The organism is Acutalibacter muris (genome assembly GCF_002201475.1).
Classification (GTDB): Bacteria; Bacillota; Clostridia; order Oscillospirales; family Acutalibacteraceae; genus Acutalibacter; species Acutalibacter muris.
The window spans coordinates 3,448,259-3,561,053 of the sequence record NZ_CP021422.1 but is presented as its reverse complement, the minus strand read 5'-3'; the positions used below and the strand labels follow the sequence as shown (position 1 = coordinate 3,561,053).

Here is a 112,795-nt window from a genome sequence, read left to right as displayed (position 1 = left end):
GGACGCTCACCCCTGGCTTACTATGTCCCAGTTTGCGGACGTGATGGCAATAGCGGAAATGACCCCCGGCCCCATAGCCATAAACGCGGCCACCTTCGTGGGCATACAGGTGGCGGGAATACCCGGGGCAATAGTGGCGACCCTGGGGTGTGTGCTGCCCTCCTGCGTTATAGTGATGGCCCTGGGCTATGTGTACTACAAGTACAGGGGCCTGAAGCTGGTCCAGGGGGTGCTGGGCGGGCTGCGCCCGGCGGTGGTGGCCCTGATAGCCTCGGCAGGGCTGTCGCTTATAGTGCTGTCCTTTTACGGTCAGAGGACCCTGCCTGAGGATTTGGGCGGCTTTAGCTGGATATCCGTAATCATATTCGCGGCGGGGCTTTTCGTCCTGCGCAAATGGAGGGTGAACCCGATACACGTCATGGCCGGGGCCGGGGCGCTGGGCGTGCTGCTGTACCCCGTGCTGGGAGGGTAGCTTTTTAGTATACCCCTATGAAGGAGAGAACAGGCTCGAGCCTGGAGTTGTCAATATGTATTTGCAGTGAGGTCGTGCGCACGGGATTTTCAAGGCGCACGATCTTTTTATACCCCACGGTGGTGCCGCTGTAAAGTGCCCGGCCCGCATCGTCGGAAATATGGAAACGCTCTATCCGCTGGCTCTTGGTTATGTCCTCTTGGAGCACGACGTACTTTACCTCGGTCTCCCGGGAGAAGGTTATGGTTCTGTGCAGGCTGTCTCCGGAGACAGCCGCGTCCTGGGCCAGGTCCACGGCGAAGGCCCGGCGTATGCGGTCCCCAAGCTCCCGGAGCCTTTCCGCGTCGTTCTGATGAAAGAGTCCCTCCGGCGTGGGCGGGACGTTCAGAAGGAGGGTGGCGTTCCCGCCCACGGAGCGAAGATAGGTATCGAACAGGGTCTCTGCGCTTTTAACTTTATCGTCCTCCTCCGGGTGATAGAACCATCCGGGGCGAAGGGAGGTGTTCACCTCGGCGGGGTACCAGATAAGGTCCCGCTCGTTTTTAAGTATCTCTCTGCTGCCAAGATCCATGTCAGAGGCGCTTATCTCCCGCTGCCTGAATTCCTCGTTGTCGGACTGCTGGCTTTTGGCGGCTATCTTCTCGGTGTCCCTCATACGCCTTGGCACCACGCTCCACTCGGATTCCCGGGTGCTCCCGGCCTCGTTGCCGCACCAGCGGATATCCGGGCCGCAGACGCTTATACAGGCCCCGGGCTGGTACCTCCGCACGGTCTCATAGTACCGCTCCCAGTCGTATACCTGGCGTTTGCCGTTCGGCCCCTCGCCGCAGGCCCCGTCGAACCAGACGGCGAAGATATCACCGTAGCCGGTAAGGAGCTCCGTAAGCTGGGCGACAAAATAGTCGTCGTACTCCCGGCCAGCCCCATAGCAGGAACAGTTGCGGTCCCAGGGGGAGAGGTACACGCCAAATTTTATCCCGCCCTCCCGGCAGGCATCGGAGACCTCCCGGACGATATCGCCGCGCCCGCCGCGGAAGGGGCTGGCTGCCACTGAATGGCGGGTGTACCTGCTGGGCCAGAGGCAGAAGCCGTCGTGGTGCTTACAGGTCAGTATCAGCCCCCGCATCCCGGCGGACCTTAAGGCAGAGACCCATTGGGCCGCGTCGAACTCAGTGGGGTTAAAGATGGCGGGGTCCTCGGTGCCGTCGCCCCATTCCCGGCCGGTAAAGGTGTTTACGGTGAAGTGGGCGAAGCCATAAAATTCCAGCCGCTGGTGGGCAAGCTGCCTGGGGCTGGGCCGCACCGCCGTTAAACGCTTGTCAAGCTCTCTGCTGTTCTCCATTATCCCAGCTCCTTTCCGATAACGCCCAGCAGCTCGTGGGTCGTATCACAGCCCTGCTCCCAGTACATCAGCCCCAAAAGCCCGGCCGCCTTAACATACCGGCACTTGAGGGCTATGGCCTCGGGACTCTCATAGCTTATAAACTCGCTGCCGTTAAAGAGGTAGGCCGCGCCCGCCTCCTGATCCCAGTATTTCGTAAAGCCGTTCTCTCTGATAAATTCCTCGGTGATGTCGCTGTAGCCCGGGCCGCCCTGGCCGGTGCTTTCTGCGGGCTGTAAAAGGCCATGGTTCTCGTTTTTGACCCCTGTCCATCGCCGGGAGTAGAAGGCCGCGCCTATCACCAGTTTTTCCATGGGCACCCCGGCCTTGTGGAACATCTCCACCATGTCAACGGTATTCAGCCCGCTATGGTCGCCCCTGCCCGCCCGCAGGGCGGCGTGGTGCCCGGCTTCGCGGGTGAAGCCGTTTCGCAGGTCGTAGGTCATTATCTGCACATAGTCCACAAGACCAGCCACCTTGTCCATCTCGGTGCCCTCTATGAAATACTCCCCGGCCCCGGCGGCTATGGACAGGCTGCGCGGGCCCAGGACCTCCCGAAGCTCACTTAGCAGCAGTGTGAAATTTTCCCGGTCCCGTGGGTCGGAGTCGATGCCGGCCTGATCGCTGCAGGGGTACTCCCAGTCTATGTCTATACCGTCAAGGCCATATTTCTCTACGGCCTCCTGGCAGGACCGGGCGAAGGTCCTGCGGCCCTCTGTGGTCATGGCCATGGTGGAGAAGCCCCCGGCACCCCAGCCGCCCACGGACAGAATGATTTTTATATCCGGGTTCCAGTCCCTGAATTTTTCGCATAGGCCGATATTGGTAAGCTGCCCTATGTCGAGCCTGCCCTCCTTAACGAGCCCGAAGGCCAGGTTGATATGGGTCAGGGCCTGAAGGTCTTCGGGAGTGAATACGGTAAGGCCGGGATTCATGGAATAGGCCAGTACATACTTTTTCATCTCATACACACCTTTCAGAGGTTTTAGCCTTAGTATAGCAGTTCCCGCCCGGGATTGCAACGAGTAAAATCGGGACAAAAAATAGAGGGGCGCACGCCGCGCCCCTCCAATTTATAGATCCTTCGTGTCCTCGCTCTCAAGGTCACTGTTCACGTCGCTGCTCACCTGGCCGTCGCTCATTGTATCGCTTCCGGCGCCGCTCTCGTCATCATCATCGTCCCTGTTGCTCACATCGCCGCTCTGGCTGCTGGTATAGCCGGGCATACTGCTCTGCTCGCTCTCGGTGGGGACTCCGCTGGAGGTATCATCATCGGGGTCCAGCGCCGATTCCACACGGCTGACAGCATTACTTACGTCGTCGCCTATCCGCGAAACTGTGCTCTGCACCTTGCCGTCGCCGCAGCCGGTCAGGGTCAGGCAGAGAAGGCAGCAGGCTGCAAAAATAAAAAAGCGCTTTGTTTTCATAAATTATCCCTTTCTTCCGTAAGGTTTTGTTTCGCCTTTAGTGTGGCACGGGAATACGTGGAAAATACATGGATTGCAAAAAGATTTTTTACGTGATAAAATAGTAACGGCTAAATAACTAAAAACGCCGTAAGGGGGCAAAAAGCTTGATATATACCGTTACCTTGAACCCGGCCCTGGATTGCTTTGTGCGGCCTGATGAGTTTTTACCCGGCGGGGTGTGCCGGTATGACAGCGCCCGGTTCCTGCCCGGGGGAAAGGGCGTGAACGTGTCGCTGCTGCTTAAAAGCCTGGGAGCAGAGACCGTGGCCGCCGGCATAACGGCGGGCTTTACCGGCCGGGAGCTTACAGCTCTGCTGGGGAGAGCGGGCTGTCCGGCGGACTTTATGGAGCTTCATAAGGGTCTGACCCGGGTGAATATAAAGATACTGCCAAAGGGCCGGCCCGAGACGGCCCTGAACGGAGGCGGGCCGGAGATTGCCCTTGGGGATCTCCGACCGCTGGAGGACAGGCTGGCCCGCCTTCAAAAGGGTGACCTCCTGGTGCTTGCGGGCAGCGTGCCGGGCTCTCTGCCGGAGGAGGTTTACGCCCGGCTTATGGGGGCCGCGCCGAGGGGAGTGGAAACGGTGGTGGACACCTCGGGCCCGGCGCTCATAGAGGCCGTCCGAAAGGGACCGTTCCTAATAAAGCCCAACCTGGAGGAACTGGGGGAGGTCTTTGGGGAAAGGCTGGAGGGCACGGAGGCGGCAATAGCCCACGCCCGGCGGCTGCAAGAGCTCGGAGCCCGGAATGTGGCCGTCACCCTGGGCGGCGGCGGAGCCCTGCTGCTGACAGAGGAGGGCAGGCTCCTTGAGCGGGCCGCGCTGCCGGGGCGGGAGGTCTCCTCCGTGGGCGCGGGGGATTCCTTCGTGGCGGGCTTTCTGTACGGCTATATTAAGGAGCGGGACATGGACAAGGCCCTGGACTGGGCTGTATGCGCGGGGGCGGCCACGGCGTTCTCCGAGGGCATTGCGCAGGGGGAGCAGGTGGAGACGCTATATAGGCGGCATTTCTTAATAGAAAATTAAGTTGACATAGAGCCAAAGAAAACGTAAAATAGTAATGGAGCCATATTCAAGAGATGCGTTTCCAAACCGAAAGGAGACCGGGATGAACCAGAACCAGAGACCTGTAGAAAAAGAGTACCGCTCCTCACAGATGTATAAGACCCTGACAGGCGCCGGGATACCCGCCGCTGACAAGCTGGCCGAGGGCCTGGGCAAGGCTGCGGCGGGGCTGGACAACGCGCTGAACACGGTTGCCCCGGCGGTGAAGTCCGCCGCCCAGAGCGTGCGGCAGGCCCAGAGCCAGGCCCAGCAAGCCCAACAGGCACAGCGGCCCGGTGAAAACGACGGCAGCTATCACTATACTTACCGCTATCAGGGGAAGGCCGCGCCCTCAGGCGGGGCGACCACACAGACCAAGCCGCCCCAGGCTAACCCGCCCCAGAACCACCACCCACAGCCGGGACAGCAGCAGCCCCTGCGCCCAGGCCAGCCCGGCTGGGGCTGGAACAACAACGTACACCCCCCAAAGGGGGTGACTCCCGCCCCGCCGCCTAAGATGCCCCAGGCAGGACGCGGCTTCCAGCCGGGCGGGAACGTCCCCATGAAGGTGGTGCGCAGGGGTAGCCCGGCAAAATACTATATTACGGGCGTGGCGGCTATTATATACGCTATGAACTTCCAAATGATGGAGATACCGCAGTGGGCGGTGTTCGCCCTGGTGATGGCGCTTATCTTTTTTCTGTCCGGGACCTTGTTCAGAGGAAAAAAGGAGTTTGTGCCCATAGAAACACCGAAGCCTGTCCCGGAGCCCAAGCCCGAGCCCGAAGCCAAGAAGGAGCCCGAGCCCGAGAAGAAGTCCCAGACCGGCAACCCCGAAGTGGATAAGATAATCGACGAGGGCCACGGCTACTTAAGGCAGCTGCGGGCAGCTAACGACGCCATCCCCGACGAGGCCCTCTCCGCCGACATCGACCGCATGGAGCGGGCTTCGGCGGACATCTTCAACTATATCGCAAAGCACCCGCAGAAGGCCCCGCAGATACGCAAGTTCATGAGCTACTATCTGCCCACCACGTTAAAGCTCCTTAACAGCTATGAGCAGCTTTCAAAGCAGTCCGTGAAGGGGGAGAACATCACCTCCACCATGTTCAATATCGCCGGCATGATGCACACCGTGGCCGACGCTTTCGAGAAGCAGCTGGACTCCCTGTTTACCGACGAGGCTATGGATATCTCGGCGGATATTACAGTGTTTGAGACCATGCTCAAGCAGGAGGGGTTCGTGGAGGAGAAAAAGGGGACGAAGCTGGGGTAGATTTTATAAATTATTAAGAATTTGTAATATGATATGTAAAATGCCCGGATTAAAATAAACTTACAGAAAGAGGAGTGTAAACGATGGAAAACGAGATAAAGCTTACCCTTGAGCAGGAGGCCCCGGCGGCCCCTACCCTGACCCTGGAGGGAGCGGAGCCCGAGGAGCCCCAGGCCCAGGAGGGGGCGAAGCCCACCACCCTGGACGAGAGTATTTTAAGCCCCGAGGAGCAGAAGATGGTGGACGACTTCTCCCAGAAGATCAATCTGCAAAACAGCACCATGGTCATGCAGTACGGCTCTGCAGCCCAGCGGAAGATAGCCAACTTCTCCGACACGGCCCTCAACAATGTGCGCACCAAGGACCTGGGGGAGGTGGGCGACCAGATATCCAACCTTGTGGTGGAGCTCAAGGGCTTTGACATCGACGAGGAGGAGAGGAGGGGCTTTTTCGGGCGCTTTAAGAACACCGGCAACAAGATAATCGCCATGAAGTCCCGTTACGACAGCGCCGAGACCAACGTGAACAAGATAGCCGCGGCCCTTGAGAAGCACCAGGTACAGCTGATGAAGGACGTGGTGATGCTGGACCAGCTCTACTCCATGAACCTCAATTACCACAAGGAGCTGACCATGTATATCATAGCGGGCAAGAAGAAGCTTCAGCAGGAGCGGGCCACTACCCTTGAGCAGATGAAGCAGAAGGCGAAACAGACCGGTCTTGCCGAGGACGCCCAGGCGGCCAACGACTTTGCCCAGCAGTGCGACAGCTTCGAGAAGAAGCTCCACGACCTGGAGCTGACTCGGATGGTGAGCGTGCAGATGTCCCCACAGATACGCTTGGTGCAGAATAATGACAAGCTCATGAGCGACAAGATACAGTCCACCCTTGTAAACACCATCCCACTTTGGAAGAGCCAGATGGTGCTGGCTTTGGGCCTTGCCCACTCAGAGCAGGCCGTGCGGGCCCAGAAGGAGGTCACCGACATGACCAACGAGCTCCTTCGCAAAAACGCCGACAAGCTGAAGATGAGCACCATTGAAACCGCCCGGGAGACCGAGCGGGGCGTTGTGGACATGGAGACCCTGCGCCACACCAACCTCTCCCTTATCCAGACCCTGGACGAGGTGGTGAAAATACAGGACGAGGGCAGGGCCAAGCGCCGCGCCGCCGAAGCCGAGATAGGCCGGCTTGAGGGCGAGCTGAAGCAGAAGCTTCTTGACATACACACCTGATAAAATTTTGAAAGCGGGGGCTTTTGGACTATGAATAAAAGGAATCTGATGGCGGGTATATTTATGGGGGTGGCTATTGCCGCCTCAATACCCCTGGGCATAAACCGTTCCCTGTCTCGCGTGCGCGAGGACGTAAGCGGCACGTTTTACTACGACCAGGCCGGGTACTCCATATATGACGGCCTAGAGAAGCGGCGGGAGGCCGCAAATAACCTCATCACCCTGGCGGGACGCTATAAGGACAAGAACCCGGAGCTGGAGGGGCTTATAGATTCCCTGGACTACTGTGTGAAGGCCTCTGAGAACGCCTGGTCGGACGACTATACCTATATCCAGGAGGCCGGCGCCAACGCTGCCCTGGACGCCCCCGCCCAGGCCCTGGCCGAGGCCCTTGATAGTATGGAGCTCAGCGAGCAGGACAGGAAATACCCGACACAAATGATAAAGCAGATGAAGTCAGAGCAGGACAAGATAAATCGCAGCAGCTATAACGAGGAGGCCCGTGCCTTTAACGCCAAGGTGAAGAGCCTTGCGCCCATGGCGCTGGTGAAGCCCATGGCGGACTTCAGCTCTGCCACGGCGGCGAAGGATTCTGCTCCTGTGACTGCGGCGGAGGCCGCCGAGACGGTGGTGGAGGATATTCCCGCCCCGCCGGAGGCGCCGGGGGCCCCGGATATAGACGATTTTGAGCAGCGGGTGGACCAGTGGGCCGACGATTTCTCCGACGGGGTCGAGAGCGGCGTAGAGGGGTTCGTAGACGGCGTGCTGGACGGTATTTTTAACTGAGAAAGGAAACCTTTGACGTGATGAAAAACCGTGCCATTTGCAGAAGGTGCAGCGTAGTTTTAGCACTTGTTATGGTTATCTGGCTATCCCCGGCGGCTCTTGCCGCCGTGCCCGACCGGCCGGACAATAAATACGTGCTTGATACCGCCAGAGTGCTCTCCGAGGGCACCGAGCGCAGAATAATTGCCGAGAACCAGGAGCTTTTCGAGGAGTGCGGCGGGGAGATCGTGGTGGTGGCGGTGGACTTCCTGGGCGGACAGGACATCGAGGACTATACCTATAAGATGTTTAACTCCTGGGGTGTAGGCTCCCAGGAGCGCAATAATGGCATACTTCTGGTGTTGGCTATAGGCGAGGAGAACTACTATATCCAGGCGGGCTATGGCATAGAGGACTATTTCGACACCCTCTTTCTAAGTGATATTTTGGAGGAACAGTTGGAGCCGGACTTTGCCGCCGGGGACTATGACGCGGGGGTTAAGAAGACCTTTGACGCGCTTATTTCAGAGCTGCGCTCCTATTATGACAGTGGCCCCGGCAGGGAGGCCCCCGCCCCCGGGCAGGAGTATGACTACAGCGATGAGGACTGGGACGAGGACTGGGGTTTCAGCGGGCTTCGGGAGCTGAAGACGATTGCTTTTGCCCTTGTCCGGGTGGTGGTCATCGTGGCGGTCCTACTGTTCGTGTTCAGCCTGTTCAGGGGCTCCGGCGGCAGCGGGCCCAGAGGTGGTGGCGGTGGCGGAGGCTTCTGGCGGGGTATGTGGCTTGGCAGTATGCTGAACGGCCGCCGCAGGACCTATTGGGGCCCGCCCCCGCCGCCCCCGCCGCCCCCGCCGCCCGGAGGGCATAGGCCCGGCGGATTCGGAGGTTTCGGCGGCTTTGGTGGAGGCTCCCGGGGAGGCTTCAGCGGCGGTGGACGCTCCCACGGCGGCGGAGCCGGCCGGGGCTTCGGCGGTGGCGGCGGTTTCCATGGGGGCGGAGGCTCTCATGGCGGCGGAGCCGGAAGACGGTAAAAAAGGCCAGGGACCCTTATGGGCCCCTGGTTTCTCTATTTACTGGAAATCTCCGTCTGTCAGTATGCCCAGGTGGAGCAGCGCGTTCTTAACGCCGTCCTCCCAGACCGGCGTGGTGACATAGTCCGCCACGGCCTTTACCTCGGGCTCGGCGTTGCCCATGGCCACCCCAGTCCCGGCCCATCTTATCATCCCCAGGTCGTTCATGCCGTCTCCAAAGGCCGCCGTCTCCTCACGCTTAAAGCCATAATGTCTGATGACCGCCTCCAGCCCGGCCTCCTTGCCGCCGCCCTTGGGTATCACGTCTACCATTCCCGGCCCACAGGCCACCACCTCGGCCCCCTTCACTGGGGAGAGGGCCTTACCAGCCGTCTCCTGGGATTCATAGAGGGTAAGCTGTATAACGGGCTTCTCCTCCGCCAGCTTCGTGTCGTACAGCGGCGGGAACTCCTGGCCCAGCCACTTATAGAGTCCGCGCACCTGTGGGGCGTCAATCAGAGGCCAGGACTCTCCTTCGCCCATCACCATCCCGGGAAGGCCAGCCCTCCGGGCCAGCTCAACTAGGGTTCGCGCCTCCTCTGGGCTGTGGCCAAGGCGGTGCAGTATAGTACCGTCCCTCTCCAGCACCAGCTGGCCGTTAAAGGTAACAAAGCCGTCAAAGGGGAACATTTCTCGTATCTCCCCCAGAAGCGCGGGTCCCCGGCCGGTGGATACGAACACCTTTATGCCCTTGCGCTGTAGAGCAGTCAGAGCCGCTGCGGCGGAATCGTGGAATATACTTTTATCTCCGGAATGGTCCAGGAGGGTGCCGTCGATATCGAAAAATGCCGCTTTAATCATTGTGCTTTCCCCTTTCTATATTAAGTTTCCCTCAGAGATTCGCTTCATGATGGTCCCCGGCCCAAGTCCTTGGCGGCTCAGCTCCATAAGGCGCTCCAGCACCGGCACACTGTGGGCAAACAGCCGCTTCAGTCCCCCGCACAGGTAATAGGACGAGCCCTTAAACCTGTCCTTCGGGCAGCCGCCACCGCAGAATCTATACCAAGGGCACTCTGTGCACTCGGCAGGTAGATTTTCGCGCTTTGCCCTGCCGAAGTCCTCCATGGCGGAGCAGCCCAGCAGGTCCGAAAGCTCCTTGCCGTCCAGTGTGCCCAGCCGGTGCTCCGGGTCAACGAAGTGGTCGCAGGCGTAAACACCTCCGTCCTCCTCCACCACCGGGGCCCTGCCGCACTGTGGGGCCATCCAGCAAAGGCTGGCCTGTCCTCCCGCCAGTATCCTGGACGTCTCGGCAAAAAGCTGTATGTCAAGCTTCCCAAGGCCGCTATGTACCCACAGGTCAAATACCCGGCAGAGAAAGTCCCCGTACCCCTCGGGCGTGACCGACTCCGCAGAGAAGCTCCCCTCAGGGAGCTTTACCACGATGGGCATGAACTGCACCCACACGCAGCCCAGTTCCTCCAGCGCCCTATAGGTTCCCTCCGGGTCCGCCGCCGTGGCGGCGTTCACCGTGCACAATAAATCGGGCTGTATGCCCGCATCATGCAGCAGCCGCACCGCCTGGCGGACTCGTTCGTATGTTGGCCTGCCCCCAAGGTCTCGGCGGTTAGCGTCGTGGACGGTTTCGCCGCCGTCAATACTCAGGCCCACGTCAAAGCGGTTCTCCCTCAGAAACCGGCACCACTCCTTATTCAGCAGCAGGCCATTGGTCTGCAAATTGTTCCAGGCCTGCCAGCCCTTTGGCAGGTGCTTCTTTTGCAGCTCCACCGCCCGCCGGTAGAAGCCAAGCCCCGCCAGGGTGGGTTCGCCCCCGTGCCAGACAAAGGAGACCTCCGGGCCGGGGCTTGCGGCTATTGCCTGCTCTATAAGCTGCTCCAGCAGGGCATTGCTCATGCGGCCCTGCTTTCTGTGCGAGGAATATTTGCCCTTCTCCAGGTAGTAGCAGTAGGAGCAGAGCATATTGCACCGTGACCCCACTGGCTTTGCCATCACCACAAAGGGCCGCTTTTCCCCGCTCATTTCAGGTGCTTTTCAAAGAAGGCCAGCACCTTCTCGAGGGAGTCCATGGCCTGCTCGTGCTTGTACATGGGCCGGTGGTAGTACCAGAAACCGTGGGCCGCGCCGTCGTATCTGTGGAACTCATAGTCCTTGCCTAGCTCTTTAAGCCGCGCCTCCAGAACGTCCACGTCCTCCTTAGTGGGGCTCCAGTCCTCGTTGCCGAAGATGCCCAGCAGCGGGCAGATGAGCTTCTCCGCGTAGTCCAAAGGCTGCACCGGCCGCTGAGGAGTAAGCTGCTCCGGCGGGCAGACCACTCCGCCGCCCCAGCAGTCCACGGCGCAGTCGATGCCCTCTAGCGTGCAGGCGGCCAAAAAGGTATGCCTACCCCCGGAGCACATCCCGATAACGCCAACCCTGCCGCTGGCGTTTGGCTGGCTGCGCAGGAAGCTCAAGGCGCCGTCACAGTCCTCCATCACGTCCTTGTCCACCATGCCGCCCTGTTCCCGGGCCCGTTCCGCCACCTCCTCTGGGGTGCCGTGGCCAAAGTCCTCATAGAGGTTGGGGGATATGACGCTGTAGCCCTGGGCGGCAAAGCGGCGGGCAGTCTCCCGGGTGAACTGGTCCCAGCCGGGCATGTGGTGGATAAGGAGTATGCCCGGGAAGGGGCCCTCCCCTAGGGGCCGGGAGTAATAGGCGCGGACGGGTTTGCCGCCGTGGCCGGTAACGCTGATGGTTTCGGCGATCAGGCCCTCATAGGCGTCGGTTTGAAAGTTGTTCCACATATGCTGGTCCTCCTTGGTTTTTCTTTTATTATAGTTGTTTTTAGTTGAGTTTGCAACCGTTTTTCTTGCCTGCGGCAAGCCCCAAGCCCGGACCTTGGGGCTCTGCCCCAAACCCTGCAACCTTTGAAAAGGTTGACGAAACTTTTAACCTCGCACTATTTTAGCTTCAGCACCTCCTGTGCTGCCGTCAGCACCCCCAGCTGCCCCACGGCATAGTTCAGCCCCCCCTGCATCCACACGGCATAGGGCTCTCTCAACGGCGCGTCCGCCGACATTTCTATCGACGATCCCAGCGTAAACGCCCCCGCCGCCATTATCACGTCGCTGTCATACCCCGGCATGGGGCTCGGCTCCGGCACAACAAAGGCGTCCACCGGCGAGGCGCTCTGCACCCCACGGCAGAAGGCTATGAGGGCCTCCCGCTCCCGAAGCTTCACCGCCTGGATGATATCGGCCCTGGCCTCCTCCGGCCCTGGCGTGACCTCATACCCCAGCTCATCAAAGAGCGCCGAGCAGAACACCGCCGTCTTCAAGGCCTCGCCGGTGACAGTGGGCGCATGGAACGCGCCCATAAACAGCTCCCGACTGTGTCCAAGGGTACAGCCCAGCTCCCGGCCTGTGCCCGGGGTGGTAAGTCTGTAGGAGCACAGCTCCACCAGGTCCCTCCGCCCGGCAATATAGCCCCCCGTTGGGGCTATGCCGCCGCCGGGATTCTTTATCAGGGACCCCGCCATCAGGTCCGCCCCGTGGGAGGTGGGTTCCTCCCGCTCCACGAACTCGCCGTAGCAGTTGTCCACCATCACGAGGCACCCCGGGGCCCGCTCCTTCACAAATCCCGCCAGCCGCTCTATCTCCGCGACGCTTAAAGAAGGGCGCAGGGTATACCCCCTGGACCGCTGGACATATACCATACGGCAGTCTTTAGCAAGCTCCCGCCCCAGCTCCTCATAGTCTATGCCGCCGTCCGGCAGCAGGTCTATCTGCTCATAGACTATGCCGAAGTCCCTAAGGCTCCCTGGCTCCTCACGCCCGGGCAGTCCGAAGACGCCCTGTATGGTGTCATAGGGGGTGCCTGTGGCCGAGAGCACTGTGTCCCCTGGGCGGAGCACTCCAAAGAGGGCCACCGTCAGGGCGTGGGTGCCGCTGACAAAGTTATACCGCACCAGAGCGTCCTCTGCCCCAAGGGCATAGGCGTAGACCTCGTCCAGCTGGTCCCGGCCCCTGTCGCCGTAGCCGTAGCCGGTGCTGCCCACAAAGCTGCTCTCGCTGACCCGGGCCCGCTGGAAGGCCGCCAGCATCTTCTGGGAGTTCCAGCGGGCTGTCTCCTCTATGCGCCGGAACTGTCCGGCGGCCCGCTCCTCGGCCCGCTGTGCAAGCTTCAGCAATTTCTCGCCAAACTGAAAAGACGGATAGTTTTCCATATAAATCACCTTTCTGTAATATCCTGCTGGCTCCAGCGGCCAACCTCCGCGAAGCCCAGCTTTTTGTAAAATTCCCGGTTCCTGCCGCTCTCCCTGAAAAGGTACAGCCTATGCCCGGGCAGCGCCCGCTCCACGGCTCCCATAAGCTTTGTACCAAGGCCCCGCCCCCGGCAGTCCTCCCGAACGGCTAATGCGGAGAGCACAGCCTCACCCCCGGCCACAGCGGAGATCACCGCGACTCCGGCTAACTCCCCGGAGATGTACTCCCCCAGGGCCAAGGCGATCCCGTGCCGTATTCGGTGGGACATATCCAGGTAGAAGGGCTCGAAGTCCATAGGCATCCCGGCAGCTGTCAAAAGGGCATGGGTTTCCCTGAGACCGGGGGGCGGGAGACTCCGCGGTTCTCCCGCCGGCAGGTCCTTTGCCATCACCGCGCCCTCTGTGGAGACCTCCAGTTTCAGCTCTCCGGCCAGCCCCCTCTCGCAGAAGACGCTGCCGGGGCCCAGTACGTCCAGAAATTCTCGGGACTCCTCTATATTCCAGGGTCTTCCAGCTATGGACAGTCCGCCGTCCAGCAGGCAGTAGGATGCGCCGCCGTCCGTCCAGAACCGGGCGAAGTCCCGCTCAAAGCCATAGGCCAAGGCCACTGAGCGAAGCTTGCAGCCAAAGGCGCCGCCCTTGCATATATCCATAAACTCCGCCCGTTCCCGGGGGCCGCTTACAAGCCTTATCATATCCGGTCCCTCCCGATACACAACGAAAAAGCCCCGCTTGCGGCGAGGCGTCTTTCTATGATACAGGTTCTCACTTCACGAAGTACATCACGGCGTTGGCCACGATGACCAGCACGAAGAAGCCCACGGCGATGACCTTTGTCCAGCGGGACAGGAAAGCGTCCACAGAGCGGGCCTTGTTCTTTGACAGGAAGGTATCGGCGGCGCCGGTGATAGCGCCCATGTTCTTCTGGTTGCCCTCCTGTAAGAGCACCACCAGGATTATCGCCACTGAGAAAATCAAGAGGGCAATGGCGAATATGATCTCAAAAGCTGTCATTTTTAATTCCTCCTTGCAGCAGCAGGCTGCTTAGTCACAACACATATAATACCATGTCATAAGTGTTTTTGCAAGTCCTATAGGACGATTTGAGAAAATTTTAAAAATTTTTCCCTGGGGGTGAATAGGTTTGGGAGGTATGGTTACAATAGGGATAGCGGCACGGAAGCGTTTGCGTGCCTGGAAAGGATATCGCCCAAAAGGGCCGGAGCCTGCATTTATGCTGAACCAAGTTCATCTAACGCAGTTCCGAGGAATGTCCCCACCAGGCTCCGGCTGCTTGCCCGCCGGGAGACAGAGCGCTCCCCGGCGGGCTGATTTTTTGCCCTACAACTCCAGGTACTTCTTCAAAAGCCTGCACACCTCGCGTACATCGATGGGCTTTGCCACATGGGCGTTCATGCCGGCCTCCATGCACTTCTGCACGTCCTCTGAGAACGCGTCCGCCGTCATGGCGATAATGGGCATATCCTTATCGGGACGGTCCATTTTCCTAATGACCTTTGTGGCTTCAAACCCGTTCATCACCGGCATACGTATATCCATCAGCACCGCCTTATAGGTCCCGGGCTGGGAGGCTTCTACCATGTCCACACAGATCTGCCCGTTCTCCGCCCAGTCCAGCTGTAAGTCGAATTCGCCCAGCAGCTCGCTGGCGATCTCCCAGTTGAGCTCGTTGTCCTCGGCCACCAGCACCCTGATGCCGTCAAAGGAGAAGTTCTCCTTTCCGTCCTCCTTCATGACCTCCTGGCTCATGTCCATTCCGGCATAGCCGCGAAGGCCGTAGAACAGGGTGGACTTAAACAGGGGCTTGCTTATGAACCCGCTCACTCCGGCGGCCTTGGCCTCCTTCTCGATATCGCTCCAGTCGTAGGCCGAGATTATTAGGATGGGTATATTATTGCCCCCAAGCCTGCGGCGCAGTTCCCTTGCCGTGGCGATGCCGTCCATGTCCGGCAGCTTCCAGTCCAGCAGGATAATATGGTAGTCCTCGCGCTTTTTATGGCGCTCTTCCACCATCTGAATGGCGGATTCCCCGGAAAGGGTCCAGTCAGCGCTGATGCCGATAGAGCCGAGAGCCTTTACAGTGCTCTCGCAGAGCAGCTTGTCATCGTCCACCACCAGCATATTCCAGGGGGGAAGCACCATATCAGCCTCCGGGGCGTCGGCAATTTCCATGTCCAGAGTCAGGAGGAACTCCGTGCCCTCGCCCTGCTTTGACTTCACCTGCATATCGCCGCCCATGGCGTCTACTATGTACTTGGTAATGGCCATGCCGAGCCCTGTGCCCTCGGTCCTGTGGACCCGGGCGCTGTCCTCACGGGCGAAGGAGTCGAAGATGTGCTCGATAAATTCCGGGGACATACCTATGCCGTTGTCCTGGACGCAGAGCAGCACCCGGACATGGTCCTCTCCCTTGGGGGAGGGCTCCTGCTTCATGGTAACCCGGATAGTGCCCTCTTCCGGCGTGAACTTCACAGCGTTCGACAGAAGGTTCAAGAGCACCTGGTTCAGCCGCACACTGTCGGTCAGCACGTTTTCCGCGGAGATATCCATGATGGACACCCCAAAGTCCTGGTGCTTGGCCTTCACCTGGGGCTGCACAATGCTGACGATGCTCTCCATCATCTCCCGAAGGGACACCCGGTCAAAGTTTAAGGTCATCTTGCCGCTTTCTATCTTGGACATATCCAGCACATCATTTATCAGCCCCAGCAGGTGCCGGCTGGAGGTGGTTATCTTGTGCAGGCAGTTCTGTACCTGCTGCGGGTTGTTTATATTGGCCGTGGCTATGGCCGTCATACCAACTATGGCGTTCATGGGCGTGCGGATGTCGTGGCTCATGTTAGAGAGGAACTCGCTCTTGGCCTTGGTGGCCCGCTCGGCGTTCTGCTGGGCGCGCTCGGCCTCCCTTCTTGCGTCCACAGCCAGGGTCAGGGCGTTTTCCGCGGCCTCTCTGGCCTCCTCCAGATTGGCCAGCTGCCTGTGGTTTATCCGCAGGTATAGGAGGAACACCAGCCCGAAAGCCGCGAATATCACAGCGCAGCAGACGAAGGACGCCAGCAGGAACATCTGCCCAAGGTGGTCGATGATGCTGTTTATGTCGCCGTAGGGCATGAAGGTTAAAAGGTACCATTCGGAGTAGGCGAGAGGAGTGCCGTAAATGCGCCGGCGCTCGCCCTCTATGGTAAATTCCGAGGAGTAGTCCCGTCCCTCTTTAATGGCCGCGCTTATCTCTACTATGTACTGCTCGCCGGTCATTCCGTCTACATCCTCATAGATGTTGCGGACCCGGTCAAAGTAGCTATGCCTGAAGGCGCCGCTGGTGCGTATGACAAAGCTGCCGTCCCCCCGGATGATAAAGGAATACACCATCGAGTCGTTGGCATCCAGGGACAGGGTCTCTCTTATATAGTCCGTGTCAACGGTGGCGACCAGCGCCAGACACGGGGAGCCGTCCTTCAGAAGATAGTCCGCCGGGGCCCCCAGCAGAACCATGTTCTTGTCCTCCGCCCGGGGGTTTTTACCCACTGCGACTTTGGACTTCCCCTCGGTGAGAGACTGTATAAACGGCTTTAGGTCGGTGATAAGCAGCGGGTCGCCGTATATCATCTCGAACTCGCCGTCATAGGACAGGAGCCCCAGCTGCACAAATCCCCTGGCCCTGCTGCTGGCCTCCAGCTCCTCCAATACCTGTTCCCTTGTGACGTTATCCCGCTCGAATTCCGGGCGCACGTCGTTGACAATGGTCTGCACCTGGTCAAGCCGCAGGTCTATTGTGGTCTGGAAGTGCAGGGCGATCTGCTGGGAGAGGTTCTTCATGTACACCTCTCCTACCCGGCTTATGGTGTCCGCGCTCTTATTGTCCAAAAATTGGGACAACAGCACGAACACCGCGAGGGTCAGGGCGATGATGGAGAGGAAACTCCCTATAAGGAACCGGCTGGGGCGGCTCTTCCTTTTTTCATTTTTTTCTTTCACGTTGAAACCTCTCAAAGCCCGGATTTATACTCCTTGATAGTGTCTGCGGTAAGCTCATAGTCCTCGCGCACCCTTTGAAGCAGTTCGGGCGCCTCCGGCGACCTCCCGCCGCGCAGAGCCTCCGTAAGGGCGGAACTGGATTTCTCCAGTCTTGCAAAACTCAGATTCTGGCACATACCCTTGATGGTGTGGGCCGCCCGAAAGGCCTCGTCAAAATTGCCCCCTTCAAAGGAGGATTCCAAAAGCTCCATGGTCTTGTCCTCTGCAAACTTTAAGACGTACTTCTGGATGAACTTCTCGCTTGGCAGCCGTGAGCTCACCGCGCCATAGTCCCCGCCCAGTTTTTCGTAACATTCCTGCAAGGTCATTTGTCTTCTCCCCCTTTTGATTGGCCGCCGTTTTCCGGCTCATAGTTGATGATCTCCGACTGGTTGGTGTATACGCTTTCCCCTCTGGCCTCGGTCAGAGAGGTCTCCCTGCCGTCATAGAACTTGTACTGCCCCTTGCCTGCCTGCTTCACGGCGTAAAGGGCCTTATCCGCCGCGCCCATGAGGGCGGTGAAGTCCGGACCCACCTGGCCGGTGGTGGCCACCCCCATGCTTATGGAGATGCTGAAGCCCCCGAAATCCTCGCCGTGCAGCGCGCCGTATATACGCTGTATGGTGGGCTCCAGCTCCTGGTGGTACTGGATGAATATGATATACTCGTCGCCCCCCGCCCGGGAGACAATGTCGCCGCTTCTTGTGACCTGCCTAAGCCTTTCGGCGATGTGTATCAGCAGGCGGTTGCCGAAAAGGTGCCCGTAGGTGTTGTTGGCGTCCTTAAAAAAGTCGCAGTCGAAGAAGGCCAGGGCATACTTTGCCTCGGGGTTCTCCTTGAGCCTCGCCTCCGCCTGGGTCTGGGCGCTGGTAAGGTTCAAAAGCCCCGTCAGCTGGTCCATAGAGGCCCGGCGCTCCAGCTTCTCAAGGTAGCTTCGGGAGCTGTGTATATCCACTGCCTTGCCTATGGCCCCCCTTAGCTCAGGCGGCTCGTCCTCGGACCAGAGGGCCTGCATAACGAACCTATACCACTTCTTAACGCCGTCCTTCTCCACCTTGCCCTCAAGGGTCACAATGGGCTCCTCAGGAGTGGCGGACTCCAGCACCTGGTGTAGCTGGGCGCGAAGGTCCTCGTTTAGGTAACCCTTGACCTTTTGGTTCTCCAGGGGGTCCATCACCACCTCGTCCAATCCCAGGTTCCTGGCTCCCCAGGCGTTCAGGGAGACCATGGATGGCGAAAGGGTGTACTCGAACTGTATCTCCTTGCTCATGGCCGCAAAGAAGCTGTACTTCATTCGCTCGTGCTCCAAAAGCTGCAAGGTGCGGTTGCTGGCGGAGAGCTCGCTGTGGGAGGACATCTTCTCCACGATGCTGCTGATGGACTCCTCGGGGGCCTCGTTCCCATCGGTGGAGCTCAGGTCGTCCTGCATGGTGTCGGAGACCTCCATCAGGCATTCCAAAAGCAACGGGTTGAAGCTGCCGCACTCGTTGTTGCATATCATTTCTATGGCCTGCTCATGGGAGAAAGCCGCCTTATAGACCCGCTCGCTGGTAAGGGCGTCGTACACGTCGGCCATGGCCACCACCTGGGCGGCGATGGGTATCTCGTCCCCCTTAAGGCCGTCCGGGTAGCCCCGGCCGTCCCAGCGCTCGTGGTGCCAGCGGCATATCTGATAGGCTATCTTTACCAGTGGCTCTCCCTGGTGGACAGAGAGACCGTCCAGCATCTGGGCCCCGATGGAGGAGTGCTGCTTCATTATCTTGAATTCCTCGTCGGTGAGCCGCCCGGGCTTATTAAGTATCTTCTCGTCTATGGCTATCTTGCCGATGTCATGCAGCGCCGAGGCCTCGCTTATAAGGGCGATCTTCGCCGCGGTCAGCTCATAGTCCGGCCGTTTTGAGGCCAGCTGCCGCAGAAGCACCTCTGTGAGCCTGCGCACATGGACCACGTGCAGTCCGCTCTCGCCGTTTCTGAACTCTACGATATGGCTGAGGATGTCTATCATCAAAAGGCTGTTCTGCTCTTTTTCATATATCTGCTCGGCCACAAGGTTCTCAAGCTCCGTCTGCTTGGCGGAGCTTAAAAGGGTGTTTAGTACCCTCCTTTGGACTATCTTCGCGTCAAAGGGCCGGCTTATAAAGTCCGTGACCCCCATCTCCAGAGCCTGGGATATCCTGTCGGAGCTGGTCTCCGCGGAGATCATTATCACCGGCACCGTCTCTATCCAGCGCCGCCTGTTCATAACCTCCAGCACCTCAAGGCCATCCATAAGCGGCATGACAATGTCCAGCATCATCAGGGATATCTCCGCCGCCCGCTTTTGCAGCTCGTTTACGGCCATCAGGCCGTTTTCCACCTCTATGGTTTCATATTCGTCACCAAGCATATCGACCAAAATGGAGCGGTTCATCTCTGAATCGTCCACAATAAGTATCTTCTGCCTGCGCTTCTTGCCATCCATTCCGGTATAAGCCCCTTTCGCGCAAAGAATCTTATGTATTATTATATTACATACCAAGGCAAATAGCAAGCCCCAACATTATGTTAAGGGCGGTAGTTTGCGCGCTATTTAGCGGGTTTTTCATCGGCGGGCTTGATTTTCCCTTTGATTTCTGTTATGATAAAAGCAAAGAAAGGGGGCTTATAGACATGCCAACTGAAAAAGAACGCAAGGACATCCAGAAGGCCACTATCTACGACCTCCGGCGGCTGATAAGCAATGGCGACAAGGAGACCTTCACAAAGGAGGAGCTGTGCCGCTGGCTTGACACCATTGCCGACGCCAAGGACCAGGAGTGAGGGAACAAAAGAAGCAGAGGGGGGACTTCATTCGTGAAGTCCCCCCAATTTACTTCAAGACCGCCCCTAGAATATCCAGGCGCTGCCGCCCTCCTCGTCGTCCTCGTCGTCAGCGGGGGCGCCGAATTCAAAATTGAACTTGGGCTTATACTCCGCCAAAAGCCGTAAAAACTCGTCCTGCATATTCACCTCGGTGCGGCAGCGGTCGTCAAAGACCATGGTGACCATGCCGCCGTCGGCGCACTTCTCCCACTTGGGCAGGCCCTCTGTATTGGGGTCGCCGGTGCGGGCAAAGTTTACAAAGGCCCCGCGCATGACCTTTTGCAGCTCCTCCCAGTTCTCCTGGTGGCAGACGGGTACCATCTCGCCGTTGCCGAAGAAGTATGGTATGTCAGAGCAGTGCCAGGCAGCCTTGCCGCCGTCATAGTCGAAGACCTTGGCGAACAGGTAGTTATATACCGGCGCGCTGGCCTCTCTGCCCTTCTTCTTCACGTAGTCCACCGTTGGGGCCAGGAACATATCGTCCGCGTCCACGGCAAAGGCTGCGTTGGTCTCCGGGTAGATGCGCCCAAACTCCTTTAGGATCTTCTCTCCGCCCTCCGGGCCATAGAACTCCTTTACCAGCTTCTCGCTGTCCTCTTTGGTCATGTTCTTTATGTCCTTGCCCGGCCCAAAGGCAAACTCCGCTATGACCGAGCCCACCATGGTGGGCACCCGCAGGGAGCTCTCTGTAAAGTCCTTCTCCAGCGGGTCGCACACATAATAGTCGTTGGGCATCGGCCCCCAGTTTACATGCTTGCCCTGCTTGTACAGGCTTTTAACTGCCCTGTTCACCGCCCAGATGAACTGGGCCGTGGGCACCTTTTCAAGGCGCTGGGCTTCACTCTCAGGTATGTTCAGGTGCTTGAGTATCTCCAGCACCAGCTCCCGGCCCTTAACGGCGTTCTTGTCCCGGCCGGGACCCATGACCCCGGACATGACGATGGCCTTGTGGAAGAGACCGTCGGCCTCGGGTATCTGGCCCAGCACGGTAACCTTGGCGCCGCCGCCGGACTGGCCGAAGATGGTGACGTTCTGAGGGTCGCCGCCGAAGTTCGCTATATTGTCCCGCACCCAGCGCAGGGCCTCCACCAGGTCGGCCATGCCCACGTTTACGGAGTTCTTGTATTTCTCGCCGAAGGCGGACATGTCGAGATAGCCGAAGGCGTTGAGCCTATGGTTTACGGTGACCACTACCACATCGTCCTTCTTTGCAAGGTTATAGCCGTCGTAGCAGACCTGCTCTATGCCGGACCCCGCCGAGTAGCCGCCGCCGTGTATCCAGAACATCACGGGCTTCTTTGCCGCCGGGTCGCAGCGAGAGGTCCACAGGTTCAGGTACTGGCAGTGTTCAGAGCTGGGCCAGAAGCGGTGGGCGATCATCACCTCGCCCATGGGCTGGGGCTCGGAAAGCACCGGGCAGTTCATGCCGTAGCTGCCGGCGTCCTTCACGCCCTCCCAAGGGGCCACGGGCTCGGGCATCTGGAAGCGCTTTGCCTTGGCGTAGCGTATGCCGTAGAAATGGTCCACGCCCTTGAAGTGGAAGCCCCGAAGCTTGCCTTTGGCGGTCTCAACGACGGGCGAGGTTTTGGAGAAACAGAAATCCATTTTAATCAGCTCCTTACATTTTTATGCAAAACTGCTTGTGCTTTTATAGTATACATCAAAACGCCCTGTTTGAAAAGTCCCAATTTAAACAAAAGTTTTAATAGACAGTGCGCTTTTTATCCCGGAGGGTATAATTACTTCGGCACAAATTGAATAGAAGCGCCGCCTTGTAAATAGGCGGCGCTTCATTTTTTTCTCTAAGTACAGCTCACCGATTCGGCTCCGCGGGCGAAGCCCTTAGTCCTTTAGGGGTATGCCCTGTGCGTCGGTCTTAATGCTGCCGCACAGGATCATAATGCCCTCAACAAGGCCCCAGATAGCGCCCAGGCCGAAGCAGAGAGACAGCACGATCTGAGCGATAGCTTTGCCGGTATAGCCAAGGTAGAAATTGTGGATGCCAAGGCCGCCCAGGAAGATACCCAAAAGGCCGGCGGTCATCTTGGATTTCTGCTCGCCTTGGGGGATAGGGCGAGCAAGTGCGACGCCGCACTTGACGCAGACCGCAGCGGCGGGATCGGTAGGGTTGCCGCAGTTAGGACAGTAGTTGACTCCGCTACCCACGGGCACGCCGCACTTTACACATACGGCTGCGTTGGGGTCCAGGGGATTGGCGCAGTTTCTACAGAACATAACTTATCTCTCCTTCATACATATCATATATTTTTACACGGCTCATAAATTATCATAGGGCAGAGCTTATGGGCCGAAATAAACTATAAGACGGTATATATAGGACAAAAGGAAACCAAACAGAACTATCCCAAGTATCAGGCCGTTTACACGCCTGCTCCGGGTAGGCCTGCCGCCGGTCAGCACCAGCAGGGGCAGCAGGGGCAGGGACCAGACCATTGGGTGGCTGTAAAAGGCCAGCGCAAAATCAAAATGCAGAAGGGCCCAGAGTGCGTCCCGCATCCCACACCCCGGACAGGGAAGGTGGAAAAAATAACGAAAAACACAGGGCGCCTGCAACAGGAGCAATACGCAGTACAGGGCGAACATAAGCAGCGCCAGTACCACCTGGGACCTGGGCGGCCTGATTCGATAAAGGGCCACAATAAAAACCTTTCCGCATTTGTCGAAATTTGTTTTTCAAATTATATCATATTGGAACATATAATGTCAAGGGTATTAGGTAAAAGATAAGTTTTTGCGGGAGAATTTTGACTTTTGGGATTTTAAATCTTTTAGACAGCCATGGCACTGTCATACTGAAATCAGCCGGCAGCTCCACCGGCCGGGAAAGCGGCAGCCGGGTTGTGGCAGAAGGCCGTACCATGGTGGAGGATACCGCCCTCCAGGCTATTCCTCCTCGCCGTCTTCTTTCAAAGCCTCGTCCTCGTGCATAACGTCATAGTAGTCGGAAAGGAGGCGCTTGTAGGCTTCGACAATCTCCTCTTTGGTGCAGGGAGTGGGGTCGGCGCGGTGTTCGAGGACATAGTCGGCCAGCTTGTCGAATTCCGCGCTTTGAGTCACCCGGACGATAAATTCCGGTTTCTGGCAGTTACCTACTGACTTGTCCATGGACAGGAGGGGGGAGATGGTCCAGGCGTCAATTCTTGTATCGTTAATCAGGAAACCCACAGGGACATCGCTACTTCTCAATGTAAGTTCGGAATAATCTTTTAAGGCGGGTATAGCGTACCGGCGGGGAAGATCGTTGGTGCCACCAAAATTTTGGCCATAATACAGGGCTTTTAGGTAACGCGCTTTTGATTCTTCGCTCATCTCGAAATATTCAGCCGGGGCGTTGTCAAGGGAATAAGCAAGGATACCATCTGCTTTTGGGAACAGCCATATTTGGGAGATGTAGGTCCCTGGTATATTTATGTCACTATGATGGCCAAAAAGCACAAGTTCTTGGAAATTAACTTCCTTCGCTATGGTATTGGCAATTTTACAACAATAAGCATATGCTATATCAGAAAAGCTGCGGTTAAAATCATGGTACATATAATTGAAGTTTTTATAGTTTTCTATCATTTCTCCCACCTTAGTTTCTTTCAATTCATACTGTTTCCCCTGTGACCAGCATAATGTTTTGACCTTTGTGCTCATTGGCTCAAGGTATTTTTTCGGGCTTCCCATCATCAGTTTCTCTTGATTTTCATCAGCAATCTGCCAGAGGTTTAAATAGAAATCGAATATATCACTGCCGCCGAGAGGGAAATAGAGCTTATCTTCAAGAGGTTCGCATATATCATCCAAAGTTAGCAAATAGTCTACGACCTCTTTTGTTATGACACAAACTTGTTTCTCTATCTCATCCTTCTTGTCAGCCTTGAATTCTTGACGATTGACAGAGAGATAATTCTTGGCGTCCAAGCCATAAAAATCGATATCCAAAGATATGTTATCTTCATAAGCGTAAAGGGAATCATCCTTCTCTATTCTTTTCCCTTTAAATGAGAATTCTCCTTTCGGTACAGGGCACCACGCAACATGAAGCAGAGTATAGGTCTTTGTATCCCAAATATCCAGCCCGCCCTTTTCTGAGCGCACTATTCGGAGACTCGCCGACCTCTGGCATTTTTCTGTTTGAAAGCGATACCAGTCCGTTTTCGCTAACTCTCTCGAAAGCACTGCCTCCCTGGTGAGTTCGATAGGGAAGAAGGCACTGTTCTCATGACTCTCTACGGTACGAAAAATTTTCTCATATTTCAGATTTAATGTTTTGTCAGAATAATTTACGTCAAAGAAATCGTTATTGAATAATGAGTCATTCGCGTCTGGGATTTGCTCCTTGTCAAGGATAACCTCCACACACGTCCCCTGCTCCTCCCAAAACTCACCCTTTTCAATCTGCACATACCCCTCCTTTTTCCGGGACTCCACAGTGACCTTAATAGCGCCCTCCTCCGGGCGGCTGTAAATAGTAAAAACGGGCGCAACCAGGAAGACCGACTGCAAGCCTATGCCGAACCCCGCCGTGGGCCGCAGCCAGGCGGGCATTGCTTCGATTTCACGCCGCCGAGCCTTGTCCTGATGATAGCTTGTCCCCACCCGGCACATCTGCTTGACGGTGTCAACGCTCATGCCGGTGCCGCGGTCGATTATACGGATCCGAAACTTCTCATCAGGCTCTTGCCTCATATCCACTGTGATTTTATAGCTGTCAAAGGCCTCGGCTTTTATGTCGTAGGGCTGGAGATGAGAGAGGTCATTTTTATCTGCGTTATCAACCAAATAAAGGTCCGGCCGTTTCTGTAAGTCGCGCCATAGCTGAATCTTGCTTGCATCCTCCGCGTTTTGGATAAGCTCGCGCAGAAATATCATTTTATCGTTATAGATCCCGGAACCCTCAATAATCTCAAAGGCCTTTTCCTGAGATATCCCAAAGCGTAAGTCACTGGTGTTCTCTATATCAGGCTTACCGTTTAAGAGCAGTTCCTTCTTAGTCAGCCGTGGAGCGGTGCCGCCCAGCTCTTTTGGGATAAGGCTCAGCCAGTTGATGGCGGCAAAGGTAAGCTCGCTCTCCAGCCAATCCAGGAATACCCGCGTTTCCCGGTACACGGAGTGATTCGGGCAGTCCGCCCGGTACTCAATTTGCTCCGGCGTGATTAACAGATGAATTGTGGCCTCGTGCTTACCCTTATGGGCAGCGGAGTCTTGAGGCAGTTCCCCGGTTACCAGCTCAGCCGTGGGTTCAAACCGGCTGTTGTCCGCATCCAAGAGGTCCCCGAGCCGCAGCATCTCCGCCAAAAAGCGTGGATGGATATAGTCGGCGGCGTAGCCGTTGGAAATGTAGTCCAACTTTAGAACATCCTCTTGATTACAAGTATGCAGCATGGAAAGCTGGCCCAGCAGCTTGATCAGACGGGGCTGGATCAGGCCGTTATGGCTCAGGTCGATACCCCATCTGTCAAGCCGGTTGGCTATGTACTGGTTTGTTAGCGCCGCGTGCTTCCCTCGGTAGTACCGGGCTATCAGGTGGGTTGTATACCGTCTGACATGCAGCGGCCAGGTCTTTTCAAAATCTGCTTTCGTCAGATTTTCTTTCAAATTATAAAGGTAGTCCGCCGCTGTTTTGATAGATGGATTATTGGACTCGCGGCACTCCTGAAAATACTCCTGAAAATCCGCCGATTTCCACTCGTTCTCAATATTATCATAGAGTAAAAGCATACCAAAGTCGTGGAGATACGCCAGCTGTAAGAGCATCCAGGTATCGGTAGGCGAGAGTTTGCGGATGCGGTCTTCCCCCAACACCTGCTCCATATTGGAGATCACATTTTGAGAATGGAGTTCATCATGCACGCTATAGTGAGGGTAATTCTGCGCTACCTGTTTCAGCGCCGACGCACAGGAGCGCTTGTTAAGCTCCCAGCTGGAATACAGGTTCCCAAACTGCGGCGCCTGCTGGCAGATGGCGTTTAGGTGTTCTTCCAAACCATATGGGGTATTCAGCAGCTCCATTTTGATTTCCCTCCTGCTCCGGATGTATAATTTACCAACTAACGGCTACTTTATTATAACAAATTTCTCCAAGCTTTGCAAGTTGACCGATCTGTGCTATGATGGTAAAAACGTTTTGGGAGGTCAACTCATGGCTCATACCACGCAAGAGAAGTCTACAGCTGCAGCGAAATACAGAAACGGTGTTCCTATTTCCGAAATATGTTCTGAGTTTGGCGTGTGTAAGCGCACAATCTATCGTTGGATCAGCGACTCATCTTCAAAAGGCAGTGCGGGATTTTCATTGAAAGATCATAAAGCGCTTCAGCGTAAGAATGATAAACAGGAAAAAATCATTTCAATATTGAAGTCAGTTAACTGTACTGTTCACGCACCCTTGAAAGAGAAACTGGCCGAGCTGGAAAAGCTGTATGAACAGTACGATGTGCATACGCTTTGTGAAGCCCTGGATGTTTCCCGCGGTACATTCTACAACCACATTTTTCGAGGGAAAAAAGACAATTCCTGGTACATGAAACGCCGGGAAGAATATCGTGTAATTATTCAAGAAGTGTTCGATGAGCACAACCAGATACCCGGACCAGAAAAAGTAGCAGCGGTTCTTGCTCAAAGAGGATACAAAGTCAGCGCTCGGTTCGTTGCCGACTTGATGGCTGAAATGGGGCTGCATAGCATCCGCAGCACAGCTAAACGCGATTACAAAAAGCTCCATAAACCATTCAAAAAAGAAAACATTCTGAATCAACAGTTCCATACTGACCAACCCAATCAGGTGTGGACAAGCGATATCACATATTTCCGGGTTGGGAAGCATCACTTCTACATTTGCGTCATATTAGATCTGTTTTCAAGAAAAGTCATTGCACATAAAATATCTCGCAAAAACAGTACACAACTGGTCAGCAGCGCCTTTAAACAAGCCATAGCAGACCGAGAAGTGAAAGCGGGCCTGATATTCCATAGCGACCGAGGCACACAATATACCTCGCATAGTTTCTGCAAGTTACTGGCGAGTTATTCTGTGATACAGTCATTCTCTGCAAGCGGCCGACCTTACGATAATGCTGTAACAGAATCATTTTTCTCAACGTTAAAGCAGGAGGAACTTTACCGCAAGGATTACCCCTCCGAGAAGAAGTTCAAACAAGCCGTTGACACTTATATGATATTTTATAACACCAAACGTATTCATAAAACACTAAAGAATTTGACGCCATGCCAAGCGGAAGAAAAGTTCTATGCCAGCCAGAAGGATACATGATGCTGACATTTTTAGGGTTCAAATAGGCGAAATTTCAGTTTTTTTAATCGTTTTTTCGTCTGTTTTGTCCGTGGTGATGACATTTATGTGATAATATGGAAATGTCAGAAACCCAGTATTTTCTAGGCTTCTGACATAAAATGACCCCACCACATCTCTGCCGCGCTTACTGCAAGGGTTCAGATTGGGTGGGGTCGTTCATGCCAAATCGCTGGGTGTATCTGAACTCTCACGACAAGTCGGTATCGTCTGTTCAACCTCAAGCCCTCCAGTAAAATCACTTTGCTACTTTCCTCGGGCATCACCATACATGCTTTCTATAGATAAAAAGTATACAAATGAAGTATCTTACATTAAAAAGCTAATAAGCAATTGAAATTCTCATAAATAATATTTGCAATATCTTGTACACCAGTTGTAGCGGCAAGAGTCGAGTAGATGTCCTGGAGATTTATAGGACTATATTTATGTGTTCTGACTTTTGTAAATGGCCCATCACTTTCCACAAGTATTTTATCTAATGGAATCTCTGAAATTATGTGCTTTCCTTTGGATGTTGTACACATGTTGGCATTGACAGAGAAATAGTAACCTGCCCTAATAAATTTCTGCATATTTTCTAAATCACCAGTATACCAGTGAATTATTGCACGCTTTATTCCATTCCGAGCCATAATATCAAAAACTTCTTTTTCTGCATTCCTTGAGTGAACTGTAAGAACTTTGTTGCTATCAGCAACATTTTGACATATGAACTCAAAAGCATCAACTTGTTTTCTTTTTGTTCCAATATGTTTTGACGAAAAATCCAGTCCAACTTCTCCTATATATTTTGTTTTGGACAATTCAGAAAGGAACATTTTTCTATTTAACACAATTTCTGAACATACCTGCGGATTATACCCCAGTGCAAATTTAACATATCGAGTTTCTGAATACATTTTTTTGCATGCACAGTATACTTCAGGTGAATTGGTAACACACAGCGTATATTGTTTCATGGCATTGATTTGGTTATACCAATAGCAGTGTTCTCGATAGAAGTCTAAATGAAAATGCGTGTCAATTAGTCGCATAATCCACCCCAGCTATTCGAAGTAGTTCTGGATCTACAGATAGCATTCGAATCAAATCTGCAATCGTTTCTTTGTATAGCCTTAAGAAAGCAAGCGTTTCTTCTTGTGTTAGCCTACCTGTTGCTTTTATCCTCTTCATAAGGTCTTCATCCGTTGATAAGCATGCCTTATTAATTGAACTGAGAAGATCGACAAAATCAGAACGCTTGGCATTGGTGGCATTCACAAGATAGTCCAGCGACAACACATCATAACTATAATGCTCATTAGGGGGAAGCACTCCAACAAGGGAAGATTGTCGGATAAGGCAAGGGTAACAGTATCCACAATTCTCTGGTTCAGTTTTACCCTGCCACCGTCCATTACACGGGTGAGAACAAGAGATGGTCTTGTGTATGTTCTCTAAAAATCTCGGAGCTGCAATAAATTGTTGTATCATTTCACGCTTTGTCTGATAAGCAAATGGATTTATCACCTCATGCCGTATTCCAACTTTTTCTAGAATTTCATTCAGCATTTTTAAAAAATATGGGTGTGTTGTTCTTGTGCTACAACTTCCACTTCGACCTATTGTGAGTGGCAAGTTTAGTCCAATAAAGCCATTTTCTGGGATATAGACTGGCGTATCATCTCCAATCACTTCAGCAACACAAATTGCCGCACAGATAAACAAGAATGATCTACTTCTACTAGTGTTTTCAGATGGAAGATTATCAATACCAAGCGGGCAATATGCCCTGGCTGTAAACGTAAACAGTAGCTTGAAAATATCAGGGAAACTACAATTCAGATTATCCATTAATGCTTTTTGGACGGATTCAAGTTTTCCATATTCTTTAAAACCGACAAATACTACACTCTTACTTTTCACCATAAAATCGTAAGCGCCGCAAAAGGAATCTAAACCGCCAGAAAACAAAGAAACTCCTTCAATTTCATCTAATATTGTATTGCGAATTGGCGCACGTACATGATTATCCTTGTATCGGCTTGCTGGTTCACAAGATCTAAATGTAAAATGCCATAAATCCCCTGAAAGGTAGCTTAGCGTCCTTTCAAGTTCTTCCTTAACTAAATCCCACCTATCTATTGCTATAACTGGGATACTAAGATGTAACTCCCGTGTCCAATTGTCTGGTGTCTTATTACGAGGTATTCTTTTATCGGCGGCAAAAACTGAGAGTGCGATTATATATAAATCCTCACATATAGGAGTTACCATCTGGATTCCCAGAGTTCTGTACCAGCCATCACGGATATTGGAGGCAATCACACCGCCTTGACCTGGAACACTTATATTGAAAACCAAAGCATCTCCAAAATCAGGCATTTGCTCCGCTGATATACATTTATTAATCCATATCTTCATATCATTCACCGTAGTAAATTGTCATAAGTCTAAAACCTTCTTCTAAGGTGTTTCGAACGATTACCTCATTCGCTATATTGTTTGGATTTATTTCCCCAAGGATATCGTTCGTTAATTTTTGGCCCATTGTATAATAAATATAGTCTTGCATTTCTGCTATTCTCCTATTCGCTTCTTCAACAATGGGACATTTATTACGAATCTGCTTATCAAAAAGTTGCGCAAATTTTAATTTTGCAAACTGACATATCATTTCTCTAAGCAGACGCGAAGTATTAATACTCTTTAAATCCTCTGGTTCGATTACCTGAAGAACCTGAAAACTTTCAGATATGCTGTCTAATGCAATTTTATCATCAATTGTACTGCCCGCATTTGCAAAAATTGAAATCAACGTATCTAATGTTTCTTGCGGCCCTAATGATAAAATATCATCTCGCCCAATATCATGAAGAGCGGCTGTGTACCCTCGGCTTGCAATTGCTGAGGAAAAACTGATTACTCCTGCAAAAGCTTTTGCCACTTGAGATGCAGTGTAGCCTCCTGTGGTCATTGCTTTAGCATATTGTGCAGCTAAGGTTTTCCTTTCAGTTTCAGTAGGATTACTTAAATATCTAGAAACCTCCCGTTTTGCTTGTCGCCAGCTAGGCGTAGAGGGTGCAATATAACCTTTAGATGTGCCCATCTCACCACCCCTTTCTTTCAACCGTAGTAGCTATGTCGTTTCTGTTACTAATCCTAGCACATATTTCCTCTTTTATACTCCCCTTTTGCTTTAATTGGTTGAGTAGCTCATCAAATTGTGTTGGGCATGCGCTATACATCATTGCCATATGTGGGATCGTGGGCATTGTAAAAAATGCACGTGGTTTTTGCAAAAGAACTTCATTTATGTCCGCTCTACAATCAACATAATTACAATATATGGGAGCAATTATACTGAGCCCAATAGAATCAGTTTTAAAATGTTCAATAAGGGCATCACATATATTCCGTTGAGATATAGGCTCCATTTTTTTCAATTCTTCAATACGTGAATTCTCCTGCCCCTTCATGCAATTCTGAAAAGCCGATAACATTTTACGCTCTGCTTCACTAAATGTTGAGGAAATGCTTTCCACGCTACTAAGGGCTTCTCTGGATAAATAGAAATATTTGCTGAGATCTTGTTTATATAACTCTATTGGTTCACTTTTTAGCCATTTAGTGATTCTGGGGGTAGCCCAAAGAGCATATTCCTCGTCAAGTTCTATTCCGTCTTTAATGCGCTGTTCTATTTCTTTTAGCTGTTTAATTTCTCCATCAAAATTGCTACTCCACTCATATAACTTTCTAAATGCTCGTATTTCAATTATTTCTAGGGCCAAAAGCTTTGCCATAACTGACAAATCAATGTCCTCACCAAAATATAGTGACGCTAGGTTCTTCCTAACAAAAAACGTATTTAGAAATCGCTTGGCCTGTCGAGGGTTACCTTTAAGACTGCTTGATACAGTCGGGCTAATCTTAGAAATAATGGATACATCTGCATCAAATGAACTCTTAGATGTGCCTTCTTTGTATGAGCATTGCTTGTTTTCTATAATCGCTGATATCTCGCTATGCATCAATACTTTATCACGAATCATCATTTTATTATCGTAAATTTCTTTGATAAGTGTCCCAAATGCATCTTCAGATATATGAAGCTGAGATATTAGCAGCAATAAATAATTTTCGATGTCTTTGGGAGACAATTCAGGTATTTTTATTGGAAGCTGAATTATCTTTTCAATATAATCAGACGATATTGCAAATCCATCAATTTGGGGATATTTAATATTTACAGCATATTCGATAATCCTTTGATCTACAGCTACAATAAATGTTGTCTTTCTTACAGAAAGAAATAGCTTAATCGCCTCAAGGGTATCAATAATTCTCTCAGGTGAACATCTGTCCAAGTCATCTATAATTACCACTAAATTTTTAACCGAAGATACATCTTCTAGCATTTCCTCAAATTCTTCTCGAAATTTCCTAATGTTTTCGGTAAGAGTATTCTCTTTTTCACTTTCGTTAATATATTCATTCTTGAAGGTTTGCAATTTTGTCAACAAATCGCCTGCATCCAAAGCTTCTACAGAAAGATTAAAAGCAATTGGCAAGGGATTTCCGGTTAACATTCCGATTGCATAAGGAAGTCCTTTTCGAATAATACTCTTACCTATTTTTAAATAATCAACACGTGACAATAGTTTGGTAATCTTCTCTTGTGCTTTTTCAAAAAATGATTCATTCTCTTTCAATGCTTTCAAAAGAGACTCCATTATAGCCACTTTTGCATCTTCATACCCTTCAAATTGCCATGCATTCAAAGAAATACAGACAGTACCATCTTTATTATCCTCAATTCGTTGCTCGATAAGCTGTAGGAGAGATGATTTGCCTGCCCCCCAACTGCCATATAAGCCGACAGTCAATGGCGTTAGGCATGAATTTTTTGTGAAATTTACTATAGTATCTGCATATGGAGAGTAAAAAAGCATATCAATACGGGAAGCGTTATCCAACCACAATTGTCATTTCTCCTTTTGTTTTTATATATCGAACAACTAATTAGTTTACAAAAGACTCTAGTTGTTATTTTAAGGTTTTAAAATAATGTAAACAAGAATTGCTGTTAACCAAATTAGATATTACTCTGAATCGAAAAGCCACATCATTCCACATCTCGAAATCACAAGCAATGAAGGGGTGAGCTGCAGTGCCACCATTTTTTCCCCTCTTAGAGATAATCCCGACAGCATTTACTCTCTCAATCCATCTGACAGGAGTCAAGGTATAGGAGGGAGAGCGAACATCAACGAGTAATTGCTGAAAAGCCTGCTCATTAAAATTGGAATTATTTTCTCTTTCCCACTGGCCTAAAAATGCAATCGTATTCCTACTGCGCAGCCAGCTTTGAATCACATAACTTGGATTCTCTGGGTTAAATCGCTTTGCGATATCTGTCAGCGAGATATAGTCAGCTTCAGGATATAAATACTTTTCTACAACCGCTTGAAGTCTTTGCTCCTCCTTCGGGCCATGAATGTTAGCCTCTCCACGGTTGATAAGCTCGAAGATACGGTCTCGTATAAACCCTAGGTCTTCAGCTTTGAGCAGCGATTTTTCACTTAGCCTCTTGGCATACTCATCCCGCGTTATAGCGTAGGCCCATAGTAGTTCAGATTGACTTGCACGTTCCATTCTTCATCATCCTCAATATTCCGATTGGGATTTCTACATCGATTTGATTTCATTTCTTCCACAGCAAAGTATGTGGTGTGGTCGATAACGCCAAACGTGTACTTATAGTTGTTTAGTAGCTTATTCAGCACATCACGGCTCCACACCGTTCTCCCGGACGGAGAAGGAATACCTTGCTTGCGCAAATGCTCTTGAATTTTCTCCAAGCTGTTTCCTGACAGGTATAGGCCAAATATCTCTCGCACGATTTCGGCCTCCGGCTCAACTGTTTCTACGCTCTTGTTCTTGTCACGTCGAAAGCCATAGCATACTTTGCCGAAGATTTTTGATTCCAATGGGGACAACTTCACGATTATCTTCCTTTCTTACATTATAGTCGATTACTCGAGCATTTTCAAGTATAACATACAAATTAGTGGAATTAATTGTGCCCTTTTATCCTGTTGAACCTGATTATTAGTGGTTTATCAGGCGTTTCTTGTATGTTTAAGAATAAAAAACGCGGATTATGACGCTATCCACGCTTTATTTGTTTCTGCAATAGAACTTTAGAGCATAAAAAAGGAGGCAAAAGCCTCTAAATGCTTTTGTCTCCTTTTGGCTGGGCTGGCGGGATTCGAACCCACGGGATGACGGAGTCAAAGTCCGTTGCCTTACCGCTTGGCGACAGCCCAATATGGGAGACACGGAGCCTAATTACAAGAATTAAACTCCGTGCCTCTGACCTTAGCCAAGGGCTAAGGCACAGAGTTCCTGAAATTGAAATTTCAGGAACTCTTAGTGTGGGGTGGGCGGTGGGATTCGAACCCACGGTCTCCAGAGCCACAATCTGGCGCTTTGACCAGCTAAGCTACGTCCACCATATGGCGCGCCAAAAGGGACTCGAACCCCTGGCCTACTGCTTAGAAGGCAGTTGCTCTATCCAGCTGAGCTATTGGCGCGTGTCCGGGGCATACCCTTTGGCCCACGAAAATATCTTCCCCTTTCGGGGAAACGCCCTTATGGGCGCTTTGGAGCGGGTGATGGGAATCGAACCCACACGACCAGCTTGGAAGGCTGGAGTTCTACCACTGAACTACACCCGCAGCTATCGGTGGGCAAGCCGGGTTTTTAACCCCTCCCTGTCCACCGTCTGATTATAGCATAATCGCGGCCGTTCGTCAAGATATTTTTTTCAGCGCAAGATGCGTCAGAGCGTCTCGCGCTTTCGCAGCGTCCGCATACAGCGGGTGCACACCGTCATCCGTTTCCTACCCTTTGGCGTGTCCACCATCATATGGTGCAGGTTGGGCTTTATCTTTTTCGGCGTGCGGGCGTTGATATACATTCGGTCATGGGCCACCTTCTTGCCGAATACGGTGGTCTTTCCGCAGATTTCACAGCGCAAATCCGTTCCCTCCTTTCCGGGCCTATGCTTTGGGCTTTGCTTCCAGTATAAGGGACGGATGTGGGGACCGCAAGCCTTGTGACATTACAGAGCCAAATCCGCGCTTGCAGCGCCAGCGCGTTTGGGTTATAATGATACCATCAAATGAGCGATAAGGGGGGAGACCGCTTTGACCCGATCTGTAGAGGGCGCATAGCAAAGGCTGGGCGCTAAATAAATGTGAACAACAGCGCAATAGCCTTTGCTCATCCTGGAAAACTTATTTTTAGGAGGAGCACCTATGCGCTATGTAAAGGCACAGGACATACTGCCCGCGAAGCTTCTCAGTCAGCTTCAGCAGTATGTGGACGGGGCCTATTTGTACATTCCCCGAAAAGAGGAGAACCGGCTGTCCTGGGGCGAACGCACCCACAGCAAGGCGGAGACCGCCCGGCGCAACCGGGAGATATACCGCCGGTATCTGGAGGGCGAAAGCCCGGAACAGCTTGCCGGGGAGTTTTTCCTGACGGAGAAGACCGTCCGCAGGATAATTCTAGAGGAGCGAAAGGCCGGCGAAGCCGGACATAAAGGCAAATGAGAGGGCCCGCGGCAATGCTGCCGTGGGCCTATCCATTCTATTCAAATTACTGCCTGGGCCAGAAATGCAGCCCGTAGATTATCAGGCACACGGATATCAGCGCCGCCGAGGCAGCCGACCCGATGGCTATCGAGGTGTGCCGCAGCGGGCCCGCCACCATGCTGACCAGTATCGCAAGGCCGTCCACTATCAGCAGGAAACGGTACAGCCCGCGCTCCAATTCACTCATTCACTTCACCCCCCGTAAATATCGTCGCAAAGGGCATCGGACAGCGTCCCGAACTGGGCAAGGGTCAGCTGCTCGGCCCTGGCATTTATCGGTATTCCGGCTTGCGCCAGCCGCCCCTCTATAAGCCCCTTCGGCAGCCGAAGGGCTCCCGAGAGGGAGTTTGCCGCCGTCTTTCTCCGCTGGGCGAAGGCCCCCCGGGCCACTTTGAAAAGTATGTCCTCGTTCCGGACCCTTACCGGGGGCTCCGGGAGCATATCGAAGCGTATTACGCTGGAGTCCACATTGGGCGGGGGCATAAAGCTCCCCCGGCCCACCTGGAACAGCACCTGGGGGCGGCTTCGGTAGTGGACGCTGACGCTGACGGCCCCGCACTCCCGCACCCCCGGCGGTGCGCAGAGCCGCGCCGCCGCCTCCTTCTGCACCATGACGGTGACGGCGGTAAGGGGCAGGCCGCCCTCTAAAAGGGCCATTATCACCGGCGAGGTGATATAGTAAGGGAGATTGGCGCAGACGCACACGGGCCCGCCGGAGAGCTTTTCCTCTATGAGCCGGTGAAGGTCCAGCTTTAGTATGTCACCCTGGACTATCTCCACGTTAGTACAGTCCGAGAGGGTCTCCTCTAAAATCGGCAGCAGCCTGTGGTCCAGCTCCACGGAGACCACCTTTTTAGCTGTGGAGGACAGCTCCCGGGTGAGCACACCCACCCCCGGGCCCACCTCCAGGACCCCGGCGCAGCCCTCCGCGCCACAGGCGGCGGCCATCCGGGGGCAGACAGAAGGGTTTATCAGGAAGTTCTGGCCCAGGCCCTTGGAGAGACGCAGGCCGTGGCGTTGTAAAAGCTCCCGCAGGGCGCGGGGGTCGGAGAGGGAGGGGGGCATGGGTTTTGCTCCTTTCATGAATCAATCTACGCGGTACAGTATGCGCCCGCCGTCGTCAAACTCCTTGGGGAGGTTTTCATCGAACCAGGCCGTGTCCACCGTATAGGATTTTTTTTCGAAGTCGCTTATGAGCACATAATCTACGCCGTGCCTCTTAAACAGCTCCAAATTCTTTCCCGGCTCCTCATACATGGTCCGCAGGTCCCACTCCTGCTGATAGTAGTTGAGCCCGTGATAATAGAGGTAGATGGGAGAGCCGCAGACGATGTTCCGGCCGGCCAGGGCCGCGGCCTCATTATTGTGCCGCTGGTCGGTCATGAGGACCGCGTCCCTTGGGAGCTGGTCGTCGATGAACAGGGCAAGGTTCATGGCCCCGGTGCCGTAAAGCTCATAGCGGGACACATACTCCCGGGCTACGGTCAAAGCGGCGGGGGCGGCCAGCAGGGCGGAGAGAAGCGCCGCCGATACAAGCTGCGGGGCCTTTTTGGGTATCAGCTCCAGCAGGCCCCAGATACAGTCCGCCGCCGCGCAGCAGAGGAACAGGAAACCTACATACAACAGCTTATTATTGTCGTAGTCGTTGGGCTGGAACTCAATAAGCTCCGCTACGAACCATATGGCCATGGGCGGGCAGCACCGGGCAAAGCGCCTTTTATCCGCCGTAAGCAGGCCTATAAGGGCGAACACCCACACGGGGCCTATGTTCTTCAGATAGAACCACAGATAGTTGTCGTCGCCTATGACCCAGCCGAAATGCCCCCGGACCATGCCGCCGCTTGACACCTGACGAAAGGTCCAGGTAAAGAGCTGGGGCAGAGCGAGGGCCAGGGCGGCCAGCAGGAGCGCACCCCAGGTGAATATGACGGGTCTTATCCTGCGCTTTTTTATGGAGCCTATAAGGAGCAGCAGGAGCACACCGGCCCATAGGGAGAACACCGAGAGGAAAAGCCCCAGGAGCCTGTCGGAGTTGCTGCGGTCCTCGGGAGAGAGCACGGCCTGCATTGTCAGCATGGCTATGAGCCCCAGGGGTATCAGCGCCTTTCCAAGGCGCGCGGCGAACACGGAGAGCCTGTTGTCCCTGAAGAGCCGGGCCGTGAGCCAGGCCCCGCAGACCAGGCCCAGGGCCAGAAAGGAGTGGGTATGTATCATGGGCAGGGCCCCGGCCATGAGCCCGGCTATAAGATAGTACCGACGCTTATGGTGGAACACGGCCCTTGTAAGCAGGTACAGGGTGGGAAATAATAGGGCCCAGCCGAACAAGGTGGCCCGCTGGGGCAGCATCATGTCCACTATCACGTTGACCCAGCGGATATTCTCCAGGGAGTAGTTGGTGGGGGTCTCGTAAAAGGCGGTAAAAATGCGGGAGAAGTTACCCTCCTCCCCGCCCAGGAAGTACATGAGCCCCAGCCCGCCGTTCAAGAAGAAGAAGGTGAAGGCCAGCCCGGCCTTTTTATCGCTCCCGGAAAGGACCCTTAAAAACAGCCAGCCCCCGAAGAACACCTGGGCCCCGGAGAGGAGCATGGGCAGACAATAGGCAAGGCGCAGGGGCGCGCCCAGAAGGTACAGGCTCGAGGAGATGCTGTCCGAGAGAAAGGGGTAGCTGAGCCTTGTGCCCGGCAGAAGGGAGTAGCTTGGGGGGAAGGTCCCCTGGCGGGCTAGGCTTGTGATAAAGCTCAGGTGCATGGACATATCGCCGTAGGTGGCCTGGCTGCTGTAGATTATATTGTCCTGCCAGTAGAAGGAGTGGGGGACCAGTACGCAGTATACTATCCACAGAGCCAGGACGAAAAATAGAAATTTGTGCCGCAGGAACGCGCCGGGGAGGTCCTTTATGCCTATAGATACGGCCCGCCCGGACCTTTTGGCCCATATGAGCGTCCCGCAGACGGCAAGCGTAATTATCACCGCCGCCGCCATATGCCCCGCCCGGGTGAAGCCGGACACAAAGCCCATAAGGGCCGGGAGCCACTGCAGGGAGACGCTGCCCAGGACGCTGCCCAGGAGGGCCCTTGTCCCCGGGCCCTCCCGGGGGAATATTACCGCCGAAAGGCACAGGCCGCAGAGCTGGAAAAAGCACAGGAAAACTACGGCGGCCATGCCGCCTGTGAACGAGCCGTACAAATCCTCTCACCCCTCAAAGATGCCGTTGTATGTATTTTATCATTTCCCGGAGGAAAAGTAAAGTTGCCTTTCCCACTTATATGTGATAAAATAAGAAAAAACATATCCGGGGGAATGAGTATGAGCGGCTTTGAGCGGCGGGACAAGATAAATTACTACCTGGACCTGGCCGAGATAGTGGCCCAGCGGTGCACGTGCCTTAGGCATCACTATGGGGCGGTGATTGTGAAGGACGACGAGGTGGTGTCCACCGGCTATGTGGGCGCGCCCAGGGGCCGGGCCAACTGCTCGGACCTGGGGTACTGCCTTAGGCAGAAGCTGGAGATACCGAGAGGGGAGAGGTACGAGCTCTGCCGCTCGGTGCATGCTGAGGCCAACGCCATCATAAGCGCCTCCAGAAAGGAAATGCTTGGGGCCGACCTATACCTTGTGGGCAAGGAGGTCTCCGACGGCAGCTATATAAAAAACGCCGTCTGCTGCTCCATGTGCAAGCGCATGGTCATAAACGCCGGGATAGCCCGGGTGATAGTCCGGGACGACAAGGACAGCTTCAGGAGCATAGACGTTAAAACCTGGGTGGAGGACGACGAGTCTCTCAGGGGGGAGCTGGGCTATTGAGCCGGGAGAGATACCACCTTCTTGACACCATAAGAGGGATACTGCTTATCAATATGACGGCCTATCACGGGCTGTACGACGTGGTGTATATTATGGGTGTGCCCATGGACTGGTACACCGGGCCCATAGGCTATGCCTGGCAGCAGAGTATATGCTGGGGGTTCATACTGCTCTCGGGCTTCTGCTTCCGGCTCTCAAAGCGTCCTATGCGCCACGGCCTTGTCATACTGGGGGCGGGGGTCCTGGTGACCCTTGTCACCGCCGTTGCCATGCCGTCGGAGCGGATAATCTTCGGGGTGCTGTACCTTCTGGGGCTCTGTGCCCTTATACAGTGCGGGGTTTGGGCCCTGTGGAATAAGCTGGGGCTGCCGCCCTTCCCGGCGGGGCTGGGCCTGGCCCTTTCGGCTCTGGCGTTCTTTTTGACCCGGGGGGTGCCCTCTGGGTATATAGGCTTCGAGGGGCTGCGGCTCTTTACCCTGCCCGGCTGGCTCTATCAGTGGGACCTTCTGGCGGTGCTGGGGCTGCCGGGGCCGGGGTTCTGGTCCTCGGATTATTTTCCCCTAGTGCCTTGGGTGTTTTTGTATCTCTGCGGATACTTTTTATGGCGGCTTATAGGCTCGCGCCAAAGGGTGATGGACAGGCTGCGCCCGGGCATAGGACCCCTTGCCCTTATAGGCCGGCACAGCCTTGCGGTGTACCTGCTGCATCAGCCGGCGCTTATGGCGGTATTTACCGCCCTTCAGGGACTGTAAAAATGTGGGGCCTTTACCCTTGCCGTCTTGCAATTTTTTTGTAAGTGTGATAAAATTTGTATAGTACAAAAAAGGAGGTATTGTTATGGATCCTTTGAGCTCGGTGGCTTCCCTTGCCAGCTCCTACAGCGCGTCTAATTTGGCGGCGGACTACTCCATGGCCGTTACCCGCATGGCAATGGACGACGCCCAGGAGCTTGCCGCCCAGGAGCTGGAGCGGATGCTGCCCCCAAGCCCCTATACCTTTGACGTTTACGCCTGAGGCAGAAGGCCCCCTCTCTTGGGGCCTTTGCTTTCTATGGCCGAACGCAAGGACCGCCGCAGGGATACTGTCCCCTGCGGCGGTCCTTAATAATATGCGTCCTTCAATTTGCCACAATCGTTGAACGCTGCGTATTCAATGGCGGCTGCTTCCATTACTTCCTTTCGGATAAATTTCTGCCGCGCACTCAAGTTTCCAATATTCGTTTGTGCCGCAAGTAAAGCAATTTAAAAATTTTTCATATCCCTATTGACATTTTGAGAACCCGGGCATATAATACATATGAACGATTGCTCATATGAAAGGACGATGAAAAATGGAAAACCCAACCGCCTATACCCACGTGCATGAGGAGACCGTCAAGAGGGTCAACGAGATAATGCCCGGTGAGGAGGAGCTTTTCGACCTGTCGGAGCTCTTTAAGATATTCGGGGACTCCACAAGGATCCGCATACTCTATGTGCTCTTCGAGTCGGATATGTGCGTGTGCGGCATAGCGGAGCTCTTGGGCATGACCCAGTCGGCTATCTCCCACCAGCTGGCGGTGCTGAAAAAGGCGAAGCTGGTGCGGTATAGGCGGGAGGGGAAGACCATCTTCTACTCCCTTTCCGACGACCATGTGCGCACCATACTGGACCAGGGCATGGAGCATATCACGGAGTGAGGAAAATGGAGACAAAGCTGATAAGCGATTTCACAGGGGGAGAATTTCAAGAGAGCTTCAAGCTCTACTTTAATGAGTTGGGCGTCAATGTAAGGGACTGGGACGGGCTCTTTCATGAGATGGGCTCCGACGGCCGGGGGAACCTTGCGTATCTTGGCATAGAGGCCGGGAGGGCCGTGGGGTTCATACAGTTCTGCCCTATGGACTGCGAGGGCTGGTTTATGAAGAAGACGCTGGGCTTTATCCGGGAGTTCTGGATAGCGCCGGAATACCGGGGGCAGGGCTGCGGCTCGGAGCTCCTGGGGCTTGCGGAGGAATATTTTAAGCAAAAGAGGATAACAGCCGTGGCGCTGACCACGGACACCGCCCCAGGTTTCTACATTAAGCACGGCTACAGGCACGACCCGGGCTTTGCCGCCAAGAACGGCGACCCGGTGTATATAAAACACTTATATTAAAATTATACTTATTTGAAGGAGAGAAGGGTTAATTATGACAAAACGCTTTAAACTCATCGACCTGGACTGCGCCAACTGCGCGGCGAAGATGGAGGCCGCAATTAAAAAGCTCCCCGGCGTTGAGGAGGCCAACGTGAGCTTCATGATGCAGAAGCTCACCGTCACCGCCGACGAGGGGAGGTTCGAGGAGATAATGGACCAGATAGAAAAGGCCTGCAAGAAGGTGGAGCCGGACTGCAGGATAGTACGTTGAGGGGCTTCTGGGACCGGGTAGCCGGGCTTTACGACCTTGCGGAGCTTCTAAACCGCCGGGCGAACCTCGCTATGAAGCGGGAGACGGCCCTTTGGGTGCCGCCGGGAAGCCGCGTGCTGGACTGCGCGGCGGGCACTGGGGCCCTGTCCCTGGCGGCGGCCAGGCGGGCCGGGTATGTGCTCTGCACGGACCTGTCCCCGGATATGCTGGCCCGGGCCAAAGGGAAAGGGGAGCGGGCGGGTCTCATGAACATGGAGTTTTCCCGGCGGGATATCTTCGCCCCGCCGCCGGAGGAGCCCTTTGACGTGGTGATCGCCGGAAACGTCCTGCACCTGCTGGAGGAGCCCCGGCGGGCCGTCAACTGCCTGCTCTCCTGTGTCCGCCCGGGCGGACGGGTGATACTGCCCACGTACTTACAGGGCGAGGCCGGGGCGGGTTTCCGAGCGGCTATCGGGGCCTATCAGGCCTTGGGGTTTCTGTTTCAGGAGAGGTACACCCTTGAGGGCTATGGGGTTTTGCTTGAGAGCTGCGGGGCGGAGGTGCTCTGCTTAAAGCGGCTGGAGGGGCGGCTGCCGGTGGGCTTCGGGGTATTGGGAAAGCTTTGAAAAAGGAGATTTTTGGATTATGACTAAGAAACAAAAGACCATGCTTTTGCGCATTATAGTAAGCGCGGCCCTTCTCATAGCCGCCGTGCTTGTGCCCTATGAGGGCCCCTGGCGGTTCGCGCTGTTCCTGCCGGCTTACTTTACCGTGGGCTGGGACGTGCTCTGGCGGGCGGTCAGAAATATCGCCCACGGCCAGGTTTTCGACGAGAACTTCCTTATGGCCCTTGCCACGGTGGGGGCCTTCTGCACCGGCTTCTTCGGCGAGGGCGAGTACCCCGAGGCGGTGTTTGTCATGCTGTTCTACCAGGTGGGCGAGCTGTTCCAGGGCTACGCCGTGGGTAAATCCCGGCGGTCCATATCCTCCCTGATGGACCTGCGGCCTGACTACGCAAACCTAGAGCGCGACGGCGAAGTGACTCAGGCAGACCCGGAGGACGTGGCTGTGGGCGATATCATAGTGGTGAAGCCCGGGGAAAAAATACCCCTGGACGGCACGGTGATAGAGGGGGCCAGCACCCTGAACACCGCGGCCCTGACCGGGGAAAGTATGCCCCGAAGCGTATGCGCCGGGGAGAGCGTGCCCAGCGGCTGCGTGAACCTCAGCGGAGTGCTGAGGATAAGGGTTGAAAAGGAGTTCGGGGAAAGCACCGTGGCGAAGATACTGGACCTGGTGGAGAACGCCTCCAGCAAGAAGGCCAAGGCCGAGAACTTCATAACCCGCTTCGCCCGGTACTACACCCCGGCGGTGGTTATCGGGGCCGTGCTGCTGGCGGTACTTCCGCCCCTGTTCGTGGGCGGCTGGGGAGAGTGGATAAAACGGGCGCTGACCTTCCTGGTGGTGTCCTGTCCCTGCGCCCTGGTGATATCGGTACCCTTAAGTTTCTTCGGGGGCATCGGAGGGGCCTCGAAGCAGGGCATACTTATAAAGGGCGGCAACTATATGGAGGCCCTGGCGGCGGTGGACACGGTGGTTTTTGACAAAACCGGCACCCTGACCCGGGGGGTATTCCAGGTGGCGGAGATACGCCCTGTCGGTATGGCCGAAAAGGAGCTGCTGGAGCTGGCCGCCCTGGCTGAGAGCTGGTCCGACCACCCCATCTCCCGGTCCTTAAAGGAGGCCTACGGCGGCGAATTGGACCGCTCTCGGGTGGGAGAAGCGGAGGAGCTCTCCGGTCGTGGGGTGCGGGTGCAGGTAGACGGCAGGAGCGTATGCGCGGGGAACAGGAAACTTATGGAGGAGATGGGGGTCTCCTGTTCTGAAAGCGCCGCAGCGGGAACGGAGCGCTCCGCAGGAACGATTGTGCATATAGCCGTGGACGGCGCATATGCTGGACATATAATTATCGCCGACCGGCCCAAGCCCGACGCCGGGGAAGCCGTGGCCCGGCTGAAGGAGCGGGGAATACGCACCGTCATGCTCACCGGGGACAGCAGGGCGGCCGGAGAGGGCGCCGCCCGGGAGCTGGGTATCGACCAAGTGTGTACGGAGCTCATGCCGGCGGATAAGGTGGATAAGGTAGAGGAGCTGCTGGGGCAGGAGCCTAAGCGCGGCCGGCTGGCCTTTGTGGGCGACGGCATCAACGACGCGCCGGTGCTGTCCCGGGCCGACGTGGGCATTGCCATGGGGGCCCTGGGCTCGGACGCGGCCATAGAGGCGGCGGACGTGGTGCTTATGGACGACAAACCGTCTAAGCTTGATATAGCTATACGGATATCCCGCAAGACCATAGTCATAGTCAAGGAGAATATCTGGTTTGCCTTGGGCGTAAAGGCGCTGGTACTGCTGCTGACGGCCATAGGGCTTACGGGTATGTGGCTGGCGGTTTTCGCGGACGTGGGCGTGATGGTGCTGGCGGTGCTCAACGCCACAAGGGCGCTGGGGGCGAAAAGCTAGGAAATCTCCTTTAATATTCCGGCTATGTCCTCTGCCACAGGGGCCCCGGTACTCTCCAGCCTCTCCCGGCTCATGTGGCCGCCCTCCACCAGCAGGCAGCGGCAGCCTATTTTCTCTGACACCTGCCAGTCGTGGCAGGTGTCTCCTATGAATACCGCGCTGTCCCTTGATATCCCGTTTGCCTCCATGTACTCCCGGGCGATGCCCTCCTTGGTGACGGCCAGGACGTCGCCTGTTCCCAGCACCGCCTGGAAATACCCTGTGACGCCATAGCGTCCCGCTTGCTCCAGGAGGGCGCTGCGTTCTGACGCGGACACGAGAAGCTGGGCGTACCCCCGGTCACGCAGCCCTTTAAGCGCGCCTTCCGCGCCCCGGCGCAGCCCGCAGTTCAGGGCCCTGCGGTTAAACTCTTCGATATACTCGGCCGCCAGAGCGGGGAAGGGCTCCCGCTCCAGGTCCAGCCCCGCCGCCCGGTAGTAGCCCTCCACAGGGAAACCGAATATCTCCCGGTAGCGGCGCGGGGTAAGCTCCCGGAGCCCCCGGCGACGAAGCATACCGTTCATTACGTCTATACAGACTGATACGTCGTCCAATAGCGTGCCGTTCCAGTCCCAGATGATATATTTCATATGGTTCCTCCATGTCTTTTGGTACGGGTATTATATCATGGTTTTTCACCCATTGCAATTTTTTCCCGGACATAGTATACTTTAAAATATACAATACCTATTGTGAAAAAAGGGGAGCGCCCATGAAAATTTTATTTGTCTGCACCGGCATTATACAAACAGACTGCCGGAAAGCCCCGAAATGGCTGGGGATTTTGGATGCCGAACCGTGATTTGACACCAATTTGACACCAAAAGCGCATGATATGGTATAGAGAGATAAACGCTTATGAAGGAGCAGCCTGAAAAGGGCTGCTCCTTTTGCCAAATGGAGCAGTGAAAATCTCAGTTGCAGTTTCCAGGCGTTATGTGGTATACTATAGTTTATGATATCGTCTTGCGGCAGAGTGGATGATGCAGGAGGGCATTTTCATGATTGATTTTTCTGATTTAGGAAAATATAAAGAAAATAACCAAATCGAAGCAAAGAAAGCGCAAGGGGGAATACCCAGGAGCATTTGGGAGACCTATTCCGCTTTTGCCAATACCCTCGGCGGCGTTATCCTGCTGGGTGTAGCTGAAAAGGATGACAAGAGTTTTGAGGCAGTTAATATATCGGAACCCGAGAAGCTGATAAAGGAGTTTTGGGATACCATAAACAATCAGAATAAGGTCAGCGTTAATATTCTGTCCGGCAAAGATGTGTATGTGCAGGATGTGGGTGGAAATCAGATCATCGTTATCAATGTGCCCCGCGCTGACCGCCCGTACCGCCCGGTTTATGTGGGAGGTAACCCAATAACCGGCACATACCGCCGAAACGGCGAGGGAGACTATCACTGCACAAAAGAGGAATACCAAGCCATGGTACGGGACGCCGCTGTTATGTCACAGGATATGTTAGTGCTGGATGAGATGGACTTGGATGTGTTTAACAGCGAAAGCGTTCGCAGTTATCGTCAGAGAATGAGGCTTTCCCGGCCCGGCCATGTTTGGGAGGGATTGGATGATGCTGATTTTCTGCTTCGTATTGGAGCCGTTGCGATTGGGAAAGACGGCAGAAAGCACCCTACATCAGCAGGGCTTCTCATGTTTGGCAGCGAGTATGAGATCGTAAGAGAATTTAACCACTACTTTTTGGACTACCAGGAGCGGTACGATGATACTACCCGATGGACAGACCGTATCATCTCTTCATCAGGCGACTGGAGCGGCAATATATATGATTTCTACTTTAGGGCATACAACAAGCTGACACAGGACGTCAAGGTGCCTTTCAAGCTGAAAAGCGGTGTTCGGGTGGACGATACGCCTTTGCACCAGGCGCTGAGAGAGGCGCTGGCCAACTGCCTGGTGAACGCCGACTATTATGGAAGGCAGGGTGTTGTGGTTATTAAAGGCCGGGAACAGATCACATTCTCAAATCCGGGACGTTTCCGTATTGAGCTTGACGCCGCGAAAAGCGGAGGCATATCCGACCCGCGCAACAGCACGCTGCTGAAAATGTTCACGCTGATCGATATTGGTGAGAGAGCCGGGAACGGTATTCCAAGTATATTTTCCGTGTGGTCCGACCAAGGATGGACTGAGCCGAGATATACTGAGGAGTTTGAACCGGACAGAATCACTTTATCGCTTGATATTGAGAACGCAAGCGACAAAGAAGGCGATAACACAAGCGATAAAACACTCCTCACACCCCAGCAGGAGAGCGTCCGGCAATACCTAAGCCGACACGGCGAGGGCAAAGCATCAGAAATTGCTGAGCTGCTGGGTGTCAGCCCATCGAGAGCGCGGGCTATCCTCAGCGAAATGGTTTCACAGAAGATCCTTGAGAGTACAGGAGCTAATCGCAACAGACAATATAAATTGAAAAACTGATAAGAGATATAAGCGGTTTCGGATGTTGAAGCCGCTTTTTCATTTTTACGAAAGGAGAGGCGCATATGAAATGCCTGCAAAAGTATAACTGGGTCAAGTTGCCCAGAAATGCCCTGCCCACCGGCAAGGGGCTTATGGGTGCATGGATGCGCCTGGCGAGCCGTGCGGCGTTCCGTAAGGGCGTGGCCTCCTATTGCGGCTACGAGAACGCTGTAGAGCCGGGTATGTGGGCTGGAGGCATAGTGGGTCTCAAAAGTATTCTGGGCGTTAGGAGCCGCGCCAAGGCCTTGGAAGCATTGGATAAGCTGGCCCAGCTCGGCTACCTGACTTATGAACTGGACAAAGAAACGAAAAAGCTAACCTACCAAATCACCGAATGGGTGGTGCAATGTTCTGGTAAAGAGTGCTCAGATGGAGCTGTCTACACTACGGATGGCTACGGTTTCCTCTGTCTGCCCCGGAACATCACGGAGCGATTAGTAGAACGGCATTACAAATTTGAAGAAGCAGACGCCTAGCTCGACCTATGGTGTCACACAGTATGGGAGGACTCAGACAATGGGTTCTCCTTTTTAGCGCCTACGATTCAGTACGGCAAATACGGCGCGAATTTGACGTTGGAAACCCTGGGACAGCGCTGGGGCTGGGAAAAGACCAAGGTATGGAGATTCTTGAAAAAGCATGGGGATGCCTTTTCTCTGTATCGTCTGCCTGGCAGCTACGGCTGTCTCATTTTTAATAAAGCGTACCCCACTGGTACGGAGGTTTCATTACCGGCTCAGGAAGAAGTTGTGCGCATTTTCGAGGAAATACGTTTTCTCGGCGCAAATACGCACAAAGGGAACGTGGGACAGTCGCGTTTCGGGAAGCTGGTGGCATGGTTCAGCAGGAAGTTGAGGTTCCCTGACAGGAGCACCCGCTCAAAGAAGGATATGTGCGATAACCTCCACCGTCCAGCCGTTGCCCAGCATTTTGTATGCCTGGGAGTTGCTCACCGGGAATATGTAGTCTTCCGGGACCGTTTGCAGTCGCATACACTCCAAAACCGTCAGCTTGCGGATGATGTAGAAACCGTCTGCCAGCCGTATGGGATACTCCCGACCCTTTATTGCAATCCGACCGTTTTTGACCTCATAGGCCGGGAAACTCCTGCCATCAGCAGTTTCTATCACAAGGCGGCTCTGGTGGCCTACAATGACAGCGTTAGCTTTCTGGTCAGGGCGGGCCTCAAAGGAGGATGGGTTATCAGCGTTTGCATGGCCCCGCCATGCCATCCCGGTGGGGACTGTGTAAAGCCCAGTTTTCGCTCCCGCACCGCCGCCGTTGCCGCAGAGGGTCTTGCTCTTTCCGTCCGCAGAGTACACTCTGTGGCCCTGGCCCTCTGAGCCGGTGCTGCTCTCGATGGCGCCCACTCGGATTGGCTCCGCCGCCATTGTCGCGGGGAAGTGCTTGCTATCCAGGGCGTTGGCCGCGTTAGAGTTGGCATAGTTGGCTTTCAGTGTGTACCCTTTTTCCCGGAGCGGCAGGCCGCTCTCCAAAATGTCCCGCAGCACCAGCCCACGGTCCTCGGGCTGCTCTACTCCGGGTATGTTCGTCCAGTAAAGCCGCTGGCGGCTCTGGGCGGACACCAGGGCGGAGTTGATGAATATCGGCTCCACACCCAGCTCCGCCGTGATCTGCTCCCGGATAGCCGGCGCCATGCTTTTGTTGTTCTCATAGAGGAAAAAGTCTGGACAATACCGCTCCTTTGCGATAAGATAGTTGCGGAACAGCTCCCAGCCCTGGCCCTCCGGCCTGGTCTCTCTGTGGCGCGATTGGGCGATACTCCAGTGGGTGCAGGGCGAGCCGCCCAGCAGGAGTTTCATCATCGGCAATGCTCCCCCTTTCCCGCTTTTTCCCTTTCCCGGAGCTCGCCCCGGCGCAGCAGGAGCGCCGCCGTGTCCCGGTGTTCGCGCCGGATTTTCTTCAATTCCTGAATTTTATAATAAAACTGCATATCGCCGGTGGAATTGAATCTGTCTCTTAACTCCGCTATGCGGTTATCCATATCTGCCGCCAAACGCAGGTACATTTTTCCGTCGGCAATATTGTCTGCCGGACCAAAAGCCTCCTTCATTTCCCCGCCCCCAAGCTCTCATAAAATTCCCACAGGCGGGGATTGACGCAGTGGCAGGTCCGCACGGCCCCCCGGATATAGGGCTTGTCCCGCTCCGTTATACGCTTTGGTAAACCGCAGCAGTGGGGTTTACCTGAGCTAAAGTAACCGCACTCCGGGCAGTTACAAATGTCCCAAAAATCATCTTTCATGGTCGATGCCTCCTAAAAATGGGTACAAAAATAGCCCCACCACAAAGAGTAATGGGGCAGGAAACTGTATTTACTGTAATTTGCTTATAGCCTGTTGGAGCGTTTGGAGGTGCTCCAGCCACCTCTCCTGGTCAGAGGGGTCCCTCCATCTGGCAATCAGGTCATGGCCCGGGTCCAGAACTTTCTTGAGCGCCCGCAGGAGAGAGGAAACCTCCTCCGGCCTAAGTATCAGCACTCTTATCTCATGCTCCACATACTCCATGCGGTAGGGGTCCAGAACAGCCATATAGATCCCGCCGGTCTGGAAGAACTCAGCCACGCACTCTGCCAGCAGGACGCGAACGGAATCGAAGTAGATGGGGTAAAGGTAGCGCAGTTCCGGCTGGCACAGGCCGGGGTCAGCTCTCCAGTTATCGTGGCTGAGCCTATTGACAAGATGGTCTTTTAAGGTTAGAATAGATTTCGAGATATCCAACTCGCAAAACGAGACTTTTTCAAGCTGTCTCTCAGCTAAGACCTCCAGCATATCCTGACCGAAAGCGGTGCCCTTAACGCTGATTACTCTAGCTGTTGCTGCCATCTGTCACAGCCCCTTTCTGTTGATACTTCCAGGTTTCCAGCAGGGAGAGGATGACCTCCTCTATCTGTTTCTGTGTGTAGTCTTTGGGGAAATACTGGCTCAGGCATTTATTTTTGAGGGTGACTTGTAGTGGCGTGGGTTTTTCATCTGAGATGATGTCAATAATAAGGCTCGTTGTCAATTCGGTGCGCTCACTGCATTCTCTCAGCTTTTTCGCCTGTTCCATAGACGGTGGCCCGAAAGACTTGTTCTCAATTACGTTATACAGCAGCTCTTGCCCGTCCATAGGGATGTATGAAACTTCTACGGCTGGCCGCAATGGGAACTTATCTTGGTCAACAAGGTCCAACAGACATGGAACAAGCTCCGTCAAGCGTATGAGCCGTTGAATCTGCCTTGCGCTGTCTGGAGAATTAGCTGATACTGCGTCTCGAGACCACTTCTGGCCCAGTGGGCCAGAAGTAAAATCTGTTCTCTGACCCTGATGTTTTATCGCCTCAAGTTTCATCCGATAGGCAAACGCCTTTTCACTGGGCAGAATCTTCTCCCGCTGCAAATTGCTGTCCACCATGACAATCGTGGCCTCGTCATCGTCCATATCCCTGACGATAACCGGCATGGTCTCTTTCCCGGCCAGCTCACTGGCTCTTGAGCGCCGGTGGCCCGCTATGATTTCATAGCCGCCCTCGGGCCTTGGCCGGACGATACCAGGCACCAGAACACCGTATTGGGCCACGCTCTCGGCCATTTCCCGCATTTTCTCATCGTCCGCCACATGGAAGGGGTGCTCCTTGAAGGGATGCAGTTCCCTCAAAGAAAGCTCTTGAATTTGGTCAGCAGCAACCTGGGCCGGGATTCCGCCAAATAAATCGTCCAGGCCGGTTATTTGTATTTTCGCCGCGCTGCTTTTCATGACGCTACCTCTAAGGTCAGGGCCTCATATGCCGCAGAGACTTTTCCAGAGGGGTCATGAAGAAATATGCTCTTGCCCTCGGCGCTGGTCTCTGCCGCACGGATGGAGCGGGGAATGATGGCGTCGAAAATTTTGAGTTGACTGCCATAGGAATTTCTCAGCAGTTCCACGATTTCCTGCGAGTAGGTGGTCCGCATATCGGCCATTGTGACGAGAATACCGCTGATGGTCAAGTTTGGGTTGATTTGCCTCTTTACTTTGCCGATGGTCCTCATGAGCTGCTCCATACCTTTCAGCGAGAGGTAATGGGCCATCATTGGGATAATAAGCGTGTCGGCGGCTGATAGGGCGTTGATGGTAAGCATACCCAGCGAGGGGCAGCAGTCCAGGAGAATGATGTCGTACTGGTCGCGGACAGTGTTTAGGTATTCACGGAGGATAGTTTCCCGGCTCATGATGTTCACCAGCGTGACCTCAATAGCCGCAAGGTCGATGTTGGCGGGGAGCAGGTCAACTCCTTCCTTATGGTGGATAATTCCCTCGCCGGGGAGAAGGGGCTTGTCCTCTATGACCTTGCCCAGCACAGTGGAAATGGTTTCCTCTAACTGGTCCGGGTGCTGGTAGCCCAGGCTGGCGGTCAAAGAGCCTTGTGCGTCTACGTCCACCAGCAGGACACGTTTACCCTGGCGGGCTAGGCCGATGCCTAAGTTTACGGTGGTGACGGTCTTGCCGACCCCGCCTTTTTGGTTGCAGATTGCGATTACCTTGCTCATGCTTTTTGTTCCTTTCGGTTATATTTGTTCATATTGTATGGTTTCACGCTTGATTAAAATTTTGTCCTTAATGTGACACGCCGCTTTTTTGCCCGGTTCATTTTGGCCTCCTTTCGCCCTTTTTTTCATGGAAAAAGAATAAGGACAAACCCGAATCCCCTAGAAATCACTGGGATTTTCGATTTGTCCTTATTATGCCATAAGGGCACACATTCTGTACAGAAATGGCAAACGCCGGTATGGATGTCAAGAGCCTTCAATATCTGATGGGCCACTCGGACGTGAACACCACCCTGAACATCTATACACACTCCAGCTATGAGGCGGCAGCGCACGCCTTTGGCAAGGTAAGTTCTGCGCCGGATAAGGGGGCTGAACCGGTGGAGGCCTAACACCAGATTTGACACCAATTTTGACACCAGTTTGACACCAAAACACCCCCCCAAATATGGAGATTTGCGGAGATTTTCATAAGCGGACAAGAATCCACCGAAGGAGAAAAACCGCGAAAAACCCAGCAACAGAGCCAAAAAACAGACTTATAAAGAATCGAGGCGACCCCATGAAAATTTTATTTGTCTGCACCGGCAACACCTGCCGCAGCCCCATGGCCGAGGGCCTGTTCCGTGTCCTTGCCCCGGAGCATGAGTGTGGGAGCGCCGGGCTCTCCGCCGTGCCGGGGCAGCCGGCCACCACCCAGGCGGTGGTCTGCTGTGAGGAGCTGGGGGCCGACATATCCGCCCACCGCTCCCGGCAGCTTGCCCGGGGAGAGCTTTCGGAATGGGATATGTTTTTCCCTATGACCCGGGCTCACGGTGCGGTGCTTGAGGGCGCGGGGGTGCCGCCGGAGAAGGTGTACTATCCGGGGGAGATAGCGGACCCATACGGCGGGGACCTGGAGGTGTACAGGGCCTGCCGGGACCGAATAATGGCCGAGCTTCTGAGGTTCCGGGACGCTCTTGGCGGCGCGCGGATAGTGCCGATGGAGCTGGGGCACCTGCCCCAGGTGGAGGCCATAGAGCGGGAATGCTTCTCCCTGCCCTGGAGCATGGAGAGCTTTAAGGAGGAGCTTATAAACCCCTTGGCCGTGTATGTGGCGGCAGAGCTTCAGGGGCGCGTGGCGGGCTACGGCGGTATGCGCAACGCCGCCGGGGAGTATTATATTGACAATATCGCCGTTGCGCCCGGGAGCAGGCGGCGGGGGATAGGCCGCCAGATAATGTCCTATCTTGTGGGATACGCGGGGAAGCATGGGGGGCTGTTCGTGTCCCTGGAGGTGCGGCCCTCCAACGCCCCGGCCATAGCCCTGTACGAGAGCCTGGGCTTTAAAAAGGCCGGCCTGCGCCGTGATTTCTATGAGAAGCCCCGGGAGGACGGGCTCATATACACTTTGACTTTTAAGGAGGAGGAAGGATGCTGATTCTGGGGATAGAGACCTCCTGCGACGAGACCGCCGCGGCGGTGGTGGAGGACGGGCGAAGGGTGCTCTCGTCGGTGGTGGCAAGCCAGATAGAGGAGCACAAAATATACGGCGGCGTGGTGCCGGAGATAGCCTCCCGCAGGCATAGCGAGGCAATAACCGCCGTGGTAAGCGGGGCCCTTGACGAAGCCGGTGCGGCCATATCCGACGTCTCTGCCGTCGCCGTCACCTATGCCCCCGGGCTTATAGGGGCGCTGCTGGTGGGGGTGAACTTTGCGAAGGGGCTGGCCCTGTCGGCAGATCTGCCCCTGGTGCCGGTGCACCACTTGAGGGGGCATATTGCGGCGAATTACCTGAGCCATGGGGAGTTGGAGCCGCCGTTTTTATGCCTGGTGGTGTCCGGGGGGCACTCACATATTGTGGACGTGGGGGACTACTGCACGCTGGATGTCGTGGCGCGCACCAGGGACGATGCGGCGGGCGAGGCCTTCGACAAGGCCGCCCGGGCCATGGGGATACCCTATCCCGGCGGGGTGGAGCTGGACAAAATAGCCGAGGGCGGCGACCCGGGGGCGTATAAGCTCCCGAGGCCCAGGGTGGAGGGCTCGCCCCTGGATTTCAGCTTCTCCGGGCTGAAGACCGCCGCTCTGAACCTTCTGAACTCCGCACGGCAGAGGGGGGAGGAGATAAACGTGCCCAACCTCTGCGCCAGTTACCGGCGGGCGGTGGTGGAGTACCTTGTGGACCACTTCGGTACGGCGGTTCGGGAGAGCGGGGCCGGGAGGATAGCGGCAGCCGGGGGCGTTTCCGCCAACCGGCTGCTGAGAAGGGAGCTTGAGGCCCTGAGCCGGGAGACCGGCGCTGCGCTGTACCTTCCGGAGCTTAGATACTGCGGGGACAACGCCGCCATGATAGCGGCCCAGGGGTATTATGAGTTTATAAACGGCCACACGGCGGGCATGGGACTTAACGCCTATCCCCAGATGGACATTGGGGAGAGCTTCAGCGCGGCCTTGCTCTGAGGGCTTTGGTGGTGATACCCTCAGAGGTGAATTTTACTTCGTGCTCAGTGAGTATATTATTCGGGTCCTTCAGGGCGTGCAGGTCCCTTGTGTCGAAGGTTATCTCAAAACCGGCTTCCTTTAAGTAACGCTTTGTGGCCAGGTATAGGTCGTCGTTGTCGGTCTTGAACCATAGTTCGCCCTTTTCCGAAAGCAGGGGCTTGTACTTTAAAAGCTGGCGGGTATGGGTCAGGCGGCGCTTGTGGCAGTGGGCGGCGGGCCAGGGGTTGCAGAAATTTATTATCAGCCGGTCAGTTTCGCCGGGGGCGAAAAGCTCCGGGAGACGCTCTATGTTGTAATAGCAGAGCAGCACATTGTCCGGCTCCTTATCGCCGAAGGCCTGCTGGATATTCCTGCGGCCAACGCCCAGTATGTCATAGCTGATGTCTATGCCCACAAAGTTCACCTCGGGCTCCGCCTTCGCCGCCGCGGCAAGATACACGCATTTGCCGCAGCCCAGGTCCAGGTATAGGGGCCGCTTCTTCCCGAAGAGCTCCTGCCAGCGGCCCCGAAGCTCCCGGGGGTCCTCTATGTAGTAGGGGCACGCGGAAAGCTCCGGCCGGGCCCAGGCCTTTTTTCTTATACGCATTTTGTCCTCCATTGGCTTTTTCATATTATTTTAACATTTCGGAGCGGCAAAATCAACTTGAAACTTTGGCCCATAAGGTGTAAAATAGCAATTAAAAAATGACCGAAAGGACAGTTTTGATATGAGCAGAAAAGCTTTGGCCCTGGAGGGCGGGTCCCTCAGGTGCCTGTTCTCGGCGGGGGTCACAGACCTGATGATGGAGGAGGGCCTCCTGTGGGACGGCGTTATCGGCGTGTCCGCCGGGGCCCTTACGGGGGTGAACATCGTCGCCGGGCAGAAGGGCCGCACGGCGGCGGTGAACCTGGGGTATGTGAACGATCCCAGGTACATGGGCTTTAGGAGTCTTGTGAAGAATAAGAGCATCTTCAACTTCGATTTTCTCTTCGGGGAGATAAGCGATACCCTGATACCCCTTGACAGGGAGACCTTTAAAAACTCCCCCATAAAATACACCGCCGTTGCCACAAGCTGCATAGACGGCGGCGTAAGGTACTACGAAAAAAGCCAGGTGGAGGATATCTACCCGGCCATAAGGGCCAGCGCCAGTCTGCCCCTTCTGGCCCCCATGGTGACGGTGGAGGGGGAGCCCTGTCTTGACGGCGGCCTGTCCGTGTCCATACCCTATAAAAAGCCCCTTGAGGAGGGCTATGACAAGGTGGTGGTGGTCACCACCAGGGAGCATGGCTACCGCAAGGAGCCTGTTTCCAGGGCCATGGCCAGGGTGTATGCCCGGGTCTACAGGAGGTACCCGGAGCTGGTGCGGGCCATACTCAACGTGCCTAGGCACTATAACGCGGAGCTGGGCGAGATAGACCGGCTTGAGGCAGAGGGTAAGATATTTGTGATACGCCCAAGGGAGCCTGTCACTGTGTCCCGCACGGAGAAGGACGTGGAGAAGCTTCAGGCGCTGTATGACCAGGGGCAGGAGGTTTGCCGCGGGGCTTTGCCGAAGCTCAGGGAGTACCTGGAGAGTTGACCCTTTTAACCCGTCAGCTTTTTCCAGAGCTTCATAAAAAGGCTTTCGCTCTGCGGCGGCGCGTCGCATTTTACCAGCACGATGTCCCCGCCTATCATCTCGATATCCCTCCAGGGGATCACCGTGTCCGGCTCCCGGCCCAGAAGGCCGAAAAGCCGGGAGCGGCCGTATACCACCAGGGCAGTGACCTGGGCGGTATGGGTGTCTATCTCCACGTCGCACACAAAGCCCAGCCGGCCGCCGTCCCTGACGTTGATGACCTCTTTTTGACGCAGCTCTCCCATTCTGCATGGCATAAAAACGCCCCCTCTCTAAATACATTTTTATGCGGGGGCAAAAAATATTATCACAGAAGGAAGGCAGAAACATGAACATCTGGCACGATATCTCCCCAAAACGCATTAAATCCGACGACTTTTTCGCCGTAATTGAAATCTCAAAGGGCAGCAAGTCCAAGTACGAGCTGGACAAGGACACCGGGCTTTTGAAGCTTGACAGGGTGCTGTATACCTCCACCCACTACCCGGCGAACTACGGCTTTATCCCCCGCACCTACGCAAACGACGGCGACCCCCTGGACGTGCTGGTGCTCTGTTCGGAGAACATCATCCCCATGTCCCTGGTGCGCTGTTATCCCATCGGGGTGATAATTATGGACGACGGCGGCTCTGAGGACGAGAAGATAATCGCCATCCCCTTCGACGACCCCACCTATAACAGCTATAAGAGCATCTCCCAGCTGCCCATGCACATCTTCGAGGAGATGCGCCACTTCTTCAAGGTCTATAAGCAGCTGGAGCAGGACAAGAACACCGAGATAAGCGAGGCCCGGGGGCCCGAGGACGCAAAGGCCGTGATAGACGCGTGTCTTGACAAGTACCTGAACGATTTTTGCAAGGCGTAAATATTAAGCGCTCACCCGCTGAAAGCAGCCGGTTTTCAGCGGGTGTTATTTTATAATTGGATTACCGTAAAGGAGATGTCACATGAGTAAAAGCAAAAAGGCTGTAAGAGCAGTCTGCATAGTAATTATTGCAATATTTGCACTGCTGCTTACTACATATATCAATCATCAGATACAGTTAAATAGGGAAGCTGAACTGCGTTCACCGCTGGGACAGATGGTCGAGGTTGACGGACACGATATGAGCGTATATGTTGAAGGGACAGGCGGCACAACGCTGGTTTTCATGTCGGGCGGCGGGACCTGCTCTCCCATACTGGATTTCAAGTCCCTCTATTCTCTTTTAAGCGACAGATATCAGATCGCGGTCGTAGAGAAATTTGGATACGGTTTCAGTGACGTTGTAGATAAGGACAGGGGTATCGACTCTATACTCGAGGACACAAGGGCTGCCCTTTCCGCCTCAGGATTAGCTGCGCCCTATGTCCTCTGTCCCCACTCCATGTCGGGGCTTGAGGCCCTGTACTGGGCGCGGAAATACCCTGATGAGGTGTCCGCGATCATCGGGCTCGACATGGCGGTGCCGGAGTATTATGACAGCATGGACATAAATATACCGCTTATGCGCATTGCGGGCTGGGCGGCCAATATGGGAGTGACCCGCTTTATACCGGGCATTTCGGACAGCGACGCTATAAAGCACGGTGCCTTGTCGGAGGAGGAAAAAGAAATATATAAAGCCGTTTTCTACAGCCGGACGGCCACAGCGACAATGATAAACGAGATGGAGGGGGTAAAGGAAAACGCTGATAAGGTAGACAGTATGGGGGTCCCGCAGCTTCCGATACTGCTGTTTGTTTCGGACGGTTCCGGCGGAACAGGTTTTGATAAAGATACCTGGAGGAGAATCCCCATAGAATATATATCGCAGGTTGACGAGGGGGAATATATAGAATTAGACTGCCCGCATTATGTCCATGATTATGAGTACAAGGCAATAAGCGAAAATATCCTTTCGTTCCTTCTGAAACATTAGAGTTATTCATCTTCATTTACTCTTATAACCTTGTTCTTATCCGTGTACCCGGCAACAGGCAGCTCCCACACCGTATCGTCCCCATCGCTTGAGATAAGCTCAAATCCGAAGTCTTTATAGAAGTCCTTTACCATGCCGTTCTTCTGGGTCTTGTAGTAGTAGCCGCGAAGCTTTTTTACCCCGTCCCTTTGGGCCCTGTGCACAAGCTGGTCCAGCATGGCGTGCTCCATGCTGCGCTTTAAGACCCGGCAGCTCATGAGCCAGAGTTCAATATGCAGGGTATCGCCCTCCTTGCGCCCCAGGACCACGGATATCACGCCGTTGTCGCCGAATTTGTCCGTCAGCCTGCCGTATAGGGTGATATAGCTATTATCCCCGGATATCTCCTGCATTTCGGACTCGGTGAAGCGGCGGGTGGTCAGGTTGAACTGGTTGGACTTGTTGGTAAGCTGGGCTATGCGGGCGATGTACACCGGCTCGAAGGGGCGTATCCGGGCGCACATTTCCAGGGACAGCAGGTATTCCTCATAGTTTGCGAAGCTCTTTTGCAGCTCTGCGCGCTGGGCGTTTGCCTTGTACATCTCGTTGCGGGACAGGTCGTCCTTTGAGAGCTTGGTGGCCTCGAAGAAGCCGCAGCGGTCGAGGGCGGTAATATAGTGCTCCGGCGCGTCCATAACCGGGGCTGAAACCCCGGGAACCTGGGCGGTGACGATGGCGCGCTCGGCAGGGTTGTCGTCGATAAAGGCCATGCTCTCGGGGAGTATATTGAGCTCCTGTGCTATGGCGGTGAAGTTCAGGTCCTTTGGGTCCCAGTTGGCCTTTATAGAGATAAAGTCCTCGGGGCGCAGGGAGCCCTCCGGGTGGTTCAGTCCGGCCAGGGCGTTCTCCTCGTCGTTTTTGGAGTCCACGTTCAGCATGACCCCATAGCCGCGAAGCTCCTTTAAGTAGTCCTGGAACTCGCTGTATACCTGGCCCATGGAGGTCTCCCGGCCTATCTCTATGCCGTCCACCCCGTCGTCCCCCACAACGCCGCCCCAGAGGGTGTTGTCCAGGTCCAGCACCAGGGCCTTTTTGTTTTTGCCGTATATGGACTTTATTATGCAGGCCACGTTATAGGAGAGAGCAGGGACCGCGTCCAGGTTCAGGCAGTATTTGTACATATGCCAGTAGAAGGGGTCGGACCACTGTAAAAGGCCGTAGTCCGCCGAGAGATAGTTGATGTCGTTTATATAAAAATCCTGGTGTGCGGCGGCGTACTCATAGAGCTTAGTGTTCAGCCGGGTGATAAAGTTGGTCTGGCCCCGGTGGTCCCAGGCGTCCCGGTTGCCAAGGAGCCGGTAGAAGGGCAGCTCGAAGTTGTTTTGTATCACCGGGCAGCGGTACTTTTCGGCGATATGCTCCCACATTGTCTCAAAATGGGAGTATTGGGCGTTGAGCAGCTCCGTGGCCGACTCCGGGGTATCGGCAGGGGCAGGAAAGGCGGCGATGTTCCGGCGGGAGGTGTGTATATAGATAAGGTCCGGGGCGAAGGCGGAGAGTTCCTCGCTGAACATGGCGTCCTCATAGTAGAGCCCGAACTCCGACTCATAGAACTCCGGCTTTATGCCGAAGTCCAGAAGGAACAGCTCGAGGATCGAGATTATATCGTGGGTGGTGGACCCGCCTAGGACGGCAATCTTCTTATCTATGCGCGCCTCGGCGGAGGCGCACGGCCCGGAGGAGGCCAGCAGCTCCCGGCGGATGGATTTGCGCTTTTTAAGTATGGTCTGGGGGTTGAAGGGGTAGGTCAAAAGGTTATGCATACGTCGTTATTCCTCCCGTTTTTGTATATGTATCCCATTATACCAAATAGGGGCGGGCTCTTTCAAGGGCCGCAAGAAAATATCTTGAAACCGCTGTGCAAAAGTGGTATAATATCAGAGAACGCGGGTATTTCCGCGTGTATAAATTCGGGCTGACGAAGGATTAGAAAGGACGTTTTAGGATGAAGGAAAGGATAGAGGGGCTGCGCCAGAGCTTTGAGCAGGAGCTGCAAAGGGCCGGCAGCAGCGACGCGGTGGAAAAGCTGCGGGTAGCGTATCTTGGGAAAAAGGGTTCGGTTACGGAGCTTCTGAAGGGGCTCAAGGAGGTGGGCGCGGAACAGAAAAAGGAGCTGGGACAGCATATCAACGCCCTAAAGCGCGGCGTTGAGGAGCGGCTATCGGAGAGAATAGAGGAGATAAGGGTCGCCGAGGAGCAGCGGGAGATAGAAGCGGCCGAGCAGTACGACGTGACCCTGCCGGTCGCCGGGGACCCGGGGTCCTACCACCCAATAACCATAGTCCAAAGGCAGTTGGAGGAGGTCTTTACCTCCATGGGCTTTATCGTAGAGGACTTTAAGGAGATCGTCACCGACTACGAGTGTTTCGAGGCGGTGAACATCCCCAAGGACCACCCCGCAAGGGATATGCAGGACACCTACTATCTGGAGAACGGCCAGCTCCTCAAGACCCATACCTCCGCCGCGCAGAATTTTATTCTGCGGAAGTACGGCGCGCCGGTGCGGGCCATCTTCCCCGGCAGGTGCTTTAGAAACGAGGCCACGGACGCCAGCCATGAGAACACCTTCTTTCAGATGGAGGGCATCATGGTGGACAAGAATATATCTATATCGAACCTGATATATTTCATGAAGACCATGCTTTCAGAGGTTTTCGAGCGGGACGTGAAGGTGCGGCTGCGGCCGGGCTTCTTCCCCTTCGTGGAGCCGGGCTTTGAGCTGGATATAAGCTGCCTTATCTGCGGCGGCGAGGGCTGCTCCACCTGCCACCACTCGGGCTGGGTAGAGCTCTGCCCCTGCGGGATGATACACCCCAATGTCCTGAAGCTGGGCGGCGTGGACCCGGAGGAATACACGGGCTTCGCCTTCGGCCTGGGGCTTACCCGCCTTGTGATGATGAAGTACGGCGTGAAGGACATAAGGGACCTGAACAGCGGCAATTTAAAGGCCCTTTCGCAGTTCCGGCATGAATAAGAGAGGGAGGGATATAGTATGCTTATTTCGATGAACTGGATAAACGACTTCGTGGACCTTAGGGGCCTTGATATACCCGCCCTTATACAGCGCTTCACCCTCTCTACCGCCGAGGTGGAGGACGTATATGAAATGGGCCGGGACCTGCGGGGTGTGGTCGCGGGAAAGATACTGAGCGTCGAGAACCACCCCGACTCCAAGAAGCTGCACCTCTTAAAGGTGGACGGCGGGGACAAGATATACGACGTGGTCTGCGGCGCGCCCAACGTAAGGGAGGGTCTTATCGTACCCTTTGTGAAGGAGGGCGGCATGGTGGGCGGCCAGGAGATATCTATGGCTGTGCTGGCGGGGTATGAGAGCCACGGTATGTGCTGCTCCGAAAAGGAGCTGGGCATCTCCGCCGACCATTCCGGGCTCATGGAGCTGCCCGACGATACCCCGGTGGGCCGGGACATGACGGAGCTCTACGGCATAATAGACACCGTGTTCGAGGTGGACAACAAGTCCCTGACAAACCGCCCGGACCTCTGGGGCCACTACGGCATAGCCAGGGAGTTCGCGGCCCTGTCCGGGCGGGAGCTTAAACCCTTGGAGACCGTCTCTCTTGAGCAGTTCGACGAACTCGACCCCATAGACATCGAGGTGGAGGATAAGGAGCTCTGCTATAGGTACACAGGGCTTAAAGTGAGGAATATCACCAAGAAGGTGAGCCCGGTGGATATGCGCATAAGGCTCTTCTACTGCGGCAGCAGGGCAATAAACCTTTTGGCGGACCTTACCAATTATCTCATGCTGGAGATGGGCCAGCCCATGCACGCCTTTGACTGCGCCAAGGTGGACAGCATAAGGGTGAAGCGCTTTGACGCTCCCTTTACCTTCACCACCCTGGACGGCACGGAGCGTAAAGTGGACGAGAACACTTTGATGATATGCACCAAGTCCGGCAACGGACTTGAAGATACGCCTGTTGCCGTTGCCGGTATCATGGGCGGCCTGGACTCCGAGATAGAGGACGACACGGACAGTCTGCTTTTAGAGTCGGCGAACTTCGACGGGGCTTCGGTACGCAAGTCCTCTACCCGGCTGGGGCTTCGGACGGACGCCTCCATGCGCTATGAGAAGACCCTGGACCCGGAGATGACCGTGCCGGCTATCGGGCGCTTTATGAAGCTGCTGCTGGACATCGACCCGGGGGCCCAGGTGATTTCAAGGCTGACGGACGTTTACGTTAAGCGCTATCCCCAGGTGGAGCTGAGCTTTGACAAGGCCTATGTAGACAGGTATACCGGCATAGAGATAGAGGACAAGAGGATTATTGAGACGCTTTTGTCCTTGGGCTTCGGGGCCAAGCAGGAGGGCGACAGGTTCACCGTGCAGGTGCCCAGCTGGCGGGCCACCAAGGACGTGACCATTAAAGCGGACATCATCGAGGAGATAACCCGCATTTACGGCTATGACAACTTCGAGATAAAGACCACCGTCAGCCCCTTGTACCCACAGAGAAAGAGCGTGCAGAATAAGGCGGACAACTTTGTTAAGGACCTTTTGGTGCAGACGTATAAGCTCCACGAGGTGCACTCCTATATCTGGCAGGACGCGAGAAAGTGCAAGATTTTGGGGATAGAGCCCGAGGAGAACGTGAAGCTGATAAACGCCCAGACCCCGGACCACGAAATAATACGCCGGAGCATGGGGCCGACGCTGCTGTCGGTTTTGCAGGAGAACAGGGCGTTTTCTGCGGACTTCGGCGTGTTCGAGATAGGCCGGGTGGCCGAGGGGCTTAATGGGGACGGCCTTGCGGACGAGCACAAGAAGCTGGGGATAGCCCTCTTTAGCAGGACCGAGGGGGAGAAGGAGCTCTATATGCGGCTAATCGGCATGGTGAAGGCCCTTTTAAGGAGCGTCAAGCGGGTGGAGCCGGAGCTTGCCAACTGCGAGCCGAGGTTCAAGTGGCAGCACCCCAGGAACACCGCCGTTATTATGGCGGGGGGCGAGTCCCTGGGCTGGGTGTGCACACTGACCCCCTCGGTGCTGAGGAATATCGACCGCAAGGCGGCGGTAGTCTGCGGAGAGCTGGACATGGACGCGTTCGCCGGATTGACTGCGGGAGAGCTTGGCTATAAAGAGCCCAGCAGGTTCCCGGGGATAGACATCGACCTGTCGGTGGTGCTGCCCGAGGGAATGCGCTTTGCGGACATGGAGCCGGCCTGGGAGGGCGCGGGGCACCTTACGGGGGTAAGTCTTATCGACTCCTTCCAGCAGGCCGGGCGCAGGAGCCTGACGCTGAGGTTCGGGTTCTCGTCCACGGAGAAGACCCTCTCCAAGGAGGAGGTACAGCCCATTGTGGACGGAATTGTGGAAAAGCTTGGGGCTGCGGGGGCTGTGCTCAGGAGCTAAATATAACTTGCTTTTTGGCGGGAAAACTGTTATAATATACTACCGATTCCAAAAACGGAGGTGTCCCACTATGGATAACAGCACGATAACCTTCTCGCTGGACGAGGTGCGGGAGGCTGACATGAAGCGCATACTTCTGACGGTGTATGACGCGCTGAAGGAGAAGGGGTATAACCCCATAAGCCAGCTGGTGGGGTATCTCCTCTCGGAGGACCCGACCTATATCACGACGCACAACAACGCCAGGAGCCTTATCCGGCGGATAGACCGGGACGAGCTTTTAAAGGCCATGGTGCGGTCATACCTGGGCGAATAGCCCGGGAATACATCACAGCAGAAAGGGCGGCGGCGGAATGAGCGAGAAGAAGAAAAACGAAAAAAGCGCCCCCAAGGCGCAGGGGGGCTTTCCCAGCTATAAGGGAAGGCCGCTGGTGCGCAGCGGGGACACGCTTTACTATGGGAGCATGACGGAAAAGTATGTGGTGAAGCTGGACGTGAAGTCCAAGAAGGACGTGCAGGGGCTGCAGGTGGCGGATAAGGTGTCGGTGCAGCTTATGAGTACGGACGCAGAGATACGCAACCGCAAGCAGATAGTGAAGACCAGCGAGAAAGAGGGATTGTACCTGGCGCTGGATATAGCGGACGCGTGGCTGACGCGTGAGCTGGGGAAGGCGGAGTAAGGACGCGGTCAAGGTGCGTTAGGCACCTTGCAGGGTGTGGGGCAGCGCCCCACGACCTTATACGCGAGCGAAGCGACGCGAAAGTCACACCAATCTATAATCACTCGAATCCTCAAGAATGTCAAACCCGATCTTCCGGTAAACCCGGTTGGAGATCGGGTTTTTCTTATCAACAAATAGGGTCACATACGACTTGCCGCAGGCAAGGAGCTCCCTGCATAGCGCAGCGACAGTATTCTGACAGTAGCCTTTACCACGGTGCTCCGGCGGGGTGTACACGCCGGAGACACAGGCCCCGCGCTCCAGCATCCTGCCCGAGTTAGCCATGGAGACAGGTTCGCCGGAGGGGTCCCGCATGAGCCAGACGACGGAGCGCTTTAGCTGGTCGAGGGTGGTCTCCCTGAGCTGTTCCGGCACAGGCTCCTCTCCTATGGCCTCGCGGATAAGGGCGCATTTCCAGTCCACTATGAGGTCCAGGTCCGACATGGCGGCTTTTTGGACCGTGCCGGGGCAGGGCGGGGGCACTATGAGGGTCTCCAGCACCATAATGTCCAAGGCTTCACGCAGCCGGAACTCTCCGTCATAGGCTTTCATAAACGCCCGGCAGAGAGAGTCGCGACCGGTGACGCCGGTTATCTCTATACTATTCTCACGAAGGTACCCGGCAAGTTCTGTTATAGCTTTGTCTATACCCGCAGCGTCCGGGGCGGCATTTAGGCAGAGGTGTCGGGGCAGGGTGTTGCCGAAGAGCAGGACCGGCTTGCCGCTAAGCTCCACCCTGCCAAAGAGCAGGGCGGGAGTACAGGGCTCGTCCATATGGGCGGCGGCGTTGCCCCGGTTCAGCTGGGCCTGTACCTCGTACTTTTCAAAAAATGCGCTGTTGTCCCGAAGAAGATCCCCAGGGGTGGGGTAGAGTTTTATGGCCATCTGTGTACCTCCCTGAAAAAAATTTCTGACATTATAGCACGGGAAAGCCGAATAGTCAAGGAAGGAACGCAAAAATATGAATAATCTGTAACAAAACGGTTGATTTTCTTTGAATTACCAGTTATACTAATAAAGTGTTCTATCATTTTCCTGAAATTTCTTTTCAGGAATTATCTCTCAAATCTTTAGAGGAGGATATAATTTTGGAAAAGCTTCTGGCACTTTTTAAGCTGAAGGAGCACGGCACCGACGTGAAGACAGAGGTCATCGCCGGTATTACCACGTTCCTGTCCATGGCCTACATACTGGCGGTGAACCCCAGTATGCTGGCCGCCGCCGGCATGGACCAGGGCGCTGTCTTTACCGCAACGGCAGTGTCCGCGGCCATCGCGACCATTATCATGGGCGTTTTCGCCAACTACCCGGTGGCCCTGGCCTCGGGCATGGGGCTTAACGCCTACTTCGCCTATACCGTTGTGCCCATGGTGGCCGGTATGGGCATAACCGACCCCTGGAAGGTGGCCCTGACCGCCATCCTGGTAGAGGGCATCATCTTCATAATCCTCTCCATCTTCAAGTTCAGGGAGACTCTGGTGAACTCTGTGCCCGCCAACCTCAAGTATGGCATCTCCGCCGGCATAGGCCTTTTCATCTCCATTGTGGGACTGAAGGGCGCGGGCATCGTCACCACTGACGCTTTCGCTATTGTGGGCGAGGACGGCACGGCGACGGTCAGCTCCTCCACCCTGGTGGCTATGGGCGATCTGGGCTCTCCCCAGGTGGTCCTGGCCTTTGTGGGCCTGATACTTATCGGCGTTATGTGGCATTTCAAGGTAAAGGGCGCTATCCTCTGGGGCATTCTTGGCACCTGGGTGCTGGGCATTATCGCGGAGCTGGCGGGCTGGTACGTGGTGAATCCCGACGCGGGCGTCTACTCTCTGATACCCAACTTCAGCAGCGGTATTCTGCCGCCGTCCCTGGCCCCCACCTTCTTCAAGTTTGACTTCAGCTTTGTGGCCGGGCACTTTGTGAACTTCGCGGCCATAGTGTTCGCCTTCCTGTTCGTGGACCTGTTCGACACCGTGGGCACCCTTATCGGCGTTGCCGACCAGGGGAATCTCTTAAACGATAAGGGCGAACTGCCCAACGCGGGCCCTGCCCTTATGAGCGACGCTATCGGCACCGTGGCGGGCGCTGTGCTGGGCACCTCTACGGTCACCAGCTACGTGGAGTCCACCGCAGGCGTGGCCGAGGGCGGCCGGACAGGCCTTACGGCCATCTCCACCGCGGTGATGTTCGTGCTGGCCCTGTTCCTTTCCCCCATCTTCCTGGCCATCCCCAGCTTTGCCACCACCCCGGCCCTGCTGTTTGTGGGCCTGCTGATGATGAAGTCCGTCCTGAAGATGAAGTTCGACGGCGACATCGCGGACGTTGTGGGCGGTTTCCTGGCCCTTGTGATGATGCCCTTCACCTATTCCATCGCCAACGGCATTATGTTCGGCATCGTGGCCTGGGTCCTTCTGAAGGTCTGCACCGCCAAGGTGAAGGATATCCACCCGGTAATGTGGGTTGCCTTCGGGCTGTTCGTGCTGCGCATTATTACGCTGGTGGCGGGCGTGTAAGGGTCTGTTTCAGTTAAAACCAGCGGGGGGCCGGGGAGGCCTCCCGCTTTACTTTTTGGGGGTGAAGCGCATGATAGAGTATAAAAAAATCAGCATGGAAAGGCTGAACGCAGAGCTCTTTTCGGGCTTCTCCCGCCGCCAGGAGGTCACAAAGTGCTGGCGCAGGGAGGGTGGCCGGTGGGTGGTGAAGGATATCGCCTTTGTGGACGACTGGGACAGCGGGGACCATGAGCGGGTGCTCCGGCAGCTGGAGGGTGTGCTGCAAAGGGGCGGCGCGGTCTGGGGGGCCTTTGACGGGGACACTCTCAAGGGCTTCGCAAGCGTCAACGGAGGGCTCATAGGCTCAAGGGAACAGTATGCTGTGCTGAGGCTCTGGAGCCGGACCCGGGGCATATGGAGAAGGAGCCCTGCGATGTGCAGAGGGAGTATACACTATGAATGTATAAAGGTTGTTCAACCGAACGAATTGCTTTTGTGTACTATAACTAGATAGACCGGATTGTTCGGAGGCTAACTTTGTCGAATACGCGGTAGAGCTTTTTACAGGATTCTATGATATAATAAGCTAATAATGAGATAAGGGAAGGAAGGATAATTTATGGCAGGAAGGCTCTCCTCGCTGTTCCAGGCCCAGGACATGACGGTGGGCAGCCCCACAAGAAACCTGGTGCGCTTTTCGGTGCCGCTGCTTATCGGCAATATGGCCCAGCAGCTTTACAGCACGGTGGACTCCATCGTAGTGGGCAACTATGTGGGCGACAGCGCCCTTGCGGCAATCGGGGCCAGCGGGCCGGTTATAAACCTTCTGCTGGTGCTGTTTATGGGCGTTTCCGTGGGCGCGAGTGTCATGGCGTCCCAGTATTTCGGGGCCAAGGAGCGGGACTCCCTTTCACAGACCATCGGCACCACCATCACCGCCACCCTGGTGTGCACGATTTTTGTGATGATACTGGGTCCGATAATCACAAGGCCCGTGATGTCCATGCTGGACACCCCGAAGGATATCTTTGACATGGCCTGCGACTATATGCTTATACTGTTCCTGGGCTTTATCGGCAGCGCCTTTTATAACGTCATCTCAGGAGTGCTCAGGGGCCTTGGGGATTCCATCATGCCCCTGGTGTTCCTTTTGACGGCCTGCATACTGAACATAGGCCTTGATATCTGGTTCGTGGCGGGCTTTAAGATGGGCGTGGCCGGGGCGGCCTGGGCCACTATAGTGTCACAGTTCATCTCTGGGGTGCTGTGCATGGTGCGGCTTCTGAAGATGAGGGAGCATTTCACCGTGACCCTTAGGACCCTCTGGCCAAAGGTCTCGTTTGTAAAGCGCCTGTGCAAGCTGGGGCTCCCGAGCGGCCTTACGCAGGCCATCTTCTCCCTTGCCATGATAGTGGTGCAGAACCTTACAAACTCCTTCGGCACGGCGGTGCTGGCGGCCAACACCGTTGTAATGCGCGTGGACGGCTTTGCCATGATGCCCAACTTCACCTTCGGCTCGGCCATGACTACATACACTGGCCAGAATATGGGGGCGGGGCGGCTGGACCGCACCGAGAAGGGCGCGAAATCCGGGCTTATTATGGGCGTGTCCGTGTCGGTGGTGCTGGTGGGGCTGATACTGCTGTTCGGCAAGTACCTTATGCTCATGTTCACCGATACCCCGGAGGTTATCAGGCTGGGCCAGCAGATGCTGAACACCCTGGCGGTGGGATACATAGCCATGAGCGTCACCCAGATACTTTCCGGCGTAATGCGCGGCGCGGGCGACACCATGACTCCCATGTGGATCTCCTTTATCACCACCGTTATTGTTCGGGTGCCCGTGGCCTACGGCCTTGAGTTCCTCACCCGGCCCGAGGGCGGCGCAATGGGCTCCGGCGAGCCCACCCCGCTGTTCCTCTCGCTGCTGATATCCTGGGTAGTGGGCGCGGTGCTGACCACCATCGCCTATTTGAGGGGCAAGTGGAAGAAGAAGGCCATTACCGAGAAGGCCATGGAGGACTGAGCCCGGAGGGCTTGACAATGGGCCCCGAAGGGGGTATAATAGAGACAGAAAAAAGAGGAGCCCGCCGGTGAACGGCTGGCCCAGGCTAGATTAGAATTTTGTCTTGCAAAAAAGTAACCGAACCTTGCCGGGGGCGGTTACTTTTTTTGCGTCTATCAAGGCCATCAGGAGAAGGACTATGATGTTGATGAAGCCTACTATCAACGTAGTCATTATCCCCAAGACATCGCCTATTGGAACGCTCATAAGCTAATCCCCCTTATACCAGATTCCCGCTTGCGGGTTTCTATGTAATCAGAGGTTTCAGACCCTCTGTAAAGGGCCAACCGTCCACCGCGCGGCGGACTCCGTATATATAGTACCAGAAGGAACGACAAAGTTCAAGAGCGTTTGCAAATCATTTCCCGCTCCCGCAGCTTGCAAAATCCTGCCAAATAAAGTATAATACCCAAAAGAAAGGAGCTGACCTCATGAAGTCATACGTGATACACCTTCTGCGTGCCATGCCGTCCCAGGGCGCTCTGGAGGGCCGGTATGTGGGCCGGGCCCAGTCGCCGCTGCCCATGGGGGCGGTGGCGGAGCTGGCGGAGTTTAAGCGGGAGTATAAGTATCCCCAGGGAGAGCTCTACTGTGCGAGCCCTGCGGTGTCCTGCGTGGACACGCTGAAAATTCTGTACCCGCAGGCCCAGCCTGAGGTGGTGCTGGACCTGGCGGAGTGCGACTTCGGGGACTGGGAGAATAAGACGGCGGAGGAGCTGAAAGACGAGCCGGGGTTCCCGGAGTGGCTTATGGGCCAGGGGGCCCCGCCGAACGGCGAGAGCGGACAGGTGTTTTTCCAGCGGATATGCAGGGGCTTCCAGCTGCTGGTGCAGAACATGATGGCAAGGGGCGTTACACCGGCGGTGCTGGTGACCCACGCGGGGGTGATGACCTCCATACTCGCCGCCTTCGGTCTGCCGAAAGCGGCGCCCCAGGACTGGCTCTGTGACGGCGGGTTCGGGTATTCGGTGCGCATAACCCCGGGGCTCTGGATGCGCGAGCCGGTGATGGAGGTCTTTGCCAGGGTCCCAAAGCTGGAGGATAAGTAAAAAATTTCAAATCCCCTTGACAAACCTTGCGCGCCGTGGTATACTTTGACTGTATTCTGATAGCACGAAAATGTACTCACAGTTTCTGTAGGTCATTGGGCGTCTGATGATTTACACAAGCTGTGAGTTCTTCTTAGCCAGGGGGACAATAGTTGACCTTGCAAGCTCGGTTAACTATCGGTTTCTGAGCCGGGTGTTCGTGAAGCAGTCGGATTACGAAACATTTCTATGGAGGTGCCAAAAATGAACGGTACAGTCAAGTGGTTCAACGCAGAGAAGGGTTATGGCTTCATTTCCAACGACGAGGGCGGCGAGGACGTCTTCGTGCATTTCTCCGCCATCCAGGCCGAGGGCTTCAAGACCCTGGAGGAGGGCCAGAAGGTTACTTTTGAGACCGAGCCCGATCCCAAGAACAGCGAGAAGCTGCGCGCTGTTAACGTTATAAAGCTGTAAGCTTAGAAGCGTAAAAAGGCCGGGTCTCCTTATTGGGGGCCCGGCTTTTGCGTTTCCCTTTGGAGTTTGCGACCGGTTTGGAGCTCACTGGAGGACAGAGAAATGAGCGCTGAAGAACTCCCCCCATACCCACAGAGGGGGCTGTAAGTTTTTTTTCCTGCTTTTTATTTCTCTGTTGACAAATCCCGGGAAAGGGTGTATAATAAGTGACATAAGCGCGGGCGTAGCTCATCTGGTAGAGCGCCACCTTGCCAAGGTGGAGGTAGCGAGTTCGAGCCTCGTCGTCCGCTCCAATTTATGAATAGCTCGGGAAAAAGTAGAGAAGTGTAAACTTCCCTATTTTTGTTAATGGGGGTAAAGAATATCGGGAAAGGCGGGAAAGCTCCTATGACGCAGCCAAAGGCGTTAGGTATAATAAACGAGGTGCGCAAGACCATAATCGGCAAGGACACTGTGGTGTGCAAGACCCTGATGGCCATTATCGCGGGAGGGCATATCCTTTTGGAGGACAACCCAGGCGTGGGCAAGACCACTATGGCCCTGGCTTTTTCCAGGGCCATGAGCATGAGCTTTTCCCGGGTACAGTTTACCCCAGAGACCATGCCCAGCGACGTGGTGGGCTACTCGGTGCTGGGAAGGGAGAGCGGGAAGCTGGAGTATAGGCCCGGAGCCATTATGTGCCATCTGTTCCTGGCCGACGAGATAAACCGCACCAGCGCCAAGACCCAGAGCGCCCTTTTGGAGGCCATGGAGGAGGGTCAGGTCACCGTGGACGGGGTGAGCCGCAGACTGCCGCGCCCGTATACGGTTATTGCCACCCAGAACCCCCTTGGTACAGCGGGCACCCAGCCCTTGCCGGAGAGCCAGCTGGACCGCTTTATGATAAGGCTCTCCATCGGCTATCCCACCGCTGAGCAGGAGATAGGCATTCTCAGGCAGACCGAGGACAAGCGCCCCCTTGAGAGCGTCCGGGCAGCCGCCAGTCTTGAGGAGGTTACGGCCATGCGGGGAGAGGCCGCCAGGGTCCACGTGGCCGACGATTTGTATAAATATGTGGCCGACCTGTGCACCGCCACCAGGGAGGACCCGGCTTTGCGCCTGGGGGCCAGCCCCCGGGCGGGACAAGCCCTTGTTCGGATATGCCGGGCCTCGGCCTGGATGGGCGGAAGGGACTATGTGGTGCCTGCGGACATACACCTGCTGTTCCAGGACGTTATGGCCCATAGAGTGGCGCTGGAGCCCCAGGCAAGGCTCTCCGGCAGCGACGCCCCTTCGGTGCTGGAGGGCGTGCTCTCCGCAGTGCCGGCGCCAAAGCTTCTGCGCTGACCGGGGGCCGCCTATGCTCAGAAACCGGCTATTGTATCTGTTCATACTGCTCTGCACCACAGCCTTCCTTATCTGCTTTAACGGCTACTACTCCTGGTATGTATTCCTGCTGTCCCTGACGGTGCCCTGGCTGTCCCTGGCGCTGTCCCTGCCGGGGATGCTTACCGCCAGGGCCACGGTGGAGGTGGGGAACGGCGCGGCCAGGACCGCCAAATCCGCCGCGCTGCCGCTGCAGGTGTCCGCCCGGAGCCGCTGGTTCCTGCCGTCCGGGCGGGTTCGGGTACGGCTGAGTATTGAGAACACCTTTACCGGCGAGGCTCGGCGGGAGACCCTGGAGCTCTCGCCGGGGCGCAGGCCCCAGGCGGTGGAGCAGCGGCTTGTTTCCCATACCTGCGGGCGGATAATCTGCCGGCTCTCTAAGGCCCGGGCCTATGACCTGCTGGGCCTTTTTTGTCTACCGGTGCGGCTGAAGGCGGGGAGCGCGTGCCAGGTCATCGTGCAGCCCAACGTCTATGAGACTCTTGTGGGCATGGGCCCCCGCCAGGCCCCGGACGCGGAAAGCGACCGCTATTCCCCCACAAGACCAGGCGGGGACCCCACGGAGTTTTTCGGCCTTAGGGGCTATAGGCCCGGGGACAGGCTTAACCGGGTGGACTGGAAGCTCTCCCAGAAGTCCGGAGGGCTTTTGGTGCGGGAGGGCAGCCTGCCCATGGCCCAGCGGGCCCTGCTGCTTATGGACTTATATGGGGACAGCCAGGAGGCGGACCTGCTTATGGATGCCCTTGCCACCTTGAGCCACTGCCTTTGCTGGGCGGAGTATGTGGTGGGCTTCCCCAGGGGCCGACAGTTGACGTTTATTGAGGTGGACAGCCCGGAGGCGGGGAATATGGCCGTGGAGGCGGTGCTCTGCCATGGGGACAAGGGGCCCTTCCCGGCGGGGACGCCCCTGGGAGCGCCACAGGATATTGCCCGGATAGCTTACATCTGTCCTGAGCCGGCCCCGGCCGCACTGGAGATGATAGGCCGGGAGTATCCCTCGGCCCGGCTGACGGTGATACACACCCGGCCCCTGGAAACAGGGAAGGGCCTGCCGCCGGATTCCTGCTGGGCGCAGGTGCGTCCCGGGTCGCTGGCGGGGGACCTGGAAGGGCTTATGCTGTAAAAAGGGGGGACCGCTGATGGACAGAGATACAGGCCTTACGCTGGACCAGCCAAGGCTTTTGCTGAAGGAGAACGGAGCTCTTGGCCGGGCGGTATTCTATGGGGCGCTTATGGTCCTTGGGGGCCTTGGAGGCTGGGGGTGCTTTATCACGGCCTTTCGGGTGCCGGTATACACCCCATGGCTGGTGGTCATGGGCCTTGTCTGCATAGCCTTCTCCGTGTGGCGGCAGACGGATAGCCGCAAGCGCGGGTGGCGGGTATCGCTGCCGGGGTGGGCGGCGTGGCTGCTGATGGTGATCTTCCGCTTTGACGCGGCGGCCCACGGGGCGGTGCGCACGGTGAACTTTATGCTGGACTGCTATGGGGCCAAGCTGAACTATGACCTGCCAACCCTGCGCCTGCCATATTCCGTGGGCGCCGCCCAAGTGGATATTACAGGCGAGTGCACAAGCTTTATCATGGCGCTGCTCCTCCCCTTCTTCTGGTCCATGGCCCGGATGTGGGTCAGGAGCAGGAACAACAGGGCCCCCTTCGGGCTGACCGGCGCGCTGCTGCTTCTGCCCATGAGCTTTTCCATACTGCCGGCGGGCTGGGCCTTTGCCGCGCTTCTGATGTTCTGGTGTATGCTTCTGCTGCTGGCCCCGTCCCTTACGGGAAACGAGGGCGTTGTGGGGCGTTTCCGCAAGAAGGGGTATAAGGCCTCCGGGGTGGCGGTGGCAAGGCCCACGGCGCTGCTGCTGCTTTTGGGGGTGGGGCTCTGTATGGGGCTGGTGTATATGTACGCGCCGCCGGACACCTATAAAAGGCCCCAGCTTGCCGAGAATCTGCGCACGGCGGTGCGGGAGGGGATAGGCTCCTCCCAGTATATAAGGGGCGGCCAGGGAAACAGCAACAAATCGGTGCAGTTTCGTACCATGGGCCGCCGGGATTATACCGGCGAGACCATGCTGCGGGTGAAGTTCGACTGGGAGGCATACCCGGAGTATTCGGTGGACTTTGAGCGTACCAACGGGAACGGAGACACCTGGTATGAGGCCCCCCGGGACAACCTGGGCGTCACACCCGCCAACCTCTATAAGGAGTACCTGAAGAGCTTTGTGGGCTCGGTCTATACCGGCCACAGCTGGGAGCGGCTGGACAATGAGGGCCGAGAGGAGCTCTCTAAGCTGGAGCTCTGCGCCCAGAACCAGCTGGCAAGGTACAAGCGGGAGATGTTCGCCCCAGGGCGGGACAAGCAGAACTGGTACCACCTGAGCGTGCAGAACCTGGGGGCCAACCCCCGGTGCGTGTATATCCCCGCAAGCCTTATAAGCGGCGGGGAGGAGCTCTCGGAGTACGGCATAGAGCCGGTGGACGACGGCTATATGAGGTCGCAGAGCTTGATAAACGGCACCAGGGGGTATGAGCTGGAGGGGGACTCCAGGGCCTATGGGTTCAACTATTTCAGCCGGGTGATTTCCCATCTGGCCTATAGGAACTATGGGATAGAAAACATCAGCGACCTGGGCTCGGCGCTATATGGGAACGTGATCACGGACAAGTACGGCGAAAGCATAACCTGGCTATATGGTTCCTCACAGATGTCTTTTCAGAACAAGCCGGTGGGCAGCGATATCCCGGACTTGTTCAACAGCATAAACAGCCAGGCGAGCATAGGCGGAGAGGGCTGGCCCGCAGACCTGTGGGAGATGCCCAGGTTCTATGAGATCTGGGAGAGCCTGGACCCAAAGCAGCAGGAGCTCCTGGAGAACGTGGAGGAGTACAATAAGTTCGTTTATGAGCACTATCTTGAGGTGCCCGAGGAGCTGAAGGACTTCCTTGCGGACTTCCAGGAGGCCTATGACCTGGACCCGTTGGGACATAACAGGGCGGGGGATTTCCGCTATGTGGACGGAGTGGAGCATTACGCCGCCGGAATAGCCCAAGCGTTCAGGGAATATTTCACCTATACCCTTGACCCGGAGCAGCCGCCGGAGGACCGGGACTTTGTGGAGTTCTTTTTGGGGGAATCCCACGAAGGGTACTGCGTGCACTTCGCCACGGCGGCGGTGCTGCTGCTGCGGGCGGCGGGGTACCCGGCCAGGTACGCCGAAGGGTACGTGGTGCCGTCAGGGAGCAACGGCTGGGTGGACGTGCCGGACTACAACGCCCACGCCTGGGTAGAGGTGTACTGCGGGGGGACCGGGTGGATGCCGGTGGAGGTGACCCCGGCGGCCCCGGACAACCCGGCGGCGTTCTTTGACGCTGTCCTGCCGGAGAACATAGAGGAGTATGAGCTCCCCACCCCGCGGCCCGAGACCGAGCGGCCCACTATGCCGCCCAGGGATAACCCGCTTATTGATGAGCAGTTGGCGTCGCCCACACCCAGGGCGGGAGTCTCTCCGGCTCCCAGCCCGGGAACCCAGGGTCCCGGGGCCGGGACCAGCAAAAAGGAGAGCGGCGCGCTCTGGGCGGTGCTGTGGAGCCTGTTGGGGGCGGCGGCATTCATGGGGGCGCTTATGCTCCAGAGAATACTGCGGATAAAGAGACGTGAGCGGGACCTGGGGCAGAGAGACAAGAACGCGGCGGGGCTCAGGGCCTATGCCTACCTCTTGAAGCTGTATGAGAAGGAGACCTTCTGCGGGGTGCGGGAGGCCCCGCCGGAGAGGTGGAGGGAGCTGGCGGAGAAGGCCAGATTCTCGGCCCATATGCTCAGCGGGGAGGAGCTTTCTGAGCTTATAGGGGATAGTGAGAGGCTGAAAGAGAAGCTTAGGCGGCAGTTACCCCGGGGCCAGAAGCTCCTTTGCTGGCTGGAGGGTCTGATATAGCATTATAATTGGGAGGTAATTTTATGGTCAGGTTGGGAATTATCGGCATTGGCAACATGGGCACCGGCCACGCCCAGAACATTATGGCCGGCAAGACCCCGGAGATAACCCTGGCGGCTGTGGCCGACAGGCGGCAGTCAAGGCGGGACTGGGCCGGTGAAAGCCTGCCCGGGGTGCCGGTGTTTAACGAGGGCGCTGAGCTTATAATGAGCGGACTTTGTGACGCGGTGCTTATCGCCGTGCCCCACTATCAGCACCCGGTGCTTGCAAAGGAGGCCTTCGCAAAGGGCCTGCACGTGCTCTGCGAGAAGCCGGCGGGGGTGTATACCAACGCGGTGAAGGAGATGAACGCGGCGGCGGATAAGGCCGGGAGGACCTTCGGCATGATGTTCAACCAGCGGACCAACTGCGTGTACAGAAGGATGCATGAGATGGTGGAGAGCGGCGAGCTGGGGGACCTTAAAAGGGTCAACTGGATAATCACCGACTGGTACCGCACCCAGATATACTACGACTCCGGGGACTGGCGGGCCACCTGGGCCGGAGAGGGAGGCGGGGTGCTCCTCAACCAGTGCCCCCACCAGCTGGATTTGCTGCAGTGGATATGCGGGCTGCCAAAGAGGGTGCAGGCCTTCTGCCACGAGGGCAAGTGGCACGATATCGAGGTGGAGGACGACGTGACGGCCTATCTGGAGTTTGAGAACGGCGCCACGGGGGTCTTCGTCACCACCACCGGGGACGCGCCCGGGACCAACAGGTTCGAACTGACCGGCACAAGGGGCAAGCTGGTGTGCGAGGACGATGTGCTGACCTTCTGGCGGCTTAAAGAGGACGAGCGGGAGTTCTGCAAGAGCTCCAAGGAGGGCTTTGCGAAGCCGGAGACGGAGAAGATAATTGTGGAGACCGACGGGGAGAATCCCCAGCATGTGGGGGTATTAAACGCCTTTGCCGCCAATATCCTGCGGGGCGAGCCTCTTGTGGCCGACGGGCGCGAGGGGATAAGGGGGCTGACGCTCTCAAATGCCCTGCACCTGTCCGGGTGGCTTCATAAGCCGGTGGAGATTCCCTTTGACGAGGATTTGTTTGAGCAGGAGCTGGGTAAGCGCAGGAAAAATTCCAGACGGAAAGAGGGCGGGGATATTACGTTCTCTACAGAAGGAACATACTAAAACAAAAAGCGAAGCGCTCCACTTTCAAAGTGGGGCCTTCGCTTTAATATATTAGCAGAAGTTATACGCTTACTCCGTCGGCCCTTAACACTCTCATACTGCCCGAGGTGGTGTGCAGGTCGATTTTGCACTCGCCGCTGCCGAAGGTGGCCCGGCCGCTCTTCTTGCGCTTGCCGTCGGCGGTTATCTGGGCCGGGAAGTCGGTCTTGAAGTCCCCGGAGGTGGAGCCGTAGTTGGCAGTGAACCCGGCATTCTCCGGGAGCCGTATTTTGAGGGAGCCGCTGACGGAGCTTATATGGGCCTTCTCTGGGCACTGGTCCACCATAAGGCTGGCAGAGCCGGAGACCGTGCTTATCTTGAACTTCTCCGCGTTGCCGTGGGCATTGAGGGATCCGGAGACGGTGGTGAGCTCGGCTTTCTCGGCAGAGAAGCCCTTGCAGAGGTTGGTACCGGAGACGGAATGTGCGTTGAGCTTTTCGGCGGAGCAGTCCTCCAGGGTCAGAGTGCCGGAGACGGTGCCCGCGTCCAGGGTCTCGGCGGAGATGGACCGCAGCAGGACCGTGCCGGACACGGCCGAGAGGGAAAAGCTTTCCCCCGAGAGCTCGCTTACCTGAACGGTGCCGCTTATGCACTGTACCCTTAGCTTCTCAATATTTTGGCACTGCTTTCGGGGAACGAGCACCTCCAGGCGCTTTGAGGGCCGGGTGACTGCGTTCCAGCCATTTGAGAATATCCCGCCGGGGCTGTTCTGGGGGTACTCCAGAATGGTGAGTTTTTTTGAGTCCTTGGAAAAGAGCACACAGGAGTGCTCCGGGGCCAGGGCCTTCTTGCTGTACTCCACTATATCTATGCTGTCCCCATCCCAGGGGGCTATGCTCACCCGGCCTGTGGGCCAGTTTATGTCCAGCTTCTCAAGGCTGCTGATTCCCGCCCATCTGCGGTAGGCAAATTCGCCGTCTATAAACTCTGGCTTCTCCGGGGGCACAGCTACCTGCTCCATGCCCTCTGCCTCGGCGGGGCCGCCAAAGGGGAAGCCCGGGTTAAAGTCCAGGAAGCTGTTTTCAGCGGCGGCTTCGGCGGCCTCCTCCATCTGCTCCGCCAGCTCCTCCTGCTCCTCCATGAGCTCCTCCTGCCAGTCCTCCACTACATCGCCCAGGGCGTCCTTCATGTCGCTTATGGCGTCGGACACATCGTCCATTGCGTTGTCCAGATCCCGGCCCAGCTCCCGGCCTATCTCCCGGAGCCCCTGGCGAAGCTCCTCGCCTATTCCGGAGAGCCAGCTGCTCCAGCTGCCGGTGGTGGGGGCGGGGGCTTCTGGCTGTGGGGAAGCCTGAAGCCTGGACTTTTCCAACTGGGCGGCATACTGTGCCATCTGCTGCTGGTACTTGTTCATCTCTTGGCAGTACCGCTGGTTGTTTTCCTGGCACTCTTGGATATAGCGCTCCATATCCTCTTGGCTGCCGGGCTGGGGCGGCTGGGGCGGTTCAGGCGGAGCGGGCGGGGCCGGGGGTATGAGCTCATGGGGCAGCTCCACGTTTATCCCGGAGGGCTCGCCGTGGTCCAAGTTTATCTCCGCATGGTCCGGGTGCAGGGTAAGGTTTATCTGGTGGTTCCCGCCGTTTATCACCATGGGCTCCCCGGTGCTGTCCCCCTGCAGCTCGATGGTGCCGTCGGGATAGATGGTGGCCGAGCCGTCCGCGTCGTTTACAGTGATGGAGGGGGTGGTCTCCTCTGTGGGCTCTGCTTCGATTTCTGCCTCAGCTTCGTCACTATCCCCCAGGGCCTCTAAAAGCTGGTCTGCCTGCTCCTGGGTTATCCTGCCCTCTGCGAGCATTTCAAGTATCGTGCGCTTCTCGTCGCTCATTTTAGTGTCCTCCTCTGGTTTCTGTTTTTACGCTGGCTGCCGGTCATCATTTCAAACCGCTCCTGGGCGGCAAGCCTTAGGGCGTTCTCTCTGTCGTGGGAGACATAGGGGAGCATTTCAGGGGGGCTATATTTATCTATGCACATTTTACTTTTCCCCTTTCAAGGATTTCAGAGCCTCTAAGGCCGCGTCCACGCTCATGTCCCCGCCGGACAGGCGGGAGAGTATCTCGGAGCGTTCCTCTTTTTTGCGGGCCTCCTGGGGCTCGGGCCTGTCGTCCAGCCTGAGGGCGCTGAGGGCTGCGTCCAGCATATTCTTTACCGTAGGGTAGCTGACCCCCAGGGTCCTCTCCACCTCCTTGATGGAGCCCCGGCAGCGGAGGAACACCTCTACGAACTGCAAGTGCTTCTCCTCTAGGGTGCAGAAGCGGCAGGGGGTGAACTGGCCGGAGAGCTCCGTGTGGCAGTTTGGGCAGTGGAGCCGGGTGACCTGCATGGGCTCGCCGCAGACCGGGCACTGGGAGGGGGCGTGATAAGTTTTCATAGTATTATCCCTTTCCTTTCTATATGATGTGATATATGGTGTGTTTAAGTTCCGATTTGCTTTCTATGCTTGCATTATATACCAGGTTTTTAAGAATGTCAAGCGTAAAATCAATTTTTTTAAGAAATTTCTTTAATTATTTTAATTTTAGACTTTAACAATACAGTAGTTGTGATAATAAGAGAGAAAAAGCAGCCCCTCCGGGGGGGTTACGCTCCGGAGGGGCTGTTTAGGGCAGTTATCTGTTATTTGCCTCGGGCGGCTTCGTAAAGGGAAAGCATAAGCTCAACAGTATTTGAAACGCCGGAGATATCGTTCATAAACCGCCTGCCGCTCTGCACACAGCGGTAGAAATCCTCTATGCAGCGCCTGTGGCTGCTGCCCCAGTAGGCCTTGCCGGGGACGGTGGGGTCCTGGGCGGTGTAATCCTCCTGCTCTATGCGGCCGTCACGCCAGAAGCGGGTGAAGCGCTCCCCCTCAAGGCGCAGGGTGGCGTTTTCACAGCTGAGCTCGAAGAGGATGGGCGCGTCCAGGGAGTAGTCCGTGGCGGCGTAGAACAGGCCCCGCTTATTCCCGAAGTCCAGGGCGGCTTCTAGGGTGTCCTCTACCTCTATGACCCCTTTAAGGTGACGGTTGGAGAGGCTTGCGCCCAGCACCTGGCCGGGGCCCAGGAGGTAGGCCATCAGGTCCAGGGTGTGTATGGCCTGGTTTATCAGCGCGCCGCCGCCTTCGGTGGCAAGGGCTCCCCGCCAGCCGCTTTCGGTGTAGTAGGCCGCGTCCCGCCGCCAGGTGACGAAGCCCCGGGAGCCCAGGACTTCGCCCGCTTCGCCGGAGTCAAGCAGGGCTTTGAGGGCCCTTGTGCTGCCGTTATAGCGGTTCTGGAAGCATATGCCGACCCCAACTTTATCCTCAAGCCGATTAAACTGTGCCCATTGGTCGCGGTCTATTACCGGTGGCTTTTCGGTAAAGACGTTTATCTGAAGGTCCGCCGCCTGTTGGGCCATGGGCGTGTGCAGGTAATGGGGGGTGCAGAGGTGCAGCACGTCTATCTGTTCGTGGGCCAAAAGCTCGTCGAGGGAGCCGTAGGCTTTGCCGCCGTATTTTTCCGCCATAGCCTGCGCCCGCTCCGGGAGAAGGTCCGCGAAGGCCAGAAGCCGGGCTTCGGGCATTTCACTAAGCGCCCGGGCGTGGACCTGGGCTATGCTGCCGCAGCCCACTAGGGCGCATTTTAGAGGGACCGTCATGCCTGCACCTCTTTTCCGTCCAGCCGTGCCAAAATCTCCCGCAGGGAGGAAAGGGCCAGTTCCCAGGCTTCGGGCTGGGTCAGGGCGGAGCGGCGCTTCTGGGGGTCCTGCTCAAGGGCGCTGAGCCCTGCGAAGTCCGTCAGGTGGGGCTCCAGGGACAGAAAGCCTGTCCAGCCGGAGCCCAGCAATCTGCCAAGTATCTCCTCTACCTGACCTATGCCATGGCCGGCGGGGACGATCTGCTTCTCTTTTGAAGCGTCCTTGATGTGCACGTATTCTATGTAGGGGCGGAGCCTTTGGAAGGCCTCGATAGTGGGCTGGCCCACCTCGAGAAAGTTCGCAAAGTCAAAGACCGCCCGGAGGTTTTCAGAGCCCAGCTGCTCCATAATGTCCAGGCAGCGGGGGGCCGTGTCGCCGTAGATGGCCTTCTCGTTCTCGTGGAGCAGCACCGCATCCCAGCGCTTGGCCTCCTCCGCCATGGCCGAGAGCCGGTCCATCACCTTGCCTCGGTACGCCGCCGGGTCGGCGTTTTGGGGCAGATAGAAGCTGAACATACGGAGATATGGGGCGGAGAGCTCCTTTTGGATCTCTAAAGTGCGCTTCAGCTTGTCCATATGGGCCGCAAAATCGTCCTCTATGCCGATCTTGCCGATGGGGGAGCCGAGGGACGAGACCTTTATCCCCGCAGCGGAAAGTTTCTCCCGGACTTCCCGGAGCTTTTCGCCTGTCAGGTCGGAGACGTTCACGTTGTCGATGCCCCGGAGCTCGATGTGGGACACGCCAAGACGGTTTAAAGCCGCCAGCTGTTCGTCGAAGATTGGTGAGTATTCGTCGGCAAAGCCGCTTATGACGGCCTGTTCCTTTATGCTTATCATATATTGCCCTCCTGCGTATGAGTTTGGTTGCTATGCCAATTATAGCATGAGGGCCGGGAATGTCAAGGCCGATTGACCACCCCCGCGAACAGGGGCATACCGTCCGTGGTGTGTATCACGAAGATGAAGGGCCGGTCAAGGGTGAAGTCGATTATTTCATCGGGGCCCATCGCGGCTCCCGCAGCTACCATTATCTCCACATAGGAGGCGGCGGTACAGCCCTCCTCGTCCACCATGACCCGGGCGGCGTGGTTCACTTTGCTTATGCAGACGGGAATATCGCCATCCATCAGCGGGCTGAAATCGCTGATATCGGGGTCGAACGCGCTGGTCATGCCCAGGGATTTCAGCGGGTCTATCAGGTCGTTATTGGAGGACACGTCGAACTTGGGCAGGGCCAGCTTTATCTTGGCCCAGGTGCTCTCCTCCCATTCGGGGGTGTTGGGGTCGGCCCTGCGCAGGGCCTGCCAGGAGAGGAAGTCCCAGAGGTCGCTGCCGTCGGCCAGGAGAGCGTCGACGCCGCTGTCCTCGTCCGGCAGGAGGAGGGTCATGCCCGCGCCGCCCTGGAAGGACAGGCTTGTGGCGCCGAAGTGCTCCCCCCGGAAGTAGTCGCCAGAGACGCTGCGGTGCATGAAGTCGCGCTCAATGTCGCCCTCCGGGGCGTGGAAGGTTTCAGTGGCGGTCAGGTCCTCGGGGAACATATCGTGCCAGGAGGCCTTGAAGTAGACAGTGCTCATCAGGGTCAGCAGCGTGGAGGGGTCCATTTGAAGGCTGTTCGCGCTGTCCTCCAGCAGGTTCCGGGTCTTCTCGTTGGTCCAGTCCTGGAGGAGCTTATTATATTCCTCGGTGCCGGGCTGGCCCCGGAAGCTCTCGGCGAAGTGGTCCCCCGCCAGAATGTCAAGGGTCTCCTGCTTATAGTCGATGGAGTTATTGAGCCATATGGAGTTGGCAAGGTCAGTTTCGCCGCCGTAAAGGTTCAGGGAGCTCATGAGCCACAGACCCTGGGATTGGTTACGCAGGCTCTCAAGGTCCGGCGCGCCCAGTAGGTCCAGTATCTGCCCCTGTGTGGAGCCGCCGGTCACCTCCGCGGCCATGGACAGGGCCATATAAAGGTTCAGCGGGGAGTATATCTGGTTCTCGCCCCCATGGCTGGAGAGTATCTGCCGGGTGCTCCTCTCAAAGAAGGGGGCCAGGGCTTCGGCGTGCCGGGGGAGTTCCTCGCGGAAAGCCTCCACCCGGGAGGTGATGTCGGAGAGCTCCCTTTCCTGCTCCTCGGTGGGGTAGTTCTCGAAGGAGAGTTGCGGGAGCTTTGGACCCGCCAGCTTGCCGCTGCCCGCGAACAGGGGCTTTGTCCCTCCTGTTGTTCCGCCGCTAAAGGCCACCACCGCCGCCGTGACGGCCAGCAGCACCGCCAGTATTATCAGCGCCAGAGTAAGTTTTTGACTGCTTGTAAGCTTCATAATGAACGCTCCTCTCATGATTATTCAGTTATCTGGTTTACAACGCCCATGTATATGGGCAGGCTTTCATTGCCGATCACCATAAACAGGAAGGGCCGGTCAAGCCTGAAGTCCAGCTCCTCCTCCGGGGGCGCGGAGGCCCCGGAGACAGGCGCTATCATTACCGACGCGGCCTCGCAGCCCTCCTCGTCGAGGGACACCCGACAGGCGTGCTTTACGCCGGTGAAGGAGAAATCCTGGTCAGCGATGGGGGCAAAGCTGCCGGAGCCGCCCTCAAATATGCCGCTTACGCCCATCTCACGAAGACCCGGGGCCATGTCCATATCGGAGGTTATATCGAACTTGGGGACGCTCAGATTTATGGTGGAATAGCCCTTGTTCTCCCACCCCGCCGGGTCCTCAAGGTAAGCTGATATGAACCGCTTATACTCGGGGTCGGTCAGGAGCTCGTTGGGGGAGGCGCCCTCCTCCGGCAGGACAAACAGCAGCTCCTGGGAGCCGTACATATACTTTGCCGTGGCGGTGAAATTCTCCCCCTTATAGTATTCCCCCTGGCCGGACTGATTCATGAAGGTGCAGGGCTGGTCCATATAGGCGGCGTGGAAGGTTCCCTCCTCGTTGCCCGAGGGGCTGAACTCATGATACCAGCGGGCCTTGTAATAGATGGTGCTGTCCAGATACATAAGGGTGTCTGTCTCAAGCTCCGGGAGCCTGCCGTCCAGATAGCCCTCGGTCTTTTCCTTTAGCCAGTCCAGGTGCATAAGGTCGTATTCTTCGCTGCCCATGTCGCCTCTAAAGCTGTCGGCAAAGTAGTTCTCCGCCAATATATCCAGCACCGGCTGCTTGTAATCCACGGTGTTTGAGAGCCATAGGGAGTTTGCCAGAAGGCAGGTGCTGTCGTCACGGGCAAAGCTTGCGCACCATATGCGCCGGGCGCTGTCCCGCAGGTCGGTGATGTCGGGGCTGCCCAATAGGTCCAGTATCTCCTCCTGGGGCCCGCCCTCGCAGAGCTCGGCGGACATGCCCAGGACGGTATAGAGGCTGACGGGGCTGAATATCAGGTTCTCCTCATTATCGGCGGTCAGGAAGGTCTCGGCGCTTTCGGCCCAGAAGCCGCCCAAGCGCCGGGAGTATTCGTCACGCCTGTTGAAGTATTCCCTGCGGCCCTGCTCTATCTTTTCCCACAGTCCGCTGTCATCGTATCCACAGGAGCTGCTTTTGCCGCCTGCGACCTCGTCATGGGCATAGGGGCCTTCGACTGTCTCCGCAGCAGTCTCCGCCCGGGAGGAGCCGGGGTACTCTGCTCTGGCAAGTTGGGCGGAGCCGGTATAGAGGGGCTGCACCACGGGAGAGGGAGAACTCAAAAACGGCAGGGCGATAAGAGCCAGCGCCAGGCACGCGGCCATGGGGACCAGGTACCGGCGGCGGGAGCGGGCGGGTTTTGCGAACTCTATCTGGTCGTCGCGGATATCCGTGACAGCATTAAAAAGGTCTTCGGGTCTCATATTGTATAGCCCTCCTTTTCAAGGTGGTTTTTAAGGGATCTTCTAAGCTGATAGGCGCGCTGTGAGAGCGCCTGGGGGGTCTCCTCCATACGGGCGGCCACGTCCGAAAGGCTGTCGCAGAACCAGTAGCGCCGCACAAACAGCTCCCGGTCCCGGGGCGGAAGCTCGTCCAGCCACCGGGTGATAACGCCGGTAAGGGCCCGGGAATCCACCTGGGCGTCCAGGGTATTGCTGTCCGGCAGGCAGTCGGAGAGCTCCGAGAGCAGTTCCTCCATGCCGGGGCAGCGCCTTTTCGCTTTTAAGGAGCGGTACCTTGAGACGGAGAGGTTCCGGGTGACCCGCCCCAAAAACGCCCGCAGGGACCGGGGAATAAGGGGAGGTATCTGCCGCCAGGCGGCGAAAAGGGTGTCGCTGACGCACTCCTCGGCCTCCTCGGGGGAGCCCAGCAGGTTCAAAGCTATTTTATTGCAGTAGGGGCCGTACTTTCGCCGGGTCTCGGCGATGGCCCGCTCGTCCCGGCTGTTATATAGGTCGATGATGCGCATATCCTCCACGGGGAACCCCTCCTTGAAAGGCCTTTCATGTATATAGTCGCAGAAAATCCGGGAATATTGAAGGGGTCTGAAAAAATTTTTCCCCTGCCGGGAGATGCCGACGGTGTTGACAAACCTGCCCTTCGCAGGTTATAATAATGTCATGATAGTCGGGCTCCCCGGCGAGACGGGAGGACAGAGGAAACAAATATGGGTATTTGCGCCATTTTTCGCTTGAGGAAATGACAGGGACATGACAAGCATTCCCGCCGCAGGAGGCGGAGGGCTGCTTTGCCGTGTCTCTTTCTAAGGTTTACTCAACTTTGCGAAAGAGGTGCTTTTTCATGCCCAAAAATACCCGTTACCCAAAGGGAACCCCTCTTTGGGCTTCACAGAATTTCCTGACAAGCAGGGCCGGGATACGAAGGCTCATAGGCCTTGCGGATATTGGGAGCTCTGACCACGTGCTGGAGATAGGCCCGGGCAAGGGGCATATCACAAGGGAACTGCTTCCGCGGTGCGGGCGGCTGACCGCCGTGGAGCTGGACCCAAGGCTCTGGGCGGGGCTCCGGGAGCGCTTTGCGGGAGAGGATAAGCTGGAGCTTATCAAGGGGGATTTCCTCAAATACCCGCTGCCAAAGGGGCCCTATAAGGTGTTCGCCAACCTCCCCTTTTCCGGGACCAGCGCCATACTCAAAAAGCTGACCCGGGCCGGACGCCCTCCGAGGGCGGCGTGGCTCATAGTGGAGCTGGGCGCGGCCAGGCGCTTTACAGGGACGGGCCTTGCGTCCTATGCCATCAGGCCGTACTTCGACGTGAGGATAGCCGCTAAAATACCCAGGACGGAGTTTCATCCCATGCCGGGAGTGGACGCCGCCCTTCTGGAGCTCAAGTGCAAAAGCGTCCCGGACCTGCCCTGGGAGCTGCAGGGGGAATACAGGACGTTCCTGGAGCGGGCCTTCAGAGCGGGTCCCAGGAGTCTTTTGACAAAAAGGCAGATATCCGCTGCCCTTAGGAGGGAGGGCCTGCCGCCTCTTTGCAGGGACGGGAACATGGAGTATGTCCAGTGGCTCTGCCTTTTCCGATGGTGGCGGGAATTTTACCGCTGACTATACGTGTGCCCTTGCGTTTCCACATATCATTTGGTATAATGATATGGTAACGGTTGGGCACACTATAAATATGGGCATGAAAAGGAGGCGGAGGAATGGCTGGGGACAATAAGAACGGCTTTATGAAGGGCGCGGCGATCCTCTCCATCTCCACCCTGGTGGTAAAGGCCCTGGGGCTGCTGTTCTCCATACCCCTTGCGAACTTTATAAGCGCCGAGGGTATGTCCTATTTCTATGGTGCGTATGATATCTTTACCATCTTCCTGGTGCTCTCCACCGCCGGGCTGCCTATCGCCGTGTCCCGGATGGTGGGCACGGCCAGCGCAATGGGCCGACGCAGGGAGGCGGACCAGGTCTTTTCCGTGGCCTTCTGGCTGTTTTTCGGCATAGGTCTTCTGGGGTGCCTTGTGATGCTGTTTGGCTCAAGGCAGATAGCGGGGCTTTTGGGCAAGCCCGGGGCGGCGGGCACTATAGTGGCCCTTGCGCCAACGGTGTTCTTTATCGCCATAACCTCCGCTATCCGCGGCTACTTTCAGGGACGCTCCAATATGGTGCCCACAGCCATGTCCCAGGTCATCGAGGCGGTATTAAAGGTGGCCGTGGGCATAGGCCTTGCCTATTACATTATCTATAAGTACAACTCCGACGTCTGGGCCGCCGTTGGGGCAATATCCGGCGTGTCGGTGAGCTCGGGGCTGGGTATGGTGTACCTGGCCTTCTGCAAGCTCCGCCAGCGCAGAAGGGACAGGACCCTGCCCCAGGACGAACACGCTGTCTCAAGCCGCCGGGATATGCTCACGGCCCTTCTGCGCTTTGCGGTGCCCATAACCCTTGGGGCCTGCTTTTTAAGCGTTCTTGATTTTGTGGACAGCGCGGTGCTTATGGACAGGATGAAGACGGCGGCGGACTTTAGCCAGTCCCAGGCCGACTGGTACAGCGGGGTGCTGGGCAACGCAAGGAAGTTCTTCGACCTGCCGGGGTCCTTTGTGGTGCCCATCTCCACAAGCCTGCTGCCGGTGCTCTCGGGGGCCGTTGCCTCCGGGGACAAGCCCCAGGTGCGGCATATCTCCTCCATGTCCATGCGCATGACTCTGCTTATCTCCATACCCGCAAGCGTGGGTATGTCCATATTCGCAGAGCCCATCTGCCAGCTGCTGCTGTTCAGCAGCTCGGAGGTGGCGGCGGGAACGGCGCGGCTTTTACAGGTGCTCTCGATGGCAATAGCCTTCAGCAGCACGGTCTATACCACCAACGCCATGCTCCAGTCCTTCGGCAGGACCACAAGGCCGGTGCTGGACATGGCGGTGGGGGGCGTGGTAAAGATAGGAATCTCCTATGTCCTTTCGGGGATACCCGAGATAAACGTGATGGGCTCGGCCGTAAGCACGGTGGTCTCCTATCTTGTGATAGTATTGCTGAACCTTATGGCCATCAGGGAGAGCTTCCCCAGCATGGACAGCGTTATAGGCACGGCGGCCCCCATGCTGCTGTCGGCGGGGCTTATGGGCGCGGCGTCCTACGGGGCCTATCTGGGGCTCTGCCGGTTTTTGACGCCAAGGCTGGCGCTGATACCGGCCATTGTGGTGGCTATAGGAGTATACGCGGCCTGTGTGGTGCTGTTTAGGGCGGTGAGCTATGAGGACGTGTGTATGCTGCCAAAGGGGGAGACAATAGCCCGGCTATTGAAGGTGAAAAGGGCCGTGCGCCCAAGGCATATGATGACGAAGACCGTGGCTACAAGGCCCCCCAAGGGCGGGCGGCATATGCGGAATATGTAGTTCCATTTGTAGTTCCATTATAGAAAGGTGAGATAATATGAAGGTCACGTTTATCCTGCACAGCGGCTATTTTGTGGAGCTTGACTCCTGCTGTCTGCTGTTCGACTACTGGAGGGGGGATATCCCACAGTCGGATAAGCCCCTATACGTGTTCGCGTCACACCACCACGAGGATCACTTTTCCCCGGAGGTGTTTAAGGAGGCCCGCCCCGGGCGGCGGGTGCGCTTTATTCTCTCGAAGGACATCTTTGAGAGCCGGGTGCCGGAGGAGCTTCGGGAGGCCGCTTTGTTCGTGAAGCCCCACGAGACCTACGAGCTGGAGGGCCTGCGGCTGGCCACCTTGAAGTCCACGGACGAGGGTGTGGCGTTCCTTGTGGAGTGTGAGGGCAAACGCATCTACCACGCCGGGGATCTGAACTGCTGGGTGTGGGAGGGGGCCCCCAAGTGGCAGAACGACATGATGGAAAAGGCGTATAGGGAGGAATTAAGACTCCTTGAGGGCAAGGACATCGACGTGGCCTTTGTGCCTCTGGACCCAAGGCAGGACGCGGACTTTGACCTTGGCATGAGGTACTTCTTCGAGGCGGCTGGAGCCGAAGCGGCTGGAGCCGCTCACGTGTTCCCCATGCATATGTGGGAGGACTATACGGTGGTGCCCCTCTTTAAGGGCACGCCCACATACAAGGAGTATGCTCCCCGTGTGATGGACGTGAAGGAGCCGGGACAGGTTTTCGAGATATAGTATAGTAAGGGGGACGGGCGTATTGCCCGTCCCCTTTTTGCTGTGGTATAAGGTACGCAAAGCGTACCTTCGGAGTTTATGGTATAATGACCTTCGCCCTGGCATGGCCCTCTGGAGTTTGGGTAACCTGGAGACGATTTGTTATGCGGCTCTGGAGCTCCTGCACGTGGGAGATGACCCCTATCATGCGGCCGCCGGACTGTAGGAGGGCCAGGGCCTTCATGGCTGCGTCCAGGGTCTCGGAGTCCAGGGAGCCAAAGCCCTCGTCGATGAAGATGGAGTCCAGGCCCACCGCCCCGCTGTGACTTTGGACCACCTCCGAAAGCCCGAAGGCCAGGGACAGGGAGGCCAGGAACTGCTCGCCGCCGGAGAGGGTCTCGATGGACCGGGGCAGCATGGAGGCCCCGTCCAGCACCTCCAGATCCAGGCCGCCCATGGCCCCGCCGCCCCTGGGGCAGTCCGCCAGCTGTAAGGCATAGCGTCCCCGGCAGAGCCGCTGGAAGAAGCGGTTGGCGGAGACCAGCACCTCGTCCAGGGTAACGCTCAGGACGTACTGCAAAATTGGGGTCTTCATGGGGTTGGACCCGGAGAGGGCCCGGCTCAGGCGGGAGACCCGGCTGAACCGGGCGGAGAGCCCGGAAATCTTTTGGTCCAGCTCTCGTATTGAGCCCAGGGCCGCACGGCGGGATCTGAGGGCGCTCCTTGTCTCGCCGATGGCCTGGGAACTGCGCTGGCTCTCCTCCCGGAGGTCCTTCGCCGCCTTAGTGAGAGCGGGCAGGTCCAGTGGGTCAGGGTGTTCCGCCCGGAACCCAGCCAGCCCCGCCTTCGCCGCCGCGCCGGCTTCTTTTGCCAGACGCAGAGCCTCCCGAGCCCCGGCCAGCTCCTGGGCCCGGAGCCCGGCGGTCTCCCGAAGGGACACGGCCTTTTTGGCAAGGCTGTCTGCCAGGGTCTCCTGCTCCTTTATGGCGCGCTCCAGGGCCCGGGGGTCCGCGCTCTCAAGCCGGGAGAGGGCCCCCTCGGCCTGGCGCTCCAACTCACCGGCCCGAGCGTTAAGGGCCGAGAGCCGGGACATCTTTTGGGCCCGCTCCTGCTCTATGGCCTCCCGGCGGGCCCGAAGCTCCTCAAGGCGGCTGCCGGCCTTTTGCAGCTGGGCCGCCAGCTTCCGGGCCTCGGCGGCCCTGGCGGTTACTTCGGCCAGCAGCGCGGCGGCCTTCTCCGGGGCGGGGCCGTCTTTGCAGAGCTCCTCCTGCCGGGACAGGGATTCCCGGGCTGTCTTTAAGCTGTCGGCTCTGGCCTTTACAAGGCCCTGGGCTTCGCTTAGAGCTTCACGGGCCCCCTTCTCGCCAGCGCGCAGAACGTCTAACTCCCGGGGGGACAGGGCGCTGCGCACCGGGTTTCTGGCGGGGGCGGGGTGGTGCACGGAGCCGCAGACCGGGCAGGGCCGGGCCTCCTCAAGAGTACCGGCAAGCTCCAGGGCGGCGCTGCTCCTTAGAAGGGCTTCTTGCTCCTTTAAGCGCAGGGAAAGGGTCTCCCACTCCACCCGCCGCCGTTCCGCCTGGGCTTCGGTTTCCTTTAGGGCCTTCTCCGCTTCTGTAAGCGCGGCGCGGCGGCGGGCAAGCTCCTCCAGGGCGGCGCACTGGCCCTCAAGGGCCTGCCGCCGCTCCAAAAGCTCCGGCAGACGCAGGTTGGCCTCCCGGCAGCGGCCCTCGTACTCCGCCCCCTGCTCCAGGCGTTTTGTAATGTCCTCCTGCTCCTTTTGGGCGGTTTCCAGTTCCTTTTTCAGGTTATTTTGCTCCCTCCGGGCCAGCTTTGCCTTGTCCGAAGCGTCCAGGGCGGCGGTGAGCTGGGAGAGCGACCCGTTAAGGCGCTCCCGCTCCCGGGCGGCGGCGGTGGACTTCTCCTGGAGCTCTGCGGCCTCTTTGAGCATATGGTCGGTTTTGTGGGCGGACTTCTCCAAGGTCTCCGCCCGGGCTGAGGTCTCGGAGAGCCGCGCTTCGGCCTCCTTTGCCGCCCGGTCCAGGCGCAGGAGCTCCCCGGCGGCTTTCAGCCGGGTCTCGGTCTCTGAGAGCTTTTTGCCGTTTTGGTCCAGCCGGGTGATAAGCTCGGAGAGCTCCTTTTCCAGCTCCGCCACCGACTGCTCAAGGCTTTCCGTGTCCTGTGCGCCCTCCTGGCGCAGAAGGGTATCCCGCAGGTTTTCCGCGTCTCGGGCTTCATTTTCCAGGAACTTTTCCCGCTCTCGGAACTGCTCCCGCAGCCGCTCCCAGACCTCGGCGGAGAACAGTGTGCGCAGTATCTCCCCCTTCTCCCGGCTGCCCGCCCGCAGGAGCTTTAGAAAGTCCCCCTGGGGCAGGACTATCACCTGACGGAACTGCCGGTAGTTGAGGTGTAAAAGCTCCTCGGCCTTATGGGTTACGGACAGGGCGCTGCCCCCGGCCAGGAGCTCCGGCCGGCCGTCGCCGTCCAATAAGAAGCACTCGTGGGTTTCTCTAAGCTCCGTCTCCCTGGAGCGCTTTGTGTATGTGTACTGGCGGCGGCAGAAGCGGTAGACGCTGTCCCCCAGGGTGAAGTCGAACTCTATAAGGGTGTCCAGCTCCGGGGGCGCGCTCATGCAGCGCATACCGGCAAAGTCCCGGCCCTCGCCGGTGGCACGGCAGTACAGGGCAAAGCACATGGCGTCGAGAAGAGAGGTCTTCCCGCCGCCGGTGGGGCCGGAGATAAGGAAGATGCCCCCGGGACCGAAGCCGGTGAAATCCAGCTCCGTCCTCTCAAGATAGGGCCCGAAGGCTTGGATTAGCAGACGCAGGGGCTTCATGGCTGTACCTCCCTCCATATCTCTCTGAACAGTTCCAGGTCCTCCCCATCTGTCTCAAGGCCGCAGACATCCTTCATAAAGGCGGTGAACACCGCCTGCTGGTCCCGGCCGGAGAGCCTGCCCGCCCGCTCCCCCGGGGCCTTCAGGGTCCAGCTGTTGGTGACGGACAGTAGGTTCGGATATCTCGGGCGCAGGCGCTGGGCGGCAAGAAGCACCGGGTCCCGGTCCGTAAGGTGCAGCTCCACGTAGTCCTCTGAGGAGCCGGACATGAGCTCGTCGAAGGAGCCCTCTATTCTCCGCACGTCCCGAAGTGGCGTTATGTCCCGCTCTTGGCAGCTTATCCTGCCGTGGGATATCTCAAGGCGCAGAAAGCACTTGCGCTGGCCCGCTTCGCCTATGGAATACTTTAGGGGCGAGCCCGAGTACCGGGCGTTTTCCCCGGCGGGCTGGGGGCCGTGGAGGTGGCCCAGGGCCACGTAGTCAAAGCCGGCGAAAACCTCTGGGGACACCTGGCCGCTGCCGCCCACAAACACGCTCTCGGAGTCGCTGAGAGAGGCCCCGGCGGCAAAGCAGTGGGCCACCAGCAGCCGTGGCAGCTTTGGGTCCAGCTTGGGTCTTATCCGGTCAAGAAGGGCGCCCATACAGGCGGTTTCCCCCCGCAGATCGCTGTCACAGAGGAGGTCCCGAACCGCGGAGGGGTCGCAGTAGGGCAGCAGGGCGAGCTGGACGGTCTCGCCACCCTCTGAGAGGGTGACGGGCTCCATGGCCTCCTCCAGGGTGGTGGCTATGTACACGCCGCTTCTTCTCAGGGCGCTTTTCATTATGGCCATGCGCCCCGCGCCGTCGTGGTTGCCGGAGACGGCAAAAACCTTGCAGCCAAGGTTTACCAGACGGTCCAGTACGCCGTCAAACAGACGGATGGCTTCTATGGCCGCCACTTGGCGGTCGTATATGTCCCCGGCGATTATAACCCCGGCGGGGTGTTCCCGCTCCACGGCGGGGAGGAAGACGTTATAGAGAAAGTGCTCCTGGTCGGAGAGAAGGCTGCGGCCGTAGAGCATACGGCCCAGGTGCCAGTCTGAGGTGTGATATATCAGCATGATGTGCCCCCTTGGATTTAAAGCGGTACTCTATATAGAATTAACGGTAAATTAAGAAAATCTTACTTTTCTTTCGGGCCCGGGCAGTGTATAATATGTTTGGCTACATTATACCACAGATGGGGAGGAATGAACAGATGAAATTCATCCGCTTGCTGACGGCGGCAATTTTGGCCGTGCTGACGGCTGCATTGACAGCCCTGCCCGCCATGGCGGAGGGCTTCACCTTTAACTGGGACCGGGGGGACGAGATATACGACGGCGGGCTCATAACGGCGGAGACCGACAGCGGCGGGCCCCACTGCAAGTCCCTCTTCATGCTGAACATAGACACGGACACGGTGGTGTATACCCTGAACCCGGACGACCCCCTGCCCATGGCCTCCATGACGAAGATTATGACCTATATAATCGCCTATGAGAATATACCCAACATAGAAAACACGGAGATAACCGTGCCCCAGGCGGTAGCGGACGACCTTGAGGGCTCGGGCAGTTCGCTGGCGGGGGTGCAGGTGGGGGAGAAGCTTACGGGATATCAGCTTTTGAACCTTCTGATGATACCCTCCGGCAACGACGCGGCGGTGACGCTGATGAAGTATGTAGACAGCCAGTATGCCAGCGGCCAGCTTGTGCCCCCGGACGCGCCGGACCCCGAGGACCCGGGGGCGGGGGAGGAGGACGGACAGGCCGTGACAGCCGCCGGGGACTATGTTGTTCCCGAGGGGGGCATGACCGACTACACCGGCATCAGCTATTTTGTGCAGCTGATGAACGAGAAGGCCGAGGAGCTGGGGTGCAAGAACACCCACTTTACAAACCCCCACGGCCTTCATAACGAGAACCACTACACCTCTGCCCGGGACATGGGCAGGATAACCCAGTATGCCATGAAGCTGCCGTATTTTATGGATATAGTGGGGGAACAGGACTATAGCAAGGAGCCCACCAACGTAGACCCGGACGGCACCTGGGTGTCGAACACCAACCGTATGATACTGCCCTTTGAGGACGACTACGGCAATGCCTACTGGTACAGCTACGCCAACGGCATAAAAACCGGGTCCCACGACCAGGCGGGCTACTGCCTGGCGGCCTCGGCCACGACCTTTGGGTACACGTATATAGTTATAGCCATGGGCAATATGGAGGGGTACGAGCGGGGAGTGCACGAGGAGATGCTGGACTGCCGGACACTTTTCAGGTGGGCGTTCACAAGCCTTGGGAAGAAGACCATCGCCTCCCAGGGGGACATAATGAGCTCGGTGAAGCTGGAGTATGCCTATCAGAAGGACGAGCTGCTGCTGGCGGCCAGCGAGAACGTGAGCGTCATGCTGCCGGACAGCGTGGAGCAGAGCTCCATTGTGGTGACGGTGGACAAGCCGGAGAGCGTGCAGGCCCCCATACGCAAGGGGGAGGTTATCGGCACGGCGACCCTGAGCTATGCCAACGAGGTGATAGCCACGGTGCCGGTGGTGGCCACGGAGTCGGTATCGAGGAGCGACCTGATAGCGGGCTGGGAACAGGGAAGAAAGCTGCTCAGCTCCCCGTGGTTCGTGGCCATAATGGCGGCCATCGGGGCCCTGGTGGTGGTCTACCTGATACTGGTGGTCTTCTACCGCAGGAAACAGAAGCAGCTAAAAAGAGTGAAGAAGTTTAGGGACATGTAAACGAAGGGGTCAAGGGGAACGGTGTTCCCCTTGCAGGGTGTGGGGCGGCGCCCCATGACCTTGCCGTAAGGCTAGAAAATAACAAAAGAAAATTAGGACTTTTCCAAAGGAAAAGTCCTAAAACTCTCTTATGTCAGATAGAACACCCGCACTCCTCGCACTCGGGAACATCCCCCACAATAGGCGCGGGGTCGATGCCCTGGCGCTTGTAGTAATCAGAAACCGCCGCCTTTATAGCCTGCTCAGCCAGAACCGAGCAGTGCACCTTTACAGGCGGGAGCCCGTCCAGGGCCTCCATAACAGCCTTGTTGGTAAGCTTCAGGGCTTCGCTGATGGGCTTGCCCTTGATAAGCTCGGTAGCCATGCTGCTGGTAGCTATAGCCGCGCCGCAGCCGAAGGTCATAAAGCTCACGTCGGTGATGGTGTCGCCCTCCACCTTGATGTACATACGCATGATGTCGCCGCACTTGGGGTTGCCCACCTCGCCAACGCCGCTGAAGTCCTTCATCTCGCCCACGTTGCGGGGGTTCGCGAAGTGGTCCATTACCTTTTCACTGTATGCCATAGTTTATCATCCTTTCCTGAGAGTCATCACATATATTTATCGTAGTTTACCTTGCACTGCTGAATAGCGTCCCAAAGGGGCGACATATTCCTAAGCCGCTCTATTATCCCCGGCAGGACCTCCAGAATATAGTCGACGTCCTCCATGGTGTTGTAGTCGCCGAAGCTGAGCCTCAAAGAGCCGTGGGCCACCTCGTGGGGCAGGCCGATGGAGAGGAGCACGTGGCTGGGGTCCAGAGAGCCGCTGGTGCAGGCGGAGCCGGAGGAGCCGCTTATGCCGTGCATATCCAGGAGGAGCAGGAGGCTCTCGCCCTCAACGCCCTGGAAACAGAAGCTGACGTTGCCGGGGAGCCTGTGCTCGCGGCTGCCGTTGAGGCGGGAACGGTCTATCTTCAGCACGCCGTCTATCAGCTTGTCGCGCATGGGGGTCAGGCGGGCCACGCGCTCATCGATGGTCTCGGTGGCGCGCTTGATGGCCGTGGCGAGGCCCACTATCTGGGCCACGTTCTCGGTGCCGGCCCGGCGGCCCCGCTCCTGAGCGCCGCCGTCCATGAAGTTCTCAATAAGCACACCGCTCCTGATGTATAGCGCTCCCACGCCCTTGGGGGCGTGTATCTTGTGGCCGGAGAGGGAGAGCATGTCTATATTTTGCGATTTCACGTCGATGTGCACGTTGCCCACGGCCTGGACCGCGTCGGTGTGGAAGAGTACGCTGCGCTCCTTGCATATGCGGCCCAGCTCCTCAATGGGCTGGAGGGTGCCTATCTCGTTGTTGGCGTACATTATTGTGACCAGCGCGGTATCGTCAGTTATGGCGGCGGAGAGCTCCTCCGGGCGCACAAGGCCGTCCTCATGGACAGGGAGATAGGTGACAGTGAAGCCCTCCTTCTCAAGAGCCTGGCAGGTGTGCAGCACTGCGTGGTGCTCGAAGGCGGAGGTGATTATATGGGCCTTGCCGTGCTTTTTGCGCATTGCCCGGGCCGCGCCCTTTATGGCCCAGTTGTCGCTCTCGCTGCCGCAGGAGGTGAAGTATATCTCGTTTGGCTTTGCGCCGAGACAGGCGGCCACGTCGGCTCTCGCCTGCTCGAGGGGAGCCTTGGCCTGCTGGCCCAGCTCGTAGAGACTGGAGGGGTTGCCGTACACCTCCCTATAGAAGGGGAGCATTGCCGCCAGGACCTCCTCCGATACGGCAGTGGTGGCGGCGTTGTCGGCGTAAACTTTTCTTTTTACCTGCATATTTTTTACATCCTTTCGATGCTGAATTATTAGGGGAGTCTGCCCTTATAGGATAAATATATACCTTTTTAGTATACTTTGTCAAGCCCCTGGGGAAATTTTCTTTTCTTATGGCATAAAGTACGCCGGGAAAGCCTACAATATGGTATCAAGGCGGTCTCCCGGGCTTGACAGGGGACGGCAACTTATAGTACAATAACCAATATATCTTCGGGCGATACGGCGAACGCCGTTTTTTTATACTGCGCGCGGCACGATACACCGGGCGCATACTACATTATATTACAGCAGCCCCCCGGCGGACCGGGAGGCCGTCCGGGTGTGCCCCAGAGTGCGGACAGCCGGCAAATATACTAAGGAGGAAGTTAAGTGACAGAAGTTGAAAAAAAGAATAACAGGCCCCGCAGGAGCCAGACAAAAGAGCTCCCCAGGGTGGGAAAAATATCGGGCCCGCGCCAGAGCGGCGAAAAATCCGCCCCCAAGCCGGCCCCCCAGCGCCGCCAGACCCGGAACGGCCAGGGCGGCGTTCAGACACGTACAAATCAGGGTGGGGCCCAGAACCGCCAAAACCAGGGCGGCCAGACCGGCCGGCAGCGCAGGCCCCAGGGCCGCCAGCAGAGCGCCCAGCAGGAGCGCCAGAACCTTGGGCTGGGCACGGCGCCTATGACCGCGGCGGCCCAGAGGGCCCAGCAGCAGATAGCCGCCAGGGGCGCGGCGGCAGCCCAGCCCAAGCGCGGAAGGGGCCGCCCAAGAAAGTCTCAGAAGCCCCCGGTGAAGGTGTACTTCTTAGGGGGGCTCAACGAGATAGGGAAGAACTTTACCCTCTATGAGTGCCAGGGGGATATGGTCATAGTGGACTGCGGCCTTGCTTTCCCGGACGAGGAGATGCTGGGCGTGGACCTGGTGATACCGGACTTTACTTTTGTAGAGAAGAACCGGGAGAAGATAAGGGGCGTGGTTATAACCCACGGACACGAGGACCATATCGGCGCGGTGCCATACCTTTTAAAGAAGCTCAACGTGCCGGTATACGGCACGGCCCTGACCATAGGGCTTATAGAGAGCAAATTGAAGGAGCACAACCTGACTGCTTCTGCAAAACTGAAGGTGACGCCTCCGGGCAGTCATATAAAGCTTGGATGCTTTGAGGTGGAGTTTATCCATGTGAACCACTCCATCGCCGACTCCGTGGCCCTGGCCCTGCACACCCCGGCGGGGGTGCTGGTGCACACCGGGGACTTCAAGATAGACTGCACCCCCGAGGAGGGGGAGATGATAGACCTCTGCCGCTTTGCGGAACTGGGCAAGGAGGGGGTATTGGCCTTACTCATGGATTCCACCAACGCCGAGCGTCCGGGCTATACCCAGACCGAGCAGACGGTGAACAACTCCCTGGACGCGCTATTCATGCGGGCCGAGGGCAAGCGGATAATTGTCGCCACCTTCGCCTCCAGCATCAGCCGGGTGCAGATGATAATAAACTGCGCGGTGAAATACGGGCGAAAGGTGGCCCTCTCCGGACGCAGCATGGTAAACGTGATGGGCATCGCCAGCGAGCTGGGGTATCTTGACATCCCTGACGGGGTGCTGGTGGACCTGAACCTTATAAACCGCTATGAGCCAGGACAGCTGGTGCTTATAACCACCGGCAGCCAGGGGGAGCCCATGTCGGCCCTGACCCGCATGGCCTTCTCCGACCACAGGCAGGTGGCCATAGGCCCCGGGGACTTTATAATACTGTCCGCCCGGCCAATACCCGGCAACGAGAAGACCGTGGGGGCCGTGGTAGACGAGCTTTTGAAGCAGGGGTGCACGGTGATATACGAGTCCATGTACGAGGTGCACGTGTCCGGCCACGCCTGTCAGGAGGAATTAAAGCTCATACACGGCCTTGTGAAGCCCAGGTTCTTTATTCCCGTGCATGGCGAGCAGAAGCATTTGCAGAAGCACGCGGGTTTAGCAATGGCCATGGGCATGGACCGCAAGGACATCTTTATCGGGGACATCGGCAACGTGCTGGAGCTGCACGAGGACCATATGAAACAGCTGGCGGAGGTGCCCGCGGGCAGCGTCATGGTGGACGGCCTGGGGGTCGGCGACGTGGGCAGCGTGGTCCTCCGGGACCGCAAGCACCTGGCGGAGGACGGACTTATCGTTGCGGTGTGCTCCATCGAGTCCGAGACCGGGCACGTGGCCGCCGGGCCCGATATCGTCTCCAGAGGGTTCGTATACGTGCGGGAGAACGAGCCGCTGATGGAGGAGGCCCGCCGGGTGGTCTATAGGGCCCTTGAGGACTGCGCGAACCACCGGGTGCGGGACTGGAGCGACATGAAGCAGAGCGTTAAAGACGAGCTGTCAAAGTTCCTGTACCGAAAGACCCAGAGAAATCCGATGATACTGCCCATAATCATGGAGGTATAAAGAGAGCGAAAGGTAAAATGTTTCGCGGACTTCATAAAATGAAGTCCCCGCCCTTTTAAAGGTGGCGGGGTTTGGGGCAGAGCCCCAAGAAGGAGCTGAGGTAAGGTGCGCAGAAAAAAAGTATGGGTCACGTCCCCCTTGATGTACCTGATGGCCGCGGCTATGCTGGCCATGGCCATAGCCAGCTATCCCTATAATAGGATCGTGTTCCTTATTGAGATAACCGCCGCTGGGCTCTGCGCCCTTGGCGTAACCGTTTCGGGCGTCTTGTACCGCACCAACGCCGTCACCACCCTGCGGGCCGCGGCAAGGGTGCTTGCGGCCGAGGACCAGGAGGTGCTGGAAAAGTTTGCGCTGCCTGTGGCGGTAGCGGCCCCGGCGGGGGACGTGGTTTGGGTAAACGAGGCCTTTGCGGAGTCGCTGGGCAAGGGCGGGCCCTGCCTTGGGGAGGGCATCTCAAGGTATATTTACCCCAAGACCTTCCGGCAGGTGATGGAGGCCCGGGGCACCGCCGTGGCCTATGGGGGAAGAGAGTACACCGTGTACGGCGCGAAGGCCCGGCACGGGTATATACTCTACTTTGTGGACGACACCTATTTCAAGGCCGTCAACAAGGAATACAGGGACAAACGGCCGGTGGTGTGCATAGCCTCCTTTGACAACCGGGAGGAGATGGCCAGGGACGACGCGGGGGGCGAGGAATCGCGCATCACCGCCGAGGTGGAGGCCGTGCTCAGAAGCTGGGCCATGAAGGAGATGGCCGGGTTCATGCGCCGGGTCTCCAGCGGCCGGTATCTTATCATCACCGACGACGCCCATATCGAGGGGGCAAAGCTGAAGCGTTTCCCGGTGCTGGACAGCGTCAGAGAGGTAAAGAACAGCCGCAATACCATGAGCGCCACGGTCTCCATCGGCGTGGGCCGGGGGGCCTCGGGAGTGGCGGAGAGCGAGCGCTGGGCCAGGCAGGCCATAGATATGGCCCTGGGCCGGGGCGGCGACCAGGTGGCCGTTATGCAGGGGGGCGATACATACGAATTCTTCGGGGGCCTTTCTAAGGGCGTGGAAAAGCGCGACAAGGTGCGCACCCGGGTGATCGCCGCCACCTTGAGCGACCACGTGAAGCAGAGCGACCGGGTGTTCATCATGGGGCACACCAACTCCGACCTGGACGCGGTGGGCGCGGCGGCAGGTATGTGGGCGGTGATATATAAGGGCCTTGAGAAGCCCGCCCATATCGTCATAAACCGTGGGACCACCCTTGCGGGGTCGCTGGTGGAGATGATAGAGGGGAGCTATCCCGAGGAGGGCGTCTTTATCGGCCCCCAGGAGGCTTTGCAGACAATGACGGAGCGCTCGCTGCTTATTGTGGTGGATACCCACGCGGTGAACTATGTGGAGAACCGGGAGGTTCTGGAGAGCGCGAAGCGGGTGGTGGTGATAGACCACCACAGGATGATGGTGACCCATATAAAGAACGCTCTGATATTCTATCATGAGCCCTATGCCAGTTCAGCGTCTGAGATGGTGACGGAGCTGGTGCAGTATATCAAGTCCTCGGCAATAGACCGGGCGGACGCTCAAGCCCTGCTGGCGGGCATAATGCTGGACACCAAGAACTTTGTTTTAAAGACCGGCGTGAGAACCTTTGAGGCCTCGGCGTATCTTAGGCGGCGGGGGGCGGATACGGTGTCGGTGAAGAAGCTGTTTTCCAATACTCTTGACAGCTATAAGCGCAAGGCCCAGCTGGTGTCCGGCGCGGAGATATATAAGGGGTGCGCCATAGCGACCTCAAGCTGGGAGTTCGACGACCTGCGGGTGGCCTCGGCCCAGGCGGCGGACGAGCTTCTGGGCATACAGGGGGTGAAGGCCTCCTTCGTGCTGTATAAGGTGGGCGGGGACGTGAGCATTTCCGCCAGGAGCCTTGGGGACGTGAACGTGCAGCTTATCCTGGAGGAGTTCGGCGGCGGCGGGCACTTTACCATGGCCGGGGCGCAGATTAAGAATGTGTCCATGGGCGAGGCCAGGCGGCGGCTGATAAGGGCGCTGGAGGATAAGCTGGAGGAGACGACGGTGAACTGAGAGGTAATAGTTTATGATACACAACGAGTTTGACCCGGAGCGCAAAGCGATAATCAACCCGGAGGACAGCTTTCACCGGCCGGACGGGGACTTTCCGGAGATATGTGTCGGGATATTCTCAAAGCCAATTATGGAGTGGCTTCTTGAGAAATACGGCGGGACCGAGATAAGCCATTTCGGGTGCTGCATAGGGGCCGTGCCCGTCTATAAGGTGAGCGCTTTTGGTACGGAGGCGGCGGTCTTTATGCCCTTTGTGGGCGGGCCGGGGGCCGCGTCCACCATGGAGGAGAGCATACCCATGGGCGGGAGGTACTATGTGTACTTCGGCGCGGCGGGGGTGCTTCAAAAGGGCATATCCCACGGCAGGCTGCTGTTGCCGACAGCGGCCGTAAGGGACGAGGGGCTTTCCTACCACTACCTGCCGGCGGCGGAGGAGGTGGAGCTTGACCCGAGGGACGTGCAGGCCTGCCGGGAGGCGATGGACGGGCTGGGGGTTTCCTTTGCAGAGGGGAAGACCTGGACCACGGACGCCTTCTACCGGGAGACCAGGGCCAAGACCGCCAGAAGGCGGGAGCAGGGGTGCGTCTCGGTGGAGATGGAGTGCGCGAGCCTTGCGGCGGTGGCGCGGTTCAGAGGGGTGCACTTTGCGGAGTTCTTTTACGCGACCGACACCGTGGACGACGCGGGATGGGACAGCGGGGTCCTGCATGAGAAGGGCGCGGGGCTGGAGGAGGTCTGCTTCAGGGTGGCGGTGGAAACCGGGAAGCGGATGAGAGCGGCGCGAAGCGAGTAATGGGGTCAAGGGGAGCAGGCTCCCCTTGCAGGGTTTGGGACAGAGTCCCAAGGTCTTGCGGCTGAGCGAAGCGAAGAAGCCGCAAATATAATCAAAAAATAATTCCGAAAGGATGATAAAAATGAAAGTAGTATTACTGCAAGACGTAAAATCCATAGGCAAAAAGGGCGAGCTAAAGGAGGTCTCCGACGGCTACGCCAGGAATTTCCTCCTGCCCAGAAAGCTTGCAAAGGAGGCTAACGCCCAGGCTATGAACGAGCTGAAAAACGCCGAGGCGGCCAAGGAGTACAAGATAAAGACCGAGACGGAGCAGGCCAAAAAGAACGCCGAGGCCCTCTCCGGCCGGGCGGTGAAGATATACGCCAAGGCGGGCCAGGGGGGCAAGCTCTTCGGCTCGGTCACGGCCAAGGAGATCTGCGAGGAGATAAAGAAGCAGTACAATATAGACGTGGACAAGCGCAAGGTGGTCCTTGACGGCGACATCAAGTCCTACGGCACCTTCTCCTTTGACATCAAGTTCTATAACGGCGTTACCGCCACAATGAGCGTGGTGGTCTGCGAGCAATAAGCCATGGACTTTGAACCTGAGAGGTATCTTGACACCCAGGCCCAGCCCGGGCTCAGTATGCCCTTTAACCTGGACGCGGAGCAGTCGGTGCTGGGGGCGGTGCTCCTGGACGCGGAGTGCCTGTCGGTGGTGGCGGAGGTGCTGCCAAGGGCGGAATATTTCTACGCGGTAAATAACCAGCTGATCTACGGGGCCATGCTGGAGATGTACACCCTGGGCCAGCCGGTGGACTTTGTCACGGTACTTGAAAAGCTTAGGGAGTCCCCGGACTTCGACCAGGAACAGGGGCGGGTGTACCTGGTGCAGCTGGCCCAGCTGGTGCCGTCGGTCAGCAGCGTGGAGACCTATGCCAGGATAGTCCGGGACAAGTACGAGATACGCACCCTTATGCAGGCGGTGCGGGGTATACTTGAGGAGGCCAGCGCCGGCACGGAGGAGTCCTCGCTGCTGCTGGACTCGGCGGAGCAGCGGATATACGAGATACGCCAGGGCAAGCAGGTGGAGGGCTTAAAGCCCATCAGGGAGATACTGCTGGAGACCTATGACAGGCTGGACCTTTTAAACTCTCCGGACAGGGACAAGTATAGGGGCATACCCACCGGCATAGGCTTACTGGACAGCACCATAACCGGGCTCAACCGCTCGGACCTTATAGTGCTGGCGGCCCGGCCCGGCGTTGGCAAGACCAGCTTTGGGCTGAACATCGCCCGGCACGCCTCGGTGGTGTCAAAGCGGCGGGTGGCGTTCTTCTCCCTGGAGATGTCCAGGGAGCAGCTGGCTTCGAGATTATTGTCCACCGAAGCGTCGGTGGAGGGCACGAAGCTCAGAAGCGGGGACCTTAACGACGACGAGTGGACCCGGATAATAGAGGCGGGGGATATTTTGGGCAAGGCGGAGCTGTACTTTGACGACGCCCCGGGCATAACCGTGCCCCAGATGAAGGCCAAGGTCCGGCGCTTAAAAAATGTGGACCTGGTGATAGTGGACTATCTACAGCTGATGTCCGGAGGAAAAAAGACCGATAACCGCGTAAACGAGATAAGCGACATAACTCGGAACCTGAAGATAATGGCGAAGGAGCTGGACGTGCCGGTCATCGCCATGTCCCAGCTCCGCCGGCCCACGGAACGCTCCAAGGACCACCGGCCCGGGCTCTCGGAGCTTCGAGACTCGGGCTCTATAGAGCAGGACGCGGACATAGTTATCTTCCTGCACCGGGAGGCCTATAACGCCGCCAGCGAGGGCGGGGAGGTCACCGAGGACATGGATACCAGCGCGGCCCAGATAATCGTGGCGAAGAACCGCCACGGGGCCACCATCGACATCGACGTGCACTGGCAGGCGGAGTATATGCGCTTCACCTCCAGGGAGGTGGTTCGGTATGAGTAAGTCCCTTGAGGGCCAGCAGCTGGAGCTGCTGAAGCTGCCGGAGCTTCCGGATAATGGGCTCCTGGTGGTGGGCTTCTCCGGCGGGGCGGACTCCACGGCCCTTGCCCACTGGCTTATGGGCCGGGTACAAAGAGAGCGCGTATTACTGGCCCATGTGAACCATATGCTCAGAGGCAGCGAGGCCGACAGGGACCAGGCGGCGGCGGAGGCTTTCGCCCGGGAGCAGGGGCTTAAAATAGAGGTTCTGCGGGTAGACGTGGGCAAATTGGCCCGGGAGCGGGGCATGGGCACAGAGGAGTGCGGCCGGGAGGTAAGGTATGGGTTCTTCCACCGGCTTGCCCCAGGGGATAACGACCGCATATTGACCGCCCACAATGCCGACGACAACGCCGAAACCATGATTTTGAACCTCTGCCGGGGGGCTGGCCTTGAGGGGCTATGCGGCATCCCCCGGCAGAGGGGGAGGGTACTGCGGCCCCTCTTGGGGGTTAGCCGGAAGAAAATAGAAGAATACTGCCGGGAGAACGGCCTTAGATATGTTACGGACAGCTCGAATTTGACCGACGGCTATACACGAAATAAGCTGCGCCACCAGGTGCTGCCGGTATTAAAGGGGCTCAACCCCCGCTTTATACAGGCGGCGGCGGGTACGGCGGAGCTGCTTGCAAGGGACCGGGACTGCCTTATGGGGCAGGCCGAAGCCCTTTTGGAGGGGGCAAGGGGCCTGTGGGGCCTTGAGACGAAGGCGCTGATTAGAGAGGAAAAGAGCGTAAGGAGCCGGGCGGTGAAGCTCTTTTTAGAGCGCTCCGGCGGCGTAAATCTGGAGCGAAAGCATATTGAGGAGGCCCTTGAGATATTGGAGCGGGGCGGCGGCGCCGACCTCCCCGGGGTGCGGGTAAGCTGTGCCCAGGGAGTGCTCTGGGCGGGTGATAAAGCCGGGTGCGGGCCCTTTGAGGTGCCCGCAAAACTGGGCAGGAATCCCATACCCGGAGGAAAATGCGTGATCATAAGTGAGAAAATCCCGGGAAAAGCAGAAAATCCGGGAAAAATTCAAAATTTGTTATTCAAAAATGAGTTGGACTATGATATAATGACAGGACCGGCAGCTTCATTGCCCGGGGGTCTGGCGCTTCGCAGCCGCCGCCCGGGGGACCGATTCGCGCCCGCAGGCCGGGAGGTCACAAAGCCCATAAAGCAGGTGTTCCAGGAGCTGCGTGTGCCGGGGCCCATAAGAGACAGTCTTCCCCTTTTGGTATGCGGCGGCGAGATAGTCTGGTGCCCGGGGGCGGGGGCCTCCGAGCGCTTTAAGGTAACAGAGAGGACAAAAAGGGTTTTAGTTGTGGAAATCGAGGATGGGAAGGGGTAAAAGAGGATGAAGGAAAAGAGTATGCTGGACGATATCCAGCGGGAGCTTTTCACAAAGGAGGAGCTGGCGGCCATCGTCTCGAGGATAGGCCGGGAGATAAGCTGGGACTATAGGGGGAAGAACCTTCTGATGGTCAGCGTCCTGAAGGGCTCTGTGGTGTTCATGGCCGACCTTATGCGGGCGGTGACGGAGCCCCTGAGCATTGATTTTATGGTGGTATCCAGCTACGGCAAGGGGGTAAAGACCTCCGGTGTGGTGAAGATAGTGCTGGACCTGAATATCCCCTTGGAGGAGTATGACCTTTTGATAGTGGAGGATATTCTTGACAGCGGCAAGACCCTGAGCTATCTTCGGGAGGTCCTGGAGGCCAGGAACCCAAAGAGCATAAGGATATGCACACTGTTCGACAAGCCCGAGCGCCGGGAGGCCGACGTGACCCCGGACTATGTGGGCGCAAGGATACCCGACGCGTTTATCGTGGGGTATGGGCTCGATTACGCGGGAAAATACCGCAACCTGCCGTTTGTGGGCGTTTTAAAGCCCGAGATATATGAATAAAGAACGGCCGGGCGGGATAACTTATAGATGACTTAGGAGGGCAAATCTTTGGACGGCAACAATGGCAAGAAGCTTCGGAACCTGCTGCTTTATATCGGAATACCGGTGGTGGTGCTGTTTATCATCATCTTCCTTTTCAGCAACAGGTCGCCCCAGGGCGCGACGTATAAGTATTCGGACATACTGGACTTTTTCGAGACCGGGCGGGTGACGGAGTATTCACTGAACCTGGGCACCGGCGAGATGGTGCTGAAGCTGGACGACAGCAACAACACCGCCGTGGGCTTTGTGATGCCCAGCGTGGACCTGTTTTACCGGGACGCGGGGGAGTATATAGACAAGTATAACGAAGAGCACCCGGACAAGAAGATGGTCCAGGACGTGACCCGTCCGGCGGAGACCAGCTGGCTTATAAGCCTGCTGCCCACGCTTATACTTTTCGGCGGGCTTATCTTCTTCTGGATATTTATGATGCGCCATTTGGGCGGGGCCGCCGGGGGCGACAAGCAGATGAACTTCGGCAAGGCGAAGATAAAGCAGCTGACCGACGAGAAGCGCAAGACCACCTTTGCGGATGTGGCCGGGGCCGACGAGGAAAAGGAGGAGCTTCGGGAGATAGTGGAGTTTTTAAGGAACCCCGGGCGCTATAACTCCCTTGGGGCCAGGATACCAAAGGGTGTGCTGCTGGTGGGCCCTCCCGGCACAGGCAAGACGCTTCTTGCAAGGGCCGTGGCCGGGGAGGCGGGGGTGCCCTTCTTCTCCATATCCGGCTCCGACTTTGTGGAGATGTTCGTGGGCGTGGGTGCTTCGCGCGTGCGGGATTTGTTTGACAAGGCCAAGAAGAACCACCCCTGCATAATCTTCATCGACGAGATAGACGCGGTGGGCCGCCAGCGCGGCGCGGGCCTCGGCGGCGGGCATGACGAACGAGAGCAGACCTTAAACCAGCTGTTAGTTGAGATGGACGGCTTCGGGGCCAACGAGGGCGTTATCATGATAGCGGCCACCAACCGGCCTGACATCCTGGACCCGGCCTTAATGCGCCCCGGGCGCTTTGACCGGCAGGTGACGGTGGGCTATCCCGACATAAAGGGCCGGGAGGAGATACTGCGGGTCCACGCCAAGGGCAAGCCTTTGGCCCCGGACGTGGAGCTGTCCACCATCGCCAAGTCCTCGGCGGGCTTTACCGGGGCTGATTTGGAGAACCTGCTGAATGAGGCGGCGCTGCTGGCGGCCAGGAAGAACCTCAAGGCCATCACCATGGTGGAGATAGAAGAAGCCACCATCAAGGTGGTGGTGGGCACGGAGAAGAAGAGCCGGGTTATGAGCGACAAGGAGAAGAAGCTGACGGCCTATCACGAGGCGGGCCACGCCATCACCAGCTTCTACTGCAAGACCCAGGACCCGGTGCACCAGATATCCATTATACCCCGGGGCATGGCCGGGGGCTATACCATGCACCTGCCCACGGAGGACCGCTCCTATAGGTCCCGCAACGAGATGCGGGAGGAGCTGGTGGTGCTCCTTGGCGGGCGGGTGGCCGAGGCGCTGGTGCTGGACGACATCTCCACCGGGGCCAGCAACGATATCGAGCGGGCCACGAAGATAGCGAGGGCCATGGTCACAAAGTACGGCATGAGCGAGAAGCTGGGGCCGATAACTTACGGCACGGACGACTCCAACCCCTTCCTTGGCAAGGAGATGGGGCATATCAGTAACTACTCCGAGCAGACCGCCTCTGAGATAGACGAGGAGATACAGGCCATCATGTCCACGGCCTATGAGCGGACCAGGGAGATACTGGAGGAGCATATGGAGGAGCTGCATAGGCTGGCCGGGGTGCTGTATGAGCGGGAGAAGCTGGACGAGAGCGAATTCCGCGAGGTTATGGGCGGAGAGCTGCTGCCCAAGCCCGAGACCCTGCCGGCGCTGGAGGCTGTCGGCACAGAGCCGGAGCCCAAGGCGGAGCTGCCGGAGGAGGCCGGCGAAATGCCCGAGGAGAGCGGCGCGAAGCGGGAGGAGGTCCAGGAGTCTTGACTCCTGGCAGGGTGTGGGGCGGAGCCCCACGACCTTGCAGAGCGAAGCAAAGGAGAAAAAAGGACCTGCCGTGGCTACATGGCAGGGCCTTTCTTGTGAAAGAGGGAGGAGTATTCCATGCCAAAAAAACCGGTATACGACAACGAAAGCATCCAGAGCCTGAAGGGCGCGGACAGGGTGAGGCTGCGGCCGGCAGTGATATTCGGCTCTGACGGCATAGACGGATGCCAGCACTCGGTGTTCGAGATACTGTCAAACTCCATCGACGAGGCGCGGCAGGGCTACGGCAGCGAGATAACCGTCACCAGATATCTTGACAAGTCCGTGCGGGTGGAGGACCACGGGCGGGGGTGCCCGGTGGACTATAACAGGAAGGAGGAGCGGTATAACTGGGAGCTGGTGTTCTGCGAGCTGTACGCCGGGGGAAAGTACAATAATGACTCCGGGGAGAACTATGAGTATTCCCTGGGGCTCAACGGCCTGGGCCTGTGCTCCACCCAATACGCGTCGGAGTTTATGGACGTACAGGTGCGCCGGGACGGGTATAAGTACACCCTTCACTTTGAACACGGCGAAAACGTAGGTGGGCTCGGGAAGGAGCCGTATAAGAAGAAGGACACCGGCTCCGTTTTCCACTGGAAACCCGATTTGCAGGTGTTCACGGACATAGACATCAGCGCGGAGTATTATATGGACGTGCTCAAGCGGCAGGCGGTGGTGAACGCCGGGGTCACCTTCCATTTTTTGAATGAGACCGAACCCGGGAGGTTTGAGCAGACCGACTTCTGCTATGAGAACGGCATACTGGACCACGCAAGGGAGCTTGCCGGTGAGGACAGCCTTACCGCCGTGCAGCTCTGGCAGAGCGAGAAGCGGGTTAAGGACCGGGCGGATATGCCGGAGTATAACTGTCGGATAAATGTGGCGGCGGCCTTCTCCAACCGGGTGCACGTGGCGGAATACTACCACAACTCCAGCTGGCTGGAGCACGGCGGCGCGCCGGATAAGGCCGTCAGGAGCGCGTTCGTGGGGCAGATAGACGCGTATTTAAAGCAGAACAGCCGCTACACCAAGGGCGAGGGGAAGATAACCTTCCAGGACGTGGAGGACTGCCTGGTGATAGTCATTTCCTCCTTCTCCACTCAGACCTCCTATGAGAACCAGACCAAGAAGGCCATCACCAACAAGGGCATCCAGGAGGCCATGACCGAGATGCTCCGGCACAGCCTTGAGGTCTACTTCATTGAGAATCCCATGGACGCGGACAAGATAGCCGGGCAGGTGCTGATAAACAAGCGCAGCCGGGAGGACGCGGAGAAGACGCGTCTCAACCTAAAGACCAAGCTTACCGGCAAGATGGACATGGCCAATAGGGTCCAGAAGTTCGTGGACTGCCGCAGTAAGGACGTGAACGAGCGGGAGCTGTTTATCGTGGAGGGCGACTCGGCCCTGGGCTCGGTGAAGCAGGCAAGGGACGCGGGATTCCAGGCGGTGATGCCCATAAGGGGCAAGATTCTGAACTGCCTAAAGGCGGACTATGACAGGATATTCAAAAGCGAGATAATCACCGACCTTATCAGAGTCCTGGGCTGCGGGGTGCAGGTGAAGACCAGGGCCAACAAGAATCTGGGGGTCTTCGACATCAACAACCTGCGCTGGAGCAAGGTGATCTTCTGCACCGACGCGGACGTGGACGGTTTCCAGATAAGGGTGCTGCTGCTGACCATGGTCTACAGGCTGGCCCCGGCCCTTATCGAGGAGGGAAAGGTGTATATCGCGGAGAGCCCGCTGTATGAGATAACCTCCAAGGAGGAGACGTATTTTGCCTATAACGAGCAGGAGAAAGCCGAGTTTTTGAAGAAGCTGGAGGGGAAAAAGTACACCATACAGCGCTCAAAGGGCCTTGGCGAGAACGAGCCGGAGATGATGAGCCTGACCACCATGGACCCCAAAACCCGGCGGCTGATAAAGGTGAATCCCGGGGACGCGGAGGAGGCCGCCAGGATGTTCGAGATAATGCAGGGCAACGACCTGGACGGGCGCAAGGAGTATATCGCGGAGCATGGGAACGAGTATACGGAAGAACTGGATGTGAGCTGATGGACAAAAACGAAAAATGGCTCCAGTGGGCCGTAAAGCTCCAGAGCATCGCTCAGGCGGGGCTGTATTACGGCAAAGACAAGTTCGATCTGGAGCGGTACGAACAGATAAGGGACATTGCCGCCGAGATGATAAGCTATAAGTCGGAGATACCGGTGGAGAAGGTGAAGGACCTTTTCTGCAATGAGATAGGCTATCAGACCCCCAAGCTGGACACCCGGGCGGCTGTCTTTAAGGAGGACAGGATACTCCTGGTCCGGGAGAGCGATGGGCGCTGGTCCCTGCCCGGGGGCTGGGTGGACGCGGGGCTGTCCGTCAAGGAGAATGCTGAGAAGGAGGTCCTGGAGGAGGCGGGGCTTACGGTCGCCGCCCGCAGGATAATCGCAGTGCAGGACAGAGACAAGCATAACCTGCCGGTGTATGCCTATAAGGTGTGCAAGGTGTTCGTGGAGTGCGAATATCTGAGCGGGGAGTTTGCGCCAAACCTTGAGACCATAGCCAGCGGGTACTTTGGCATGGACGAGCTGCCGGAGCTTGCCACCGAGAAGAACAACGAAGAGCAGGTGCGTATGTGCTTTGGGGCCCGGGGCGTGGAGCACTGGGAGACGGTGTTTGACTAGGGGGGGCAGTATGGGAGACGCCGTGATATTTGAAACGAGACAGGATTTCCGAGCCTGGCTTAGTGAAAACTGCCGCACCCACCAAGGGGTAGGGCTCCTTTTCGGCAAGGCCGGGGTGTGTGCCGGGTGATAAATACTTACTTTCGGGGTATGAGCAACGAGGAGTTTTTCCATTATTTAATGGGAAACTGCGGCCTTGAAGAATACGAGTTATAATGTAGGTGATAAATATGCCAAGAAAAGAGAAAAAGCCCCCCAAGAAGACCGGCAAGGCCCAGGGCTATATTGCCGGGGCGGGGGAGATAGTGGAGCAGGACGTGGGGGACACCCTCAGAAAGAACTATATGCCCTACGCCATGAGCGTCATTTTGAGCCGGGCCCTGCCGGAGATAGACGGGTTAAAGCCCTCACAGCGAAAGCTCCTCTATACCATGTACAAGATGGGGCTTTTGACCGGGGCGCGGACGAAAAGCGCCAATATCGTGGGCCAGACCATGAAGCTGAATCCCCACGGGGACGCGGCCATATACGACACCATGGTACGCCTTTCCCGGGGCTATGAGGCCCTTTTGCACCCGTATGTGGACAGCAAGGGCAACTTCGGCAAGGCGTACTCAAGGGACATGGCCTGGGCCGCGCCCAGGTATACCGAGGCGAAGCTGGACGGTATCTGCAAGGAGTTCTTCAATGACATCGACCGGGACACGGTGGACTTCGCGGACAACTACGACAGCACCATGAAGGAGCCCCTGCTGCTGCCCGCCAGCTTTCCCACCATCCTCACGAACCCCAGCACCGGCATCGCCGTGGGCATGGCCTGCAATATCTGCTCCTTTAATTTAGCGGAGGTATGCCGGACCACCATAGCCCTTATGCGGGACCCGGAGACAGACCTGTTCGAGACCCTTCTGGCCCCGGATTTCCCCGGGGGCGGCCAGCTTATCTTCGATAGGGCCCAGATGGAGAGGATATACGGCACCGGCCGGGGGAGCTTTCGGGTGCGCAGCAAGTGGGGGTATGACAAGAGCGCCAACTGCATAGACGTGACCCAGATACCGCCCTCCACCAATGTGGAGGTGATTGTGGAGAAGATAATCGAGCTTGCAAAGGGCAGCAAGCTAAAGGAGGTGGCGGACGTCCGGGACGAGACAGACTTGACCGGCATGAAGATAACCATCGATCTCAAGCGCGGCGTGGACCCGGAAAAGCTCATGCAGAAGCTCTTTAAGCTGACCACCCTTGAGGACAGCTTTGCCTGCAACTTCAATGTGCTGGTGGCCGGGGTGCCCAGGGTCATGGGCGTGCGGGAGCTTCTGGAGGAGTGGACGGCCTTCCGCATAGAGTGCGTCAGAAGGCGCACGTACTTCGACCTTACGAAGAAGCAGGAGAAGCTGCACCTTCTCAAGGGCCTTGCGGCAATACTCCTTGACATCGACAAGGCCATTAAAATTGTCCGGGAGACCGACGAGGAGGCCGAGGTAGTCCCCAACCTGATGATAGGCTTCGGCATAGACGAGGTCCAGGCGGAGTTTGTGGCGGAGATACGCCTTAGGCACCTGAACCGGGAGTATATTTTAAAGCGCACCGAGGAGACCGGGCAGCTTGAGAAGGACATCAAGGAGCTTGAGGGTATACTGGGCTCCAAGGCAAAGATACAGAACGTCATCATAAAGGAGCTGGAGGCCGTCATAAAAACCTACGGCCAGCCCCGCAAGACCATCCTGCTCTATGCCGGAGAGATAGAGGAGGCCGTTATCACCGAGGAGGTCCCGGATTATCCCGTCAACCTGTTCTTCACTAGGGAGGGCTACTTCAAGAAGATAACCCCCCAGTCCCTCAGAATGAGCGGCGAGCAGAAGCTGAAGGAGGGGGACGAGCTCAGCCAGCAGCTGGAGGGCCAGAACGTGGGGGAGCTCCTGTTCTTCTCGGACAAATGCCAGGTGTATAAGGCCCGGGCCTTTGACTTTGACGACAGCAAGGCCAGCGTCCTGGGGGACTATATCCCAGCGAAGCTCCAGATGGACGAGGGGGAGCGGGCCGTTTACATGGCCTATACCACGGACTTTTCGGGGTATATGTTCTTTGTGTTCGAGAACGGCAAGGCGGCGAAGGTGGATATGAGCGCGTACCAGACCAAGACCAACCGCAAGAAGCTCATAAGCGCCTACAGCGACAAGTCGCCGGTAGTGGCTGTGATACAGCTGCCGGAGGACGGCCTGGTGCTGCTGACCGCCAGCACAGGAAAGCTCCTGCTGTTTCATACCGGGCAGATAGCCAGTAAGACCACCAAGAACACCCAGGGGGTCCAGGCCATGAACCTGAAGAAGGGCCAGCGGGTGATATCGGCGCAGCCCTATCAGGAGGGGTCCTTGAAGAACGAGGGACGGTACAAAAAGAAGCTCCCGGCGGCCGGGTCCCTCCCCAGCGAGGAGGAGGCCGGGGAGCAGATGAAGCTCTAATTTGCTAAAGTGCCATGTTCGTCCTTTTGTAGAATATAGAGCTGCTCTTCCAGGCCAGTCTCAGCGTTCACATAGCTCAAAACCTCCTGTCCGTCGGCGGCGGTACAGTGGAGCTCCCAGCAGAGCAGCTCCTCAAGTCCCGGCGTAGGCACTATGGCCATCCGCCCGCTCTCCACACGGAGCAGGGGGTTGACGGCGTTTTTAACTTCGTCAAGGGAGACCTTGGGCGCGGGAACGCTGCGGGTGTGGTTATTCATCACATAACCTGTAGCGTCGAACTCTATGGTCCCGCCCTGCTCCAGCTCCACGGTGACCTTCATAAGGTCCGGGTAGCAAATCACCGTCTGGCCGTCCACAGTCTTGAGGGAGCCGTGAAAGTTGAAGCCTGCCATATTGTCGTTTATAAGAAAGTAGCTCAGTTCCATGGGGTCGTAGCCCAGCCCGGAGAGGTATTCCTCCGCCGCCCGGCGGGCCTGGTCAATAGTGAACTTGGCGGCGGAGACGCCCCCGGCCTTTTTAAAGTACACGGGCCGGCCGCCCTGGCGGGTAATATTCACTATGGAGTCCTCTGTGGTAAAGGAGTACACCGGCAGGTTCCCGCCGCCCTCGCCGGTGAAGCCTAGAGAGTCCTCGGAACAATTTAAAAACTTCGCTGCCTCGGCACGCGCCTGTTCCGGGGTAACGCCCTCTGAGCCCGCGAGGGACAGGGGCTCCCGGCGGCTGATATGGTCGGAGAAGGGGCCGTCGTACAACAGGGCCGGAAAGGTGGAGAACTCCTCGGAAACCTCATCGAAGTCGTTGTCCAGCACGGCAAGGTTATCTATCTCGTCCAGGTTGTTCAGCAGGTGGACGTTCTGCACGAGGCTGTCCCCTTCGGCGGTGAGCCGGGCCTGGAGCCCTGTAAGGGCCTCGGTGAGCTTGCCGGCGTATTCCCGCAGCATTTTAAGGTTCTCAAGGTCAGCGCTGTCCGGCTGAGCCCCGGAGAAGGTCTTGCGGGAGAGGGCCATGGCATAGTCCCCGGCCTGGGACAGGAAACGGTTGAAACGGTCGGACTTCTCCCCCGAGAAGGGCAGAGCCGCCATGGCGGACTTGGCCCCGCCGGCCTGCTCCAGAAGCTGTGCCGACAGGGCACTGCGGGTGGCGGGGGAGCCGGCATACATAGATTTATGGAGGGTGTCGCCCATGCCGGACACATAGTCCGTAAGGTCCCCCAGGGCCCGAAGGTACACGTACTCCAGCTGTGTCCGGGCCGAGCGGAGCGAGAGCTGAGCGTCCAGCCAGAAGCCCCCCAGCAGCACCGGCAGGGCAAGGGCGAAGGTTATCAGACGGACTTTTGCGCGGGTCTTCATATATGGTCACTTCCTAAGGCTTTTTCACATTATTTTCCCTTTGAAAGGGAAAAATAATGCGGAAGAGCAATTTTTTTTGACTGGAAATATCTTCTGTGTTATAATGTACGCAAAGCGTACCTTCGGAGTTTCCCTCTCGCTCGAAGAGCTCGCCTTTTGCTTTGCAAAAGTACCGGAAAACTCCAAGCAGATTTATGATATAATATAAGCTGAACCTTTTTAAAATGGAGAAGAATATGCGCATATTAGGCATCGACCCCGGCTATGCCATTGTGGGCTATGGGGTCATAAACGCGGCCCGGGGCCGGTACGAGACGGTGGAGTACGGTGCGGTCACCACAAAGGCCGGGGAGGACTTCGGTCTGCGGCTTCTGGAGATATACGAGGGCATGACGGAGCTTATAGAGACCCTTCGGCCCCAGGCGGCGGCGGTGGAAAAGCTGTACTTTCTCAACAATAAGACCACCGGCATAGGGGTGGCCGAGGCAAGGGGAATAATACTCCTGACCCTGTCCCAGGCGGGGGTGCCCCTATTCGAGTATACCCCCATGCAGGTGAAGCAGGCGGTCACCGGCTATGGCAAGGCACAGAAGCACCAGGTCCAGGAGATGACGGCGAAGCTTCTGAACCTTCCCGACACACCGAAGCCCGACGACGCGGCGGACGCTTTGGCGCTGGCCATCTGCCACGGGCAGGCGGCTGGGTCCAACGTGCGCAGGAGGCTTATAAAGATAAACGGAGGGATAAGCAATGTTCTATAGCCTTACAGGGACCGTGAGCCACACCGAGCCGGGAGTGGCCGTCATCGACGTGGGGGGCGTGGCCTTCAAGTGCCTTACCTCCATGGGCACACTTCGGGCTTTGCCCCGCACCGGGGGCAA

At 57.0% G+C, this 112,795-nt stretch carries 105 protein-coding genes, 5 tRNA genes and 1 pseudogene (2 of these 111 cut by a window edge); 56 read left to right on the top strand and 55 right to left on the bottom strand.

The window, feature by feature from the left end; all coding sequences use genetic code 11:
* Positions 1–472 carry the 3' portion of a chromate transporter gene (locus ADH66_RS18230; protein WP_066537883.1) on the top strand. It extends 98 nt beyond the left edge of the window, so 472 of the gene's 570 nt are visible here — the last part of the coding sequence; the start codon falls outside the window, past its left edge; its stop codon occupies positions 470–472.
* A gap of 4 nt (positions 473–476) precedes the next feature.
* Here the strand turns inward: ADH66_RS18230 and ADH66_RS18225 are convergent, their stop codons facing one another.
* From ADH66_RS18225 to ADH66_RS18215, 3 genes are all read right to left on the bottom strand, one after another.
* A complete protein-coding gene (locus tag ADH66_RS18225) occupies positions 477–1,814 on the bottom strand; it encodes an alpha-L-fucosidase (protein ID WP_066537884.1) in 1,338 nt (445 codons plus the stop codon).
* Complete coding sequence (locus ADH66_RS18220; protein WP_066537886.1) at positions 1,814–2,815, bottom strand: glycoside hydrolase family 18 protein; 1,002 nt, start codon at positions 2,813–2,815, stop codon at positions 1,814–1,816. The genes ADH66_RS18225 and ADH66_RS18220 overlap by 1 nt, the downstream gene beginning before the upstream one ends.
* A gap of 111 nt (positions 2,816–2,926) precedes the next feature.
* On the bottom strand, positions 2,927–3,280 hold the full coding sequence (locus ADH66_RS18215; protein ID WP_066537889.1) for a hypothetical protein: 354 nt from the start codon (positions 3,278–3,280) through the stop codon (positions 2,927–2,929).
* Between the two features lie 146 nt (positions 3,281–3,426).
* Here ADH66_RS18215 and ADH66_RS18210 point away from each other — a divergent pair, with 146 nt between their 5' ends.
* The 5 genes from ADH66_RS18210 (at position 3,427) to ADH66_RS18190 (ending at position 8,675) form a co-directional block, all read left to right on the top strand.
* Entirely contained in the window at positions 3,427–4,347 is a 921-nt protein-coding gene (locus ADH66_RS18210; RefSeq protein WP_066537892.1) for a 1-phosphofructokinase family hexose kinase, read from the top strand.
* 34 nt (positions 4,348–4,381) lie between these two features.
* Positions 4,382–5,641 (top strand): 5-bromo-4-chloroindolyl phosphate hydrolysis family protein, encoded by a 1,260-nt coding sequence (locus ADH66_RS18205; protein WP_084384368.1) that lies wholly within the window; start codon positions 4,382–4,384, stop codon positions 5,639–5,641.
* An 83-nt stretch (positions 5,642–5,724) separates the two neighbouring features.
* Positions 5,725–6,876 (top strand): toxic anion resistance protein, encoded by a 1,152-nt coding sequence (locus ADH66_RS18200; protein ID WP_066537895.1) that lies wholly within the window; start codon positions 5,725–5,727, stop codon positions 6,874–6,876.
* A gap of 30 nt (positions 6,877–6,906) precedes the next feature.
* On the top strand, positions 6,907–7,662 hold the full coding sequence (locus tag ADH66_RS18195; RefSeq protein ID WP_066537898.1) for a hypothetical protein: 756 nt from the start codon (positions 6,907–6,909) through the stop codon (positions 7,660–7,662).
* A 71-nt stretch (positions 7,663–7,733) separates the two neighbouring features.
* Positions 7,734–8,675, top strand: a complete 942-nt coding sequence (locus ADH66_RS18190) for a TPM domain-containing protein (protein WP_207653014.1) — start codon at positions 7,734–7,736, stop codon at positions 8,673–8,675.
* Positions 8,676–8,714: 39 nt separating this feature from the next.
* Here ADH66_RS18190 and ADH66_RS18185 read toward each other — a convergent pair whose 3' ends face one another.
* The 9 genes from ADH66_RS18185 to ADH66_RS18145 form a co-directional block, all read right to left on the bottom strand.
* The gene (locus ADH66_RS18185) at positions 8,715–9,515 is read right to left on the bottom strand and encodes an HAD family hydrolase (protein WP_066537901.1); all 801 of its coding nucleotides are present in this window, start codon (positions 9,513–9,515) and stop codon (positions 8,715–8,717) included.
* A gap of 15 nt (positions 9,516–9,530) precedes the next feature.
* Positions 9,531–10,691, bottom strand: coding sequence for an anaerobic sulfatase maturase (locus ADH66_RS18180; RefSeq protein WP_066537908.1), 1,161 nt, complete (start codon positions 10,689–10,691; stop codon positions 9,531–9,533).
* A complete protein-coding gene (locus tag ADH66_RS18175) occupies positions 10,688–11,452 on the bottom strand; it encodes a dienelactone hydrolase family protein (RefSeq protein WP_066537909.1) in 765 nt (254 codons plus the stop codon). Before ADH66_RS18175 ends, ADH66_RS18180 begins: the two co-directional genes overlap by 4 nt.
* A 155-nt stretch (positions 11,453–11,607) precedes the next feature.
* Positions 11,608–12,873 (bottom strand): methionine gamma-lyase family protein, encoded by a 1,266-nt coding sequence (locus tag ADH66_RS18170; protein ID WP_066541828.1) that lies wholly within the window; start codon positions 12,871–12,873, stop codon positions 11,608–11,610.
* 5 nt (positions 12,874–12,878) lie between these two features.
* A complete protein-coding gene (locus ADH66_RS18165) occupies positions 12,879–13,607 on the bottom strand; it encodes a GNAT family N-acetyltransferase (RefSeq protein WP_066537911.1) in 729 nt (242 codons plus the stop codon).
* A gap of 70 nt (positions 13,608–13,677) precedes the next feature.
* Positions 13,678–13,926: a preprotein translocase subunit SecG gene (gene secG, locus ADH66_RS18160; RefSeq protein WP_066537913.1), complete on the bottom strand. Its 249-nt coding sequence runs from the start codon at positions 13,924–13,926 to the stop codon at positions 13,678–13,680.
* 327 nt (positions 13,927–14,253) lie between these two features.
* Entirely contained in the window at positions 14,254–16,908 is a 2,655-nt protein-coding gene (locus tag ADH66_RS18155; RefSeq protein ID WP_066541829.1) for a response regulator, read from the bottom strand.
* Positions 16,909–16,919: 11 nt separating this feature from the next.
* The gene (locus ADH66_RS18150; RefSeq protein WP_066537914.1) at positions 16,920–17,276 is read right to left on the bottom strand and encodes an Hpt domain-containing protein; all 357 of its coding nucleotides are present in this window, start codon (positions 17,274–17,276) and stop codon (positions 16,920–16,922) included.
* Complete coding sequence (locus ADH66_RS18145; protein WP_066537915.1) at positions 17,273–19,408, bottom strand: bifunctional diguanylate cyclase/phosphohydrolase; 2,136 nt, start codon at positions 19,406–19,408, stop codon at positions 17,273–17,275. The genes ADH66_RS18150 and ADH66_RS18145 overlap by 4 nt, the downstream gene beginning before the upstream one ends.
* A gap of 188 nt (positions 19,409–19,596) precedes the next feature.
* Here ADH66_RS18145 and ADH66_RS20285 point away from each other — a divergent pair, with 188 nt between their 5' ends.
* A complete protein-coding gene (locus ADH66_RS20285; RefSeq protein WP_157130632.1) occupies positions 19,597–19,746 on the top strand; it encodes a hypothetical protein in 150 nt (49 codons plus the stop codon).
* Positions 19,747–19,812: 66 nt separating this feature from the next.
* On the opposite strand, the gene ADH66_RS18135 is transcribed toward ADH66_RS20285, so the two are convergent.
* From ADH66_RS18135 to ADH66_RS18120, 4 genes are all read right to left on the bottom strand, one after another.
* The gene (locus ADH66_RS18135) at positions 19,813–21,393 is read right to left on the bottom strand and encodes a carboxylesterase/lipase family protein (protein ID WP_066537917.1); all 1,581 of its coding nucleotides are present in this window, start codon (positions 21,391–21,393) and stop codon (positions 19,813–19,815) included.
* 237 nt (positions 21,394–21,630) lie between these two features.
* Positions 21,631–22,023 carry a TM2 domain-containing protein gene (locus ADH66_RS18130; protein WP_066537918.1) on the bottom strand — a complete coding sequence of 131 codons (393 nt, stop codon included), beginning with the start codon at positions 22,021–22,023 and terminating at the stop codon, positions 21,631–21,633.
* A 66-nt stretch (positions 22,024–22,089) separates the two neighbouring features.
* Positions 22,090–22,446, bottom strand: a complete 357-nt coding sequence (locus ADH66_RS18125; RefSeq protein ID WP_066537919.1) for a DUF2752 domain-containing protein — start codon at positions 22,444–22,446, stop codon at positions 22,090–22,092.
* A 246-nt stretch (positions 22,447–22,692) separates the two neighbouring features.
* Positions 22,693–25,806 (bottom strand): HD domain-containing protein, encoded by a 3,114-nt coding sequence (locus tag ADH66_RS18120; protein WP_066537920.1) that lies wholly within the window; start codon positions 25,804–25,806, stop codon positions 22,693–22,695.
* A 130-nt stretch (positions 25,807–25,936) separates the two neighbouring features.
* Between ADH66_RS18120 and ADH66_RS18115 the strand changes: the two genes are divergently transcribed.
* Complete coding sequence (locus ADH66_RS18115) at positions 25,937–27,067, top strand: IS3 family transposase (RefSeq protein WP_066537923.1); 1,131 nt, start codon at positions 25,937–25,939, stop codon at positions 27,065–27,067.
* Positions 27,068–27,420: 353 nt separating this feature from the next.
* On the opposite strand, the gene ADH66_RS18110 is transcribed toward ADH66_RS18115, so the two are convergent.
* The 11 genes from ADH66_RS18110 to ADH66_RS18065 form a co-directional block, all read right to left on the bottom strand.
* Positions 27,421–28,143 carry a TatD family hydrolase gene (locus ADH66_RS18110; protein WP_084384370.1) on the bottom strand — a complete coding sequence of 241 codons (723 nt, stop codon included), beginning with the start codon at positions 28,141–28,143 and terminating at the stop codon, positions 27,421–27,423.
* Positions 28,130–29,512, bottom strand: a complete 1,383-nt coding sequence (gene qatC, locus ADH66_RS20280; RefSeq protein WP_157130633.1) for a Qat anti-phage system QueC-like protein QatC — start codon at positions 29,510–29,512, stop codon at positions 28,130–28,132. Before qatC ends, ADH66_RS18110 begins: the two co-directional genes overlap by 14 nt.
* A 1-nt stretch (position 29,513) precedes the next feature.
* Positions 29,514–30,197, bottom strand: coding sequence for a hypothetical protein (locus ADH66_RS18105; protein WP_088364478.1), 684 nt, complete (start codon positions 30,195–30,197; stop codon positions 29,514–29,516).
* Position 30,198: 1 nt separating this feature from the next.
* On the bottom strand, positions 30,199–32,070 hold the full coding sequence (locus ADH66_RS18100; RefSeq protein ID WP_066537927.1) for a KAP family P-loop NTPase fold protein: 1,872 nt from the start codon (positions 32,068–32,070) through the stop codon (positions 30,199–30,201).
* A 64-nt stretch (positions 32,071–32,134) separates the two neighbouring features.
* Positions 32,135–32,743, bottom strand: coding sequence for a KilA-N domain-containing protein (locus ADH66_RS18095; RefSeq protein ID WP_066537929.1), 609 nt, complete (start codon positions 32,741–32,743; stop codon positions 32,135–32,137).
* A complete protein-coding gene (locus ADH66_RS18090) occupies positions 32,698–33,078 on the bottom strand; it encodes a recombinase family protein (protein WP_207653013.1) in 381 nt (126 codons plus the stop codon). The genes ADH66_RS18095 and ADH66_RS18090 overlap by 46 nt, the downstream gene beginning before the upstream one ends.
* Before the next feature lie 263 nt (positions 33,079–33,341).
* Positions 33,342–33,417, bottom strand: a tRNA-Gln gene (locus ADH66_RS18085).
* A gap of 109 nt (positions 33,418–33,526) precedes the next feature.
* Positions 33,527–33,603: transfer RNA gene (locus ADH66_RS18080), tRNA-His, on the bottom strand.
* Positions 33,604–33,607: 4 nt separating this feature from the next.
* Positions 33,608–33,684: transfer RNA gene (locus ADH66_RS18075), tRNA-Arg, on the bottom strand.
* 70 nt (positions 33,685–33,754) lie between these two features.
* A tRNA-Gly gene (locus ADH66_RS18070) sits at positions 33,755–33,828 on the bottom strand.
* 104 nt (positions 33,829–33,932) lie between these two features.
* Positions 33,933–34,130 (bottom strand): large ribosomal subunit protein bL28, encoded by a 198-nt coding sequence (locus ADH66_RS18065; protein ID WP_066537932.1) that lies wholly within the window; start codon positions 34,128–34,130, stop codon positions 33,933–33,935.
* Positions 34,131–34,410: 280 nt separating this feature from the next.
* Between ADH66_RS18065 and ADH66_RS18060 the strand changes: the two genes are divergently transcribed.
* Complete coding sequence (locus tag ADH66_RS18060) at positions 34,411–34,707, top strand: CD3324 family protein (RefSeq protein ID WP_066537936.1); 297 nt, start codon at positions 34,411–34,413, stop codon at positions 34,705–34,707.
* Between the two features lie 46 nt (positions 34,708–34,753).
* Here the strand turns inward: ADH66_RS18060 and ADH66_RS18055 are convergent, their stop codons facing one another.
* The 3 genes from ADH66_RS18055 to ADH66_RS18045 are packed head-to-tail and all read right to left on the bottom strand — an operon-like array spanning position 34,754 to position 37,935.
* The gene (locus ADH66_RS18055) at positions 34,754–34,936 is read right to left on the bottom strand and encodes a hypothetical protein (protein WP_066537938.1); all 183 of its coding nucleotides are present in this window, start codon (positions 34,934–34,936) and stop codon (positions 34,754–34,756) included.
* 5 nt (positions 34,937–34,941) lie between these two features.
* A complete protein-coding gene (gene rsmA / locus ADH66_RS18050) occupies positions 34,942–35,814 on the bottom strand; it encodes a 16S rRNA (adenine(1518)-N(6)/adenine(1519)-N(6))-dimethyltransferase RsmA (RefSeq protein WP_066537941.1) in 873 nt (290 codons plus the stop codon).
* 21 nt (positions 35,815–35,835) lie between these two features.
* Positions 35,836–37,935: a hypothetical protein gene (locus ADH66_RS18045; RefSeq protein ID WP_066537944.1), complete on the bottom strand. Its 2,100-nt coding sequence runs from the start codon at positions 37,933–37,935 to the stop codon at positions 35,836–35,838.
* Between the two features lie 120 nt (positions 37,936–38,055).
* On the opposite strand from ADH66_RS18045, the gene ADH66_RS18040 reads away from it, so the two are divergent.
* From ADH66_RS18040 to ADH66_RS18005, 8 genes are all read left to right on the top strand, one after another.
* Positions 38,056–38,553 carry a deoxycytidylate deaminase gene (locus tag ADH66_RS18040; protein ID WP_066537945.1) on the top strand — a complete coding sequence of 166 codons (498 nt, stop codon included), beginning with the start codon at positions 38,056–38,058 and terminating at the stop codon, positions 38,551–38,553.
* Positions 38,550–39,305 carry a heparan-alpha-glucosaminide N-acetyltransferase domain-containing protein gene (locus ADH66_RS18035; protein WP_066537946.1) on the top strand — a complete coding sequence of 252 codons (756 nt, stop codon included), beginning with the start codon at positions 38,550–38,552 and terminating at the stop codon, positions 39,303–39,305. Before ADH66_RS18040 ends, ADH66_RS18035 begins: the two co-directional genes overlap by 4 nt.
* Before the next feature lie 85 nt (positions 39,306–39,390).
* Positions 39,391–39,567 carry a putative motility protein gene (locus ADH66_RS18030; RefSeq protein WP_084384373.1) on the top strand — a complete coding sequence of 59 codons (177 nt, stop codon included), beginning with the start codon at positions 39,391–39,393 and terminating at the stop codon, positions 39,565–39,567.
* Between the two features lie 316 nt (positions 39,568–39,883).
* Positions 39,884–40,231: an ArsR/SmtB family transcription factor gene (locus ADH66_RS18025; protein ID WP_066537947.1), complete on the top strand. Its 348-nt coding sequence runs from the start codon at positions 39,884–39,886 to the stop codon at positions 40,229–40,231.
* A 5-nt stretch (positions 40,232–40,236) separates the two neighbouring features.
* Positions 40,237–40,689, top strand: a complete 453-nt coding sequence (locus ADH66_RS18020; RefSeq protein WP_066537948.1) for a GNAT family N-acetyltransferase — start codon at positions 40,237–40,239, stop codon at positions 40,687–40,689.
* 34 nt (positions 40,690–40,723) lie between these two features.
* A complete protein-coding gene (locus tag ADH66_RS18015) occupies positions 40,724–40,942 on the top strand; it encodes a cation transporter (protein WP_066537949.1) in 219 nt (72 codons plus the stop codon).
* Positions 40,939–41,547: a class I SAM-dependent methyltransferase gene (locus ADH66_RS18010; protein ID WP_066537951.1), complete on the top strand. Its 609-nt coding sequence runs from the start codon at positions 40,939–40,941 to the stop codon at positions 41,545–41,547. The genes ADH66_RS18015 and ADH66_RS18010 overlap by 4 nt, the downstream gene beginning before the upstream one ends.
* A gap of 19 nt (positions 41,548–41,566) precedes the next feature.
* The gene (locus ADH66_RS18005) at positions 41,567–43,441 is read left to right on the top strand and encodes a heavy metal translocating P-type ATPase (protein WP_066537952.1); all 1,875 of its coding nucleotides are present in this window, start codon (positions 41,567–41,569) and stop codon (positions 43,439–43,441) included.
* On the opposite strand, the gene ADH66_RS18000 is transcribed toward ADH66_RS18005, so the two are convergent.
* Positions 43,438–44,070: an HAD family hydrolase gene (locus ADH66_RS18000; protein WP_066537953.1), complete on the bottom strand. Its 633-nt coding sequence runs from the start codon at positions 44,068–44,070 to the stop codon at positions 43,438–43,440. The two genes, ADH66_RS18005 and ADH66_RS18000, sit on opposite strands and share 4 nt — an antisense overlap.
* Before the next feature lie 390 nt (positions 44,071–44,460).
* Here ADH66_RS18000 and ADH66_RS17995 point away from each other — a divergent pair, with 390 nt between their 5' ends.
* The gene (locus tag ADH66_RS17995) at positions 44,461–45,930 is read left to right on the top strand and encodes an RNA-binding domain-containing protein (RefSeq protein WP_236757126.1); all 1,470 of its coding nucleotides are present in this window, start codon (positions 44,461–44,463) and stop codon (positions 45,928–45,930) included.
* Between the two features lie 65 nt (positions 45,931–45,995).
* Complete coding sequence (locus tag ADH66_RS21255) at positions 45,996–46,448, top strand: hypothetical protein (RefSeq protein ID WP_066537956.1); 453 nt, start codon at positions 45,996–45,998, stop codon at positions 46,446–46,448.
* A gap of 402 nt (positions 46,449–46,850) precedes the next feature.
* Here the strand turns inward: ADH66_RS21255 and ADH66_RS17985 are convergent, their stop codons facing one another.
* The 6 genes from ADH66_RS17985 to ADH66_RS17960 all read right to left on the bottom strand — a co-directional run bounded on the left by ADH66_RS17985 (position 46,851) and on the right by ADH66_RS17960 (position 50,503).
* Positions 46,851–47,798 carry a DNA cytosine methyltransferase gene (locus ADH66_RS17985; protein ID WP_066537958.1) on the bottom strand — a complete coding sequence of 316 codons (948 nt, stop codon included), beginning with the start codon at positions 47,796–47,798 and terminating at the stop codon, positions 46,851–46,853.
* Positions 47,795–48,046, bottom strand: coding sequence for a hypothetical protein (locus tag ADH66_RS17980; RefSeq protein ID WP_066537588.1), 252 nt, complete (start codon positions 48,044–48,046; stop codon positions 47,795–47,797). The genes ADH66_RS17985 and ADH66_RS17980 overlap by 4 nt, the downstream gene beginning before the upstream one ends.
* Positions 48,043–48,237: a hypothetical protein gene (locus ADH66_RS17975; protein ID WP_066534515.1), complete on the bottom strand. Its 195-nt coding sequence runs from the start codon at positions 48,235–48,237 to the stop codon at positions 48,043–48,045. Before ADH66_RS17975 ends, ADH66_RS17980 begins: the two co-directional genes overlap by 4 nt.
* A 70-nt stretch (positions 48,238–48,307) precedes the next feature.
* Positions 48,308–48,817, bottom strand: coding sequence for a hypothetical protein (locus ADH66_RS17970; protein WP_066537961.1), 510 nt, complete (start codon positions 48,815–48,817; stop codon positions 48,308–48,310).
* On the bottom strand, positions 48,801–49,730 hold the full coding sequence (locus ADH66_RS17965; protein ID WP_066537595.1) for a ParB/RepB/Spo0J family partition protein: 930 nt from the start codon (positions 49,728–49,730) through the stop codon (positions 48,801–48,803). The genes ADH66_RS17970 and ADH66_RS17965 overlap by 17 nt, the downstream gene beginning before the upstream one ends.
* Positions 49,727–50,503, bottom strand: coding sequence for a ParA family protein (locus tag ADH66_RS17960; protein WP_066537964.1), 777 nt, complete (start codon positions 50,501–50,503; stop codon positions 49,727–49,729). Before ADH66_RS17960 ends, ADH66_RS17965 begins: the two co-directional genes overlap by 4 nt.
* A gap of 218 nt (positions 50,504–50,721) precedes the next feature.
* Here ADH66_RS17960 and ADH66_RS17955 point away from each other — a divergent pair.
* From ADH66_RS17955 to tsaD, 3 genes and pseudogenes are all read left to right on the top strand, one after another.
* Positions 50,722–50,895 (top strand): annotated as a pseudogene (locus tag ADH66_RS17955) (tyrosine-type recombinase/integrase); the annotation flags it as partial.
* A gap of 170 nt (positions 50,896–51,065) precedes the next feature.
* Complete coding sequence (gene rimI / locus ADH66_RS21250) at positions 51,066–51,923, top strand: ribosomal protein S18-alanine N-acetyltransferase (RefSeq protein WP_236757116.1); 858 nt, start codon at positions 51,066–51,068, stop codon at positions 51,921–51,923.
* Entirely contained in the window at positions 51,917–52,945 is a 1,029-nt protein-coding gene (gene tsaD, locus ADH66_RS17940; RefSeq protein WP_066537966.1) for a tRNA (adenosine(37)-N6)-threonylcarbamoyltransferase complex transferase subunit TsaD, read from the top strand. Before rimI ends, tsaD begins: the two co-directional genes overlap by 7 nt.
* Here the strand turns inward: tsaD and trmB are convergent.
* Positions 52,926–53,573 carry a tRNA (guanosine(46)-N7)-methyltransferase TrmB gene (gene trmB, locus ADH66_RS17935; protein WP_066537969.1) on the bottom strand — a complete coding sequence of 216 codons (648 nt, stop codon included), beginning with the start codon at positions 53,571–53,573 and terminating at the stop codon, positions 52,926–52,928. The two genes, tsaD and trmB, sit on opposite strands and share 20 nt — an antisense overlap.
* A gap of 121 nt (positions 53,574–53,694) precedes the next feature.
* Between trmB and ADH66_RS17930 the strand changes: the two genes are divergently transcribed.
* On the top strand, positions 53,695–54,549 hold the full coding sequence (locus tag ADH66_RS17930; RefSeq protein ID WP_066537971.1) for a patatin-like phospholipase family protein: 855 nt from the start codon (positions 53,695–53,697) through the stop codon (positions 54,547–54,549).
* A 5-nt stretch (positions 54,550–54,554) separates the two neighbouring features.
* On the opposite strand, the gene ADH66_RS17925 is transcribed toward ADH66_RS17930, so the two are convergent.
* Positions 54,555–54,845: a YlmC/YmxH family sporulation protein gene (locus ADH66_RS17925; protein WP_066537973.1), complete on the bottom strand. Its 291-nt coding sequence runs from the start codon at positions 54,843–54,845 to the stop codon at positions 54,555–54,557.
* 71 nt (positions 54,846–54,916) lie between these two features.
* Between ADH66_RS17925 and ADH66_RS17920 the strand changes: the two genes are divergently transcribed.
* Entirely contained in the window at positions 54,917–55,453 is a 537-nt protein-coding gene (locus tag ADH66_RS17920) for an inorganic diphosphatase (protein ID WP_066537975.1), read from the top strand.
* 82 nt (positions 55,454–55,535) lie between these two features.
* Positions 55,536–56,489 carry an alpha/beta hydrolase gene (locus tag ADH66_RS17915; protein ID WP_066537978.1) on the top strand — a complete coding sequence of 318 codons (954 nt, stop codon included), beginning with the start codon at positions 55,536–55,538 and terminating at the stop codon, positions 56,487–56,489.
* Between the two features lie 2 nt (positions 56,490–56,491).
* On the opposite strand, the gene ADH66_RS17910 is transcribed toward ADH66_RS17915, so the two are convergent.
* Entirely contained in the window at positions 56,492–58,291 is a 1,800-nt protein-coding gene (locus tag ADH66_RS17910; RefSeq protein WP_066537981.1) for an HAD-IIIC family phosphatase, read from the bottom strand.
* Between the two features lie 182 nt (positions 58,292–58,473).
* Here ADH66_RS17910 and pheS point away from each other — a divergent pair, with 182 nt between their 5' ends.
* The 4 genes from pheS to ADH66_RS17890 all read left to right on the top strand — a co-directional run bounded on the left by pheS (position 58,474) and on the right by ADH66_RS17890 (position 62,579).
* Entirely contained in the window at positions 58,474–59,502 is a 1,029-nt protein-coding gene (pheS, locus tag ADH66_RS17905; RefSeq protein ID WP_066537983.1) for a phenylalanine--tRNA ligase subunit alpha, read from the top strand.
* A gap of 18 nt (positions 59,503–59,520) precedes the next feature.
* Positions 59,521–61,899 carry a phenylalanine--tRNA ligase subunit beta gene (gene pheT, locus ADH66_RS17900; RefSeq protein ID WP_066537984.1) on the top strand — a complete coding sequence of 793 codons (2,379 nt, stop codon included), beginning with the start codon at positions 59,521–59,523 and terminating at the stop codon, positions 61,897–61,899.
* Positions 61,900–61,969: 70 nt separating this feature from the next.
* Positions 61,970–62,215: an IreB family regulatory phosphoprotein gene (locus ADH66_RS17895; protein WP_066537986.1), complete on the top strand. Its 246-nt coding sequence runs from the start codon at positions 61,970–61,972 to the stop codon at positions 62,213–62,215.
* 37 nt (positions 62,216–62,252) lie between these two features.
* Entirely contained in the window at positions 62,253–62,579 is a 327-nt protein-coding gene (locus ADH66_RS17890) for a hypothetical protein (RefSeq protein ID WP_066537989.1), read from the top strand.
* 84 nt (positions 62,580–62,663) lie between these two features.
* On the opposite strand, the gene ADH66_RS17885 is transcribed toward ADH66_RS17890, so the two are convergent.
* On the bottom strand, positions 62,664–63,506 hold the full coding sequence (locus ADH66_RS17885; RefSeq protein ID WP_066537991.1) for a GNAT family N-acetyltransferase: 843 nt from the start codon (positions 63,504–63,506) through the stop codon (positions 62,664–62,666).
* A gap of 200 nt (positions 63,507–63,706) precedes the next feature.
* Here ADH66_RS17885 and ADH66_RS17880 point away from each other — a divergent pair, with 200 nt between their 5' ends.
* The 3 genes from ADH66_RS17880 to ADH66_RS17870 all read left to right on the top strand — a co-directional run bounded on the left by ADH66_RS17880 (position 63,707) and on the right by ADH66_RS17870 (position 67,133).
* A complete protein-coding gene (locus tag ADH66_RS17880; protein ID WP_066541835.1) occupies positions 63,707–65,128 on the top strand; it encodes an NCS2 family permease in 1,422 nt (473 codons plus the stop codon).
* Between the two features lie 70 nt (positions 65,129–65,198).
* Positions 65,199–65,621 (top strand): hypothetical protein, encoded by a 423-nt coding sequence (locus ADH66_RS17875; protein WP_066537993.1) that lies wholly within the window; start codon positions 65,199–65,201, stop codon positions 65,619–65,621.
* A 105-nt stretch (positions 65,622–65,726) separates the two neighbouring features.
* Positions 65,727–67,133, top strand: a complete 1,407-nt coding sequence (locus ADH66_RS17870) for an MATE family efflux transporter (protein ID WP_066537995.1) — start codon at positions 65,727–65,729, stop codon at positions 67,131–67,133.
* Positions 67,134–67,223: 90 nt separating this feature from the next.
* Here ADH66_RS17870 and ADH66_RS20275 read toward each other — a convergent pair whose 3' ends face one another.
* Complete coding sequence (locus ADH66_RS20275; protein ID WP_157130634.1) at positions 67,224–67,379, bottom strand: hypothetical protein; 156 nt, start codon at positions 67,377–67,379, stop codon at positions 67,224–67,226.
* A 224-nt stretch (positions 67,380–67,603) separates the two neighbouring features.
* Here ADH66_RS20275 and ADH66_RS17865 point away from each other — a divergent pair, with 224 nt between their 5' ends.
* From ADH66_RS17865 to ADH66_RS17835, 7 genes are all read left to right on the top strand, one after another.
* On the top strand, positions 67,604–68,221 hold the full coding sequence (locus ADH66_RS17865; protein ID WP_066537997.1) for a histidine phosphatase family protein: 618 nt from the start codon (positions 67,604–67,606) through the stop codon (positions 68,219–68,221).
* A 243-nt stretch (positions 68,222–68,464) separates the two neighbouring features.
* Positions 68,465–68,674, top strand: coding sequence for a cold-shock protein (locus tag ADH66_RS17860; protein ID WP_066538000.1), 210 nt, complete (start codon positions 68,465–68,467; stop codon positions 68,672–68,674).
* A gap of 217 nt (positions 68,675–68,891) precedes the next feature.
* Positions 68,892–68,967: transfer RNA gene (locus ADH66_RS17855), tRNA-Gly, on the top strand.
* A 94-nt stretch (positions 68,968–69,061) separates the two neighbouring features.
* The gene (locus ADH66_RS17850; RefSeq protein WP_066538003.1) at positions 69,062–70,000 is read left to right on the top strand and encodes an AAA family ATPase; all 939 of its coding nucleotides are present in this window, start codon (positions 69,062–69,064) and stop codon (positions 69,998–70,000) included.
* A gap of 13 nt (positions 70,001–70,013) precedes the next feature.
* A complete protein-coding gene (locus ADH66_RS21410) occupies positions 70,014–71,162 on the top strand; it encodes a DUF58 domain-containing protein (protein WP_066538006.1) in 1,149 nt (382 codons plus the stop codon).
* Between the two features lie 16 nt (positions 71,163–71,178).
* Positions 71,179–73,968 (top strand): transglutaminase-like domain-containing protein, encoded by a 2,790-nt coding sequence (locus ADH66_RS17840; RefSeq protein WP_066538013.1) that lies wholly within the window; start codon positions 71,179–71,181, stop codon positions 73,966–73,968.
* Positions 73,969–73,991: 23 nt separating this feature from the next.
* Positions 73,992–75,137 (top strand): Gfo/Idh/MocA family protein, encoded by a 1,146-nt coding sequence (locus tag ADH66_RS17835; protein ID WP_066538015.1) that lies wholly within the window; start codon positions 73,992–73,994, stop codon positions 75,135–75,137.
* Positions 75,138–75,198: 61 nt separating this feature from the next.
* Here the strand turns inward: ADH66_RS17835 and ADH66_RS17830 are convergent, their stop codons facing one another.
* The 8 genes from ADH66_RS17830 to ADH66_RS17800 all read right to left on the bottom strand — a co-directional run bounded on the left by ADH66_RS17830 (position 75,199) and on the right by ADH66_RS17800 (position 83,173).
* Positions 75,199–77,001 carry a DUF4097 family beta strand repeat-containing protein gene (locus tag ADH66_RS17830; RefSeq protein WP_066538018.1) on the bottom strand — a complete coding sequence of 601 codons (1,803 nt, stop codon included), beginning with the start codon at positions 76,999–77,001 and terminating at the stop codon, positions 75,199–75,201.
* Complete coding sequence (locus ADH66_RS20270) at positions 76,998–77,147, bottom strand: hypothetical protein (RefSeq protein WP_157130635.1); 150 nt, start codon at positions 77,145–77,147, stop codon at positions 76,998–77,000. The genes ADH66_RS17830 and ADH66_RS20270 overlap by 4 nt, the downstream gene beginning before the upstream one ends.
* Position 77,148: 1 nt before the next feature.
* Positions 77,149–77,544, bottom strand: a complete 396-nt coding sequence (locus tag ADH66_RS17825; protein ID WP_066538020.1) for a DUF2089 domain-containing protein — start codon at positions 77,542–77,544, stop codon at positions 77,149–77,151.
* Positions 77,545–77,789: 245 nt separating this feature from the next.
* A complete protein-coding gene (locus ADH66_RS17820; protein WP_066538028.1) occupies positions 77,790–78,788 on the bottom strand; it encodes a Gfo/Idh/MocA family oxidoreductase in 999 nt (332 codons plus the stop codon).
* On the bottom strand, positions 78,785–79,663 hold the full coding sequence (locus ADH66_RS17815; protein ID WP_066538030.1) for a sugar phosphate isomerase/epimerase family protein: 879 nt from the start codon (positions 79,661–79,663) through the stop codon (positions 78,785–78,787). The genes ADH66_RS17820 and ADH66_RS17815 overlap by 4 nt, the downstream gene beginning before the upstream one ends.
* 62 nt (positions 79,664–79,725) lie before the next feature.
* The gene (locus ADH66_RS17810; protein WP_066538034.1) at positions 79,726–81,123 is read right to left on the bottom strand and encodes a serpin family protein; all 1,398 of its coding nucleotides are present in this window, start codon (positions 81,121–81,123) and stop codon (positions 79,726–79,728) included.
* A 20-nt stretch (positions 81,124–81,143) separates the two neighbouring features.
* A complete protein-coding gene (locus ADH66_RS17805) occupies positions 81,144–82,628 on the bottom strand; it encodes a serpin family protein (protein ID WP_066538035.1) in 1,485 nt (494 codons plus the stop codon).
* A complete protein-coding gene (locus ADH66_RS17800) occupies positions 82,625–83,173 on the bottom strand; it encodes an RNA polymerase sigma factor (protein WP_236757262.1) in 549 nt (182 codons plus the stop codon). The genes ADH66_RS17805 and ADH66_RS17800 overlap by 4 nt, the downstream gene beginning before the upstream one ends.
* A gap of 332 nt (positions 83,174–83,505) precedes the next feature.
* On the opposite strand from ADH66_RS17800, the gene ADH66_RS17795 reads away from it, so the two are divergent.
* The 3 genes from ADH66_RS17795 (at position 83,506) to ADH66_RS17785 (ending at position 86,793) form a co-directional block, all read left to right on the top strand.
* Entirely contained in the window at positions 83,506–84,270 is a 765-nt protein-coding gene (locus tag ADH66_RS17795; protein WP_066538037.1) for a ribosomal RNA small subunit methyltransferase A, read from the top strand.
* Between the two features lie 98 nt (positions 84,271–84,368).
* Complete coding sequence (locus ADH66_RS17790) at positions 84,369–86,051, top strand: putative polysaccharide biosynthesis protein (protein ID WP_066538038.1); 1,683 nt, start codon at positions 84,369–84,371, stop codon at positions 86,049–86,051.
* 37 nt (positions 86,052–86,088) lie between these two features.
* Positions 86,089–86,793 carry an MBL fold metallo-hydrolase gene (locus ADH66_RS17785; protein WP_066538040.1) on the top strand — a complete coding sequence of 235 codons (705 nt, stop codon included), beginning with the start codon at positions 86,089–86,091 and terminating at the stop codon, positions 86,791–86,793.
* A gap of 76 nt (positions 86,794–86,869) precedes the next feature.
* On the opposite strand, the gene ADH66_RS17780 is transcribed toward ADH66_RS17785, so the two are convergent.
* Positions 86,870–89,605 (bottom strand): AAA family ATPase, encoded by a 2,736-nt coding sequence (locus ADH66_RS17780; protein ID WP_066538055.1) that lies wholly within the window; start codon positions 89,603–89,605, stop codon positions 86,870–86,872.
* A complete protein-coding gene (locus ADH66_RS17775) occupies positions 89,602–90,705 on the bottom strand; it encodes an exonuclease SbcCD subunit D (RefSeq protein ID WP_066538058.1) in 1,104 nt (367 codons plus the stop codon). Before ADH66_RS17775 ends, ADH66_RS17780 begins: the two co-directional genes overlap by 4 nt.
* Positions 90,706–90,842: 137 nt before the next feature.
* Here ADH66_RS17775 and ADH66_RS17770 point away from each other — a divergent pair, with 137 nt between their 5' ends.
* A complete protein-coding gene (locus ADH66_RS17770; RefSeq protein ID WP_066538060.1) occupies positions 90,843–92,375 on the top strand; it encodes a D-alanyl-D-alanine carboxypeptidase family protein in 1,533 nt (510 codons plus the stop codon).
* A 133-nt stretch (positions 92,376–92,508) separates the two neighbouring features.
* Here ADH66_RS17770 and nifU read toward each other — a convergent pair whose 3' ends face one another.
* Together nifU and nifS are read right to left on the bottom strand one after the other, a co-directional pair.
* Entirely contained in the window at positions 92,509–92,940 is a 432-nt protein-coding gene (gene nifU / locus ADH66_RS17765; RefSeq protein WP_066538062.1) for a Fe-S cluster assembly scaffold protein NifU, read from the bottom strand.
* Positions 92,941–92,966: 26 nt separating this feature from the next.
* Positions 92,967–94,175 (bottom strand): cysteine desulfurase NifS, encoded by a 1,209-nt coding sequence (gene nifS / locus ADH66_RS17760; RefSeq protein ID WP_066538064.1) that lies wholly within the window; start codon positions 94,173–94,175, stop codon positions 92,967–92,969.
* Between the two features lie 369 nt (positions 94,176–94,544).
* On the opposite strand from nifS, the gene ADH66_RS17755 reads away from it, so the two are divergent.
* The 11 genes from ADH66_RS17755 to ADH66_RS17705 all read left to right on the top strand — a co-directional run bounded on the left by ADH66_RS17755 (position 94,545) and on the right by ADH66_RS17705 (position 110,565).
* Positions 94,545–96,596 carry a ribonuclease J gene (locus ADH66_RS17755; RefSeq protein ID WP_407922902.1) on the top strand — a complete coding sequence of 684 codons (2,052 nt, stop codon included), beginning with the start codon at positions 94,545–94,547 and terminating at the stop codon, positions 96,594–96,596.
* A 105-nt stretch (positions 96,597–96,701) separates the two neighbouring features.
* On the top strand, positions 96,702–98,675 hold the full coding sequence (locus ADH66_RS21405; RefSeq protein ID WP_261340886.1) for a DHH family phosphoesterase: 1,974 nt from the start codon (positions 96,702–96,704) through the stop codon (positions 98,673–98,675).
* Positions 98,676–98,688: 13 nt separating this feature from the next.
* Positions 98,689–99,468 (top strand): nucleoside phosphorylase, encoded by a 780-nt coding sequence (locus ADH66_RS17745; RefSeq protein WP_066538066.1) that lies wholly within the window; start codon positions 98,689–98,691, stop codon positions 99,466–99,468.
* 121 nt (positions 99,469–99,589) lie between these two features.
* Entirely contained in the window at positions 99,590–100,036 is a 447-nt protein-coding gene (gene rplI / locus ADH66_RS17740; RefSeq protein WP_066538069.1) for a 50S ribosomal protein L9, read from the top strand.
* Positions 100,037–100,039: 3 nt separating this feature from the next.
* Complete coding sequence (gene dnaB / locus ADH66_RS17735; protein ID WP_066538072.1) at positions 100,040–101,425, top strand: replicative DNA helicase; 1,386 nt, start codon at positions 100,040–100,042, stop codon at positions 101,423–101,425.
* Positions 101,418–102,791, top strand: a complete 1,374-nt coding sequence (gene tilS / locus ADH66_RS17730) for a tRNA lysidine(34) synthetase TilS (protein WP_084384378.1) — start codon at positions 101,418–101,420, stop codon at positions 102,789–102,791. The genes dnaB and tilS overlap by 8 nt, the downstream gene beginning before the upstream one ends.
* Before the next feature lie 6 nt (positions 102,792–102,797).
* A complete protein-coding gene (gene hpt, locus ADH66_RS17725; protein WP_236757112.1) occupies positions 102,798–103,349 on the top strand; it encodes a hypoxanthine phosphoribosyltransferase in 552 nt (183 codons plus the stop codon).
* Between the two features lie 48 nt (positions 103,350–103,397).
* On the top strand, positions 103,398–105,386 hold the full coding sequence (ftsH, locus tag ADH66_RS17720; RefSeq protein WP_066538074.1) for an ATP-dependent zinc metalloprotease FtsH: 1,989 nt from the start codon (positions 103,398–103,400) through the stop codon (positions 105,384–105,386).
* A 117-nt stretch (positions 105,387–105,503) separates the two neighbouring features.
* A complete protein-coding gene (locus ADH66_RS17715) occupies positions 105,504–107,486 on the top strand; it encodes a DNA gyrase/topoisomerase IV subunit B (protein ID WP_066538076.1) in 1,983 nt (660 codons plus the stop codon).
* The gene (locus tag ADH66_RS17710) at positions 107,486–108,106 is read left to right on the top strand and encodes an NUDIX hydrolase N-terminal domain-containing protein (protein WP_066538079.1); all 621 of its coding nucleotides are present in this window, start codon (positions 107,486–107,488) and stop codon (positions 108,104–108,106) included. Before ADH66_RS17715 ends, ADH66_RS17710 begins: the two co-directional genes overlap by 1 nt.
* A gap of 230 nt (positions 108,107–108,336) precedes the next feature.
* Positions 108,337–110,565 (top strand): DNA gyrase/topoisomerase IV subunit A, encoded by a 2,229-nt coding sequence (locus ADH66_RS17705; RefSeq protein WP_066538082.1) that lies wholly within the window; start codon positions 108,337–108,339, stop codon positions 110,563–110,565.
* Here the strand turns inward: ADH66_RS17705 and ADH66_RS17700 are convergent.
* Positions 110,562–111,914 (bottom strand): PepSY1/2 domain-containing protein, encoded by a 1,353-nt coding sequence (locus tag ADH66_RS17700; RefSeq protein WP_066538085.1) that lies wholly within the window; start codon positions 111,912–111,914, stop codon positions 110,562–110,564. The genes ADH66_RS17705 and ADH66_RS17700 overlap by 4 nt on opposite strands.
* A 236-nt stretch (positions 111,915–112,150) precedes the next feature.
* Between ADH66_RS17700 and ruvC the strand changes: the two genes are divergently transcribed.
* The gene (gene ruvC, locus ADH66_RS17690; RefSeq protein WP_066538089.1) at positions 112,151–112,675 is read left to right on the top strand and encodes a crossover junction endodeoxyribonuclease RuvC; all 525 of its coding nucleotides are present in this window, start codon (positions 112,151–112,153) and stop codon (positions 112,673–112,675) included.
* A protein-coding gene (gene ruvA / locus ADH66_RS17685; protein ID WP_066538092.1) for a Holliday junction branch migration protein RuvA crosses the window boundary here: on the top strand, positions 112,665–112,795 show its 5' end (the start). It continues 472 nt past the right edge of the window; only the first 131 of its 603 coding nucleotides appear in the window; its start codon is at positions 112,665–112,667; its stop codon lies off the right edge, out of view. The genes ruvC and ruvA overlap by 11 nt, the downstream gene beginning before the upstream one ends.

What these genes read in the sequence shown, in the direction of transcription:
- dnaB (WP_066538072.1), top strand. Translation starts at nt 100,040, where the DNA reads ATGGACTTTGAACCTGAGAGGTATCTTGACACCCAGGCCCAGCCCGGG.
- ADH66_RS18180 (WP_066537908.1), bottom strand. Translation starts at nt 10,691, where the DNA reads ATGAGCGGGGAAAAGCGGCCCTTTGTGGTGATGGCAAAGCCAGTGGGG.
- trmB (WP_066537969.1), bottom strand. Translation starts at nt 53,573, where the DNA reads ATGCGTATAAGAAAAAAGGCCTGGGCCCGGCCGGAGCTTTCCGCGTGC.
- ADH66_RS17865 (WP_066537997.1), top strand. Translation starts at nt 67,604, where the DNA reads ATGAAGTCATACGTGATACACCTTCTGCGTGCCATGCCGTCCCAGGGC.
- ADH66_RS17895 (WP_066537986.1), top strand. Translation starts at nt 61,970, where the DNA reads ATGGATAACAGCACGATAACCTTCTCGCTGGACGAGGTGCGGGAGGCT.
- ADH66_RS18220 (WP_066537886.1), bottom strand. Translation starts at nt 2,815, where the DNA reads ATGAAAAAGTATGTACTGGCCTATTCCATGAATCCCGGCCTTACCGTA.
- ADH66_RS18040 (WP_066537945.1), top strand. Translation starts at nt 38,056, where the DNA reads ATGAGCGGCTTTGAGCGGCGGGACAAGATAAATTACTACCTGGACCTG.
- pheT (WP_066537984.1), top strand. Translation starts at nt 59,521, where the DNA reads ATGCTTATTTCGATGAACTGGATAAACGACTTCGTGGACCTTAGGGGC.
- ADH66_RS17715 (WP_066538076.1), top strand. Translation starts at nt 105,504, where the DNA reads ATGCCAAAAAAACCGGTATACGACAACGAAAGCATCCAGAGCCTGAAG.
- ADH66_RS17705 (WP_066538082.1), top strand. Translation starts at nt 108,337, where the DNA reads ATGCCAAGAAAAGAGAAAAAGCCCCCCAAGAAGACCGGCAAGGCCCAG.
- rplI (WP_066538069.1), top strand. Translation starts at nt 99,590, where the DNA reads ATGAAAGTAGTATTACTGCAAGACGTAAAATCCATAGGCAAAAAGGGC.
- ADH66_RS18205 (WP_084384368.1), top strand. Translation starts at nt 4,382, where the DNA reads ATGGAGCCATATTCAAGAGATGCGTTTCCAAACCGAAAGGAGACCGGG.
- ADH66_RS18225 (WP_066537884.1), bottom strand. Translation starts at nt 1,814, where the DNA reads ATGGAGAACAGCAGAGAGCTTGACAAGCGTTTAACGGCGGTGCGGCCC.
- ADH66_RS17930 (WP_066537971.1), top strand. Translation starts at nt 53,695, where the DNA reads ATGAGCAGAAAAGCTTTGGCCCTGGAGGGCGGGTCCCTCAGGTGCCTG.
- ADH66_RS17975 (WP_066534515.1), bottom strand. Translation starts at nt 48,237, where the DNA reads ATGAAAGATGATTTTTGGGACATTTGTAACTGCCCGGAGTGCGGTTAC.
- ADH66_RS17775 (WP_066538058.1), bottom strand. Translation starts at nt 90,705, where the DNA reads ATGCTGATATATCACACCTCAGACTGGCACCTGGGCCGTATGCTCTAC.
- ADH66_RS17710 (WP_066538079.1), top strand. Translation starts at nt 107,486, where the DNA reads ATGGACAAAAACGAAAAATGGCTCCAGTGGGCCGTAAAGCTCCAGAGC.
- ADH66_RS17850 (WP_066538003.1), top strand. Translation starts at nt 69,062, where the DNA reads ATGACGCAGCCAAAGGCGTTAGGTATAATAAACGAGGTGCGCAAGACC.
- ADH66_RS18175 (WP_066537909.1), bottom strand. Translation starts at nt 11,452, where the DNA reads ATGTGGAACAACTTTCAAACCGACGCCTATGAGGGCCTGATCGCCGAA.
- ADH66_RS17790 (WP_066538038.1), top strand. Translation starts at nt 84,369, where the DNA reads ATGGCTGGGGACAATAAGAACGGCTTTATGAAGGGCGCGGCGATCCTC.
- ADH66_RS17965 (WP_066537595.1), bottom strand. Translation starts at nt 49,730, where the DNA reads ATGAAAAGCAGCGCGGCGAAAATACAAATAACCGGCCTGGACGATTTA.
- ADH66_RS18055 (WP_066537938.1), bottom strand. Translation starts at nt 34,936, where the DNA reads ATGAGTGAATTGGAGCGCGGGCTGTACCGTTTCCTGCTGATAGTGGAC.
- ADH66_RS17910 (WP_066537981.1), bottom strand. Translation starts at nt 58,291, where the DNA reads ATGCATAACCTTTTGACCTACCCCTTCAACCCCCAGACCATACTTAAA.
- ADH66_RS17925 (WP_066537973.1), bottom strand. Translation starts at nt 54,845, where the DNA reads ATGCCATGCAGAATGGGAGAGCTGCGTCAAAAAGAGGTCATCAACGTC.
- ADH66_RS18025 (WP_066537947.1), top strand. Translation starts at nt 39,884, where the DNA reads ATGGAAAACCCAACCGCCTATACCCACGTGCATGAGGAGACCGTCAAG.
- ADH66_RS17870 (WP_066537995.1), top strand. Translation starts at nt 65,727, where the DNA reads ATGGCAGGAAGGCTCTCCTCGCTGTTCCAGGCCCAGGACATGACGGTG.
- ADH66_RS17700 (WP_066538085.1), bottom strand. Translation starts at nt 111,914, where the DNA reads ATGAAGACCCGCGCAAAAGTCCGTCTGATAACCTTCGCCCTTGCCCTG.
- ADH66_RS17825 (WP_066538020.1), bottom strand. Translation starts at nt 77,544, where the DNA reads ATGAAAACTTATCACGCCCCCTCCCAGTGCCCGGTCTGCGGCGAGCCC.
- ADH66_RS17875 (WP_066537993.1), top strand. Translation starts at nt 65,199, where the DNA reads ATGATAGAGTATAAAAAAATCAGCATGGAAAGGCTGAACGCAGAGCTC.
- rsmA (WP_066537941.1), bottom strand. Translation starts at nt 35,814, where the DNA reads ATGCCCCCCTCCCTCTCCGACCCCCGCGCCCTGCGGGAGCTTTTACAA.
- ADH66_RS17795 (WP_066538037.1), top strand. Translation starts at nt 83,506, where the DNA reads ATGCCCAAAAATACCCGTTACCCAAAGGGAACCCCTCTTTGGGCTTCA.
- ADH66_RS17890 (WP_066537989.1), top strand. Translation starts at nt 62,253, where the DNA reads ATGAGCGAGAAGAAGAAAAACGAAAAAAGCGCCCCCAAGGCGCAGGGG.
- ADH66_RS18200 (WP_066537895.1), top strand. Translation starts at nt 5,725, where the DNA reads ATGGAAAACGAGATAAAGCTTACCCTTGAGCAGGAGGCCCCGGCGGCC.
- ADH66_RS20285 (WP_157130632.1), top strand. Translation starts at nt 19,597, where the DNA reads ATGCCAACTGAAAAAGAACGCAAGGACATCCAGAAGGCCACTATCTAC.
- ADH66_RS18000 (WP_066537953.1), bottom strand. Translation starts at nt 44,070, where the DNA reads ATGAAATATATCATCTGGGACTGGAACGGCACGCTATTGGACGACGTA.
- ADH66_RS18020 (WP_066537948.1), top strand. Translation starts at nt 40,237, where the DNA reads ATGGAGACAAAGCTGATAAGCGATTTCACAGGGGGAGAATTTCAAGAG.
- ADH66_RS21255 (WP_066537956.1), top strand. Translation starts at nt 45,996, where the DNA reads ATGAAATGCCTGCAAAAGTATAACTGGGTCAAGTTGCCCAGAAATGCC.
- hpt (WP_236757112.1), top strand. Translation starts at nt 102,798, where the DNA reads ATGAAGGAAAAGAGTATGCTGGACGATATCCAGCGGGAGCTTTTCACA.
- ADH66_RS18190 (WP_207653014.1), top strand. Translation starts at nt 7,734, where the DNA reads ATGGTTATCTGGCTATCCCCGGCGGCTCTTGCCGCCGTGCCCGACCGG.
- ADH66_RS18015 (WP_066537949.1), top strand. Translation starts at nt 40,724, where the DNA reads ATGACAAAACGCTTTAAACTCATCGACCTGGACTGCGCCAACTGCGCG.
- ADH66_RS17840 (WP_066538013.1), top strand. Translation starts at nt 71,179, where the DNA reads ATGGACAGAGATACAGGCCTTACGCTGGACCAGCCAAGGCTTTTGCTG.
- pheS (WP_066537983.1), top strand. Translation starts at nt 58,474, where the DNA reads ATGAAGGAAAGGATAGAGGGGCTGCGCCAGAGCTTTGAGCAGGAGCTG.
- ADH66_RS17815 (WP_066538030.1), bottom strand. Translation starts at nt 79,663, where the DNA reads ATGATAAGCATAAAGGAACAGGCCGTCATAAGCGGCTTTGCCGACGAA.
- ADH66_RS17980 (WP_066537588.1), bottom strand. Translation starts at nt 48,046, where the DNA reads ATGAAGGAGGCTTTTGGTCCGGCAGACAATATTGCCGACGGAAAAATG.
- ADH66_RS17920 (WP_066537975.1), top strand. Translation starts at nt 54,917, where the DNA reads ATGAACATCTGGCACGATATCTCCCCAAAACGCATTAAATCCGACGAC.
- ADH66_RS17780 (WP_066538055.1), bottom strand. Translation starts at nt 89,605, where the DNA reads ATGAAGCCCCTGCGTCTGCTAATCCAAGCCTTCGGGCCCTATCTTGAG.
- ADH66_RS20270 (WP_157130635.1), bottom strand. Translation starts at nt 77,147, where the DNA reads ATGTGCATAGATAAATATAGCCCCCCTGAAATGCTCCCCTATGTCTCC.
- ADH66_RS17915 (WP_066537978.1), top strand. Translation starts at nt 55,536, where the DNA reads ATGAGTAAAAGCAAAAAGGCTGTAAGAGCAGTCTGCATAGTAATTATT.
- ADH66_RS18185 (WP_066537901.1), bottom strand. Translation starts at nt 9,515, where the DNA reads ATGATTAAAGCGGCATTTTTCGATATCGACGGCACCCTCCTGGACCAT.
- ADH66_RS18145 (WP_066537915.1), bottom strand. Translation starts at nt 19,408, where the DNA reads ATGGATGGCAAGAAGCGCAGGCAGAAGATACTTATTGTGGACGATTCA.
- tilS (WP_084384378.1), top strand. Translation starts at nt 101,418, where the DNA reads ATGAGTAAGTCCCTTGAGGGCCAGCAGCTGGAGCTGCTGAAGCTGCCG.
- ADH66_RS18115 (WP_066537923.1), top strand. Translation starts at nt 25,937, where the DNA reads ATGGCTCATACCACGCAAGAGAAGTCTACAGCTGCAGCGAAATACAGA.
- ADH66_RS18195 (WP_066537898.1), top strand. Translation starts at nt 6,907, where the DNA reads ATGAATAAAAGGAATCTGATGGCGGGTATATTTATGGGGGTGGCTATT.
- ADH66_RS17830 (WP_066538018.1), bottom strand. Translation starts at nt 77,001, where the DNA reads ATGAGCGACGAGAAGCGCACGATACTTGAAATGCTCGCAGAGGGCAGG.
- ruvC (WP_066538089.1), top strand. Translation starts at nt 112,151, where the DNA reads ATGCGCATATTAGGCATCGACCCCGGCTATGCCATTGTGGGCTATGGG.
- ADH66_RS18030 (WP_084384373.1), top strand. Translation starts at nt 39,391, where the DNA reads ATGGATCCTTTGAGCTCGGTGGCTTCCCTTGCCAGCTCCTACAGCGCG.
- ADH66_RS17820 (WP_066538028.1), bottom strand. Translation starts at nt 78,788, where the DNA reads ATGACGGTCCCTCTAAAATGCGCCCTAGTGGGCTGCGGCAGCATAGCC.
- ADH66_RS17985 (WP_066537958.1), bottom strand. Translation starts at nt 47,798, where the DNA reads ATGATGAAACTCCTGCTGGGCGGCTCGCCCTGCACCCACTGGAGTATC.
- ADH66_RS18005 (WP_066537952.1), top strand. Translation starts at nt 41,567, where the DNA reads ATGACTAAGAAACAAAAGACCATGCTTTTGCGCATTATAGTAAGCGCG.
- ADH66_RS17835 (WP_066538015.1), top strand. Translation starts at nt 73,992, where the DNA reads ATGGTCAGGTTGGGAATTATCGGCATTGGCAACATGGGCACCGGCCAC.
- ADH66_RS18135 (WP_066537917.1), bottom strand. Translation starts at nt 21,393, where the DNA reads ATGGATTTCTGTTTCTCCAAAACCTCGCCCGTCGTTGAGACCGCCAAA.
- ADH66_RS18165 (WP_066537911.1), bottom strand. Translation starts at nt 13,607, where the DNA reads ATGATAAGGCTTGTAAGCGGCCCCCGGGAACGGGCGGAGTTTATGGAT.
- rimI (WP_236757116.1), top strand. Translation starts at nt 51,066, where the DNA reads ATGAAAATTTTATTTGTCTGCACCGGCAACACCTGCCGCAGCCCCATG.
- ADH66_RS17805 (WP_066538035.1), bottom strand. Translation starts at nt 82,628, where the DNA reads ATGAGACCCGAAGACCTTTTTAATGCTGTCACGGATATCCGCGACGAC.
- ADH66_RS18215 (WP_066537889.1), bottom strand. Translation starts at nt 3,280, where the DNA reads ATGAAAACAAAGCGCTTTTTTATTTTTGCAGCCTGCTGCCTTCTCTGC.
- ADH66_RS18150 (WP_066537914.1), bottom strand. Translation starts at nt 17,276, where the DNA reads ATGACCTTGCAGGAATGTTACGAAAAACTGGGCGGGGACTATGGCGCG.
- ADH66_RS17960 (WP_066537964.1), bottom strand. Translation starts at nt 50,503, where the DNA reads ATGAGCAAGGTAATCGCAATCTGCAACCAAAAAGGCGGGGTCGGCAAG.
- ADH66_RS17745 (WP_066538066.1), top strand. Translation starts at nt 98,689, where the DNA reads ATGATACACAACGAGTTTGACCCGGAGCGCAAAGCGATAATCAACCCG.
- secG (WP_066537913.1), bottom strand. Translation starts at nt 13,926, where the DNA reads ATGACAGCTTTTGAGATCATATTCGCCATTGCCCTCTTGATTTTCTCA.
- ADH66_RS18110 (WP_084384370.1), bottom strand. Translation starts at nt 28,143, where the DNA reads ATGCGACTAATTGACACGCATTTTCATTTAGACTTCTATCGAGAACAC.
- ADH66_RS20275 (WP_157130634.1), bottom strand. Translation starts at nt 67,379, where the DNA reads ATGAGCGTTCCAATAGGCGATGTCTTGGGGATAATGACTACGTTGATA.
- qatC (WP_157130633.1), bottom strand. Translation starts at nt 29,512, where the DNA reads ATGAAGATATGGATTAATAAATGTATATCAGCGGAGCAAATGCCTGAT.
- ADH66_RS18060 (WP_066537936.1), top strand. Translation starts at nt 34,411, where the DNA reads ATGCGCTATGTAAAGGCACAGGACATACTGCCCGCGAAGCTTCTCAGT.
- tsaD (WP_066537966.1), top strand. Translation starts at nt 51,917, where the DNA reads ATGCTGATTCTGGGGATAGAGACCTCCTGCGACGAGACCGCCGCGGCG.
- ADH66_RS18120 (WP_066537920.1), bottom strand. Translation starts at nt 25,806, where the DNA reads ATGGAGCTGCTGAATACCCCATATGGTTTGGAAGAACACCTAAACGCC.
- ADH66_RS17860 (WP_066538000.1), top strand. Translation starts at nt 68,465, where the DNA reads ATGAACGGTACAGTCAAGTGGTTCAACGCAGAGAAGGGTTATGGCTTC.
- ADH66_RS18105 (WP_088364478.1), bottom strand. Translation starts at nt 30,197, where the DNA reads ATGGGCACATCTAAAGGTTATATTGCACCCTCTACGCCTAGCTGGCGA.
- ADH66_RS18170 (WP_066541828.1), bottom strand. Translation starts at nt 12,873, where the DNA reads ATGGAAAACTATCCGTCTTTTCAGTTTGGCGAGAAATTGCTGAAGCTT.
- ADH66_RS17785 (WP_066538040.1), top strand. Translation starts at nt 86,089, where the DNA reads ATGAAGGTCACGTTTATCCTGCACAGCGGCTATTTTGTGGAGCTTGAC.
- ADH66_RS17970 (WP_066537961.1), bottom strand. Translation starts at nt 48,817, where the DNA reads ATGGCAGCAACAGCTAGAGTAATCAGCGTTAAGGGCACCGCTTTCGGT.
- nifS (WP_066538064.1), bottom strand. Translation starts at nt 94,175, where the DNA reads ATGCAGGTAAAAAGAAAAGTTTACGCCGACAACGCCGCCACCACTGCC.
- ADH66_RS17995 (WP_236757126.1), top strand. Translation starts at nt 44,461, where the DNA reads ATGATGCAGGAGGGCATTTTCATGATTGATTTTTCTGATTTAGGAAAA.
- ADH66_RS17800 (WP_236757262.1), bottom strand. Translation starts at nt 83,173, where the DNA reads ATGCGCATCATCGACCTATATAACAGCCGGGACGAGCGGGCCATCGCC.
- ADH66_RS17770 (WP_066538060.1), top strand. Translation starts at nt 90,843, where the DNA reads ATGAAATTCATCCGCTTGCTGACGGCGGCAATTTTGGCCGTGCTGACG.
- ADH66_RS17810 (WP_066538034.1), bottom strand. Translation starts at nt 81,123, where the DNA reads ATGAAGCTTACAAGCAGTCAAAAACTTACTCTGGCGCTGATAATACTG.
- ADH66_RS18130 (WP_066537918.1), bottom strand. Translation starts at nt 22,023, where the DNA reads ATGTTCTGTAGAAACTGCGCCAATCCCCTGGACCCCAACGCAGCCGTA.
- ADH66_RS17885 (WP_066537991.1), bottom strand. Translation starts at nt 63,506, where the DNA reads ATGGCCATAAAACTCTACCCCACCCCTGGGGATCTTCTTCGGGACAAC.
- ADH66_RS18095 (WP_066537929.1), bottom strand. Translation starts at nt 32,743, where the DNA reads ATGGAACGTGCAAGTCAATCTGAACTACTATGGGCCTACGCTATAACG.
- nifU (WP_066538062.1), bottom strand. Translation starts at nt 92,940, where the DNA reads ATGGCATACAGTGAAAAGGTAATGGACCACTTCGCGAACCCCCGCAAC.
- ADH66_RS21410 (WP_066538006.1), top strand. Translation starts at nt 70,014, where the DNA reads ATGCTCAGAAACCGGCTATTGTATCTGTTCATACTGCTCTGCACCACA.